The following is an 85759-nucleotide window of genomic DNA, read 5'->3' on the forward strand; positions in this document are numbered from 1 at the left end:
TATGCGCATGCGTAAACACTGGTTGTTAACCACGCCTAGCTCACCACATCGTCCGTCATTATGGCTATCTTACCGTCGTATTGCTTTGCCACTAACGATGAATGCCGTGTTATGGGCAATGGGTACTATGGCATACCAAATGATCTTCGGTCACATGGGCACAACGGAACTTGCTGTGTTCTCTATGCTCGCGCCTTTTGAGTCGCTGTGTTACTCGATATTCTTTGGTATTTCTGTAGCGTGTTCCGTGTTGGTTGGTCACTCACTCGGTCGTGATGAGTTTGATGACGCTATGAGTATGGGTCTGACGTTCATCAAAGCCGTGGTTGGTTTTGGTGCGGTTGTAGGCTTGCTATTGTTTATGGGTAAAGAGCACGTTCTGTCATGGCTAAACCTGACCAAAGACGCTTTATACCCGCTTGCTTCACCTGCGATGATGATCATGTGCTTTGCGGTCGTGATTCGCATGCTCAACATGGTGATCATTAACGGTATTATTCGTGCTGGTGGTGATAATGCGTTCTGCCTTCGCATGGATTTCATCGCGATGTGGATGGTGGGCATTCCTGTATGTGTTTACGGCGCGTTTGTCGCTGAATGGGACTTTAAATACATCTATGGTCTAATGTTGGTAGAAGAAGTCGTGAAATTGACCATCTGTTCACACCGTTACTTGAGCCGACGCTGGATCAACAACCTAACGGTGACCTACGAAGAGCCTCAAGCGGCGTAAGTTTCAGTTACCTGGCTATATTCAAACTTAGATAAAACGTATCTACATAAAAAAGGTCTGAGAAATCAGACCTTTTGCATTTCTTTAGAAATTACTTTAAAGCGCCACTTACTTCTTGTTCATTCGGATATGGCGGTTCGACACATTCGGCAACGGCTTTTCAGGCACTTTCCGTTTCTCATGAATCAGATGTCGAATCGCTAATATCGGATGCTTAAGTAGCATTCTTGGCCCGGCATAGCGCATCACCAATCGCATTTGCTCTTTCGGGTCTGGTTTATAGCAATGAATCGGACACTTATTACAGGTCGGTTTTGCTTCGCCATAAGGACATCTATCCAGTCGTGTTTCGGCGTAACGCAACAGTTGCTCACACTCCTCACATAACGCGTTATTCTGACGAACTTCACCGTGGTGATCTTTGCAATAGATGTGCACCATCGCAATAACGGTTTTGTACTCCGTTGCGAGCTCACCTTGTAGAATATTGTTATGTTGGAACATGTTTTAATTACCTAATGAGAAACCGTACAGGTTGAGATTAACGCTTTCGCTTATCACATCTTCAACTCGCTCGAACACAAAGCCTAACTTAGTCAGTAGTGTGATACTTCGAATGTTATCAGAGGTAGTGATGGCAACTAAATGATCGATATCAGCATTCTGCTTAGCTTGTTCAATTATCGCCTCCGCGGCTTCTTGGGCAAAGCCTTGACCATAAAACTCAGGAGCAAACCCGTAGCCAATATCATGCGACGCTAAGGTGTCTCTTTTTATTAATCCGCAGATACCAATTGGCGTTGAAGTTTCTTTGATTTCAACCATCAACAAACAGACACCCTTCTCTTCATGCATCTTAAGAATGTTGTTTTCAATGTACTCGACAGCCTTTTCAGTGTTGTTGATTTCCTTATCACCAATGTAACGCAGGAAATCTTCTGAGCTGTATAGTCGTTGAATAAACGCCGCATCTTGAGGTGTGATCATTCTTAATCTTAAACGTTCGGTCTCGACTGACTGCATAGTGATATTTTCCTTGCTGAATACCATGTAAATATTGAGTTCTAGAGCTAAAATGATTATCCTCCTCCGCCTAAACTAAATACAAGGCTATGCAGCAATGAACCGTAAGAAAAAAATCAATCAAATTCTAAAAAAGAAGCAGAAACAGGCGAATTCTAAACTGCATAGTAGCAACAAGCCTCGCTACATCTCTAAAGCTGACCGTGCAAAAATGGAAGCTGAAGAACAAGCGAAAGCAGCTCAAGAGCAAGCTGAAGGTTCAGTAGAAGCAACTGTTGAAGCTGAAGAGACAAAAGCTGCAGAGTAAGTTTATACTCGCAGTCCTCTTGTCTGACACTCTTTTCAGAGCCAACAGACAAGAACAAAAAAGCAGCCTCAAATTGGGCTGCTTTTTTGATCCTACCATTTTTAATCGCGCTGGTTAGCCTTTGAATGGCTGCACTTCCCAACGGGCAAACGGTGCTTTTGCGTTGATTCCCGCTCTGCCCCAACGATCAACAGAATCCACTACCAAGATACGCTCATTCGGTACCAATGATTTAATCAAGTTGCTTGGCTTTTTCGCTGTAACTAACCATAGAGCATCATCTTCCGAAAACATCTCTTTAAGCTTGGCTTTGTCCTGCTCTGTCCATTCCAGTTCAGCTTTGAACATGCGTTCTTCAACAAACAGTTGGCTGCCAGAGGCGAAATCTTCCAAGCTTTCTGAAAGCAACAATACTGAATCTACGTCATTGTCGAGCAATACTGCTTGCTGCTTGTTGATCAGTTCACGAACATCCAACATCACACGTTGTAAGTTGCTATCAATCGTTTCAGCTTGCGCAGGCCACAACAACTTAAAGTCGTCAGCCACAATCGCCGCCATACGTGTTAAGTTGGTCGGGTTTAACCATGCGTATTTAGACACATCACCATTCGACAATGTAAGCGCAGCAACGCCTTGTGCACGCGGTGTAATCGCTTGAGCGGCATCAACCTCAACTAAACGGATATTACTTTGTCTTGCGTATACAAACGTAGGGTCGGCTTGCCAGATCGATGACAACGTTACCGCAACGGTCGCCTTTTCACCCGATTGAAGCACTTTACTCGCACCCTTGGTACCAAACCAATTCGGCAGACGGTCAATACCGTAGCGCTTAGGTGGTAGATATTCGGTCGTAATGTCCGTGCCTTTGGTTAGCTCTGTCGCCAATGCATAAGTCACAGGTGTACTGGTTAGGATGTCTTCTGCATTCACGTTCAGTGACATCACAGAACCAGCCATTAATACACTACCAAGTACACTCACTTGAGCCGTTGCTTTTACTGAGCTAGCGATACGATTCATTAAACAAGTCATGATTACGCCTTTCTTACAATTCGGTATAGCGTTGCTGCTAGGAAAAACGTTGCAGAAACGATGATGATTGAAGCGCCCGAAGGTACTGGTAGTTTCAATTCCATAGGTAAGACGGTTCCAACTAAACACGCGACTGTTGCCAGTAATGCCGACAGCAATACAAAGCTGCCCATGCGTTTAGTTAGCAAGCGAGCTGTCGCACCTGGGATCAGCAATAATGCACCAACCAGAACAGCACCTACGATCTTCACCGCTGCAATCGTCACTAAGGTGATCATCATGACAAACAAGTAGTCGTAGAAACTGGTGTTATAACCACGAACCTTGGCAATATCAGGGCTGATACAGGTTAGAAGAATACGGTTGAACGTCGGTATCAAGAGCAAAATAATGATCGCGCAGCTGCCTGCGAGAATCGCTAAGTCTTGGTCTGTTACCGTCAAAATCGAACCAAATAGTACGTTCTCAAGCATGTGGATGTTGATCTTACGCGCCACGTACATCAGCAATGCCGCACCCACTGCCAGTGCTAAAGCAAGGAAAACGCCAACTAAAGTATCGTATGGCACATTGGTTCTGTTTCTTACAAAGTGAAGAAGCAGCGCGAAGATCATACAGAAGCTAAACAGACCAATAATTGGGTTTTCTGGTGGCTCGCCAAGCAACACACCTATAGCGATACCGGTTAATGCCGCGTGGCCTACCGCTTCAGAGAAGAAAGCCAAACGCTTAGCAATCACCAAAGTACCCAGGCCACCTAGTAACGGGCCCAGTAACAATGCAGCAACCAGTGCATTGACCATGAACGCATACATGAAGCTGTCAGATAACCAACCCGCTTCAACACCACTTACGGCAAGTTGTCGTAGCCAATCCATTACGCAACCTCCTTCGGTTTGTTCATCGCAGCACCACTGCTGTAATGCTGGAATAAGCTTTCAATCTTACTTGGATGTAGTACCTGTTCGTGTGGACCACTATCAACCAAGAATCGATTCACAACATGTACATTGGCTTCAAGGCGACGTACTGCAGTTACATCATGATGAACGGCAAGAATGGTGCGACCTTCATCAACGCATTCACGAATTAGAGATTCAAGATAACGAACGCCCTGCTCGTCCATACCTGTGGTCGGCTCGTCTAAAACCAATAAACTTGGGTTATCCAATAAGGCTTGAGCAAACAATACACGTTGTTGCTCACCACCCGACAACTGTCCCATACGGCGGTCGCTACGAGTCGCCATACCCACACGATCCAATTGCGCGAGTGCGAGATCCAATTGCTTAGACTTACGACGCCAAAATAGTGGAATTCGAGTTTGGTTAAGCAACACGAAATCCATGACCGTCAGAGGTAAGCTCGATTCGAAGGTCGCTTTTTGAGGAACATAACCAATACTTGGCTTTTCTGGCCAATGAATATTGATTTGCCCAGAGAAAGGCGTCAAACCAAGAACAGAGCGCAGCAAAGAGGTTTTACCTCCGCCGTTTGGCCCCATGATCACATGGCACTCACCTGCTTTAAGTTCTAATGAGATATCGTCAAGAATGACGTTATTGTCGTATTGCAAACCAAGTTGATTTATTGAAATTGAAGGACCTAGCATTATGCGTTCCCGCTTTTTGCTTGGTTCGCCGCCGCAAATTTCATTGCTTCGATTAACGTTTGTAGGTTCTTCTTCATTTCAACTGCGACTTTGTCGTCTTCATATTCGCCGTGCGTCATGTGAGAGAAACGGTAAAGCTGAACGCCCGTTTCCGCTTCAATGGTGTCAACAAAACGGTTTGGCATGTTGAGCTCATAGAACAGAACATCAATACCCGATGCGCGGATCTTTTCGATCGTTTCTTGCAGTTGGCTAGCACTTGGTTCAACACCGTGTGCTGGCTCAATCACCGCCGCCACATCTACACCAAACTCTTGCAGAATGTACCCATACGCATTGTGCGTGGTCGCCACCTTCATACCTGAAGTATCTAACTCACCTAATGACAACATCGCATCGCGCTTCATAAAGCGAAATTGCTTTGCGTATTTACGTGCATTCTTACGATAAAAAGCCGCGTTGTCAGGGTCGAGCTTAGAGACCTCACTCGCGATGGTGTAAACCTTTTGAATTGTTGTCGAAAGCCCAACAAAGGTATGTGGGTTAACGGCACCTTGACCAACAGACTGACCAAGAGCAGGAAGTAGAGGCACTTCTTTGTTCGCTTCGATCACCACTAAGTCATCACGTTGCGCAGCTGAGATTACTTTAAGTGCGAAGTCGTCATGGCCAATACCGTTTACCACGATAGCGTCCATCTGGCTCAATCGCTTCAAGTCGTTCGGTTGTGGCAAGTAGTTATGCGGATTAAAGCCAGCATCAACCAAAGGAAGGATGTTCACTTTGTCACCCACCACGGCTTTTACGTAGCTGTAGTAAGGCTGAAGGGTTATGCCAATCGTCAGCTTATCGCTGTCGATTTTGTATTCTTTTGCCAATGCATTGGGTGTCATTAACACCGCCAATAACGACATCAATAGAGTCATAATTCGCATAGTAATTCTCTTATTATTAGTGAGCATTTTTATAAGCCGGATTGTTTAATGAGAAGAAGCATCATGCAGCTCAACTTCTGATTCATTGACGACCATTTTCCAGCCAGCAGATTCAAGTGTGTTCTCATCAAAATTAGCCGGTTGACTTGCTACGCCACCCAGGTAAATCCAGATTTCAGGAGAAACGCTGTTCGCGTTTAAAATAAAGGAATCAGCAAAGCCATGATCGCTTTTTGCAGCATATTCACTTGATGTAGCTTGTTCACTTGGTGTAGAAAAGTAGTAGCCACGCTCGTCCAATAACCAAGTATGAGAACCTTTGCGCTTCCAACTCTGGTCTTCAACAAATGGCGCGACCCATTCATCTTGAAGTGACGCAACACTTGGCCATTCGCCGTCAGAGTCCATATGCAGGTCGCGAATCTCTTCATGAGCCAAGCGAAGCTCTGATAACATCGCCAAGTTTTCTTGCTCGACATCGGTCACTAAGATTTGATGATCAAGTACCGCTTTGATATGCGATTCTGCTTGACGAAATGGGATAGCAACCGTGGCAAAGCTCAGGATGAACACAATGATCAGCCCTACCCATTTGCCTTCTCTGCCGCCCGTGTCAGCACGTACACCTTGAATCATCATTTCTCGCTGATCTCAACAACGTCTACTTCAACAGGAAACTCGTGGCCAGAATCAAACACAAGGTAGAACTCAGTGTCAGGGTTTGGAAACTCAACGATCGAGCGTTTATCCGTCATCTCTTTTGCAATCAAGTTGTCTTCGTAGTCGTACATCTCAACCGCGTAATCAATCGCTTTACTACCGTCTGAATAGCCCGCTTCGCAAGCCACAGTTTTGCCTTCAAACCAGCAGCTCATCAATGGAAAGTGTGCTTGCGCAGGTAATGCAGCGAAACCAAGTCCCAGAGCCAAGCATGGAGTGATTATCGATTTTAGTTTTGTTTTTATTGTCATGGTTCGTACCCTAGCCACAGTGCAAATTCTCAGAAGTAAACTGAGCGTAAAGGGCTCAAATGAGCCCTTAAGTTTTTTTGATTCTTAATCAGGGATCTAGCCCCGATATCACAGACTATTGAAGCAGCGCTTCGAACGTTAGGTGAACGTTCGCGCTTGCTTTGTCTGCCAGTGGGTTGTCAATCAACTCACCTTTGTAGTTCGCTTTCATTACGTAACGACCTGCTACGTCTGGAGTAAACGTGATTTCACCGTTCTCATCACTCACCACATCAATCTGCTCTTGGTGGTTGCGGTAAAGCGTACCTTCACGAGTAATCTCCGCTTTCACGTCTTTCTGGATTTCACCGTTGTAGAAGAACTGGAATGTCACAGGTTCGCCTTCAACGATATCTGAAGGGTGTGTCACAGGCTTCATTTCTAGAAGCTTGCCTTCAATTTTGAACACTGAATCCGTTGGCTTACCTACCGTGATGTAGCTTTCTGCACGAGTGAAGCTGATCTGCGTTACCACGTCACGTGATTTTTCAGGTAGAACTGAGTCACGCTCAGCTTTGTTTGCTTTAATCCACTTCACCGTGTCACGGCGACCCGCTTTGTATTGCGTGTAGTAAGACGGCTGGTTGTTGATCGCCACTTTGTGTGTACCTTCTTCTTCAAAATAGAAGTCGAAGATTGAACGACGCTTGCCACGAATAACGAAGTTAGGACGCTCGCTGCGGCCATCTGGCATGATGACATGAGCATTTTCGCTGCCAGCAGGCTTATCAAAAACAAACGTACCGTGAGACGCAGTAACATCGAACGTTAGCCAATCACCACCTTCTTTAGATACAGTAAAGTGAGATGGCAAAATCCAACGTGGGTGAGCTTGTGCCGTTGTCGTTGCTGCTAGGCCGAATGCCATCACACCCGCTAGAGCAAGTGCTTTGATTTTTGTCTGTTTCATCATGTTCAATTCCATTATTCATAATTGTTAGCCGTGTCGCTCTATCTGAGCCTACGATGACCACTGTCTATTCTGTTCAGCTTGGTTTTAGTTCGTACTTACTAGTTACTGTTCGCACTTACTAGTTACTGTTCGCACTTACTATTTAGCGATGTAGTTCAGGGTGATTTCACCCGTCTCTTCCGTTGCTTTTAATTCGTAAGATATGTTTGAATCTGCGAGTGATACTTTTTGGCGAAGGTAATTACGGCCACCGTGTTCACGAACCACTTCGATATGAACCGTGTACTCGCCTTGTTCTAACGTTTCACCGCTGTCGCTCTTACCATCCCACACGAAACGGTACTGGCCAGCAGGACGTGTTGCAGACGTCACAGCATCAACCAGTTCACGATCGTAACGGCCAACCTTTCTCCACCAGCTGCGCAGATCCTTAAGCCATTCGTCTTTACCGACCCAAAGCTCGATGGTTTTCACTGACTTTCGTTCGCTATTCTCTACCCACACCGCCACATAAGGACGTGCATACATAGAGGTATCAATCTTTGGAAGCTCAAAGCTGACATCCAGTTTTGCCGTATCAGGAATCGCTTGTGCCATACCTAGGCTTGGCAAAAGAGATAAAGCAAGAAGCGCCTTGCTCCAGTTCATTTTTTTCATTTTTAACAACCTTTTAAATCCGTTTAACCTTAAGTTCGCTCTTCAATCCGATTCATCAATCGAATCAAGCGTTAAGGCACGGCGACAAAATAGATAACCAATGAGATTGCAGACCCAAACACCGTCCATTTGATGGAAGTATTAAGCGTCCTTTTCTTAGGTAACAGTAAGCACACGCCAGTAAGCACAAAGAAGATCATCAGTAGCGCAGTGATATCGATAAACCATTTCCATACTTCACCGCTGTTACGACCTTTATGTAGATCGTTCAACAATGCGATAACGCCGTAATTCGTGGTTTCGACTTCTACAAATTCAGACGTAACGTCAACAAACACGGAAGCGTTGTAGCCCGGTCCTTTGAAGTCCATAGACACTTCACCGATGAGCAACTCACCGTCTTCGATCTCTGCGTAGATGTCCAAACCTGAAGGAACGCCGGAGAGGTTAGCTTCTTCAAACAGAAATGTCTCAAAGGCCGTTTCGTCGGCTTTTAATCGCCCGTCTTGGATTGAAAATAAACTTGTAGGAAGCGTTAACGTAGACCGCTGGATATTGGGTTGGGTTGATTCAAATAACTCAGGTCGATTAAGGGTGATACCTGTCACTGAGAAGAAAAGAACAACGAACAGAAGCGCCATTGAAATATAAACATGAAGTCGACGAGCCCATGATTGAACCGCCCTACTTTTTAACGACATACAAACCAATACCTATAAATTTTATGGCGTCAATTTAGTTGATAATCATTCGTATTGGCATTCAATTTACATTGTTTACGTTTGCCGAGCGGCGTAAGGAAATTTACATAACATTACATGGGAAGTAATCGTACTGTATGCATATTCTTGCTAACTTGTACTAAAGGGAATGGATAGCTTGTATTTGAGGTCATCGATAGTAAGGTCAAACCTCAAAAAATCTCAATATCAACATGCTTGATTGAGGTTGGTTTAAGGTAGCAGTTGTGGCTTTAAGGATAGAAAGTTGGGACTATTTAAGCTTCGTGACTATTAATCTTCGGAGCTATTTGATCTTTGGAACATTTTGAAGATCTTACACAAACGGTGGACTCTTCGGTTGATGCGGTTTGTTAAATACAGACGAATAACCGATTTAACGATAGCTAATTAGGCTTAAAGGGATTTTGAAATGCGTATTATTGTTTTGGCTTTTACAGCGCTCGTAACAGCGTGCAGTAGCCAAATGAGCAACACAGAAGAGCACGTCCAAGAGTACATCGGTTCAGACATAACCGATGTACAAGAGCAGTATCTAACCGAACGCTCACGCCCTATTAGCTTTTGGGCATCTCGAAACTATGCTTGGGTTGAGACGAAGAAACCACTAGACAATGGTTACACTTTACATGCCTTTAAGAACCCTTATCGTGACTGCACCATTAACTGGGTCGCTAACACCAGTGGCGCAATTCAAAGTGCAACGCTTAGTGGGACGATGTGCGAGCCTTAATCAATCCAATCCAATCCAATCCAAGATAAGGCTAGATGAGCTTAAGTCGCTAGAATTAAAAAGGGTGTCATTTGAACGATCAAATGACACCCTTTTGCTTTTCTTGGTTCTTATGTGCTGTTCTTATCTTCTGTTTGCGATGAGCGGTTAGACGTTTCCGTTATCACTTACCGTTCTAAGCTGAGTCAGGTATTTAATCCAACCTTTGGCCTCAGAAGATGGCTCAATGTTGTTCGCACGCTTAGCTTGAGCAAGGGCGTTATCAAGATTCTTTAACTTGTACCATGAACGCACTTTCGCTAACGCAACATCGGCTTGTTTGTTTTTGTCTTTCACTTTATCTAAAACAACCAGAGCTCGGTCGTAGTAACCTTGCTGAACCAATAGCTGAGCCACATTCCAATGATACTGAGTGTCTTTTTTAGACGCTAACGTCCACACTTCAATCGCGTTGTCCCACTCTTTCGCTAGCTGCCAGTAGGTTGCTTGCTCTGCGAGAAGTTGAACGTCGCTGTTCGCATCATCTAGCTTACTAATTTCTTGTGCTGCGCGCTCTGGAATTCCACGTTTCGCGTAAAGCTGCGCTAACAAACGGCGATCTGAGTTCTTCAGCTCAACACCTTGTAGATCGGCCAGTGCTAACGTGTTCAATGCATCACGATTACGTTCTAATCTTAACTGAATACCCACAAGTTGACGCCACCAGTTGTCTTTTTCTGGTTGAAGTTCAATCAGGCTTTCCAGTGTCGGAATAGACTGTTTCCACTGCTTTAGCTGAAGCTGTGCGCCCAGTTTTAGCGATAGAGGTGATAACTCTGGTTTTGAATTGAACTTGTCGTGATTACCGATAGCCACTAGCACTTTCGACCAGTTTTCAATTTGGTATTCAGCTTGTGCAATTCGCATCCAAAGTGTGTCTTTCTTTTCCTTTTCAGGCGCTGTTTTCACTAACTCGTAGTAGTGCGGTAGCGCGTTTTTGAACTGCTGATCGTTCAACAATAAATCAGCCAGCATGCGCTTCGTTATCCAAGCTTGCTCATCGACTAGCAAATTCGTATCGACGGCATAAGTTAGCTGCTTAATCGCCGCGTCAGTTTTGCCATCTTGCCAGTAAAATACACCCAACATACGAGCTACGTATGCTTTGTCGTAACCTTTAGAAAGCTCCAAGCCTGCAAGTACATCAATAGCCTGTTTAACCTGTTCATCTTGAGCAAGCTTATGCGCCTTTTGAACACGAATGGCAGTATATTGAGATAGCTCTTGTGCTTGAGTTGTAAGGGGCATTAACAGCAAGCCCACTAATATCCATATCTGTTTCATCATTTTGCCAACTTAAACTCTAGTTTCACGGTTTGACCAACCTGAGCTATCGCTTTTCCATCGACGACTTTTGGTTGATATTTCCATTTTTTAAGTGCTCTCATCGCTTCACGTTCAAACATACGACGTGGGTTTGCGTCAGTGACTTGAATGTCAATTGGGCGTCCCGTTTCATCGATGGTAAAAGACATAATGACATGGCCTTCAGCGCCACGCTTTAGCGCTTTAGCTGGGTAACGAGGTTCTACTCGATACAGAGGCATTGCCTGTTGGTTTGACCCAAAATCAGAAAATGTCGGAGCGTTAATCGCTAGGCCGTCAATCGATGTATTCAAATCCAAAGAAGGCAGTGAAGACATCGAATTCAGAGGCGTAACTTCAGCTTGTGACTGAGACGTTTGCGCTTCCGGTGGCGGCTCTGGCATTTCTGGTTTTTCAGGGATTGCACGTTGTCTTCTTTGGACTTCTTGTTCTTGTTCCACCATGACCATGTTGAAACTTAACGTTTCACTGTTATCTGGTGAACGTTGGTGGCCATTATCGACCATCCAAGCCATAAAGGAAAACAGAGCTAAGCCCAATGCACCCGCTAGCGGTAAAGCAAGAAATAGGCGAATCATTTATGAAGATCCTCCAAGATCATCGCTTTTCAGCAGCAAGCGCGATGTTTTTAACACCCGCACCTTTAGCGGCGTCCATCACTTTAACAACCGTACCGTTGTAAGCGTGTTCATCCGCTTGAATAACCAAAGAAGCATCAGGTTGTTCTAGCAACAGGTGTTCTAACGTTGCTTGAACACGTTCAACATCAACAACACGTTTATCGATGAAGATGTCATTCGCAGATGTAATCGCAACAAAGATGCCCGCATCCTTTTGGCTTACCACGTTAGACGCTTGTGGGCGATTGACTTCAACCCCTGATTCACGAACAAATGAACTGGTCACAATAAAGAAAATAAGCATGATAAATACAATATCAAGCATCGAAGTAAGGTCTATTTGAGCCTCTTCGTTTTTTGAATGACGTCGACCGAGTCTCATCGTTGACTCCTTAAAGATTTTTCTAATTTCAATTCTAAGCGGTTACACACTTTCGCTAAACGAGCGTGAACAAACATGCCCGCTAATGCAGCAACCATACCGGCCATAGTTGGCAGCGTTGCCAACGAGATACCTGAAGCCATCAATTTAGGGTCACTGCTTCCTTGAGTCGCCATGACATCAAAAACAGAGATCATACCGGTAACGGTACCTAACAAACCCAACATCGGACAAATAGCGACTAACAGCTTAATAAAGTTCAAGTTTTGGTTAAGTAAGATACTCGCTTGCCCCAACCAACCTTCACGAATGGCTTTGGCATGCCAAGAAGAGTGATCTTCTCTTTCATGCCACTTAGTAATCCAAGCTTGGCGCTGCTTTGGAAAGTAGAACGCAAGATAAAGCACACGTTCGACTACAAGCACCCAATATACTAGGACGACAGCCGCTAGCCACCACAGGACGAAACCGCCCTGCTCCATAAAGCTTGATAAAGACAGCAGCCAGTCACTCGTTAACCAACTCGCTGGTAATAGAGAACCCGACAAAATATCCATTACGCAGCAGTCCCAACTGGTGAAACCACAGCTTTTGATTCAACCGTTTTTTCTGCCTGTTCAGCAACAAGGCCAATACCTTGTTTCTCAAGAATGTTGCGAATGTTTTCAGCCTGAGTGCTAAGAATGTTGTGTGCTAATAGCAGAGGCATTGCTGCAACAAGACCAAGTACGGTTGTTACTAGCGCCATAGAAATACCACCCGCCATCACTTTAGGGTCGCCATTACCAAACTGTGTGATCACTTGGAATGTTTCGATCATGCCAGTTACAGTACCTAGAAGACCTAACATTGGCGCAAGTGCCGCTAGAAGTTTTAGCATCGATAAACCTTTCTCTAGGTGAGTTTGTTCATCCACTACCGCTTCTAAAAGTCGTAGTTCTAGTGCTTCAACGGTTTGGTTTTGCTCTTTGTTGTAAACCGCAAGAACACGACCTAGAGGGTTATCACCCGCTTGCTCTGGGTTCTTAAGTTGAGCGCGAATTTTCTGGCGAGCGATAGCCAAAGAAATACCACGAACTAATGCGATGATTAAGCCAATTGCAAGCAAGCCAAGAATCACTTTACCAACTACACCACCCGCTTGAAGGCGATCAGTTAGGCTTGGTGTTAGCGCTAGTTGCTCTAGCATGAACCCACGAGAAGGATCGACAACCACGTTAGACACATCGCCATTCGCTAATGTAGATAGCGATGCTAAAGTTGGACCATTCGATGGCTGTTTCAGATACGCAATCGCATCTTCACGCTGTGTGTTCCAGCTAACATAGCCTTGGTCTGTTACTAGGCCGATTGAACCTAAACGATAAGCGTCGACAGTTTGTGTGTTGCCTTCACCATTGATGAATGCAATTTGAGATTTGCTCAGCTCAGAGCTCGCTTGGATCTGCTCTACCATACTCATCCACAAGCCAGAAAGCTGTGGCATTGATGGTAGTGATTTCGCATCGATAATTTGATCAACAGTTGCCGTGTGTTCAGCGCGATCAACACTGTTCACGGTTGAGCTAAGCTCTGCGCCGAGTTCTTTTGCGTTTTGACGAACGACACCGAACAGCTCACCTAAGCTACCGGTTTCTAAACGCAGCTTCTCTTCTAAGCGAGCAAGCTTGTTTTCGTTATCACTGAAGGTTTGAGTCAGAACATCTGTCGCACCTTGGATAGACGTACGTTTCGCTTCAAGCTGAGCTTTGATCGCTTTCAGTTCTTGTTCTGTCTTTTTGAAATCAGCTTCACGCACTACGTTGTGAGAAGCTTGAGTTCGACTCTCTGATTTTGCTTTATTAACTAGCTGAGCCGTCGTGTCTGATGCAGAGAAAGCAGAAAATGAAATAGACGTAATGCAAAGCAATGCTGCTAATGGCTTTAAGTTCATTACTTAACCTCCGCAACAGTTAAAGAAACAGGTAAAGTAATTAGGCTTGGCGCCGCTTGTTGGCTTGCAATGTCGTAAGCTTTATCTAGCTCAGATTTCATTGAAGAATCTAGCTCTTGCCACTGATTTTGTGTTTGATTCCAAGACCAGTATTGGCTGCCATTTAAGTTACGAGCCACCAAAGAGATACGACCTAAGTGCAACACGTCTGCTTCAATCGTTCTGTCGCTGCTCAATGCAACACGGCCTTGGTAAGCACCGAGCTTGATGCCGTAGTCCATCTCGATTTGGTAAGCTTCTAAGATACGACGATATTTCTCAGCATCACTCACATCAGCACGAGTCATCATTGCTTGCAGCTTTTCAACTCTTTCTAGACGTTGCTCTTTCCTGATTGGCACATCTTGTTCAACTAACTGCTGAAGGCCATCAATCATCTGGTACATCAAAGGCACAACACCTTGACGTGTGTATTTGATCTCGTCGATCTGCCCTTCAATGCTCTGAGCTTCTTGATTCTGGCTCTCAACCAATGCAGCAAGGTGATCGTGATAGATTTCTAGATTTTTCACTTCTTCTTGCAGACGCTCAATCTCAGCTTGCAGCATTAAAGTCGCTTGTGAGCTTTTATCAATAACCTTTTGGCTCGAAGCCGACGCGTTATTGGTCTTGTTTTGAATTGATTGAGCTTGATCCAAGCTGTTTGCCATAGAAGACGTTGCAACCAAACTGATGGCAAGCGCTAGGCTAGTTTTTAAAAGATTCATAATTGTAGTCATTTACTATAGAAGAAGGTCAAATACATTTTATTGATAAATACTATTATTGATAAGCACTCTCATTATCATTAAAAGTCACTCTCATTACTAGGGATATTTTTACTGAATAGCAGAATCACGAAAGGGGAAAGCCGAAACTTTCCCCTTAGTATTTAGGCTAACAATAGTACCCTACTAACAAATTAGTATTTTACCTGTAAAGTCGCCATGTAGTTACGGCCTTCGCCGATTACTACGTCTTCAGCAAATTGGTGGTTTGAAGATGTTGAACCGCCACCCGCTAGGTATTCTTTATCAAATACGTTCTCGACTGTTAGACGCGCTACGAAATCAAGAGAATCGTCGTACTTAAGCGTGTATGCAGCACCCATATCTACACGTGCGTAGCCGTCTTTCTTGAATGTGTTCGCGCTATCGCCGTAACGAGAACCTTCGTAGATAAGACCCAGGTTCACATCAACTTCGTTTGTTGCTGCATAGGTAGACCAAACGCTTGCTGCAAACTCAGGTACGTCTACTGGACGGTTACCTTCATATGTTTCATGGTTCGTGATTTCAGCATCTAAGTACATTGCAGAACCAGACATTGAGAAGCGCTCTGAAATAAAGCCTTGTGCGGCTAGCTCAGCACCACGGTGAACTTGTTCGCCACCTTGTGTCTTCGTCCAATCGCCTGATGAAGTGTCTTCTACATCCATTGAAATGTTTTCTTGGGTAATATCGAATACCGCACCAGAAACGAATAGACGTTCGTCCATCAGTTCCCACTTAGTACCGACTTCGTAAGACACGCCCGTTGCTGCGTCAAGAAGTTCGCCATCGTTGGTGTAGTTGCGGCTTCCGCTCGACACAACACCTTGTGGTTCGAAACTTTCAGAGTAAGAAGCGTAGATACTACCGTTTGATGCTGGGTGGTAAATCAGGCCAAGTTTAGGCGCTACATTTTCTTCTGCTACGCCATCACTTACTTTCCGGTCGAAACGAGCACCCGCAAGAACTTGCCATTCATCATTAATAGTAATCAAATCTTGGATGTAGAAGCCCCAAGTATCGTAAGTACTCATCTTACCTAGCGATGTTGGACCCACTGACGGCGCTGGTACTGTTGCATCTGGTACGTATTCAGCGCTGCTGAAGCGATCCATACCACGGTAATAGCTGTAGCCTAACCAGTTAGCACCGAATAATAGTTGGTGCTCTGTGCCCGCAAGATCAGCGGTTGTTGTTAGATCAACGTAAGCCGTTCTGAAACGCCATTTATCATGACGGTAGTTACCGCCTTGAGTCACGGTGCCCGTACCATCAGGATTCATATTTGAAAAGCTTGGGTAGCTTTCCATATCAATACGTTCGAAATCTTGGTAGTTGAAACCTGTTTTTAATGACCATGTATCAGTCAGGTTAGCAGCAATATCAAAACCAACGTTCTCAACATCATTCTCGATCTGTGACCACTGTGCATCCCAGATGTGCTTGTCGCTACCTACTCGGTTGCCGTCTAGCGTGTATAAAGCGCCAGAATCTACGCTACCTTCGTCGTTAGTTTTGTCGTAATGAACAGAAACTGTCACGTCTTCAGTTACATCGTAATCAACGAATACACCACCAACAAAACGTTCTGTTTGTGGTTCAGTTCCGTCACCATAAGTTCTCCAAGAGCCGTAGCTTTCTTTAGATAGAATCGCGCGACCACGTAGAGTTTCAGCGTCGTTCAAAGCGCCACTTACGTCTACCGTTGTACGAGAATGGTCATTAGAACCAATATCTTGGCTAACACTTACTTGCGTATCGTAAGTTGGCTTTTTGCTTACCATGTTGATCAAACCACCTGGTGCAGAAATACCGTAAAGAAGACCAGAAGGTCCTTTTAGTACTTCAACACGCTCTAGCAGTTCGATTGGTTGACGGTAGTGAGACCAATGTTGCTGGCCATTTTTAAGGAAGCCCGAAGAGCTTTCTACCGAGAAACCACGTAGAGAGAAACGTTCACGGTTACGGCTTGTACCGCCAGCACTTACACTCGCGTCATTCTTAAGCACGTCACCAAGCGTTGTTGCACGCTGTTCATCGATGATTTGCTCATCGATTACTAAAACTTGTCCCGGAGTCTCTAATTGAGTCGCCTCCATGCGCATTGCTGTTGTGTTCGTGTCGGCTTTATAACCGTAGTCACGACCTTCAACAACCATATGCTCGTCTGTTTTTACTGTTTCTGCCAATACTGCTGGTGAAGCTAATACTGCGCCGATCACTAAAGCCAATGGGCTCTTTGAAAACATGTCCTTTACTCCGCTTTTATTCTTTTAGACGAACACTTTGTTATTTATTCGATGTGTTCGCTGAACCGTTGCCGGTACCACTGAATTATTTCGGGAGTGAATATAAGTGATAACTATTACCATTTGCATTAAATTTACATTCTTTGCATTCGTAAAGTTTTGTAAAGGCCTGTCGGTGAGTCATATTTGAGGAGTTCAACAAAACCATTCAATACAAATAGTTAAGGCTCATGGACGTAAATCGACTGGTTATCTTCACCGAATTTTTTGAAACAACGGTATTTGTTCAGTCAATTGAAGACGTGAAGATTGATAAGAAAATCATCTCTTCTTATTTACTACCTTTGAAACGACAAATTTATGTATAAAACCCTCGATAGATGTAAATTAATAGTGAATTATTTTGTTTTTATTTGTTTAATTTACACAATTATCAGTGATTTTGATCACATCTATAATTCCAAACTCATTTTTTGTTTTTCGAATTGATTATCCGACTGCTAATCTCCTGCTCACTTTGAAAAGGTATCAAAGTTATAAATAATAAGGAGTGTTCTAAATGAATACCAAGAAACCTATGTCTCTGACTGGTCGAGTAATCCTCGGTATGGTCGTAGGTATATTAACGGGATTCGCCATTCAATCCCTTTTTGCAGACAACGGATTTGTTAACAACTACATCGTTAACGGACTCTTTGAAGTGGGCGGACAAATCTTTGTCGCCAGTTTAAAAATGCTTGTTGTGCCTCTAGTCTTCGTTTCACTAGTGTGCGGTACAAGTTCTCTTAAAGACTTATCAACTCTTGGCCGTATGGGTGGCAAAACGCTTGCACTTTATATCGGTACTACTGCCGTTGCCATCACTCTAGCATTAACTATCGGTAACCTGTTCCAACCTGGAGCTGGTGCGGATCTTACTGCTGCGAGCTCTTTCAAATCAGCGGATGCCCCTTCTCTGGGCCAAGTAATCATCGACATGTTCCCAACCAACCCTATTCAGGCGATGGCTGAGGGCAAAACGTTACAAGTTATCGTATTTGCAGTGTTGTTTGGTATCGCAATCAGTGCAGCGGGCAAACCCGGTGAACGTATCGCTGCAGTTTTCTCTGATCTAAACGAAGTGATCATGAAGCTAGTTGCGCTACTAATGAACCTTGCTCCTTACGGCGTATTCTTCTTGATGGCGAAACTGTTCTCTGGCCTTGGCTTAGGTGCAATTTGGAACCTAGCAGAATACTTCTTAGTGCTTGCTGGTACCCTGCTGTTGCATGGCTTGGTGACTTACAGTGCGATGCTTAAAGGATTCACAGGTCTTAGTCCGATTACGTTCCTACGTAAGATGGAAGATGCAATCATGTTTGCATTCTCAACAGCATCTTCGAACGCAACAATTCCAGTAACTATGGAAACGGCTAAGAACCGTATGGGCGTAGACAACAAAGTCGCTTCTTTCACAGTACCACTAGGTGCAACTGTGAACATGGACGGCACTGCAATCATGCAAGGTGTTGCGACGGCGTTTATCGCGCAAGCGTACAACATCGACCTTTCAATGGGTGATTACCTAATGGTTATCCTAACGGCGACACTGGCGTCTGTTGGTACTGCAGGTGTCCCTGGTGTTGGTCTTGTTATGCTAGCGATGGTATTGAACCAAGTTGGCCTGCCGCTTGAAGGTATTGCTCTAATCATGGGTGTTGACCGCCTTCTTGATATGATTCGTACCGCTGTAAACATCACAGGTGATAGTGCCGTATCTATCATCGTTGCTAAGTCTGAAGGCGCTCTAGACGAGTCTCGCTTCAACGACCCAGCAGCAGGTGAGAAAGAAGAAGAAGTTAAGCTAGCTCGCCAACAGGCATAGTCTCGCTTATCTTATGCTCTTGTCTTCAAGCTCAGGCGTAATTAATGGCTACGCCTAGCCCATACCAAAGCGCATAAAGAAAAACGCCACTGCAGATGCAGTGGCGTTTTTATTGGGTATCGCTTAAGTCAGTACTACTGAGTTGGGACAGTTATCAATTTAAGGTAATTATCAATAGGGAAAGCTAATCACCGATTGGGAACATCAAGTTCACTCTCAGCCCCCCACCTTCTCTATTCTCAGCAGTTACATGTCCATTCATCACACCCATCGCTTCTTTAACAATCGCAAGGCCCAGACCGTAGCCACCAGACCGTTTGTCTCTTGCTGATTCAATACGAGTAAACGGGTCGAATATACCTGCAATCTTGTTATCAGGAATACCGTCACCGTCATCTTCTACAGATATTACACTGTAACGTCTATCCATTACCTGTTCGTATGTCGTCACGACCACATGAGCGTTCTCACCCGCGTATTTAATGGCATTCCCGACCAAGTTACCAATGACTCGAAGCAGTAGCCTCTCATCAACGTTCACCATTGATATCGGCGTCTCTAGGGAACCAATCAAAGTTTGATTCGGTTTTAAATCGTTTTGCATCTGCGCGATCAACATTGAACAATAGTGCTCAAGGTGCATTAAACTTAACTTGGAGTCATAGCGAGAGGTTTCTAAGCGGCTAAATTCAAGTATCTCACCCACCAGCTTATTCATCTCTTCTGTTTCATTTTCCATTCGTTCTAGCAAACCAATGCTTTTATCATCAACCTTGCTGCGCAGCAGGTGTAGTGCGAGGTTTTGCCTTGCTAATGGTGTTCTTAACTCGTGTGAGACATCACGAATCAAACAACGTTGCTTTTCAGCCAGAGATTTAATCTCAAAGGTCATATAATCAAAATCGTGTGCAAGCTCGTTGAATTCACGCGTGGTGGAGTTCAACTCCGACACCACACTGACCGTGAAGTCACCTTGAGCCAGTCTGCGGCTCGCTTCTCTCAATCTATCCAACGGTTGCTGAAGGCTTTTGGCCATGATAATCGAGAACAGATACAATACGACCAATGCAATCAATGCTTTAAGCATATAGGAATATGGCGCAAAAGATTTTGCGGGATGAAACTGGTGCGGTAGTTGGATAACCAGTGTTTTACCGTTATCCAGTGGTAGGCCGAAGATCGGCTTACTCACTCGATCACTAAGTTGGTGATCTAACGTTCTTAAGTATTTGAGCTTAAATTCAAAATGTGGGTGCATGTGACGATGTGTGATCGGACGATTGTCTTTATCAATGACGAACAGATAATACTGCTGAGCATTACCCCAGTCCGCGAGTTCATCCATGTCCCCTTCTTCGATCAACACATTCGCTTGGTAAGCAAGGTCGAGCATTTCCGCTTTTACCGATTCTGGGACTTTAAGCAGCGCTTTCATCAAGGCTCTTTCAGCGACACCTTGCAGGATCAAAATACTCACCAAAATGACGGTCAGGTAACTGAACAGTTGGAAAGTGAGTCCGTCTTTACGCTTAGCAATAAAATCAGGGCAACGCAGCAGTTTTTTACTCATGCTCCGACCGACTCTAGGTAACTGTAACCTTTACCACGAACGGTTTTTATATGTTGTTTAGACAAACCTGCCTGAACGAGCTTTCTACGTATATTGCTGATATGCATATCTAAATTACGATCGAAGGGACACAATTCTTTCTTGAGTACATGGATTTGCAGATCAGACTTTGAGACGACAATACCGTCATTTTTGACCAAATAATCAAGCAAGTCTTTTTCAGTGCCAGTTAATGGCAAACGAGAGAGTTGTTCACACAAGCCGTGATTAGAGGAAGCTAAAGATTGTCTTTGGCGTTCAAAACCCACTCGGCGCAAGATCACCTTAATACGGGTTAAGAGTTCAGGAACATTGAAAGGTTTAGCGATGTACTGGTCGGCGCCTGCTTGGTAGCCATCGAGCATTGAGGCATCGTCGTTAAGCGCGGTTAGCATAAGAATGGGAGTAGCAAAACGCTGACAAATACGTCTTGCTACTTGAATGCCGCTTAGGTTCGGAAGCATTACATCGAGTAGAACCAAATCGACAGGGTGAGATTGAATAAACTCAAGCGCGGATTCACCGCAATGAACAGTATCAACGTGATACCCCTCATTTTCTAACACTTCACCCAGTAATTCACACAACTGAATATCATCATCAACAACTAAAACGCGAGACATTACACATACCGATAAATAAGAACTGTTTGCATTCTAATTATCGTTATTATTGATTTCAATTATAAAGTGCCCGATTTCCTCTATAGAAGAAAATCTTTTTCAATCGGTACAAATTTTGATGCAGAATCGATAAGATTTTGAGCAGTTAACCCGGGAACACCATACACTTCAACAGGCTTGCCAAAGCGCTCTTTGATTCGCTCTACAAGGATTTCGAAATCACCGTCTCCTGATACCAAAACAATCGTATCAACCGTCTCAGCAAGTTCTATCGCGTCTAACGCAATACCCACATCCCAATCGCCTTTTGCACTGCCATCTCGACGCTGAATAAACGGCTTTAACTTCACATTAAAGCCCACACCACGAAGGATATGATGAAATTGACGCTGCTTTGGATCTTGGCTTGAGATTGCGTAAGCATTAGCTGCAATAACGTTACGCCCTTCCGTGGCAACATACCAAAACTGGTTATAGTCGAAGTTAGAACGGTATTTGTCGCGCGTCGTGTAGTAAACGTTCTGAACGTCGACCAAAATTGCTATGTTTTCCATAAATTCATACCTTTAGATTTTCCGTATACCCTATTCTATTCAATTGTAAAATGCGAGTCGCTTTACTCAATAAAAATGAACCTGCCAGCTATCGTTAACGTAAATCTAATATCTTTAGCGTAAAGCTAAGTGTCTTTACGTAATCCTAACTATGCTTATTGTAAGTGGATTTGTTTTGAGCGTTTCTTAGGTGGTTCTGATCTTCACCTTCTTCTTTACGTAGCGTTCAAATCGTACTCAGGCTTAGAGTTTTTAAAGGGAGGTTGGCAATGCTGCACCGACAAACACACAATTCGATCGTAAGCATCGACACAACCAAAGCGATGCAAACTTTAAATCAACCATCAAACTCTGGTAGCTGGTTTAGTTTGCTTAAACTACTGACCATCAGCACGGTAATAATCATGAGCTTAACCATCAATTCAGTACTCGCCTACCCCGTTTATTCTCACTCAAAGCCTTTGCCACACCGCAGTGTGATTTATTTCGCTCCAAAGGAAGATTCAATCGTTAAAGAGTTTCTGAATGAAGTGTTGCTCAATAACTGTCAATTGGACGAACGAGATGTCGTCATTATGGTTATTGCTGAGAGTGGTTACACAGTCCCAACTTGGTTAGAAGAAGAGTTTAACTTAGAAGCAGTCACCAGTATTTACGAGATCCCGAAAGGATCACATACCGCTGTTTTGATTGGTAAAGACGGGAAAGAGAAGCACCGATGGAGTGGCAAAACAGATTGGAAACAGATCACCAATATCATTGACGAAATGCCGATGCGCCAACAAGAAATGCAGCGACAAGGCAGCCGCTGCAGTATTTGATTCTTGATGGACTCAGTAGTGGCTTAGAGATCCAATTAGAAGGTCAAACGATCAAGCTTGTTTGTTAAACCAAGCAAGTTTTTCATGGAGCTGAGCCACGCTGCCTACAACAATCAGCGCTGGGCTCTTTGCGACGCTCGCAAGGTCAGCTAAATCACGTAACCCACCTCTAAACACCTTTTGTTCTTGGCGTGTACCGTTTTCGATGATCGCAACTGGCATGTCAGCTCGCATACCATTATCGAGTAGATTCTTCTGAATGTTCGGACTCTCTTTCAAGCCCATGTAAAACACGATGGTATGGTTGTGCTGAGCAAGAGATTGCCAGTCAATATCTTCGCCATCTTTCTTCAAGTGACCTGTAATAAACTGCACGCTTTGTGCATGATCACGGTGCGTCAACGGAATGCCCGCATAAGCCGTTGCTCCGGCAGCAGCTGTGATGCCCGGAATCACTTCAAATCTCACGTCATTCTCAGCTAACGTTTCACACTCTTCACCACCACGACCAAAGATAAACGAGTCACCACCTTTTAGACGCACTACGTGTTTGTTCTCTTGAGCTTTGGTCACTAATAGTTGGTTGATCTGATCTTGCGGTACGCAGTGATGATCGAGCTTTTTACCCACATACAGCATTTCCGCTTCTGGGTTAGCCATCGCCAAGATATCCTTTGATACCAAGCGGTCATAAACCAAAACGTCTGCTTGTTGAATCACTCGTGCCGCTTTTAACGTAAGTAAGTCTGGGTCGCCCGGACCCGCGCCTACTAATGAAACCAATCCTTTGGTTACTTCTTTAACATTCGATGACGATACTTCTGACATGCTGTGCTCCGAAGGTTTGCTTGTTTTATCTCAAGCTTCAATCTATGTGATAAGTCACTGTATTCATGATGACTTATCCAAATCCTTAACCCTTAGACTATCAGGTGTTGAATTAAATATTCAGTCTAAATACTAACGAAGATAGAAGTAATTATAACAAAACAGTCTATTGCGAGTAATTTGCGCAATGATATAAGGGCTTTCGAACTAAAAAAGCCCCAAACATGTTGTTGGGGCTCTTAATCTCATACTAAATTACGTTTCACCCTACTGAGGATTACTTAGCACCTAGAGAAGGAGCTGTTTTAGCATGAGTTAAGTATAGAGGAACACACGTCATTAATAGACCACCAACGATGTTACCTAGGATTGTTGGGATAAGGTTGAAGTTCAACCATGTCGCGATACCAAAATCAGCGCCAAGAATCATACCTAGTGGGAATAGGAACATGTTTACCACTGTGTGCTCAAAGACTAGTGCGAAGAAGATGAAGATTGGGAACCACATCATTGCTACACGGCCAGATACTGTACGTGCAGTCATGTTGCCAATCACACCTAGACATACCATAAGGTTACAGAAGATACCGCGTACGAAACACGTGATCCATCCGTCCATACCCATGTTTTCAAAACCTAGGCTACGACCTGTAGAAACAGCAATGAACTTTTGAGCAACAGCGTTTGGTTCTAGAGAGAAGTTACCCGTTAGTGATACTGCAACAAGGAAAGCAACAATCAAAGAACCGATAAGGTTACCAAGACCAACAATACCCCAACAACGTAGGATACGACCCCAAGTAATACCTGGGCGGTTGTCGAATTTCGCTAAAGGTGCAAGGCCGAATACGCCAGTTACTAGGTCATAACCCATTACACTTAGAATGACGAAGCCAACTGGGAACACAAGTGCGCCAACAAGGCCAATACCGGTTTGAACCATTGCTGTAATAGCAACAACAACCGCTAGAGAAAGGATGATACCAGCCATAGTGCTTCGAATCAGAAGATCGCGAGTACTTGTTTTCGTTTTCGCTTCACCCACATCAATCATCGTTTGAACAAATTCAGCTGGTTTGTAATCAGGAGACATAAGGTTGTCCTTAAAAAGTTTAAATTAAAAGTTAAAATTGGATAGGAAAAGGCTCTAGTTGCCGAGTTAAGGCAATATCGAGAACTAGAACCCTTGAACTATCAAATCTTACTCATCCGAAGATTAAGCAGAGATTTCTACAGCGCCTTTGGCAACACGAGCTTTGTACGCTTTCACGTTGAAGTTCTCGTCTTCCATGCACACACCTGTTGCTAGGTTAAAGCGTTGCTTCTTAAGTGGGCTTGCTACCCAAAGCTCTTCTTTGTGCTCAACAATCAAGCCACGTGATAACACGTTTGACTGGAAGTAAGGGTCTGTGTTGCTAATCGCGAATACTTCTTCAGCTTTCGTTGGGCGGAATACAGCTACTTGCTCACCACCAACCAACGCACAAACACCTGTACCTGGGATAATGTCTTCGATCTTACAAACTTTGGTAAATGCCATGATGTCGTCTCCCAATTAAACAGATTCTACGTGAATGATGTCGCCCTGATGCTTTGAAGTAATGGCTTCAGGGTGTTTCTCAGTGAATGTCGCAGGACGGTGTTGTTCACGACCATCTTCAACAAACACAACGTTATCATCGCGGTCATCAGCATTGATGAAGTGTGCAAAGCGCTTAAGTTGAGCTTCGTCGTTGATTGTATCTGTCCATTCACAAGCGAAGTTATCAACTAGGCCAGCAATGTCAGTTTCAAGTTGGTCATTGATACCAAGCTTGTTGTCTACAATCACTTCACGTAGGTAATCAACACCACTTTCTAGGTTGTCCATCCATACCGAAGTACGTTGTAGTGGCGCAGCCGTGCGGATATAGAACATCATGAAACGGTCGATGTACTTGATTAGCGTTTCTTGGTCTAGGTCGCTTGCCAGTAAGTCTGCGTGACGAGGTTTCATACCACCGTTACCACATACATACATGTTCCAACCTGCGTCAGTCGCAATAATACCTAAATCTTTACCTTGAGCTTCAGCACACTCACGAGTACAGCCAGACACACCAAACTTCATCTTATGAGGAGTACGGATGCCTTTGTAACGGTTCTCGATCATCACGCCTAGGCCAACTGAATCTTGAACGCCGTAACGACACCAAGTAGAACCTACACATGTTTTCGCCATACGAAGTGCTTTTGCGTAAGCTTGACCCGTTTCGTAACCTGCAGCGATTAACTTCTTCCAGATTGCTGGTAAGTCATCTTTCTGAGCACCAAATAGGCCGATACGTTGTGCACCTGTGATCTTGGTGTACAAGTTGTATTCAGCAGCAACATCAGCAAGAACGCTTAGTGCTTGAGGTGTTACTTCACCACCCGCCATACGAGGGATTACAGAGTAAGTACCGTCTTTTTGCATGTTACCTAGGAAGTTGTCGTTGGTATCGTGCAGCTTCACTAATTCAGGCTTAAGGATGTGTTCACCCCAGCAAGAAGCAAGGATAGAACCTGCTAGAGGCTTACATACTTCACAGCCGTAGCCTTTACCGTATTTCTCTAATAGCTCATCGAACGTTTTGATTTCTTCGATGCGAATTAGGTGGAAAAGCTCTTGGCGAGAGTATGCAAAGTGCTCACACACGTCGTTCTTCACTTCAACACCAGCTTTAGCAAGTTCAGCGTTTAGTACTGAAGTCACTAGTGGAATACAACCACCACAACCAGTACCTGCGCCTGTTACTGCTTTGATATCACCGATTGTGTGGTGACCTTCAGCAACCGCTTGAGCGATCTTGCCTTTAGTCACATCGAAACAAGAACAGATAACAGCAGACTCAGGAAGAGAATCCGCGCCAAGTGTTGGCTTTTCAGCACCAGCATGAGCAGGAAGAATCAATGCATCTGGGTGTTCTGGTAGGTCGATTTCGTTCAGCATAAGCTGTAGAAGATCACCGTAGTCAGACGTGTCACCAACCATTACTGCACCAAGCAGCTTCTTGTTGTCTTCAGAAACGATTAGACGCTTGTAAACTTCTTGTTCTTCGTTTTGGTAAACGTAGCTCTTACAGCCAGGAGTACGACCGTTCGCATCGCCGATAGAGCCTACTTTCACGCCCAAAAGCTTAAGCTTCGCAGACATGTCAGCACCTTCAAATGTGCTTTCGTTACCAACAACGTGGTCAACCGCTACCGTTGCCATTTTGTAACCAGGAGCCACTAGGCCGTAGAACGTTTGGTTCCAAGACGCACACTCACCGATTGCGTAGATGTCTTTGTCTGTCGTTTGACAGTGATCATTAATCTCGATACCGCCACGTGGTGCAATACCCAGCCCCATTTGACGAGCAAGTTTGTCTTGTGGGCGAATACCAGCAGAGAATACGATGAAATCAGTTTCTAGCTCTGTACCGTCTGCAAAGCGCATTACGTTACGAGCTTCAGTGCCTTCAGGAGCAATCTCAAGCGTGTTCTTACTTGTATGTACGTTAACGCCCATACGTTCGATTTTTTGACGAAGTTGGTTACCACCCGCTTGGTCAAGCTGCTCAGCCATTAGCTTTGGAGCAAACTCAACAACGTGCGTGGTTACACCAAGAGCTTTTAGTGCGCCTGCAGCTTCAAGACCAAGCAAACCACCACCAACAACCACACCAGATTTAGAATTCTTAGCGGTTGCTTCGATAGCTTTCAAGTCTTCGATTGTGCGGTAAACGAAACAGTCTTTACCTTCGTTACCTTTGATTGGCGGAACGAATGGGTATGAACCTGTAGCAAGGATTAGCTTGTCGTATTGAATTTCACGACCAGTACTTGAGTAAACTGTTTTCTTTTCACGGTTAACGTTAATAGCACGCTCACCGATCAGCATGTTGATGCCGTGTTTCTCGTAGAAGCCTTCTTTAACTAAAGAAAGTTCGTCCGCAGTATGGTGTGAAAAGTAAGAAGAAAGGTGTACACGATCATAGGCTACGCGAGGCTCTTCACAGAAGACTGTGATGTCCATGTTAGCAACGTCTGTCTTCTCGACTAAATCTTCGATATAGCGATGGCCGACCATCCCGTTACCGATTACGACTAGCTTCATCTTGCTCATAAGAATTCCTGAAGGTTATATATTTCTTAACTGAGCGAATAATGAATTATGAAAGAAAATGAAAATATGATGTAAATCAATTACGAAATCGAACTACCCTAAAGGGGTAGGACAAAAGAGGTAGATCTGCTGATTTATCATACGAAGCAAACTAATAACCGTAGGTTTAATAAGGTTTAGCGGGGTTTTATATACACTTTCGTGCAGTAGATAAGATGTTGTAAAGTTTCACAATAGGTTAGCAGTAACACAAGTAAATGACAATCATTTTCATTTGTGGTCATAATAAGTGTAATAACTCATGAAAGCGTTACAGGATCATGAGCAACTATGTATAAATATGAAGAATTTAATGACGCAAAAGACAGTCGCCCTTTTCCATTCCCCACTCATTCCACTCACAAACGGCGCAATTGGTTAACAGATGCTGTTGGTTGTTTAGCAAATGATAGGTTTACATAAGGAAAAGACCGGCACAAAAGTGATCTGATATAGCTTGTTCCTAGTGGTGCTACTGATTAGAGAGCATACGTGGAAGTTTGAACATAGCATGAGGGTTTAGAATTTCAGATAGCAAAAAGGCCAGCATTTCTGCTGGCCTTTCAACTTTGAATAGTGGAGGCGCCTCCCGGAGTCGAACCGAGGTCCACGGATTTGCAATCCGCTGCATAGCCACTCTGCCAAGGCGCCTTCAATAGTGTTTTAAGAGAACAACTCTTTTGATTAATACCAAGCGAGGTAATAATCAAATAGATGGTGCCCCGGGCCGGACTTGAACCGGCACAACGCGAACGTCGAGGGATTTTAAATCCCTTGTGTCTACCAATTCCACCACCAGGGCACGCAATTCTTTATTGCGATGCCGATTACTGAAAAGTAAAACACCATCTTAATGTCGAAATGAATCAACACTACAAAATTTGGAGCGATACATCGGGTTCGAACCGATGACCTCAACCTTGGCAAGGTTGCGCTCTACCAACTGAGCTAGTATCGCATTTTCATTCTTATTATCTCTTAACTTATCAAACTAAGAGAAAGAATGGAGGCGCCTCCCGGAGTCGAACCGAGGTCCACGGATTTGCAATCCGCTGCATAGCCACTCTGCCAAGGCGCCTTTAATAGTGATTTAAGAGAACAACTCTTTGTTCATCACTCTACTCAAAATGTAGAAGCTAGATAGATGGTGCCCCGGGCCGGACTTGAACCGGCACAGCGCGAACGCCGAGGGATTTTAAATCCCTTGTGTCTACCAATTCCACCACCAGGGCAACGCAATCTTGCGATGCCGATTACTGAAAAGTAAAAACACCATCTCTCAGCGACCTAAGCCGTGAGAACGAGGTGTACTTTAACGGAAGGAAAAAATTCGTCAACAATAAATTTTATCTTTTAATTCAAGTGATTAATTATCGAACTCAAAAGAATAAATTTAGTGCAGCTTGTACGGTTCTTATACTTGGATTTCTAATTTAAACGGACAAATCACTGACAACCATTGATTCAAATACCAATTGAATGCGGTGATTTTATTGTTTTAAACCAAGCAAATGGCGTTTTCATGTGCTTTTCACATTCAACGATTAGAGTTTGAAGTAACTCTTATTAAGAAGTAAACATGTGAAACCACTAAAACGATATCAATATGAGCGCTATGCCGTTCTTTGTAACCTCGCCTACCCTAGAGTTTTTAAGCAGACTCGCTATGGTTTTGACCCTAATGGACAACGCATCATCAAGAACCAGTTTGGTAAAACCATGATTAGAGTGTTGTGGAGTAGCGACAAAGATGAAGTGGTTGTGGTAATCAAAGGATCGCACAGTATCTCAGATTGGCTACTAACCTTTGCTCTATGGACAAGAAGCTGTAAGAGAATTGGGCTCAATTATCGTGTGCATGCGGGTTTCTACCATCTAATGTTTCAAGAGAGCCAGCCAAGTCGTAATGAAGATAAGCTTGGCTTAACCGTTATTGAGCGCTTGGAAGCCACGCTCACACCTCTCATCGAACAAGGAAAAAGAGTGTCTATTACTGGCCACTCTTCCGGAGGCGCTATCGGTTGTGTCTTCGCTGATTACTTTGATCAAAAGTACCCAGGCTGTATTAAACGAATAGTGACTTTTGGCCAACCCGCCATTGGTGATTGGAGCTTTCGAAAGCACTATCGCATGAGTAAGAAGACCTACCGAATTTGCTGTGACATCGACATCGTGACCTTCATGCCACCGGTTCCTTTGCTCTATTGGCATGTAGGTAAAGTGCTTTGGCTTTATAACAGACGAATCTATGAGAACACTCCTACATTAATCCGCCTTGGTCGCTCTATCTTTAGTTGGCTGATAAGACCTTTCTCTTACCACTTGATGAGCAAGTATATCCGTAACAAAGATTTCTTTGATAAGCATTGAAATGGGTACGTAGGAAGCTTTTAGCGGGGCCAGAAACGAAAAAACCAGTCACTAGGACTGGTTTTTTCTGAATTATGGAGGCGCCTCCCGGAGTCGAACCGAGGTCCACGGATTTGCAATCCGCTGCATAGCCACTCTGCCAAGGCGCCTTCAATAGTGTTTTAAGAGAACAACTCTTTTGATCAATACCAAGCGAGGTAATAATCAAATAGATGGTGCCCCGGGCCGGACTTGAACCGGCACAACGCGAACGTCGAGGGATTTTAAATCCCTTGTGTCTACCAATTCCACCACCAGGGCACGCAATTTTTATTGCGATGCCGATTACTGAAAAGTAAAACACCATCTTAATGTCAAAATGAATCAACACTACAAAATTTGGAGCGATACATCGGGTTCGAACCGATGACCTCAACCTTGGCAAGGTTGCGCTCTACCAACTGAGCTAGTATCGCATTTTCATTCTTAATATCTCTTAACTTATCAAGCTAAGAAAAAGAATGGAGGCGCCTCCCGGAGTCGAACCGAGGTCCACGGATTTGCAATCCGCTGCATAGCCACTCTGCCAAGGCGCCTTTTTAATTCAACACTTTAGGGACTTAAGTAAGCCGCACCGCTGTGTTCGGGTGCCTACTTTACGGATTGAGGGGAGATAGTCAAACAAAAAAGTGAATTTAAATTCCGTTTGCTGACATTTAAATCAAATTGCTGCATGTTCGATCTCTTTAATCAAAAAACACACAGCAAAATCGAGTTAAACAAGATGTTCTAGCGCTACCACTTCTTCATAAAACGACCGACAAGACTCGGATGATACGCCCAGCAGTGGTCAAACATAGTCATAAGTTGAGGGTTGCCATACTTAGAAAGACTAACCGCATGGAAACGGTTTTTGTGTTCTTTCAACTTTTCAACCTGAGCAATCATTTCGTCTGATTGTTTCGGCGCAATAAAGTCAGAAAGTACGATTAAATCGGCATTCTTGTATTTATCACCAGTCATTAGGTCAATCGACTTCATGAGAACAGGTTCCAAATCCGTACCGCCGTGGAATGAGTAACTTAAGAAGTCGCTCGCTTCACGTAGGCCATCTTGCCTTGTTAACTCATAGGTAATCTGCTCAGAAGAAAAAAGAATCACATAACAGTCTCTCTCTTCTGCAAGAGCAATTTGCATTAAGGCATAAGCCATTGCTTTAGCAGACTGCTCAGGGAAACCACTCATAGAACCCGAAGCGTCCACACAGACGATAAACGGGCCCTTTTCAATATCGATGTTCTTGCTATCTGGTTTTTGCGCCTTCACTTTGCGTAACGTGCGTGATTTACCTTGCGAGCGATAGCTCAGTAAACGCTTGTCGGCCAAGTGCTTGTAAAAGATAACCTCAAGTTCAGGATAAGCTAAGAACATGGTTTCGTTTGGCAGCATCTTGTTAAGGTCATCACTTTCATGAATCCCGACAATATCATCGACCGCTTCATCGCTTTTCTCTTCAACCATCTGCAATTCTTCTACAGGGGCTTTGTGTAGCGAAGGATCATCTTCCTCACCAGCCATACGGCCTAGCTTTTCAGCGATCTCTTGCAAGCCCTTGTGCTTATTCAAGAACTCGGCATGACGTTTCATGATGGTAAGGTCTGTTTTGCTTAATTTGGCAGAAGCCATGTCCCACAAGCGCCCTACACTGCCTTCATCACCCGACTCAGTCACTTTATCCATGTTTTTCATGGTTTCCATGCGCTGATAAAGATCGGCTAAGACTTTTTCTTTGCTTGTTTCAAGTTCAGTTACTTGAGCTTGTTTAATCGCATCAGAAAGTGATTGGTACCATTGGTCGCAAAAGTAGTGTGGAAACATCGCGTTATAAACACCCTTGTTGTTCTCCATAAGGCGTCGAGCTTGTAGATAAAACGCTGAGTGCCACTCGAGCTTTTTGATAACACTGTCTATCTCATCAAAGAACTGAGGTTCATCCCAGTAAATCACTTCTTGATAAAGGGCGATTTCCTCTTGGAATCGATCAGTTTCACACACCTTGGTGACGCGTTTTTTAACTTTACCGCGCCATTTAACTAAGTGGTTTTTCACTGATGTTTTCACACCTTTGCTCTCTGCAGCCATCATGACTTGAGAACGAGCGATGAGATCATTCATCGCGGTATCAATGATTCCGGAATCAGCTACCATCAAAGCGAGGTTTAAGCCGTCTGCTCCTAACATATGCTCTCCTCTTACTCGAAGTACTGGCTCATAAACTTAATACGCTGAGCGATCTTGGCACTCTTCACTTTCGTGGTTTCAAGATCTTGCGTTACCGATTGCAAACTTGCTTCCATCGCTTTTGGTAAATCAGGGTCAATATAGTTATGAGGTAATGCATCATGGAATTCAGTACGAACGCGTTTTAACTTGAATTCAGCTTCAGTTAACTGTTCTAAGGCTTTCTCAGCGCCACTCAACCACTTGTTGTACAGTTCTTGGTCTAAACCGTCAGTAGTAACCACACTCACCAATACAGAGCGATTGGCGATGTCTTTAATCACTAATTGGTTTGATGCATCCAAGTCGAGTTTTAAACGGCATAGGTTTTTATTTTCGTTTACGTAACCGTAAATATCACCGTGACCTTCTTTAAGAACACGATCAAAATCGTCTTTGGCTACGTATACCCAACGGCTATCGCCTTTCTCAGATTCAGAAACCGACATGTTGCTTTGCAGCATAACCAGTTTCACTAGATTGTAAGCACTGCCCACGCTGTACATTTTCGCGTTCTTGATGTCATTCTGGTAAACATCTTTACGCAACAAGCCACTGGTTGACTCCATAGAAAGTGACACCGACAACGTTGATTCAACATCGTCTTGAATCTCTTCTAACTCTTCACGAGACATTTCAATTTGAGCTTTCGACTCTTGTTGATCAAACGCTCGGTTCAATGCAAAGTCTTTCACCACGCTACGAACCACATCACGTGATTCTGGGCTATGCCACAAACAATCTTGCAGAAGCATAATATCCAGCGGGTTCACGCTATCGCGACCACTGAAGAACGCACTCGCTTTCAATAGTTTAACGGCCTTCTTCCAGCGTCTGTCTGATACATACAATTCTGACTCTGAAGCAGAGCCTTGCTTCTTAACCGTCTCTTCAAGCATGGTTTTTAGTTCAAACAACTTATCAAACGAATTGTCTGTCAGTTCCAGCTTATCGAGCTCTTTCTGCCATTGATGGTATTCAATGTCCGTAATCGCCAAACCTTTTGGAATTACCGCTTCTTGAGAAGTACCCGTCGTCAGCATCGATTTGAAGTTTTGTTTGTTTTGAATACGGTTCACGAACACGCGTACCAACATACGGTCATAAAGTGCTTCCAAGCCGCTGTCTTCATCTGGAAGTTCGTTGGATGCCGATACTAGTAGACGCATCGGTACACGTTCAATATCACTGCCGTTTTTGAAAGTCTTTTCGTTAACGACAGTAAGTAGCGTGTTTAGGATTGCAGGGCCGGCTTTCCAGATCTCATCAAGGAATACAACTTGTGCTGTTGGTAGGTAGCCTTCGGTTAGTCTTACGTAACGACCGTTGTCTTTTAATTCTTGGATACTTAGTGGGCCGAACACTTCCTCGGGAGTAGAGAAACGAGTCATCAAATATTCGAAATAGCTGCTGTTATCAAAAGCCTGAATGAGACGTTTCGCGATAAGGCTTTTTGCGATGCCCGGAGGGCCTAATAGAAACACGCTTTCACCAGCCAAAGCAGCCAGTAAACAAAGCTTAATGGTGTCTTCTCTTTCGTAGACACCATCAGACAGAGCATGCGCTAATTTATTGATTCTTTCAGAGAGTAGCGCCTTGTCAGCATGTGAAGAAATAGAAGGGTTCATGCGTTACTCCGAAAATCTTTGAACAGTTGAGAGTGTAGAATTGTTTTTATACATTTGTTAGCGCTTTGTTACAAGTGCATTTTATTATTGAGTTGCATTTATATCAGATGGTTACGTCGGTAATTTTGGCGCAATCATAGATTCCAATTATGAGAGTAACATCACGAACGGCGTGAAACTAAATCTAATACGAAACCTAATTTTTCTTTTATTTTCGACACCATAGACGTTATGGTGGTGCACGTCTTCCGTTATACGAAAAATTGGCAAGGAATGTGGCCAGACTGCATGAGTAAAGTTATCCATAAATGGAAAAGTATTTCTCTCATAGAGGAGAACGTGACGCTCCCTACGAACGTCGTGGTAAAACATACAACAATCAATCACCCTGGCGCGGCAGTTATTCTTCCTATCACTTCGTCTGGAAAAATCATCCTCATTAACCAGTTCCGCCCTTCTCTAAAGAAATGGCTTTTGGAACTACCCGCAGGCACGATGGAAATAGATGAGACACCTCTTCAATGTGCCCAACGCGAACTGGAAGAAGAAACAGGTTACAGTGCAACTTCTTTTCAAAGCTTGGGGCAAGTCACCCCTTTGGCTGGCTTCTGTGATGAGATACAACATCTGTTTGTCGCAAAAGACTTAAGCCTCACTACCCGCTTTGAATGCGATGACGATGAAGTAATAGAAGTGATCGAACTGAGTTTAGAAGAACTGCACGATAAAATACGACACGATCAAATCACTGATACCAAAACTATCGCTTGTTTAAGTAAAGCCCAACTATGTGGCCATCTATAGCCAATTATATGGCTACCTAAAGTACTCTAGGAGAGAAACATGGACTTTCGTTCTGATACCGTAACTAAACCTTCGCAAGCTATGCGTGACGCAATGGCAAACGCAGAAGTGGGCGATGATGTTTATGGCGATGACCCAACCGTCAACGAACTAGAACAGTGGGCAGCAAATGAGACAGGCTTTGAAGCGGCAATGTTTACCTCTTCAGGTACACAAGCCAACCTACTCGGCCTAATGGCGCACTGTGAGCGTGGTGATGAATACCTATGTGGTCAACAGGCGCACAACTACAAATACGAAGCCGGTGGCGCGGCGGTATTGGGCTCGATTCAACCTCAGCCAATCGAGAACAACCCAGACGGCACGTTAGATTTTAAAAAGCTTGCTGCTGCGATTAAGCCAGACGACAGCCACTTTGCACGTACTAAGCTGCTTAGTTTAGAAAATACGATTAATGGCAAAGTACTTCCAATGTCTTACCTAGCGGAAGCTCGTGCGTTCGTAAACCAACACGGCCTGCAAATGCACCTCGACGGCGCGCGCGTATACAATGCGGCAGTAGCACTGGATGTTCACATTAAAGAGATTGCACAACACTTCGATTCAATGACGATCTGTTTATCAAAAGGCTTAGGCGCGCCGATTGGCTCTCTACTTCTTGGTAGTAAAGAGTACATCGCCAAAGCACGCCGCCTACGTAAAATGGTGGGTGGCGGTATGCGTCAGGCAGGTATTCTTGCCGCAGCAGGTAAAATGGCGCTCACGGAGAACGTGGCTCAACTTAAAGCTGACCACGACAATGCAAAAAATCTAGCGATTGGTTTAAACAAGCTAGAAGGCTTTTCTGTTAACCCTGATTTCATCCAAACTAACATTGTGTTTGCTAAATTAGATGAGTCAGTAGATATCAACCGCATCGCAAGCGAGTTAAGTGAGCAAGACATTACGATGTCTCCAGGTAACCCGGTTCGATTTGTTACTCATAGAGATATCAGCTCTGAAGACATCACTACTTTCCTAACAAAGCTAGAAAATGCACTTTAACTCTTGACGAGATTAGCCTCTATAGCAATTGAGATTTGAGCTTCCCCTATGGGAAGCTTTATAATCATGTTTTTACCGGAGTAAAAACGTGCATTACCCAACCTTCGCTCTAATATTGCTAGCTCTTTCCTCTAACCTTCATGCCTCTGATTTTGGCGACGCTGAACTAGGTAAAGTTAAATCACCAAGCTGCGTTTTTTGTCATAACCCTACCAGTCAATCGACTAATAACTCCTATCCTAAGCTTTCTGGCCAAGATCCAACCTATCTCTTTAATACAATGAAAGCGTATCAAACCGGAGATAGGCAGGGCGATTACGCGGATATGATGCGAGCGCAACTAAGTAAGCTTAACGATCAAGATTTGAAAGACATAGCGGCTTTTTACGCTTTACAAGATTAGCGGCTCCCACCTTCAATAGGTCAATCATCAGCTAAATAAACATCACCAAGTCGCCTATACTTCAAGCAAACTCACTGAGCTCATTGAAGGTCGGGATAGATATACCTTTACACGTATCATCCAACCCTTACAATGTGCAGCAAATATATTTATCAAGGTTTATCTCTATGTCTATTCAATGGTTTCCGGGTCACATGCATAAAGCCCGCAAAGAAATCGAAGAAGTTATCCCACAAGTTGATGTGATCATCGAAGTACTGGACGCTCGTATCCCGTTCAGTAGTGAAAACCCAATGATCTCTTCACTGCGCGGCGATAAGCCTTGTGTAAAAGTGCTGAACAAGCGTGACCTTGCAGATCCTGAACTGACTCAACGTTGGATTGAGCACTTCGAGAAGGAGCAAGGCGTTAAAGCGATTGCGATTACGACTAGCGTAAAAGAAGAAGTTAACCACGTTATGGAGCTGGTACGTAAACTGGCACCGCACCGTGAACAGATGGGCAAAAACATTCGTACAATGATCATGGGCATCCCGAACGTGGGTAAATCGACCATCATCAACTGCTTGGCTGGACGTACGATTGCGGTTACTGGTAACCAACCTGCGGTAACTCGTCGCCAACAACGTATCAATCTGCAAAATGGCGTGATCCTTTCAGATACTCCAGGAATCCTTTGGCCTAAAGTAGAAAACCCACACAGTGGCTTCCGCTTGGCTGCAACAGGTGCTGTAAAAGATACAGCAATGGAATACGATGAAGTGGCATTTTACACAGTAGAGTACCTAGCAAAACAGTACCCTAACCTTTTGCAAGAGCGCTACCAAATTGATGAGCTGCCTGAGTCTGACATCGAACTGATGGAAGCGATTGGCCGTAAGCGTGGTGCACTTCGTGCCGGTGGTCATATCGACATTCACAAATGTTCAGAAATCCTGCTTCACGAATTGCGTAATGGCACTTTAGGTAAGGTAACGCTTGAGTTGCCAGAAATGATCACACAAGAGCTGATCGAAGTTGAAGAAGCGGCTGCGCTGAAAGCGGAACAACAGATTAAGAAAAAAGAAGAGCGTCGTAAGCGTTACCTGAAGAACAAGCGTTAATCGCGATTAGTTTTTATAATCTGCTTTAATTTCTGTTTACCACTCTTACACCAGCCTCTAGATATTCACGCTCTATCGATAATAGAGCGTGAATATTGCCCGCTACCGTTTGTTGATCTAGCTAACATACTGACAAATCTATAGAAATGGTCGTTTACAATCCCAAAGACTGTGACATACTACGCAAATTATTGTGTATCAATCTCGGCTAATTTCTCAATGCGCTCTTATTCTGGGTTCAAGAATCAAAGATTTAAAACCTATTTCGATAATGAAATTTATTTGCCGTACATAAATTTCATCTACATCCCTATCTCAATATTCTGTGCTTTTATCGTCACCGACTACATCCACTTTGGTAGCGAGTGCATTACGCCTATCATTTTCCGAGTCATACTTTTTTTATTGATGATGGCCGCCGCCAGATACTGTATTACAAACAAACCCAACGTTTTGGAACTCGTAGAAAGTGCCTTCCTTGTAATTAGCTCACTTTTCTTGGTCTATGTCGGTCGACTAGCCATCGAGCTGAACAACTTCGATTACCAAGGTGGCATCATTTTAGTGATGATCTACATTGGTACGTTTTCAAGATTGTCAGCCAGATACAGTATATCTACGCTGTCGTTTATCTTTTTGGCTTATCTCATCGGCCTTGCGCCACTGCTTTATGAAGCGGAGCCAGAGCATGAAATAGAAACAATTTCCGTTTATATCTCGGCTTACATCCTAATCTCAGCGGCCTGTGTTAGACGTGACCTGGAAGTACACAAACGTTTCGCTCAATCCGAGCAACTCCGCAAACAAGCGATTCAGCTTCGCAAGCAATCTAATATGTTCGAGGCCCTTTCCTATCAAGACGCACTAACGGGCTGCTACAACCGCCTTTATCTTCATCAGGTGATAGAACCGAGCATAGACCGTCAGCGATCCATTACATCGCTCATGATAGATATTGATCATTTCAAATCGATTAACGACACCTACGGCCATCAAATGGGTGACATGGTGATTAAAGAACTGGCCGATGAGATTCAAAAACGACTACCGACTAGCAGTAACTGCTTTCGATACGGCGGTGAAGAGTTCTTGGTGCTGGTCCAAGGAGAAACCGAGGCTTCAATTGAATCGCTGGTTAATGCCCTTTTAGAATCCCCTACTCGCCTTAGATTAGAAGTAACAATTTCAATCGGTGTGAAACATGCCCCTCAAGCCCTTGGTTCTGTCGAGCAGCTTATCGACGACGCTGACCAAGCACTCTACATTTCGAAAAAAGGCGGTAGGAATAAGATCACATGGTGTGATTAATCGCCCAATATTTCACGCATCTTTGCGAATCATTAAAACGACCACTAATTCAATCAAAAAAGCCCCGAGCAACTTAATACTCGGGGCTTTTGTCTTTGTTCTTCTGCTTTAAAATAGCTTCGTTAAGAACCTGCTACTCAGCAAAAAAACAGTATTCAACAAGAATCGACTAAGAATACACAACGCTCGCTGTTTTCTGTTCAAGTTCAACGGGAGAGCTCCAAGAAATCACTTTTTCATTCACTTGGCTGCCACATGGTGCGTTCCAAACTTGCTCTAGTTCTTCTTTGCCACCAATCGCCTGATAAAAAGCAATCGCTTGGTGGTTCTCAGACATCACCTCTAGGTAAAGCCCTGAGTCCGAATAGTATTGCTGCAACCACTTCGACAATTCAGACAACAGACGCTTGCCTACACCTCGTCCACGATAATTATTATCTACATGTAACGCATCGATGAACGTACCACGCTCAAAGTTGTGATTACCGAACGCGCAGACAAAACCAACCAGTAAACCGCCTTCCTCAAGCAATAAAACATGTTGGTTGAAAGGAGGATTAATCAAACGAGTCTGCCAAATAACAGATCTGTCCTCCAAAACATCATGTTCTAGGTAATCATCAGCAAGAATGCCACGGTAATATAGCTTCCAGCTATCCGCGTGTAATTGGGCAATCCGCTCATAATCTTTATATTCAGCTACCTTAATTTCCATTTATTAGCCCTTAGTACTTCCATTTATGACTTGCTACTACATTTCACACTACCTTTATACAATATTTAAGCAAAACATACTAATACACGTTTACACTTTCAATATTGACTTACACGTGTACGCTGATATTCTAGCGCACAGATGTAAGCCCAATGGAAATTTGCTAATGAATAGTGCCGACAAACAATCTACAAAAAAGCCGCCATTAATCTGGCTCAATATTTTTGTGTTCTCTTTTAGTATGCTGCTTGCTGTTGTAGCGGCTCCCGTTTATGGCTACTTTTTTGGCTATGGCATGGAGCACTGGATATGGCTAGCAATCTGCTTTACGTTCTGTAACCTTTCAATCACGACAGGTTATCACCGCTTATGGTCACATAAAGCGTTTGAAGCGCATTCAAGCCTAAGATTCCTGTTTGCATTAGGTGGTGCATTTGCCCTGCAGAACAGCGCGCTACACTGGTCTTCTGATCACCGTGTTCACCACAAGCATGTCGATAACAACGACAAAGACCCATACTCTGCAAAACGTGGATTTTGGTACTCACACATTGGCTGGATGATTCGTAATTACAGCACCTCAATGTACGAAAACTACGAAAACTGCCGTGACCTTAAAAAAGATAAGATTGCTATGTGGCAGCACAAGCACTATGTTCTGTTAGCATTACTAATGAATTTCGGTGTTCCTATCGCTTTAGGTGTTATTTACGGTGACGTAATTGGCATGTTGTTAATCGTAGGTGCAGTTCGTTTGGTACTTAACCACCACACAACATTCTTTATTAACTCTCTTGCTCACATCTGGGGTAGCCAACCTTTTACTGACAAAAACACAGCGCGTGATAACGGTGTGTTAGCAGTACTCACTTTCGGCGAAGGCTACCACAACTTCCACCACATCTTTGAGAACGACTACCGTAACGGCATCTACTGGTGGCAATACGATCCAACAAAATGGTTGATTAAGAGTGCTTCGTTGATGGGACTGGCAAGTAAGCTTAAGAAAACCCCTCAAGCTCGTATTGAGAAAGCTGAAGCGTCAATGTTACTTAAACGCACCCAGCAAAAAATCATGCATCGTGCCGACAAGCAACAAATCGCAGAGAAGCTTCAACAAGAGTTTGATGCTCTAGTATCAAACATGAACGAATATTACGAAGTTAAAAAACAGCTACTTGAAAGCAAGCGCGAAGACGTTGTGAAGAAGTACGAACACTCTGTTCTTAAGGTTCGTTATCAGCAAATCAAAATGAATTTCGAACAACAGAAGAAAAATTGGGCAATGACGGTTGAGCAATACGCTTAAGGTAAGACAGTACGCTTAACACCCCAGTAACAACACAGTTTGATTCTTATTCAAAAGCCCTCATATTGCTATGAGGGCTTTTTTTTAATAAGCATAACCTACTCGGCTCTGGCCCTATGCTCTCGAGTTTGAATTGTGGATGGTAAGAACCATAGTTATTGGATTTCAGAACTCTTTCTTCATTCTGAATTTATACTTATATTACTTAAACTTACCGAGTTTAAAGCGAAGGAATTGAAAATGAGCAAACTGACTATTATTGCAACGATCGTCTCTAAAGAAGACAAAACTGAGCTTGTAAAAGCTGAGATGATTAAATTGATCGATAAAACCCGTGTTGAAGACGGCTGTATTAACTACGATCTGCACCAAGATAACAGTAACCCTGCTCACTTCGTTTTTCATGAGAACTGGGAGTCTGAAGTTCATCTAGAGAAACACTTAGCGAGCCAACACATCGCTGACTACATGGCTGCGACTGAAGGTTGTATTGAAACCTTTGTGCTTAATAAAATGACGCACATTGCCTAACCAGTCACTCAGTACTAATTCAATAAAAAGCCCTGCTCTGATCGCAGGGTTTGTCTTTTCTACAAGCTTATATCTGCTCATTCTAATAATGAAAAAACCCGCCAGAGTAGCGGGTATGGTCAATAATCATGACTGTCAAAGACAGATAGGTAACAACCATCAATCCAATATTGAGTACCACTTTACAGTGGCACTCTGACATTTCTTTTGCTGATCGCTAGCACGGGGGCACTAGTTAAAAGCACGAGCCAAAATGCCATTCCCTTGATATTGGTAAACACTTGAATTACTACTTACAAAGACCGATTCTCCGGGCTTAAGAGAAACTGACCGCCCTTCTGAAGTGACGGTCGCCTCTCCTTCCACACAGAACAAGATCTCCGCGCTACGTAGATACTGTGACTTGCTCTCATCAGTCGCAGACAAGATATCAAAGCCAAAGTCATCCACTGGAATCGGATAACTCATCTTGCCCTCTTTCAATACAGGCTTAAGGCGGATATCTTCTGGCTTAATCGGCTCAAAGATTGTGTTGTCGATAAGCTCAGGGACATCGATATATTTGGGAGTGAGACCGGCACGCAGCACATTGTCTGAGTTTGCCATAATCTCTAAACCCGTACCTTGAACATAAGCATGTGGGGTTTCTGCGAACAGGAACATCGCTTCACCGGGCGCCAGCTCAACCGTGTTAAGCATTAATGGCGCAAATAAGCCAATATCACCAGGATAATGCTGTTTGAATTCGATGCTGTATTGAAGAGCTTCACGCCCCATGACCGTTTTGGCTGGTCGCGCATGTGCAGCATAAAGCTCATTAAGCGCAGACGCTTTGCGGTCACCTTCAAGAGACATAATGGCGCTAAAGAACGACTTCAAAGAATCACTGTCGGCATTGGCTTTTAGTACATTAAGCTCAATCGCTAACGAAGGAATATCCGCTTCTTCGAACAAGGCAATAATGTCGTCGATTGGACGAAAGCCATTCATCGCTTTGTAGAAGGTCAACGCATAAACCAACTCAGGTTTATGGTTTGGATCTTTGTAGTTGCGATTAGACGCATTCAAAGGGATACCAAGTGCATTCTCACGCTCAAAACCTAATTCTGATTTTCGCTTGTTCGGGTGAACCTGAATCGATAACGGTGTTTCAGCGGCCAACACCTTAAACAAGAAAGGCAATTCACCGAAACGAGCCGCCGTGTATCCGCCTAAGACATCGATTTTGTTTTCATCAATCATGTGAGAAAGCGATTCACCGGTATCGCCTACCTTTGAACAACCATTTGGATGAGCACCCATCCAAATTTCTGCTTGAGGTTCCTGGTTTGGGTTCACAATACCAAACAATTGGTTAATGGAGTCTTTGCTTCCCCATGCGTAGTTTTGAATAACGTTGTCGAGTTTAAATAGAGACATAATTACTTCTCATTAAAAATCTGGCTACCAAGCTTGAGCGTGGCGGCGATATTACGGGCAGTGCGAGTCAGGTTTTGATTCGCTTCTGATAAAACTTGGTCTAAAGACTGAGGTGAACGTACGGTTCCAAATAAGCTAGACATTGAGCCGTAAAGTTTTTCAACGTCTTGCCCCAAAGAGCCCGCAATTCCAATGGTTGGAATACTCAACTTTTGAGCTCGCTGAGCGATGCCGAAAGGTGTTTTACCTTGCAGGGTTTGGTTGTCCATCTGCCCCTCTCCGGTCACGACCAGTGAAGCACCTTCAAGAACCTTATCTGCATCCAAGGCATCTAATACCATCTCAATACCCGCTTTAATTTGGATATTGAATGCAAGACTTAACCCCAGAGGTGTACCACCAGCAGCACCAAATCCAGCTGTGTCGCGATGATTAGTACCCGTATGTGCTTGAGCGATATCGGCAAAGTGCCCGATCGCAGTATCAAGTTGTTCAACTTGAGCTTTTGATGCGCCTTTTTGCGGACCAAACACAGTACTGGCTCCGCTTTCGCCACATAATGGATTATTCACATCACACGCGACCACGAACGTCACTTCTTTGCATCTAGGGTGCAGTCCTTCAAGATCGATGCTTGCTAACCGGCTTAATTCGGCGCCGCCACCAGATAGCTCGTTGCCTTGCTTGTCTAATAACTTGCCTCCCAACGCTTGTAAGATGCCAGCACCTGCATCATTGGTTGCGCTGCCGCCCAAACCAATAATGATTTGTTCAACACCTTGATCTAGTGCATCTTTGATCAATAGCCCAGTACCAAACGAAGATGCGGTTAACGGTGCTCTTTCTTCTACGGTTAATAGGTCTAAACCCGATGCTTGAGCAAATTCCACCAAGGCAGTTTTTACGTTGGCGCCATCAACAGTCTGTTCCAACGAAGCCCAATAAGCCGTACATTCACGCCCGATTGGATCCGTCGTGTGCAGCAGTTGCTTCTTACCATTGAGCGCCTCTAGCAACACGTCTACCGTGCCTTCTCCGCCATCGGCGAGTGGCATTTTCACAAACTCTGCGTAAGGGAAAACATCGGCAAATCCACGCTCAATGCAAGACGCAACTTGATGAGCGTCGAGTGATTCTTTAAATGAATCAGGGGCAATTACAATTTTCATTGTCGTTCACCATTCCCGCCCACCAAGGTGAGCGGGTTATCGAAATTAGAATTTGATTTGGAATGTTTTTGCTTGGCAAGGTGCTATCTGGCCGAACTCTTCAGATGCTACATCACCTTCGCGTACGCGCTCGTCCATGCTTGTCTCTTTCCAGCTCGAAACCGCTTGAGTAAAAGAGATTGAATCCGATACTGAACCCGATTCTGCCGGGTTGTAGACACGCATGATCAGTGCATCTTCGTCTTCCGCTTTCTTCAGCACACTCAACACCGCGCCTGATTGTTGCTTAGACAGAAGGCTAAAACTCATAGGTAGGTTCTGCTCACCCACGTTGAGCTTCATCGCGTTGTAAGGGATCTTGTTGTAGCATTCGATTAGAGTGACATTGTCACGTGCTTGCGCCATGATGTTCGCGTCAATATGGTTACCAGAGAAGCCACACAGTGTGAATTCACACACTAATTTGCCGCGCACTTGTGAATCTGGGGTCGGGATCTTGATACCAGAAGGACGCCCCGGACGAAGCAATAGCTCTTCTTTACCCAACACGCCAATACCACGGAATAGTGTCAGTGCGAAGGTATCTCTATTTTCGTCACCTTTAGATGCAATCACTTCAAATTCACGCAGACCATTCGACATAATAGCCATACCCGCTTTGCCGTTTTCTAGCGCAGCAAAGTTCATTAACTGATACACAGGAACCGGTGCTTCTTTCCACTTCTCTTCTTCCCAAACCGCCATTGCAGGGTCATTGGTTGGTCGAGTAATACAACCGAACTGGTTATCTGCTACCACAGTTTCAGAAATAAATGGCGTAGGTACTAATACACGTACACGGTGGTCGTCGGCTTGGTTGTCCAATTCCATACGGACTTCGATGCGGCGAGAACCTTGCTTCAATACCACTTGGCATTGCGCTTCAACGAATCCATTTTGACCCGTGCGTTCTTCACGCTCTGTAAGGTTTGCTGGCACGTTCATGCGGAAAGCGATGTTTGCTACCGATTGGAAACCTTGGTGGTCAATTGATGTTTCTACCGGGAATTCATCAGAGTACAACAGCCACTCTTGACGAGATGGAGAGTAATCGTACTCATCGCCGTCATCAGAACCATCTTCTAAACGAAGTGCTTGGTCGAATACTTGCTCTGTCTCTTTATCGAAAATAGTCAGAGTACCGTTGTCGTTTACATTAATTCGGTAGTATTCGTTCTCTAGCAAGTAGTCTTTCTGCTCTGCGACTTTAACTGCGCCCTTCTCATTACCTTGGATGTGTAACGTGGTGAAACCCATCGCTGGTACAGTGCGTTTGATTTGAATATCAAACTCCATGAAAGGGTCGTAGTTGCCGTAGTGAACGATTTGACGGTCTACTTTACCTGGGTCGATTTGGCGCTTGTCTTGGATGAAGTATTCAACTGGGTTTTCGTTTTCATCAAAGATAGAAAATTCTTGAGCACGGATAGTGATGGTTGTGTTCACCACTTCTTCACGCTCATACGGAGAAAGGTTAAACATCGCCAGTTTGTCGCAACCTTCGCGATCCGGCATATGGTCAACGATTTTACGTTTGTAGAAGTGGATTAGGTTTGTCGCCATGTCGTCCGCAAGGATGTAACGGTTTAGGATTTCAGCGTGTACCTTGTCTGAACAACAGCAACCAATAGAGTCATGAGCATGGTTCTTCATGCTCTCTTTCCACATTTTCTCAATCAAACCGTGGTGATATTCGAAACCTAATGTCCAAGCGATAGACGCTAGAGGTTCTAGGATGTTTACAATCTTGTTTTCGATTTCCGCATGGATCAGTTTGATGTCCATACGTGTAGAAGAGATCGTACGGTGAACACGCATGTATTTACCGTCGTTGAACTCGCCTTTGATTGTGTCGAGTTGGTCGCGCGCCGCTTCTACTTTCTCGAACACTTCTTCGTAACGGCTCATTGAGAATTCACGATCTGGGTAGATTTCGCGAAGCTTGTCCATTACTTCAAAGATGTCTTTTTGAATCGGCATTTGGTCGTGGCCGTTCGGTAGCAAGATATCTTTAGTCACCGATGGCTTTTCTAGCACTGGGAAGTACTTATCTAAACGAGCACGCAAGCCTTCTTCGTCTTGTGGAAGGTATTTACCAATCGCGTAACCCAGCGGAAGCACTTGTGCCGTTACTTCACTGCCGTCATTAGACTGCCATAAGAATTCTGTTTTGTTGGTGCCATGACGCTCTGAACAACCACGCCAGAACATTGCACGCGTGATGTCGAAGCCGTTGTAGATCATTGGCAGCTGTGAGCTCATGCTGAATGAATCTGGTAGGTAACCAATCTTCATTGCATCGCCAAACTTCATACAGTCACGAATACCATACATCATGTTGCGTACAATTGACTCACCAGAAACTTGCATTGTGTCGGTTTGAGAATACCAAGGGCCAATAATTAACTTGCCCGCTTCAACCAATACTTTTACGCGTTCTGTGTTCTCTGGTTTGATCGCAAAGTAGTCTTCTAGAACGGCGGTTTGACCATCTAGAACGTAGTATTTGTATTCTGGATCACTCTCCAGACGGTTCATGATTTCTTCCATGTTGTTCACTAGAAGAATACGAGACTCTTCTGTTGTGAAATACCATTCACGATCCCAGTGCATGTGTGGAGTAATATGTACGCGTGATGTAGTCATAATCATTTACCTAAATGTGTCGCTTCGAGTAAATCTAAAATTCGAACTCAAATACGACTAAATTAAAGTTTTTCAAGGGGTTAAAATTGGCTGCCACTAAATTTAGGGTGCAGAAAACCACGCCCAGAATCTGTGTGAATAAAACCGTTAGGAGCACAGGTATTTAGGACAGCCAAGTTGTTTATTATTTTTTATATATTGATTTCACAGTGAGTTAGGAGCTAACTCAAAATTCAGTTAGTTCTGTGTTGCAGTGCTTGCTTCAAACTTACCCTTTTTTACAGCGTGACCACGCCACATCAGAAGAGTAATGGTTGAAATTACTGTGCCGACAATCGCAGCACCGAACCAGATTGCCGCAGCAGAGAATGCGCCCAAACCAGAATCGTGTAACAAGAAGATAGAGAAGATACCTGCGCCCGGAGTCGATAGACCAATACCTGCCGCACCAACCATCGCGCCTGTAACCACAGAGCCTAGTAGGAATGAACCGATTACACGGATTGGATCTTCAATCGCCATTGGGATTGCACCTTCAGTAATACCCGCTAAGCCAAGTAGCCAAGTTGATTTACCGGTTTCAATCTCAAAGTCTTTGAATAGGCGTGGAGCAATCATGGTTGAAGCCGTTACGGTGAACGCCGATACCATTTTTACTGAACCAAAGATTGCGTATGGGCCATAAACACCGTTCGCCATTGCACCTAAACAGAATGCGTAAGCGGCTTTGTTTACCGGACCACCTAAGTCGAATGATACAAACAGACCAAGAATCGCACCCAATAACAGCGCATTGGTGCCTGACATACCGTTCAACCAGTCCGTTAGACCTTGGTTTAGGAACGCTACAGGTTTACCGATAACAAACAGCATCAAGCTACCTGCCACCAAAGTACCGATCACCGGATAAAGGTAGAAAGTAAGGAAGCCGTTAAATGCCGGGCCTAAGCGAACATGCTCTTTTACCCAACGCATCACGTAACCAGCAATCAAACCACCAACAACACCGCCTAGGAAACCAGAGCCAATGATGTTTGCTGCAATACCTGCGGCAAAACCAGGACCAAGTGCCGGTTTATCTGCTAATGAGTAAGCTGTGTAAGCCGCCAGTACTGGCACCATCAATGTACCCAGTAGGCCGCCACCTAGTTTGCGATACATCCATAGCCAAGAATCTTTTGTTGTGTAGAGCTCTTGCAGGTCAAAAATTTGCGCGATAAGAACAGCAACCGCAAGAACAGTACCACCAGCAACGATAAGAGGAACCGCGTAAGAAATACCAGAAAGCAGTGCTTGTTTAAGCTCAGTTTTCAACGGTAGTTTCTTCGGTTTGTCATCGGTAGCAACTTTACGTTCTGCACCGTTACCTTTTTTCGACTCTTCAATCGCTTCATTAAGAATGCGCTCACCGTGTTTAATCGGTTCTGCAACTGGTGTTTCAACACGAGGAATGCCGTTAAAGCGCTCAGATTCTTTAATCGAAACTTCAGCAGCAAAAACACACGCCACAGCATTGTTAAGTTGTTCCGCAGTTAAGCGATCTTCAATACCGTTTGCGCCCTGCTTTTCAACATGAACCTTGTAGCCAAGCTTTTTTCCCGCTTTTTCTAGGTACTCAGCCGCCATATAGGTGTGAGCAATGCCTGCTGGGCAAGCAGTAACACATACAATTGTCGGCGCATTTGTATCTAAGTTGTCTTGTTTTTCTTCTTGTTGATTGTCGCTATCAAGAAGCGCAAAGATTTCTTCAGCGGTTGTCGCTTTTAATACAGCTTCGCGAACATCGTCATCAACCAATGTAGTTGTCAATGCAGTAAGCAGATGCATGTGGGTAGAACCCGCTTCTGCATTTGGAATCGCAATTAGGAAGATAAGATTTACATCTTCGTCTTCATCCAAGCCTTTCCATTTCATGTCTTCTTTAAGCGTTGCTACAGCGAAGCCAGCTTCTTTAACCGCGTCAGTCTTGCCATGCGGTACTGCTAAGCCTTCGCCAAGCGCTGTCGGGCCTTGCTCTTCACGAGCAAATACTGCATCAAGGTACTCTTGCTTGTTATGCAGTTTGCCTTGCTGATCCAGTTGGTCAGCAAGTGCGTAAATCGCTTCTTCTCGACTGCTAAACGTAGTTTGCAGATTTACGAGCGACTTATTCGTTAGAGTAGTAAGTTTCATAACCTTTGTCCCATAGTCACGGATTAGTACGACAGTCGTCCCTGTCGACGAGAAGAATAATACAACTTCAAGACATTTAATCCGTGATCACGATCTCATCAATACATATTTGTATTTAATTTGTATTTAAATCGTATTGGTAAATCCTTTAAGAAAGCTTGTTATGTATCGTTTAATTTGTATTATATGTACTACAAAACGCCGATACGACGCTCACACTAACCTTTAAAGCAAGGCTTATATAGAGCAAATTTACGTATTTAAGGTACAGGTTGTTAATCAAAGTCTAGTTGTCCTAGCGCACAAATGAGGCAAAAATGGCAAGACTCCCTATGTATCGCCAAATCGCCGATGCAATAAGAGAAAAGATCAGTTCTGGAGAATACAAAGTTGGTGAAGCACTCCCAACAGAAGCGCAATTGCGTGAAGTATTCTCGGTAAGCCGTGTAACGGTTAGGCAAGCACTGAAACTACTGATCGAAAACGATGAGCTTGAAAGCGTTCAAGGCAGCGGTACTTACGTCAAAGAGAACAAGATCAATTACGACATCTACAAACAGTCGAGCTTTCAAGAAAAGTGGGCGCATTTGGATGTGGTTACACACAGTGATGTTCTAGCCTTTGAAATGAAGCCCTGTTCTTTGGCGATGTCTGAACATCTAGATATTAAAGAAGGCGAATTAGTTTTCTACGTAAAGCGTGTTCGCTTCATAGACAACAATCCAATCACGGTTGAAGAAACTTGGTTACCTGTTGCCCTATTCCCAGATCTCACCTATCAAGTGATGCAGACATCAAAGTACGACTTTATTGAGAACACCAAAGGCATGGTGATTGATAGAAGTGAGCAAGAACTGGTGCCGATTCTTCCGCCTGAAGACGTTGCTAAACAGTTAGGGATTGACCCAACTCAGCCTATCATTGAAAAACGTACTCGAGGTTACCTCGCCAATAACACAGTGTTCGAGTACAGCCGTAACTACTTCACATCTAACGATTACAGATTTACTTTGGTCGCAAGACGCCAGAGATAATACTCATCAGCAAGTTTCTATAACAGTAGATGACCAACACAGAGAGCGCCTTGTTCTCTGTGTTTCTGTGCTGTTAGTTCAATAGTAAACCCAACTTTCCCTCCCAAATATTCCTAAATCAATATCAAGCAACCTCACGAAAGATCATTCACATTCATTTAAATACTGTTCGCGCACTTTGAACATAAACTAAGCGCCAAATGACAAGAACAACAGTCGACAGGAATGTAAATGAATACCAAACAACTTGAGGACGCGGTAAGCGAAGTGAGCTTATTCAATCAGCACCTCCACTTAATCCAATCCGTGCATACCATTCCAACCCCAAAAATGAATTGGGAGTCGATTGCGATGGAACCTGCGCCAGCAATGCCAACGGTTCGATTCGATCACTGTCTACTCATCAGACTAACACTTAGTTCGTCGTGTTAAATCACTTTATATACAAAACTATTATGTCGAAACACACTATCTCACGAACATCGCACCCATTAGCAAATACAATTTCATACACACGATTCCTACCAAAGCTACCTTTAGTTCTAATCGCTTTCTCTATGCCCCTATTCGCAGAAGAAGTTGAAGAAGTGGTACTCGAGGACGAAGTCGTATTAAATGAAGGTTCTGAGTTAAACGAAGAAGCTGAAGAATCGCCTTATTATAACTTGTGTTTTAGCGCTTACTTATGGGAAGTAAGTAGGCGTTAAACATAAGTAATCTTTAAATGTAAGTAAGCTTAAAAGCTAAGATTCTCACCTCTTTACTCCGATAAATACCCACTTCGTTACACGTTTCCTTCCAAAGTACAAAAAATACTCGCGATTTATAAAATAACACCACCATATGCAAATAGAACAACCAAAGGTGATCCAAGTTATATTCTAACAAGCCACAAAATTTGTTTATTAACATCTAAACAACAGTAGTTATTCACGATTTACAACCACAATTAACATCAAAGAAAATGTTTGTCTTAGATCATATCAACCTCAACTATGCCTCGTGCCACAGTGCAGTTTTCTGTACATTCATTGTCATATTCTGAAACACTTTCTTATATTTTTTTAAACTTTGTGGAGATTTCTATGTTAGAGCTCTTGATCGGATTAGTGATTACTATCGCTGTTGGTTACTTTATTGTGAAAGGCTATAAAGCGGCAGGTGTACTACTGACAGCTGGCCTTGCCCTACTTCTTATTACTGGCCTTATAGGTCACACAGTCTTACCCGCTAAGGTCGCTTCAACAGGTAACATGGTTACCGACTCACTAGAATTCGTTAAGTACATGCTTCAGTACCGTGGAGGCGGCCTAGGCATGCAAATCATGCTTCTTTGTGGCTTTGCTTCTTACATGACGCATATCGGCGCAAACAATGTGGTAGTAAAACAATTCTCTAAACCGCTTGCTGCTATCAAATCTCCATACGTACTTCTTGTTGCGGCTTACATCGTAGCGTGTCTAATGTCTCTAGCAGTAAGTTCTGCAACAGGCCTTGGCGTGCTATTGATGGCGACCCTATTCCCAATGATGACGGCAATGGGTATTTCTCGCCCAGCGGCAGTTGCAGTTTGTGCGTCACCTGCAGCCATCATTCTTTCACCAACGTCTGGTGATGTGGTTATCGCGGCAGAAAAATCAGGCATGTCTCTTGATGTGTTTGCTGTTCAAACGGTACTGCCTGTTTCTATCTGTGCGATCATCGTGATGGCGGGTGCGGCTTTCTTCTGGAACAAATACCTAGATAAGAAAGAAAACACACCAATGGAAAAAGTAGACGTTTCTGAAATCGAAACAACGGCGCCGGCTTTCTACGCTGCACTTCCATTCCTACCTATCATCGGCGTTTTCCTATTCAACGGTCGTACGATTCCAGGGCTTTCACTTGATATCTACACTATTGTGGTAGGTTCTATCTTCGTAGGCGCAGTTATCGATTACGTTGTTAAGAAGTTTGACGGCGAGAAAACACTAGAAGATCTAGACTCTTGCTACCAAGGCATGGCTGACGCGTTCAAAGGCGTGGTAATGCTGTTGGTTGCGGCGGGCGTATTTGCTCAAGGTCTAATGTCTATCGGTGCAATTGATAACCTAATCGGTCTTGCCGAATCTGCAGGCGCAGGCGGTATCGCATTGATGCTTATCCTCACAGGTCTAACGGTTGCTGCGGCAATTGCGACAGGTTCAGGTAATGCACCTTTCTATGCATTCGTAGAACTGGCTCCATCATTAGCGGCGAAAATGGGCTTGAACCCAGCGTTCCTAATCATCCCAATGCTTCAAGCATCGAACCTAGGTCGTACAATTTCACCAGTATCTGGCGTAATCGTAGCGACTTCTGGTATGGGTAAAATCAGCCCATTTGAAGTCGTAAAACGTACGTCTGTACCCGTAATCTGTGGTCTTATTACGGTTATCTTCGGTACGCTTGTATTGGTTCCAATGTCGGCGTAAGCCTTAAGTTTCTAATCTCAAAGAACGAAGAACAAACGAACACCAATACTGAATATAAAATGCGTAAACAAAAAGGCGCTGAACTTAATAAGTTCAGCGCCTTTTTTAATGTCACTTTCTCAACATCGTTAAAACTATCGAGACATGTACAAAATGTATAAACAGTCAGGCTTGAAATAGTGTTATCTCAAAGGAACACGCCCTACTTCATTTCACCATAGCGTTCTAGATACAGAACCGTGGCAGCGGTACGGGAAGGCACTTGCAGCTTTTTCAGTAGACTCTTCATATGTACCTTAACTGTCGATTCAGAAATAAACAGGTGATCGGCGATCTGCTTATTACGGTAACCTTTCGCGACTTCTTGAAGGATCTGCATTTCACGTTCAGTCAGTTGTTCGAAGATATCATTGCGGCTTCCAGCATCATTTAGGTAACGAGCAACCACACTGCTGTAAGCCTTGTCACCGCTGTGTGCTTGCTTAAGCAGTTCAATTAACTCATCGGGTTCAGTGTCTTTCAACAAGTAGCCATCAGCGCCTGCTTTTACAATCGCTTCAATGTCTGCAGGGCTATCAGAAACCGTTAGAATAACAATGTTTGCGCTAGAACCGTCAGTGCGAAGTGCTTTCAAGGTATCTAAACCAGACATGCCCTTCATATTGAGATCCAAAAGGATCAAATCAGGTTCTTCTTCATGAGCAAGAGCAACCGCTTCAGTGCCGTTACTTGCTTCTGCAATCACTTCGAATTCGTCTTCAAAGCTCAGTAATTGGCTTATACCTCTGCGCATCAATGGATGATCATCAACCAGCATTACTTTACAAATCGTCAACTTTAACTTCCTTCAAACTTTTATATTTCAATATGACTGTACAGCCTTCACCTTGCGCCGCTTCAATCGTCAAGTCGCCATTCAGTCTTGCCGCACGCTCCTGCATAATGCTCATCCCGTAGTGGTTCACCTTGGAACTACTTGAGTCAAAGCCATCTCCATTATCTTTTATCACGACTAATACTTCACCGTCCTCATCGATACAGCATACATCTATCAAGTCGGCATTGGCGTGTTTTATTGCATTTATTGTTGCTTCACGAATCAATTGAAGCAAGTGAACCTGACTATGCGCATCAAGCTCGATCGATGAGAGATTATTAGTGAGGTTAATCTTCGCATCGGTTCTCTCGCTGAGCGCCTCAAGCATGGTACTTAAGGCGTCTCCAAAGTTGCCCTCTTTAATGGTCAACCTAAATGTGGTGAGTAGCTCTCTTAACTGGGTATAAGCGTCGGCTAAGCCGTTTCCGATCTCAGACGCGATTTGTTCAGATTGCTCTCGGTGCTGTTGCTCTGGCAGTTTGCCAATCACACGCTTTAATAGTGTAACTTGAATTTTCAAGTACGACAGTGATTGAGCCAATGAATCGTGGAGTTCACGTGCAATCGTGGCACGCTCTTCCATGATAATAAGCTGTTCAGCTTTCTTTTGAGCACGATTGTAGTAGATCGCTCTCGATAGCAGTTGAATGAAGCTTTCGATCAGAGCTTTAGTTGAGTGCCCGTGGTGATATGAACAGTATAAATAGCCGAGAATAAGTTCGTTATCGTCGAGTTTCATCTCAAACTTTTCGTAGTCTAAATTCGAATCGTAACCTTCATCCATAATCAATGAACGGCCTGAGTTATCGACAATCTCGAGCCTCAGTGATCCAATCCCTTCCAAGCTCACGAGATGCTGCAAGATAGCTCGGAAGTTTTCAGGAGCAATACGCGTCACCGTGAGCTCTTGTGACGAGTTATAAAGTGCCTGCAGCGACTGGTTCGCATTTTGCAGCTCAATCGTCTTTGCATCCACCACATCTTCAAGGTTTCGATAAAGCACGCCTAAATCTTTGGCCATCGAGTTGAAGGTTTTGGTCAAAATGCCCATTTCGTTGTTACTGGTCACCTTGAGTTCTACCTCGAAGTCGCTGTTTTTGATTCTTTGGCTCGCACCGACAAGAGCATGTAGCGGTTTAACAACCTGTTTACGTACAAAGTGAACAACAAAAAGAGATATGACCAGAATCCCACCAAGGCCGATACCACCAGCCCACGCTAACTTTATTAACTTGTCTTCAGAGAACTCTTGCAGCTTATAAACGAAGCCATCGATTTCAGCCACGAAGTTTTCAACCAACACGAGATAGTGATCGCGCTCTTCGCTATTCAAGACCTGTTTTAGCTCATGCCAACGGCCGATAATTAAATAGTAATCTTCTGTGATGTCTGTCGGAACATTCCAACTGACCAAATTAGTCATGGATGGCGAGTAAAGAGAACTTTCGAATTCACGAATATGAGATTCATAATCGACAGATTCTATTTGAATATCATGGGCTAAACGGTAGCTTTGCATTCGCATTGAACCGGCCACGTTAACCGCTTCCGCATCATTCAAACTTGAAGCCAAAGTAAAGATGGCAAAGCCAGTCGTAGCAACCGACAACAGCAGTATAGAGAGCAAAGATTTTGCTATCGTACTTGTTACAGATGAAACCGGTTTTATAAGCAAAAGTGCCTTCCTATTGATAAATGACTTGCCAGCGATATCGTATTGTCACACATCAAAAATCATAGCTCCATTCAATATGTGATCACTCGCTCCGTAATTTATTGATCTAAGACAATATATGCCCCCAATTAGCCCTTAGGGGGTATTTATACAATTGTTTCTAAAACTACACTACTTGTGAGGACTCATTACAAGATATTAATAGAATAATGACCTACAATTACAACATCTTAGTAACATCTATAGGTATCTAGTGGTAGATCTATCAAAACGCCGTCTTTTTTCAAGACGAAAAGTTGACTCAAGCCAGATTCGTTTGCCTTGGATTGACAGCCTAGAAAGCTTTACAGATGACTGTACTCGCTGCGGTAAATGCATCGAGAGTTGTGAGACTAAGATAATCATTATAGGCGATGGTGGTTTTCCCACTGTAGATTTCTCTATTGATGAGTGTACGTTCTGCTATCAATGTGCAGATGTTTGTCCCGAACCCATTTTTAAGCCAAAGCAAGGAGAGCCTTGGCAAGCAAAAGCACAAATCTCTGATAAGTGTTTAGCGCAACAAAATGTTGAATGCCGAAGCTGTGGTGACATGTGTGAACCTATGGCCATTCAATTTGAACTTAGAGCAGGCAGTGTTGCTCTACCAAAAATCGAGTTAGATGAGTGTAGCGGTTGTGGGGCCTGCGTAGCAATTTGCCCTACTTCGGCTATTCTTGTGAGTAATGCATAAAACAAAAATAACGAGAGCAATTTATGGCACTAAATGAAGTGCATATATCAAGTTTAGTCGTGCATGTGAGCCCTGAGCATCTAAATGAGATCAAAGCGGAGATCGATCAATTCGATAACGCTGAAATCTACGGAGATAGCCCTGAAGGCAAAATCATCGTGGTCCTAGAAACTGAAAACCAAGGTTTTGTAACGGACACCATCGAAGCAATAAACAACATTAAGAACGTTTTGGGGACAGCTTTGGTTTATCACCAAATCGAAACTGGACTCGACGAAACGGATTTAGAAACTGGAAGCAACAATTCTCAACTTGAGGGTGAAGTATGAAAATGACAAGACGTGCGTTTGTGAAAGCAAACGCAGCTGCATCAGCGGCAGCCGTTGCAGGTGTAACACTACCGGCAACAGCAACCAACCTGATCGCTAGCTCTGATCAAACAAAAATCACGTGGGATAAAGCGCCTTGTCGTTTTTGTGGTACGGGCTGTTCGGTACTAGTAGGTACTCAAAACGGCAAAGTGGTTGCGACTCAAGGCGACCCAGAAGCACCAGTAAACAAAGGCCTTAACTGTATCAAAGGCTACTTCCTTTCAAAAATCATGTACGGCAAAGACCGTCTAGAACAGCCTCTTCTTCGTATGAAAGATGGCGAGTTCCATAAAGATGGTGATTTCGCACCAGTATCTTGGGACAAAGCGTTCGACGTGATGGCTGAGAAATGGAAAGCATCTCTTAAGAAGAACGGTCCAACAGGTGTTGGTATGTTCGGTTCAGGCCAATGGACAGTAATGGAAGGCTACGCAGCCGTTAAGATGATGAAAGCGGGTTTCCGTTCAAACAACATAGATCCAAACGCTCGTCACTGTATGGCTTCTGCTGTAGTAGGCTTCATGCGCACTTTCGGTATTGATGAGCCAATGGGTTGTTACGATGACTTTGAACACGCAGACGCATTCGTACTGTGGGGTTCAAACATGGCAGAAATGCACCCAGTACTATGGACTCGTATTACAGACCGTCGTCTAAGCCACCCACACGTTAAAGTAAACGTACTGTCTACTTACTACCACCGTTCTTTCGAGCTTGCAGACACGGGTTACATCTTCAACCCTCAGTCTGACCTTGCGATCGCAAACTTCATCGCAAACTACATCATCCAAAACGATGCGGTTAACTGGGACTTCGTGAACAAGCACACGAACTTCAAGCAAGCAACGACAGACATCGGTTACGGTCTGCGTGACGATGATCCACTACAGAAAGCAGCCGCAAACCCTAACTCAGGCGAAATGACTGCTATCTCTTTCGAAGACTACAAAGCGTCTGTTGCTGAATACACAGTTGAGAAAGCGTCTGAAATGTCAGGTGTACCTCAAGAAGACCTTATCAAGCTGGCTAAGCAATATGCCGATCCAAACATCAAAGTAATGTCACTTTGGACTATGGGTATGAACCAACATACTCGTGGCGTATGGATGAACAGCCTTGTGTACAACATCCACCTTCTTACAGGTAAGATTTCTACTCCAGGTAACAGCCCATTCTCACTAACTGGCCAACCGTCAGCGTGTGGTACAGCGCGTGAAGTTGGTACATTCGCTCACCGTTTACCTGCCGATATGGTGGTTGCTAACCCTAAACACCGTAAAATTGCAGAAGATATCTGGAAACTTCCAGAAGGCACCATTCCACCGGTACCCGGCGCTCACGCTGTTCTTCAAGACCGTATGTTGAAAGACGGTAAAATCAACGCTTACTGGGTAATGTGTAACAACAACATGCAAGCGGGTCCAAACATCAACACTGAACGTCTGCCAGGTTACCGTAACCCAGATAACTTCATTGTATGTTCTGACCCGTACCCAACGGCAACAGCTCAAGCGGCTGACCTCATCCTTCCAACAGCAATGTGGATTGAGAAAGAAGGCGCTTACGGTAACGCAGAGCGTCGTACACAAGCATGGTACCAACAAGTGAAAACTGTAGGTGAAGCTAAGTCTGACCTATGGCAAATCATGGAATTCTCTAAGCGCTTCACTATTGAAGAAGTTTGGGGGGAAGAACTGGTTGCGAAAATGCCTGAGTACCGTGGCAAAACCATGTACGACGTGCTTTACAAAAACGGCAACGTTGATGCATTCCCACTGTCTGAAGCTCAAGAGCTTAACGACGATGCACAAGCTCAAGGTTTCTACGTTCAAAAAGGTCTATTCGAAGAATACGCAGCCTTTGGTCGCGGCCACGGTCACGATTTAGCACCATACGATCGCTACCACCAAGTTCGTGGTCTACGTTGGCCTGTTGTTGACGGTAAAGAGACACTATGGCGCTTTAAAGAAGGTTCAGATCCATATGCTAAGAAAGGTTCTGATTGGGACTTCTACGGCAAACCAGATGGTAAAGCACTGATCATCAATGCACCATACGAAGCGCCACCTGAAGTACCAAACGATGAATACGATATGTGGCTATGTACAGGTCGTGTTCTTGAGCACTGGCACACAGGTACTATGACTCGTCGTGTACCAGAACTTTACAAAGCAGTACCGGATGCACTTTGTTACATCCACCCTGCTGATGCTAAAGCTCGTGGTCTTCGCCGTGGTGATGAAGTTCTTATCGAAAACAAACGTGGTGAAGTACGCGTTCGTGTTGAAACTCGTGGTCGTAACCGTCCACCACAAGGCTTGGTATTCGTACCATTCTTTGATGCAAGAATTCTGATCAACAAGTTGATCTTGGATGCAACGGATCCTCTGTCTAAACAGACGGATTACAAGAAGTGTCCAGTTAAGATCACTAAGGTCGCTTAAGGACAATATGTTCTTACCACTTAGCTCGTAGATCTGACGTTTTTAATATTGCGACTGCTTTTTTCGTTACTTTTTGAAAGAAGTAGTCCACTCAAAGAATTAGCCTTTAGGCGGAGAAATTAACCATGAAAAAACTGATTACTGCCCTACTATCAGCTGGTCTTTTGCTAGCTGGTGCAGTTCAAGCTGAAGCTGAACTGGATAACCCAGGCGGCATTGGTGGCGTAGAATCTCTACGTGGTGCAAGTGAACTTGAAGCAACTCGCGCAGCAGATGACTTCAAAAAGTTCCCTCGTGACCAAGTACTTGAGAGTGACTACGTATACCAACCACCTCTAGTGCCTCATACTATTCGTAGCTATGAAGTTTCTCTTAACGCTAACAAGTGTCTTTCTTGCCACAGCTGGAAAAACGCAAAAGAAATGGGTGCTACTAAAGTGAGTGTAACTCACTACATGAACCGTGAAGATGCGGTACTTGCAGACGTATCACCTCGTCGTTACTTCTGTCTACAGTGTCACGTACCTCAAGCTAATGCTAAGCCACTAGTTGAGAACGAGTTCAAACCTGTAGATTCACTGCGTTAATCGTAGCCGGACTGTAAGAGAGGCTATATATGATAAAATTACTTAAAGCGTTTTGGAAAAGACTTGCGACACCAAGCAAAGCAGCCGTAGGCGTTGTTTTGTTCTTGGGTTTCTCGGGTGGTCTTTTGTTCTGGGGTGCATTCAACACGGGTATGGAGGCAACCAACACGGAAGAATTCTGTTCTGGCTGTCACGCACCTATCGTTGCTGAAATCCAAGAGACAATTCACTACTCTAACCGTTCTGGTGTTCGTGCTATCTGTTCAGACTGTCACGTTCCTCATGAATGGACAGATAAAATTGTTCGTAAGGTTCAAGCATCTAAAGAGCTATACGCACACTTTATTGCGAAAACCATCAATACTGAAGAAAAGTTCAAAGCACGTCGTGCTCACCTAGCGGAACGCGAATGGGCTCGATTGAAGAAGAACGATTCACTTGAGTGTCGTAACTGTCACCAGTTCGATTACATGGACTTCTCAGAGCAGAGCCCCCGTAGTGCGAAACAACACTCGACTGCGCTAGCTTCTGGTGAAAAAACGTGTGTAGACTGTCACAAAGGTATTGCACACAAACTACCAGACATGCACGGCGTTGAAGGCTGGCAATAAGGAGCGATTGAATGAGTACTTTAGAAAGCGTAATTTGGCACATCCTAGGTTACAGCGCTATGCCAGTTATCATTCTTGGTGGCTTTGCAGGTGTTGCAGCCGTATCTCTTTGGATTTTATCTATGGGTAAAGACAAAGAAATCGATTAACAATCGAGATTCCATCAACTTCTACCAGATAATTCTGATATGAGTTGATACGAAAAAGCCACTGATTTCAGTGGCTTTTTTATTATCTGACGTTGTGTATCTTTATAATTGAATGTGACTTAACGCCCTAAGCTTCGTTTTCTGGTGCTTCTTTCTCTGCGGTCTCTTTATCAACCTGCTCTTGATCGACAATCGGCAGCACCTGTTTTACATAGTTGCCTGGCGCTTTGCCAATCACAGGATTAAGCTCTGAGCCTTGATTGAAAGGTTCGATTTTTTCGTCAGTTTCAAAACCTTGTAGCCACTGATTCCAGTGTGTCCACCAAGACCCCTCATTATGAGTCGCATTAGTTAGCCACTCATCCGCCGAGTCGTCTAGGTTGTCATTCAGCCAGAACCCGTACTTCTTCTTATCTGGATGGTTAACAATACCCGCGATATGACCAGATTCACCAAGCACGAACGTCTTGTTGCCACCGGTATTCAAGGCACCACGGTAAGTCCCCTGCCAAAGCGCGATATGATCTTCTTTCGCTGAAATGAAGTAGCTTGGTATTTTTATCTTATTGAGATCAATCCAGACACCGCCTACTTTCACGCCTTTGTCTTGAACAAGTTTATTCTCAAGGTAAAGCTCACGCAGCAAGAAATTATGGCATTTAGCTGCAACGTTAGTGCTGTCACTGTTCCAGTACAACAGATCAAACTCCATTGGGCTGCTGCCTTTTAGGTAGTTATCAATGTAGTAGTTCCAGTACAGGCTGTTTTCACGAAGCAAACTGAATGTCACGCTTAATGAACGACCATCCATGAATCCTTTAGCATCGTTCTGTTTCTCAATGGCGTTAATGATCGTTTCATTGATATATGCGCCAACCTCTCCCGGCTGAGAGAAGTCTAATAGAGTCGTAAAAAAGGTCGCAGTTTTAATGCGTTTCTTCATTCTTTTAGCAGCATAGTAAGCGACCGTTGAAGCGAGAACAGTACCACCAATGCAGTAACCTGCAGCATTGATTTGCTCTTTACCCGTGATATCTTCAATTGCCGTCACGGCTTTCGCTACGCCTTCCGTGACATAGTCACCGAACTCTAAGTCTTTTTGCGCTTCACCTGGGTTGCGCCAAGACATCATGAAGACGCTGTGCCCTTGCTCAAGCAACCAACGAACCATTGAGTTCTTTTCACGAAGGTCGAGAATGTAGTACTTATTGATGAATGGAGGAACGATCAACAAAGGCGTGGCGTTCACCTGAGGTGTTTTTGGGTAGTATTGAATAAGCTCGAACAGATCATTTTGAAAAACGACATCACCTTCCGTGTTCGCAACATCAACACCTAATCGGAAGGCATTATTGTTGGTCATACGGATCTTGAGGATATCCGCGCTCGCTTCAACGTCAGCTTGTAGCTGCTCTAGCCCATCTAGCAAGTTCTCACCATTGCGCTCAAGCGTTAGCTTCATCAACTCTGGGTTAGTCGCAATGAAGTTACTAGGAGAAAGAGCATTGATAGCCTGACGTGAAAAGAACGCCACACGTTCCTTGGTTTTCTCGTCTATGCCTTCGATTGAATTAATGGTGTCTATATAGCTTTTGCTGAATAACAAATAAGACTGCTTGATAAAGCTGTAAAACGGGTCATTTTTCCACGCTTCATCAATAAAGCGTTTATCACTGCGCTCTTCAGTAATGACGCTTTCGGTATTACCCATCAGTGCGGCATTTTGCCAAATCTTAAGTTGCTGTTCCCACCACTGGGATTGTAACTGAAGGAGAACGGCGGGTTGGTTAGCGGCTTGCTCGAAGATTTTTGACGCATCATCAAAATTCAACTCTTGCATCGCTTGATTTAGGGGAGATTGCGCGGCTTCCTTGTTTTGTTCAAAGTTTTCCCACCATTGCTGGTTTGTTTGTTGAAGTTTAACAAGGTAGTCCGAAAAGAAGTGTTGAAACATAACATGACTCCAATAATCGGAAAATCGCCACCGAGCCTCACAGTAAACACTGTGCTGACTCGATGGCGATTTTATTTATGCAGGTGTAACTGTTTTCAAGTTTTCAGTTGTTAGTGTTTCAACATCTTCTTTGAACTCTTTTGCAGCAGCTTGCATTTTTGAGCTATCACTCATCATCTGTTGAGACAATTGAGTTAGCGCTGCTAGTTGCTGGCTGTTGAACGCCGTTAGGCTAGTCACGTCTTTGATTTCAATCACTGCTTTCATTTGCGCAAGACCCATGTTCGTGTAAGTCTGCATTGCATTCATTTGCAGTTCTGTCATCGTTTGGACGTTCTTTGCAACCAACTTGTTGAACTTTAAGTACGGTTCAAATTGCTTTTCAGTTTGGTCAGTAATTGTTTTGAAAATATCCGTGTACATAAGTAACTCCTGATGAATACATAGTTTAATAAATTTGTGTCACTATCGTTTCAGCCAACGCTCATCGATTAACTCGCGATGCTTTGAAAAGCTGATCCGATATTTAAGCTTGCTACCGATATATCAGGCTCTAACCTTCAATACCTTTTAGCAAAACAGCGGTTCCCATTCCCCCACCCACACAGAGTGAAGCAACGCCATAAGTCGTTTTCTGTTCAAGCATTTCATGGATGAGTGAAACAATAATTCGATTGCCTGAAGCACCTAAAGGATGGCCAAGCGCGATTGCACCACCATTCACATTGACCTTTGGCTTGAACTCATCAAGCGGTAAGTCATGCTGCTCTGACAATTGGTACATTACGCCAAGAGCTTGTGCTGCAAACGCTTCATTCAATTCAAACAAATCTACTTCTTCTAGAGTGAGATTCGCCTTATCAAGCGTTTTAGAAACGGCTTCTACTGGGCCTAAACCCATAATCTTTGGATCTAATCCAGACTGTGCGTAGCTCGTTAGCTCTACCAGTGGTGTCAGTCCGTATTTCGCTACTGCACTCTCTGAGGCTAAGATGATTGCACTCGCGCCATCATTGATGCCCGAAGCGTTACCTGCCGTAACAGACCCTTCACGGTCAAAAGCTGGACGAAGCTTTTGCAGACCTTCGAATGTCGCGTCTGACTTCGGATACTCATCGGTATCAAAAGTGACGGTTTGTCTGCGCTGCTTAACTTCTACAGGCACGATTTGCTCGTTAAACTTACCCGCCTCAATCGCAGCAACGGCTTTTTGTTGGCTTTCTAAGGCATAGTTATCTTGAGCTAGGCGCGAAATATTCAACGTGTTCGCGATATTTTCAGCGGTCATGCCCATGTGGTAGTGATTAAACGCATCGGTTAAGCCATCACCAACCAGTAAGTCTTTCATTGAGATGTCACCCATTTTGTGACCATTACGAACGCTCGCTGGTACCACAAAAGGAATTTGTGACATCACTTCAACGCCAGCAGCAATAACCACTTCAGCATCTTGTGCTTTGATGTGCGCCGCTGCGTCCATCACTGATTTCATTCCGCTGCCGCAAATCATGTTCACGCCGTATGCTGGTGTTTCCTCAGGAAGCCCTGCATAGATGGAAGCCTGACGAGCAACCCCCATGCCTTGACCTGCCGAAATCACGTTGCCGACGATTACTTCATCAATCGCATCTAACGAAAGATCGACAGACTCAAGTGCACCTTTGATCGCAACGCCAGCCAGTTCACCCGCAGATACGTTTTTTAGCGACCCGGTAAATGCACCAATAGGAGTGCGCTTAGCCGCAACAATAAATACTTTTTCCATCATTCCAACCCCTTCAGTTTCGCCAATTACTGCATGTACAAGCCGCCATTCACAGACAATGTTTCGCCTGTAATGTACGCGCCAGATTCACTTGCTAAAAAGCCCACTGCGTCTGCAATTTCAACAGGTGTTGCTAAGCGTTTCATCGGAATTTGGTTCTTGATTGAATCCAGTACTTCAGGCTTCATTTGCTCAACCATAGGAGTTGCTGTGTAGCCAGGGGCAATCACGTTCACGGTTACGCCGCTACGAGCGCCTTCTGCAGCCAAAGCTTTAGAAAAACCAATCATTCCAGCTTTCGCTGCTGAGTAGTTAGTCTGTCCAAATTGACCTTTAAGACCATTGACGGAAGAGATGTTGATGACACGGCAGTTACCTTTCTCACACATAGGAGCGAACAAAGGTTGAGTCACGTTGAACAGACTGTTTAGGTTTGTTTCAATCACGTCTTTCCACGCTTCGGCATCCATCTTTTTAAAGACGCTATCACGTGTAATACCTGCGTTATTGACTAGTACATCCACCGTGCCTTCTTCTTCTAACAACTTGCTTAAGCTCAGCGCACATTCCGCAGTATTGGTAACATCTAATTCAAACAATCTCACTTGATCTTCGGTGAATTGTTTTTCGTTAAACCAATCCAAGGCACATTGGTAATTTCCAGTAAAATAAGTCGCGATAACACGATAGCCGTCTGCAACTAATTTAGAGGAAATTGCTGAGCCGATACCGCCTTTTGACCCTGTAATTAAAGCAAGCTTTTTCATTAATGGTTCCATCCCTTACAAGCAATTAAATAACAATGATGTTAATAAGATAATGTCTTAGTTGATAATTAAACTTTACGTTTTGCTTTAATTAAACCCTACAACTCAAAATCAAAAATTATTATTACAAATATAAAATATTTTCGTATTATGATTAAAAACTAGACTTGCATCCCAAAACCAATGAAATGTTACGAATATGTAAACCAACGCAAGGCTCTGATATTAATAAGGTTTATTTAATTTTACTTTTATCACCAAGCAGGTAAGCCTTTGTAAATACGAGATAAATCTATATCTCTCAGCTTGTTTCAAGAATAATGCAATGTGGGAATTTGAAATGATTGATCACGAGAATAATAGCAAAATTCTTATTAGCTATTATTAAATGGTTCCTAATAATTCTATATAAGCTTCAATATAATTAACGTTCTAAATGGGGAAGATGAGCATTATGAATAGACAAAAAAAGCCCACTCAATCTATGAGTGGGCTTAAGTAAATAACATTAATAAATAGAGCGTGGGATCTTACTTCGTAAATATTTCATTTGTATTTACATCAAGATAAATTTTGTTTTCAAGGGACAACCCACCACAATAAATAAAATAGACATCTCTGTGACTGTACTTAACAGATTTCACCCATCCGCCTAATTCTTCAAAATCACTTGGGGCACACTCCCCCTCAGAGATCAGTTTAGCCACCGAATTACGGAATTTTTCTTGATGGATCTTGAGGTCATCAGACTTAACCAAATAGGAATCCAATATCTCTTTGCTTTCTTTTTCCGAAATAATGACTTCATCATTCGATAAGCCTGACATAGAGACCCATTCCGCCGTCTGTGGGCCGCCTTCTTTAAGGACTATATAGTCTGAGATACGTGCCCATTCGCCTTGTTTCTCGAGTACCACCACCTTTTCCCCTTTATAGAGGTAATCTGTTATCAAGCCATCAATTTCAGGTTGCTCGACCACTTCAAGCTTTCTCTCCAAAACGTAAAATTCCGTCTGCTCGGGTTCAGGCTGAAGATCCATGATGGGTACAAGCTCAGATTCAGATTGCTCGGTAGCTTCTAACGCCGGCTCTTCCGTTTTCCCTTGTGGGATTGGGTCTTTATTCATGACCAAGAAGTAGTATGCCGCTCCTCCCCCTCCGCCCAATATCAACAACACAAGTAAAGCGATCAGCGCTTTTTTCATCAAATCCACCAGCTCTTCCGTTATAGGTATGTCTCAAGTGTACATCAACTCATGCTGCTGCTCATCTATACTCTCAATAGAGCGCACGGTAAGTAGAGGAAAGTCATGAGTTTTTGGGGGAAGATTATCATTGTAAGCGTAACTTTGAGTGCCAAGGTCGCTCTAGCGAATCATTGTGACCGTGAAAACTGGCAAACACTGTTGGATCGTCAGCTCTCTTTTGAAGGTCGCTATAATCAGTACACCAAAGAGTTCAACCAAGTTCTTTCAACCTATGAGTCACAGACATTGTTATCTAAACACTTTAATGAAAAGCAGATCATTGAGCTTTGGGCAAAGTACGAAGAAAGGTTTAATGTGCAGCTCAATAGTCATATGAATACCGCGTATGACGTCTCCGAGGTTTTGCTACAACAGGCGTATTTTGTGTCTAGTGAACTTGAAGGCGCTGACTCTCTAGCGTATTCATGGCAAGCCGTCGCCAAACACTGCACCAAAGCAAAACTCCCGCGCCAGGCAGAAAGCGCACAGGTGCACGTCCAAAGCTCACAATCACTCTCCCGAGATCTCCATACACTCAGTGAAAAATTCCGTCAGCTGTCTTCAAAATACCGCAGAGAAGCGACGATGATTGATGAAGCGCGCCACATAAACCAACCAGCAAACGATGCATCAAACTGAAATCACCATTAGATTCTCTCACTCGTTCGACTGGACTTTTCCGATAAATATGCTCAATCCCATTCATAATATTCTAAGAACTCGTTAATCAAAGCTTTATCAATAGGTTGTAAAAGTAATGTGCTATCTATCAACAATGAAGTTCAATTTCCGACCAATGCAAGCGAGTATGTGAGATATTCATCACAAAATAGATTTACAAACGCCAGAAAATTGTTATCATGAATCTTCATATAACTTAATAACAAGAAACATTTTGGCTAGGTAATATGCAAAAGACTATGGCTTTCAACTGCTTGAGTAACACGGAATGGACTGCAGAGATAAGAGGTAAACTTTTATCTGTAGCTAAACACATGGAAGAGTTCGGTTCAGTAAGTGAGCTAGAGCTATGTAAGATATTTGGAGAGACAATTTGGAATGACGGCGTGGATTATCATTCACATGCTTTTTCATTCAGAATTAATGCACAAACTGGGGATTGTTCAATCTCTAACTTTAAGTATCACTAAGTTTTGCACCTATCATATACGGAGTACCTTTCACGAGGTGCTCCGTTTTTTATTGCCTGAAGCCTGACACTTAATGGATGATTTTTGATATTGACCGCTCTTCTACTTCAGGAGTAAACCATTTCGTTTTCAGCTCATTCTGCCTTCGTGTTACTGCTCAGAGTTTGGCTTAATCGGTATAAATTGGCAGTGGTGCATTGCCTTTTACTTGTCTTATCGCAAGGTGGGTATGAATATCTTTGACGTTAGAGAGCCTTTGAAGTTTTCTTGTAAATGCCTCGTAGGCCATCAAGTTCGGGCTAACCACTTCTAGCAAATAGTCATAAGCCCCAGATACAACGTGGCAACTGATCACCTCTTCCATCTCTACAACAGCCGCCTCAAACTTATCTATCGACACTTCTTGGTGGTTGTTTAGGCTCACCTCAACAAACACACTCATTGCGATGCCGACTTGTTCTCGTGACAAGCTCACACGATAACCGTCAATAATGCCCTTTTCTTCTAGCCTTTTGACTCGTCTTGCACAAGGCGAAGGTGATAAACCCACTTCATCAGCAAGTTCAGCCGTGGTTAACCTGCCATCTTTTTGTAGCAGTTCGAGAAGATGCCTATCAATTCTATCCATAGTAAATGCCAAACATTAGTTAAATCCGTTAATTATTTGGTGAATATTAGCAGAAATCATCAACGATAGTTCAAGTTTAGCCAAAACTTGCCAACCTGTGGCACACCAACTGTTCCATAATGAGTCATCACCCACTCTCCTTCTATATTATGAATCTTGGCTACTTATCTATTACTGTCACCCTACTCATTTGGGCGAGCTTTTTTCTTTCTCTTAAAGGCGGCGCAAATTCAGATTTAACACCTGCAGATATCGCCCTCACAAGATTTCTCATACCGGCTTTGGTGTTATTGCCTTTGATGTGGAAAGCACGCAGCGCGATTGCCGTCGTCCCTAAACGGTATCTAACGGGTATGTTCGTAGGTAGCGGATTACCTTATCTGCTTGTTGCCGGAACGGCCATGCAGTTTGTTCCGGTATCTCATGGCAGTGCTCTTGTTCCGGGCACGCTTCCTCTGTTCGTTACAGGAATTGCGGTACTCTTTTTTAAGCAGCCACTCAGCCGACATCGTGTTGTTGGTTTAGGTTTGGTTTTGCTCGGCATACTGTTGTTTTTAGGGAGTAGCTTAAGCAGCTTCAACTTCGAATACACCAAAGGTCATTTGTTGTTTTTATGCGGAAGCTTAATGTGGGCGATGTTCACCATCTCAGCCCGTGTCGCTAATCTTAATGCGTTAGTCAGTGCCGGTTTTATTTCTCTCTGTTCTACTTTGCTTTTACTCGTCCTAATCCTGACTGGAACCCTCCCAAGCCACCTAATGGACACACCAATCGCTAATTGGCCCTTCACGGAGCTTGCCGTTCATTCAACAGTGCAAGGCGTTGGGGCGGGTTTAATCGCTGCGTTCACTTACCTTTATGCGGTTAATACCTTAGGGGCTGAACGCTCTGCCGCTTTTGGCAGTGCAACACCCGCAGTGGCGACCTTGTTGGCGATCCCACTATTCAACGAGATTCCTGATGCGATGACTTGGCTCGCCCTTGGTTCTATTTGCATCGGCAGTTTGGTCGCGAGCAACATATTCATGAGAAACGACCAGTCGATGCAGTACCAACCGCCAAGCCATAGCAAAGCCTGATACTGCGTTCAAACCTAAATACAGTTTCCCTAAGCATCGATTTTAGGGCTTGTAGTACACAGATAAGCCTGCCAACGCAGGCTTATCTAAAATCTGCTTTTTCTAAACTCGCTTCTCCATTAAACTGTCCGACCTTTTTGCAGATCCAAGAGAACACCATGCAACGCGACTACACCTTAAATTGCTTAATCACCATGCCTCGCCATGAACTAGAAGAATTTAGTTTAAGAATGATTCATCGCCTTGTACCTGAAGATGCAATGACGGAATTGTTTACGTTCGAGCAAGAAGAAGTCACCAGCGAAGAACGCATGCAATCAGCGAAATTTGACGCAATGCTTCGAATGACAGCTATCGCGCTTGGTGAAGTAAACCTAGCCTTCTCAGAGTCGGATAACTCGCAACAGAACATCGAGCGAATGACTCGCCTACTGCTTTGGCACTTCTACTCAATTTCTTTCAACCTTGAAGAAGCAATCGCAATCGAAGTGCACTGTGAGAAAGTAGAAAAGATCTTAAAGAACGCACCTAAAGATGCGTTTGGCTGGGTTAAAGAATTAACTGAGCTACTTCACTTCTACGCGAAAGTGAACGAAGGCAACGAAGACAGTAAAGACGCTTAACGTTAGTTCTACGTAAGTATACATCGAGCTAAACGAAGGCAGACAGAGCTATACCGAAGGCAAATAAAAGCTTTGCTGAAAGGAGTTCTCTGCCTTTGTTGTTTCTAGCACGCTGTGATGTAACATCAGTATCGACTGCGCGATCTTGGTTCCTATTCCCAAAGAACCATTCGGCGCTTCCAGTTCAACCTCATTATGAATCACCACCTTCACCCGTTTGGAATCCGCTTCAAAACCAACATCTAACGACACCACAGTGCCACTTGGGCTATGCCTCAATGCATTATCTAACAGATTCAAAATCAACCTCTCAAGCAGATCACTGTCACCCACAGCCTTGATTCCAATAGGCATATTAATGTTCAACTCAACATTTTTATGGCGATATTTGCTTTGTATCGTTTCTAAGCATTCGCTCATCAGCCCATTGAAATCGATTGAAGCGTATTGATGTGTGGGTACCGGGTTATCTTTCTTGGCGCTATCTAACAGCGAATGGAGCTGTTCAGATAACTTGTTGCCATTGCGATATGCCACATCTATGAGTGGATCCGAATGTGGGTTTTGAATCCTCCACGTTTCTAGATACCCCAATACACTCGACAATGGCGTTTTCAAATCATGACTGAGCTGTAATAAGCTTTGTCTTCGATGTGACGACTGATATTCAAGTTGCAAAAATTGCTGTTGAATGTGCTTCGCCATCAACTGATACGAGCGTGCAATCGGCACCAATTCTGGTACTTGATGAATGAAGTTCGGGTCCAATCGAAAATCTTGCTCTGCTTGTTGTTGCAGCTTGTTTGTAACTTCTTCGATAGGGTTTAAGAGGCTGCGCTTCACGAGCAGGTAAGCCCCAATCGCAAAACCTAAGATAGAGATCAGCATAAGTCCTGCTAGCGCCATATAAGGTGTGTCGACTTGCGAATTAGCAATCACGGTATGGCGATTACTGCCAATCAACACATACAGATACCCAACTGTTGAACCCAACTCTTCAATCGCAGCAACGGAAAACACCTTACGAGAATCAGGATTGATAGGGTCTTCGCCAAGAATCGGATAAGGCTCGTCATTTAAAAATTGTCTAATGGGTGCTAAGTCTATCTGGCTTGCCAACACAGTGCCTTCTGGCGCAGCGTGCGTCGTGATATTTCCTTGGCTGTCGAGAAAATAAATGTCGAAATCGGGACCAATCAACATCAAGGTATGAAATATGGATTTAAGGGCTTTGGGGTTGTAGTCAGTCCCTATCATCAGAGGGTTATCATCGCGCATATGAACCGCGAGCTCTTTGTGTAAGCTCTGCTTAGTTCTTTGTTCTATGGTCTCTTTTTGCCAATTATAGGTATAAGCAATCACCACACTCACGAGCAGAAACCACAAACTGGTGAACAACACTAAACGCGATTTGAAACTCATGTTCTCTCCTCGATGGCTCTTAGGTCTTACTGGCCTTTTAGTAAACTTCGGACGCGACACATAGGCCTAAGCTTTCGACTCAAACTTATAACCAACACCCCAAACGGTTTTAATGAAATCATCATCACTATTCGGCATCGCAAGCTTGGTTCTTAGACGGTTGACTGTGCTACACACGGTATGGTGATAGCCAGAGTGATGAGTATTCCAAACATGATCGAGCAGCTCGTCTTTGCTATACACACGCCCCGGGCGGGTTGCTAAGAAATGAAGTAAGGTAAACTCGGTAGCTGTCAGCGGTACGTCTTGGTTATTGAGTGACACCTGATGGCGTTCAGGTTGAATAGTGAGCACACCAAAATTCATAATCGATTCTGCTGTCACAACCTCTTGAGTCGCTGATTCGACATGGCTTAAACGGCGAAGCACGTTCCTCACTCTTGCTTGAAACTCGAGAACGCTGAAAGGTTTCGTTATGTAGTCATCAACACCGGCTTCTAAGCCTGACACCTTATCTAACTCAGCGTCTCTTGCGGTTAGCATGAGTACTGGCGTCCAATCCTCTTGCTGACGCAACATTCGACAGAAATCGAGTCCGTCACCGTCTGGTAAGCCACGATCCAGTACGATCAAATCGAAATGACCCTCTTTATAGAGCGCCTGAGCCTTTTCAATCACATTAGTTCTTATTACGTCATGGCCTTGGAACTTAAGATGCATCTGCACCAGTTCAGCTAGGTCATCATCATCTTCAACCAACAATATGTTTGCCATCAAATTTACCGCAGCACTATTCATGATCCCTGCTCTATTCGGAGTCTGCCTACCTTTCAATTGACCGGAACAGAGCAGGAATTCTTTCATCGTGCTTTCAGCCCTATTATTCAGTTCGAGTAATGGTGATTCTTGCTCCTGGGTTGAGAAAACGATGATTAGCACTTAAAGCAGACGTCGTAAGGCCGTCATCTTGGCTGATTACACCAGAGTGGAAACTCACTACATCGGTGTCGTCTCGTGTGGTATTAAAACCCTCACCACCGCCCGCAGGTCCCGGAATCGTTGCAGCAAGCTCGTCGTTCAATTCCGTTCCTGAATCCCAAACATTCATGTTCATCACAAAGGTATCACCCACCGCTAATGACTTGAGTGACAAACCGGATTCACCAACAAACGCATCATTGGTGTTCACCAACATGGAAGCAACTGAGATATACCCTTCTTGATTTGGGTCAACACGAATAGACACCGTGTCTTGCTCACCTGAAAGAATCAGCCCATTGCCTGAGATGCCTTGATAAACATTGACGTCACTGTCACTGAGCGCAAGCAATTGTGCATTACTGCCTCCTTCCGCCAAGTATTCCAGATCGACAGAGGCACTTTGCCCGACTTCAAACAGGTCAAAATTCGTATTGTGAGTCAATACCGCGAGGGGCGACATAGGTTGATTGGGGGTGAGGTTAGTCACACTCACATCATAGCGATAGTAATCGTCGTCATCGTCCGGACAACCTGCTAACACAGCTACTGATGCAGCGATAAATAGAATTCTAGCTTTCATACATCCCCCTTACTTCACAACAATGGTGATAGTTGCAACAGGGTTTAACCATCGATGGCTACTGCTATCGAGGTCACTGATGCCGCCCGCCGCATCACCATCACCAATGTTACCTGGATGAATATGAACCTTAGCGTTTGATACTGCCGTTTCTACACCTGTGCCACCAGCGCCAAAGGTAATGAATGGAGGGTTCGGCATACTGCCCGCCAGCTCATCATTGGCTTCTGTGCCTGCGTCATAACCATTTAGAGTCGCTTTGTAGGTGCCCGCTTGAGTTGGGATCTTCCAGCTATCTAGACCAACAAAGCCGTCGTTTGTCGGCAGCAACATTGCACCCAATGATAGGTACTCTAAATCACCAGTACTGATATCAAACGTAGTTGCGACGCCTGGATTGAGGATGCCGGCCGCTGGGTTCTCAACCACCACGCCTCCCGCGTTGGCAATGACACCAGATAAACCTGAAATATCGCCACCTTCGGCCATGGACTCTAGTTCCGAAGAAGCCGTTTCACCCGTTCTAAACATGAACAAGCTTGAGTCATGAGCCGCCGCTAAGATAGGCGTAAAGTAGATCCCTTTCGTTGCATGACAGTGACTTCAAGCTCAGAAGCCTGAACTTGAGCCGCTCCGAAGGCCAACATAGCCGAGCTGATCACTAAGCTGATTTGAGTACGTTTATTCATTTTGATTCCATCCTTTATCGAGTCCTATCGTTGCCAACAAAACGAATAACAGCGATATACCGTTACCTTTGCCAGAACGAACTGTGGTGTTGTTGACTCTAAGAATGACGATCAAATCTATCAGCAACTTCATTGAATTCTCATAAAACTCTCACAAGTTTATCCAAACTTATTACTGCAAATAAAAATAGCGATAAAGTACTAATATTTAATCGAAAGATATCAATTTATCATTTACGTCAGAAGGGATAGAAAAGAAGATAAAGAATAGAAATGGAACGAATAAAACGCAAAAAGGCCGAATCGATTTAACGATTCGGCCTTTATTCTAGCGTACTGTTGTTACTCTTTCCTAAGCCGTATTTGGCCTTTCAATCGAGCTAACAACACAACATCAAATTAGAACGCGTAGTTTGCGTCAATCAGTTCGCTAACTTCCACTTTGCTTACTTCAGCACGAGCTTCAAGCCATTGAGCAACTTGCAGTTGTTCTGCTTCTGTTACTGAACGGTAGCGCTCAATTGAGCATAAGAAACCTTCAAACAGCTCAAGGCCGCCGCCACCAAAGCACAGACCGATGCTGTCGATGAAATCAATGAACTCATCAATGAACACATCGTATTGATCAAAATCAGTAATCGATGTCTTGCAGCTTACTTCAAAACCCAGAATCGCGAATTCACCTAGGTATAGCTTTTTGCGTAGGCGACGATTTTTGTTTTCGATTTTATCTAATTTCATAACTGCCTCTCTTTTCGTTTGATAAAGCATTTATACACAGTTCCACATCAATCCCCAAGAGTTTTGTATTACACAAGGGTGTTAATGGCAAAAATCGTGCTACAGAAACAAAACCTTAATCAAATCTATAAAAATCTGTCACTTAACTGCTTCACGATTAGTCACACATTGACCCAACTTATTAACCAATTAGTTAGTAGGTGGGTAAGTCATGAATAACGAATAATAAAATCAGCCAATAGGAAGCAGTAAAGATGAGCAAGGAAACATTTGATAGCACTCGTTTTAATAAGAGCAAAAACAAACCCTTCGAAGAAGTTTTAGATGCGAACCTTTCAAGAAGAAATGTTCTCAAAGGCGGTTTAGGCATCAGTGCAATGACGGCGTTTGGTGCTTTTGGTTTAGCAGGCCACAGCACAGCGCACGCGGCGACAGCATCATCTAGCGCACCGCAAAAAAGCACTGCTACACTTGCATTCGAATCGGTTAAAGGCTCACTGACAGACAGTGTCGTTGTGCCAAAAGGCTATACAGCACAAGTATTGGTTCCTTGGGGTACTCCACTTAACAAGCAAGGCAATGCTTGGTTAAAAGATGGAACCAACAACGCACAAGATCAAGCAAACTCACTGGGCATGCACCACGACGGCATGCACTTCTTCCCGCTTAATGGCAACAGCAACGACGGTTTGTTGGTGATTAATCACGAATACATCGACCAAAAAGCACTGCACGCTAATGGTCCTACATACGATGAAGGCAACCGCCCTAGCCTTGATGAAGTACGTAAAGAGATCAACGCACACGGCGTGAGTGTGGTTCGTGTAAAACTTGAAGGCAACCAATGGGTGATGGTCGATAACGATCCTCTGAACCGCCGCTACACAGGCGCGACCGTAATGGATCTGTCTGGTCCTGTTGCACACAGTGAATTTACCAAAACCAAGTTCTCACAAGACGGCAGCCAAGCTCGTGGCACGTTGAACAACTGTGGTAATGGCTACACACCATGGGGCACTTACCTAACGTGTGAAGAAAACTGGCCGGGTTATTTCGTTAACAAAGGCGAGACAACACCAGCGCAAGAACGTATTGGTATCGCTACCGACAAAACACGTTACGGTTGGGACACGCTTTCTGGTGACAAACAAGAACGCCTAGACGAATTTGCTCGCTTTGACGTAACACCAACAGGTGAGTCAGCAATGGACGATTACCGTAACGAAGCACACGGTCACGGCTACATTGTTGAAATCGACCCATACACAGCAAACTCTCGCGCTAAGAAACGTTCTGCACTGGGTTGTTTCCGTCACGAAGGCTGTACGTTTGGTAAGTTGACCGAAGACGAGCCGATCGTATTCTACTCTGGTCACGATTCTCGTTTTGAATACCTATACAAATTCGTTTCTGAAGAGAAATGGGACCCGCGTGACGCAGAGCCTAGCAATCGCCTAAGTGCAGGTGATAAGTACATGGATAAAGGCACACTGTATGTGGCTAAGTTCAACGATGATGGTTCAGGTACTTGGCTACCACTAACGTTGGGCAGCAAGACTACAAACGGCGGTAAGCTAGGTGATTCATTTGACTCTCAAGCAGCGCTTATCATCAATACAGCAGGCGCTGCCGACCTTGTTGGTGCAACGCCAATGGATCGCCCTGAATGGTGCTCTGTTGACCCAATGACGGGTACGGCTTACCTAACGCTGACTAATAACAACAAGCGTAAAGAAGCGAACTCTGCAAACCCTCGCGTAGACAACAAGTTCGGTCATGTTATCCGTTGGGATGAAGGCAAAACGGCAGGCGAGTTCGATTGGGATATCTTCGTATTTGGTTCACCAGCAGTGGAAGACAAGTCTATTAACCGCTCTGGTCTAACAGACATGAACCAGTTCGCGAGTCCTGACGGCTTAGCGTTTGATGCTCGTGGTATTTTATGGATTCAGACAGATAATGGCGCAGACGAAGTCACTGGCTACACCAATGACCAAATGCTGGCAGTGGTTCCATCTCAATTAACGGATGACCAAGGCAACAGCGCGGTAATTGATGCAAACAATCAAGCGCAGCTAAAGCGTTTCTTTGTGGGACCAAACGGATGTGAAGTAACAGGCTTTACCATCAGCCCAGATTTCAAGTCACTGTTTGTGAACATTCAACACCCGGCAAACTGGCCATCGTCTGAAGATGCAACCGCACAAACTCAAGGCAAAGTCCGCCCAAGAGCATCTACGGTTGTGATTCGTCGAGAAGACGGCGGTGAAATCGCGGTTTAAATATACAACGCAGGCTAAGATCAGAAACATTTCTGTTATCTAGTCTCTGTTCGCTAGCTAAGTAAAATCAAAAAGAGCGATAAGGCCAAATGCCCTATCGCTCTTTTTATATTCTATGCATTCTTCGGTTTAAGTAAGAATCCGAATTTTCAAAACTCACCGTAATCCTAAGTCGTCATCATCCCACGTACGCGTCACCCTCGAGAAGGAGGAACGACTGAGTCGGGGATCTCTGCTCGTTGTAGGCTAACCAGAATTAGCTCACGAACAACCAAACACCAACGCCCATCATCAACGTACCTGCAATGCGGTTCATCAACTTAACATTGTCGGCTTTGCCCAGCATATGCTTTAAGCTCTTTCCGCCTGTCGCGTATAAGGTCATGCAAACAAACTCAGAAACCAGAATGATTGACACGAGAATGAACAACTGCGGTGCTAAGTCTTTATTGCTGTTAATAAAAGGAGGCAGCAAAGAAATCATAAACGCCCAGCCTTTTGGGTTCGCAATTGCAGTGACAAAACCTTGAACCACCAAGTCCCAATCATTGCTGACTTTTGTTGTTTGGTTGTCAGTACTGATCGCCAGTTTGCCTCTCGAACGCCACATCTGAACGCCTAAATAAAACAGGTAACCCGCACCAACAAATTTAAAGCCCGTAAATAGCCATGGGTAATTCAACATGATCGAAGCGATACCCAATACCGCGGCAATAGAAACCACAGCGACACCAGCCAGTTCACCGATCATCATCCATAATGTACGCTTGTATCCAACACTCATTCCAAGTGTCAACGCCAAAGTCATACACATACCGGGCGTGATTGACACGAAGAAAAACGTGGGAATAAAAGCCCAAAGTAGTGCGCTATCCATATTATTACCTTATCGACTTGTTTTTATTTATTAGTTCTTGTCTCTTGATCGGGCTTGAAATGAAGCGAGGTTGAAACGAAGCAGTAATGACAATAAACAATATTGCGATCAATACAAACAAAAAGAGCCACATAACAGTGGCTCTTTTCAATCACCAACCGTAATTACTTACGACGGTTTTTAATTCGCTTCATCATAGTCAAACGACGTTCAGCGCTTGCTTGATCTTGTGGCTCTTCGTTCGCGTTGTTCTTACGACCCTGACGGTTTTTGTAAGCCGATTTAGTGTTCAGCTTCTCGATGTAAGCATCACGTTTCTTCGGTTCATAACCCGGTTGTTCAACACGACGAATGCGCTGTTGAATCAGTTTTTCAACTTGAACGACAGTCAGCTCTTCTTCGCGGTTAACGAAAGAGACAGCGTGACCTTGCTTACCTGCACGACCTGTACGGCCAATACGGTGAACATAGTCTTCCGCTAGGAAAGGCATGTCGTAGTTAATTACGTGTGGTAAGTCTTCGATATCAAGACCACGAGCCGCAACGTCGGTTGCTACCATTACACGCGCTTTACCTTCTTTAAAATCGTCTAGAGCACGACGACGAGCACTTTGCGCTTTATCACCGTGACACAATACTGCTTTAATGCCGTCTAGCTTGAGCTCTTTAACTACATCGTTCGCTGTTTCTTTGTAGTTAACAAAAACAAGCACTTGGCGCCAGTTTTTACGACCAATCAGCTCAGAAAGCAGTTCTGTTTTACGCTCTTGATCCACTGGGTAAACCACGTGGCCGACAGTAGCAGCCGTTGAGTTTTCGCGCTCAACACTAATACGTTTTGGTTTACGCAGAATATCAACAGACAGTTGGTTTAACTGAGTAGAAGTCGTTGCAGAGAACATCATGATTTGCGGTGATGTTTCTACATCCAACATGATCTTACGAACGGCATTGATAAAGCCCATATCAAGGATACGGTCAGCTTCATCAAATACTAGAAATTCTAGGTTAGCAATAGACACGTTACCCGCTTCTAAGTGCTCTTCTAAACGGCCAGGTGTTGCAACCAAAATATCCACACCCAGTTCTAGTTGACGAACTTGTGAAGACATCTTGTTACCACCGTAAACCGCAGAAACACTTAGATCCGTGTATTTAACGTAGTCTTTAATGTTTTGAGCGATCTGCGCAGCAAGCTCTCGAGTTGGAGCAAGAATAAGGCCGCGAGCCGTTCCTCTAGACGCCTTTTTACCGCTGTTCAAAAGGTGTTGGATAACAGGCAATGAAAATGCCGCTGTTTTACCCGTACCGGTTTGAGCAGTAGCAAAAATATCATGGCCTTTACGAGCCATTGGAATCGCTTTTTGTTGAATTGGAGTGAGTTTTTCATAACCACACTCAGTCAACGCTTTGACTAATTCAGGAGCAAAACCTTGAGAGGAAAATGACATTGTTACGGGTTCCTTAAGCAGACAGCCTACATTCTTATTTCAGCCGAGCACTATAAAGTAATTAGAGTGATTTATCTCACATTTATCGTGATATAACGCAAACTTTCTCATTTAATCTGGTGTTTACCCCGCCTTCAACGAGGTAAACACCAAGATCCTTGGTTCAAACAGCAAAAACAGGGCTATTTGATGCCACACAGCTTGAGTAGAATCTGCTCGAGATCGCCCCATGGCATGAGCTGCGAGTCGATCACTTCCAGTCGAGATTCAAAGCCATCAAGCGTAATTTCGTTCACAGACACGACTTGATTCGCCACATTGAATGCGTAGCAACCTTGGTCGGTGTTCACGACAGCTTTTACACGCTCGGCCGTTAGATCTGACAACATAGAGAATAGCGCATCGAAGTCGAACTTATGCTCTGCGCCAAACAACCAACCACAACTGAAATAGCCCTGTCCTTTATTCTCTTTACGGATGAAAGCTTCACCAGGAGGAAGTTGGAATTGAGGCTCTTGTTCAGCGTGATCGTGATGATGCGCTTCAATATGAGATGAAGCACTGCCGTATACTCTTTCAATGTCTAACACTTCCAATGGCACTTCACCATCGTGAATTAGCTTATGGAAGACTTTTGCTGGCGTTTGATCCGTCACCCAATCATTGAACACATCGATGTCTTCAGAATGAACAAGGTCAACCTTAGTACCAAGAATCACATCTGCACTATTTAGTTGATCATTAAAATTCTGATTCGAGGTGTACTTTTCATTAGACAGATTTCGTGGGTCAACCAAACCAAGCGTCGCTTTTAAATCGACATATGGTGTGTACTGATCGGAAGTCAGTGTCGCTATAACCTGTTTAGGGTGACCAAGCCCTGTCGGCTCAATCAATAAACGGTCTGGCTTTTGGCGAAGTAAGGCATTAATACCCACTGACATAGGCACGCCCGCAGTACAGCACATGCATCCACCCGGCACTTCTTTAATCAAAGCGCCTTGATCTGTCATCAATGCACCGTCAATGCCGATTTCCCCGAATTCATTAACCAGAACAGCCCAGTTTTCATTCTCAGGTTTATTTTTTAGCAGGTTCAAGATGGCTGTCGTTTTACCAACACCCAAGAAACCCGTAATGATGTTTGTAGGAACTTTTTTAGTCATATCAGTTCTCCTTTTTAAGGGAGTATATACTCAATCACCAAAAAGTTGACCCCAATCGATTGTTTACACTGAGATTCGTTAATAGAGGTTGGCGCGAAAATAATCAGAAGAGATAAAGCAGTAGAAGCGGAATGAGGAAATGGGATGCTCCAGACGAACTAAAGGCGTACTTACTCAGTACGCCTCACCCTCGTTACTCAATCGTGAGTTCGCGAATCAGGAAGCCTTAAATATCGACCTGAACATTTAACGAGGAACTAAAACTTTGTTTCTGAATCCATCCAAATTGTGTGTAAAACCTCACTTCTCCTTGCGGTTCGTTATGTTGCTTTACGATTTAACTATGGTTCATTTTTGGGGATATTCAAGCCGCCGCCAGAGAATCGATCAAAATTGTGACGGTGATTCCACTATTGACCATAGATTCCATTTATGTAACACGTACATTCCATAAATGAAATTCAACTTTTCATCTTTGTTGCTATAGGATATGCGGAGGAAGCGTATAATTTAATGCAACCCCGCCTTAACTCATTCAGGAAACTTATTTCTATGACCACAAGAGAGAAAATTAAGCAGTCCTTATTAGCAAAAATGCCAAGGGATGCTATTAATCAATTTCTCTCAAGAGATAAGACCCCAGCTTCAGTTCTCTTCCTTTCTTGTATTGTGGGTGTACTTGCAGGTGTAGTGGGTACCTATTTCGAAGTTGCGGTTCATTTCATCACAGAAACCCGTACCGATTGGCTAAAAGATGAAATCGGTAGCCATCTACCACTGTGGCTTGCCGCTTTCCTTATTAGTGCTGCATTCGCCTTTATTGGCTATTTTCTCGTTCACCGTTTTGCTCCAGAAGCTGCCGGTTCAGGTATCCCTGAAATCGAAGGGGCAATGGACGGCATGCGCCCTGTTCGATGGTGGAGAGTATTACCCGTAAAATTCTTTGGCGGCATGGGCGCGTTAGGCTCTGGTATGGTTTTAGGCCGCGAAGGGCCAACCGTTCAAATGGGCGGCAGTATCGGTCGTATGGTCACAGATATCTTTCGAGTCAAAGATGATGACACTCGCCATTCACTGTTGGCTTCAGGTGCCGCTGGTGGCTTAGCCGCCGCATTCAATGCACCGCTAGCTGGCATCATGTTTGTGGTTGAGGAGATGAGACCACAGTTTCGCTACTCACTCATATCAATCAAAGCCGTCATCATCTCAGCAGTTTCGGCCAACATTGTATTTCGCTATATCAATGGTCAATCAGCCGTTATTACAATACCTCAGTACCAGCCACCTGAACTCGACGCACTTTGGTTGTTCTTGCTGTTAGGTGTGTTGTTCGGTCTGTTCGGTGTAATTTTCAATAAGCTGATCACGCTTTCCCAAGACCTGTTTGTGGCGATACACAAGAATGACCGTAAACGCTACTTGATGACAGGTACCCTACTTGGTGGTTGCTTTGGCTTGTTGCTGCTCTATATACCTGAATTAACTGGTGGTGGTATTGGTATCATCCCGAACATCACGAATGGCAGCTACAGCGCCAATGTGTTGTTGCTGATTTTCTTAGGCCGAGTCCTCACAACCCTGCTTTGTTTCGGCTCTGGTGCGCCAGGCGGTATCTTTGCACCAATGCTTGCGCTAGGAACACTCTTTGGTTATGCGTTCGGGCTTATCGCAGCGGCATTCTTCCCTGAACTGAATATTGAACCGGGTATGTTTGCCATTGCTGGCATGGGAGCCTTATTTGCTGCCACTGTTCGAGCGCCTATCACTGGCATACTGTTGGTTATTGAAATGACCAATAACTACTACCTGATCCTGCCGTTGATCATCACCTGCTTAGGTGCGGTAATCATTGCTCAAATGTTGGGTGGGCAGCCAATTTACAGTCAACTGCTTAATCGTACGCTGAAAAACGAAAAACTAAGACAACAAGATCTCCCTCAACAAGAGAAAGTATGTTAATTACAAATGACTCATGAAACAAAAGCACACATTCAACGTGCTTAATCTCCCGATTCCGTATCAAAATCAAAAAAGCAAACGTTAAACTTGGTATCATCCACTCAAAATTAGTTGAGTGCCCTCAAAATCTATTGATGAAAGGCCTACACACTCTAACTAAAGCAAATATTCTAAAAGTCTTTAATTAACTAAGTCGGAGTAAGTCGTTGAACTGGAGAAGATTAACCCAAGTAAAAAATGTGCCGCCATCTCAGGCGTCTTTAGCACTTGGCGTTATTGGGTTAGGACAAGCTTGGGCGTTATATATCCCGGGCATTGGTGAGATAATTCGTCCCTACCTCGCTGCATTCGGCGCGCTATTATTGCTGCCTGTTTTACTGCGCTATTTAACGAGCTTTAATACCTTCCTTAATGACATTCGCCACCCGTTAAGTGGAAGCTTGATGGCACCAATGAGCATGGCTTTACTGATTCTGTGCGACTATTTAGCCGAGATATCGCCAGCTATCGCCTACCCAGTTTGGTTCTGCGCGCTATTGCTGCACTTTACCATGATGGTGTTGTTCTTTAGTTTTCAGATCATCAACTTCAAAATGTCGAACATTGTACCGAGTTGGTTTCTGTATCCGGTCGGTTTGATCAGCAGTTCCTTAGCTGGCACACAGTTCGGGCACACCGTATTTTCAGAAACACTTGCGGTCACTTGTATTGGTATCTATTTCCTTATGTTGCCAGTGGTGTTATACCGCTTGGTGTTCGAAGGCAATCTTCCTCGCCGAGCAAGACCAACACTCGCTATCATGGCAGCTCCGGTTAACTTGTCTTTAGCCGCTTACTTGGTTAACTTCGACAACCCAGACCCGATTCTAACAGGTGCATTGGCGGGCATTGCCATCACCATGACTTTGTTGATTTACTTGTGTTACATCCGCCTAATGCGTTTGAAGTTCCAACCTTCGATTGCTGCCGTCACCTTCCCATCTGTGATCAGCGCTATTGCCATGCATCGTCTAACCACATTTTTCGGCGCGGAATACCCACAATGGTATTGGCTACACAAGTTTGGTTTCTTTGAGCTAACCATCGCCACCATTCTAGTGATTTGGGTTGCCGGTGGTTACGTAAAAATGTACTGGCCTGAGTTTTTCGATTCCGACTACATGTCCAAGAAGATGAAACGTTCTTAGATAGAAGCGAAAAGATCTTAGCTGAACCATCGTGTTCTGCAGTAGTCGATGATGTCAGACAAAACCAACCAAACCCAATAAGGCCTCACACTGTGAGGCCTTTGAATAGGCAAGGTATTAATAGTTCAGGCGAGTGTTACTAGAAATGCCGAGACCTATTAGAAGTTAGCGTGAGGGCCGAATACTTCGTAGTGAACGCGTGAACGGTCAACTTTCATTGCATCTAGCTGCTCTACGATGTTCTTCATGAAACCAACAGGACCACAGATGTAGAAATCGCTCTCTTCAAAGCCTTTAGTATCAGAGATAGACGCTAGATCCATTTGACCTTGATGCGTGTTTTCACATGCAGATTCATCTTTGTTCATGTACCACGTTTTCGCTTCCCAACCTTTGTCGGCAACAATGTCTTTAACACGAGTCGTGAAAGAGTGTTGGCCTACGTTCTCACAAGCGTGAAGGTAAAGTACTGGCTCGTTTTTATCTTCCGTGTTTAGGAACTCAAGCATAGACTGCATTGGCGTTACACCAACACCTGCAGAGATAAGTGTTACTGGCTTGCTGCGCTCTTGATACATGAAGTCACCCGCTGGTGCGTATAGGCTAACCTCATCACCAACAGCAACCGTATCGTGTAGGTGGTTAGATACAACGCCTTGTGTCTCTTGGCCTTGTCCTTCACGTTTAACAGAAATACGGTATTGCTTGCCGTTTGGCTTATCAGACAGTGAGTATTGACGAATCTCGCTGTATTGAGAGCCTTCTGGTTTCACTTCGATACCGATGTATTGACCTGGTGTGTAATCCAGAACTTCACCGCCGTCTTTTGGCTGAAGGATAAAGCTTGTTACTAGCGCTGACTCTTCGATTTTGTCTGCAATCACAAACGCACGCGCTGCTTCCCAACCACCAACAGCTTGCTTACGCTGTAGGTAAAGTTCAGCTTCACGATCGATGAATACTTGCGCCAAGAATAGGTAAGCGGCTGTCCATGCTTCTTCCACTTCTGGAGTAAAGGCGTCAGCAGCTAGTTCACGTAATGTCTCAATCAGGTGCAAACCAACAATTTGGTAGTGCTCTGGTTGAATGTTAAAGCTTGTGTGTTTCTGAGCAATACGTTCAACGGCAGTTGTTAACGCTGCTAGATTTTCAATGTTCTTTGCATATGCCGCGATAGCTTCAAACAGTGCTACGCCTTGGCGACCTGTTCTTTGGTGAGTCATATTGAAGATATCTTTCAACTCAGGGTTATGCGTGAACATACGTTGATAAAAATGCTGAGTTAAAGCTGGGCCTGCGCTCTCAAGTAGAGGAATAGTAGATTTGATGATTTCGATATGTGCATTGTTAAGCATGAATTTACTCCGAACACTGAGCCTTATGACCTATATGTCATTTTGACTACTAAAAATTAAGAATGACTTATCGATTTTCTGAAACCTTAGTTATTTTTAGAAACTGAGTTATTTTGACTCGTTTTCATTTCAAAAAATCGCGAAACCTGATTAATGCAACCTGATTGATTGAGATCAAGAATAGTCTGTTTAATCAGCGCTATAATTGGGCTTCTCTGTATCTTCTGCACAATCAGTGCCAACTTTATCAATCCCCGTCATTACTGGTTTTCTTCTCAAAACTCATCTTATAAAAATGTCAAAAAGACCTTTTTTTTAAGTCAATAAGACTCTATTATGTAGATAAACACACACAGTTAGAGTTTTTTATGCAAGATATCTCCGCATCTACCCTCATGGAAATGACCATTGGCCTCGCAAGTGGTGTCAACGATCAAGATCGTTTCAATCGCCTGATCGATGCCATTCGCAAAACCATAACGTGTGATTGTGTCGCGCTTTTAAGCCTTCAAGGCGACACGCTAGTACCTATCGCAATGCAAGGGCTCAGCCGAGATACGTTCGGTCGTCGCTTTATCATTTCAGAACACCCACGGTTTGAAGAGATCTGCGCGTCTCGCTCTCCTGTTCGTTTCGATGCTGACAGCTCCTTACCCGATCCTTTCGATGGTTTGCTTATTGACCATGATGGCGATTTACCAATGCATGCTTGTATGGGCTTGCCTTTGCTATTTGGCGATAAGCTCTTAGGTATTCTGACTCTAGACAGCTTGAAACCTGATGTCTTCGCGAATATTCCGGCGCGTAACCTTGAAGTACTGGCAGCTATTGCAGCCTCAACCATGCAGATGGCACTGACCTTCTCGCAACTTGAGCATCAAGCAAAACAGTCAAAGCAATTACTCGAAGAATTGAACGTAGAAGCGTGGGAACGTGACGGCGGTGAGTTGATTGGTAACAGTGACACCATGGTCGCGCTTAAGAACGACATCGCTGTTGTAGCTCCATCTGAGTTTAATATCTTGATTCATGGTGACACCGGGGTTGGTAAAGAGCTTGTGGCTCGCACCCTGCACCACCAATCTCAACGTAAACGTAACCCACTCGTCTACGTAAACTGTGCTGCAATTTCTGAAAACTTAGTAGAGAGTGAACTGTTTGGTCACGTTCGTGGCGCGTTCACTGGCGCAGACAAAAACCGCTTAGGTAAATTTGCTTTAGCCGATGGTGGCACACTGTTCCTTGATGAGATTGGTGAATTGCCTTTGGCCGCTCAAAGTAAGCTCCTACGTGCGCTGCAAAACAACGAAATCCAACCGGTTGGCCAAGACAACATTCAAACCATTGATGTGCGAGTATTGGCAGCGACAAACCGAGATCTAAAACAAGAAGTTGAAGACGGACGATTCAGAGCCGACTTGTATCACCGACTTAGTGTGTACCCTATCGCGGTACCTGCATTGAAAGAGCGTGGTGACGACATCAGCCTATTAGCGGGTTTCTTCCTAGAACAAGCGCGCCGTAAGCTTGGTATCAACCAAGTTAAGTTCCGCTCCGACGTTCTTTCTTTCCTAAACCGTTATGGTTGGCCGGGTAACGTGCGTGAACTTGAGCATGTGATCAGTCGTTCCGCATTGAAAGCGTTAGCGCGCAGCACCAATAAAAACCTGGTGACAATCACCAAGGAAGATTGTGGTCCTCTAGACCAAGATCAGCCAATTGCGACGACTCAGGTGAAAAACACACCATTATCGACACCAACGATCGACCTTTCTGCAGGGCTACGTGGTGCAACGGACGATTTTCAACGCAGTATCATTACTGAGGTGTTGGAAGATGCCAACTTTAACTGGGCACAAGCAGGGCGAGTTCTGAAAACAGACCGAGCAAATCTGACTCGACTGTCTAAGCGTTTAGGGCTAAATGTGGCTAAGTCTCATACGATCGAACGGACAAAATAGATATTTGCGGTTTGTTGCGAGCATCTGACAAAACTTGTGTATATAATGCTGCAAATTGTAACGCTAATTTTAAATATGTAGAGAGAGTTATGAAGTTTATCCGTTGGTTCTTAGGTCGTGTCATCTTGTTATTGAATTTTGTTTTCAGCCCACGTGGTGTGAAGCGTTCTCAAGAAGAACAAAGCAAAGTAAATGAGCAAGCAAAAACGCACACGTTATACCAATTCGAAGCGTGCCCATTTTGTGTGAAGGTGCGCCGCGCGATGAAACGTCAGTCGGTTCAATTTGAACTTCGTGATGCAAAAAACAACGAGCAACACCGTGCTGAGCTTGAAGCTGGCGGCGGTCGTGTGAAAGTGCCTTGTCTACGTATCGAAAAAGACGGTAAAACTGAGTGGATGTACGAATCTTCAGATATCGTGACTTACTTAGAAAAGCAGTTTGCATAAGCAATAAAGCAACAAAAGTCAGATACAAAAAATCCCTCGAATGTGAGTAATGCCGTTCACTTAAGA

At 44.1% G+C, this 85759-nt stretch carries 80 protein-coding genes, 9 tRNA genes and 1 pseudogene (1 of these 90 running past the window's edge); 31 read left to right on the top strand and 59 right to left on the bottom strand.

Annotation, left to right across the window (positions count from 1 at the left end):
* Positions 1 to 733: the 3' portion of an MATE family efflux transporter gene (locus tag AB4307_RS08095; RefSeq protein ID WP_372131578.1), read on the top strand. 665 nt of this gene lie to the left of the window's left edge; the window shows 733 of its 1398 coding nt (coding positions 666–1398); the start codon falls outside the window, past its left edge; it ends in the stop codon at positions 731 to 733.
* Between the two features lie 108 nt (positions 734 to 841).
* Here the strand turns inward: AB4307_RS08095 and AB4307_RS08100 are convergent, their stop codons facing one another.
* Positions 842 to 1237, bottom strand: a complete 396-nt coding sequence (locus tag AB4307_RS08100) for a nitrous oxide-stimulated promoter family protein (RefSeq protein WP_017060975.1) — start codon at positions 1235 to 1237, stop codon at positions 842 to 844.
* Between the two features lie 3 nt (positions 1238 to 1240).
* Positions 1241 to 1756 carry a GNAT family N-acetyltransferase gene (locus AB4307_RS08105; RefSeq protein ID WP_136978234.1) on the bottom strand — a complete coding sequence of 172 codons (516 nt, stop codon included), beginning with the start codon at positions 1754 to 1756 and terminating at the stop codon, positions 1241 to 1243.
* 97 nt (positions 1757 to 1853) lie between these two features.
* Between AB4307_RS08105 and AB4307_RS08110 the strand changes: the two genes are divergently transcribed.
* The gene (locus AB4307_RS08110) at positions 1854 to 2063 is read left to right on the top strand and encodes a DUF2986 domain-containing protein (protein WP_017060973.1); all 210 of its coding nucleotides are present in this window, start codon (positions 1854 to 1856) and stop codon (positions 2061 to 2063) included.
* Positions 2064 to 2177: 114 nt separating this feature from the next.
* On the opposite strand, the gene AB4307_RS08115 is transcribed toward AB4307_RS08110, so the two are convergent.
* The 9 genes from AB4307_RS08115 to AB4307_RS08155 form a co-directional block, all read right to left on the bottom strand.
* Positions 2178 to 3101 (bottom strand): metal ABC transporter substrate-binding protein, encoded by a 924-nt coding sequence (locus AB4307_RS08115; protein WP_017062538.1) that lies wholly within the window; start codon positions 3099 to 3101, stop codon positions 2178 to 2180.
* Between the two features lie 2 nt (positions 3102 to 3103).
* Entirely contained in the window at positions 3104 to 3979 is an 876-nt protein-coding gene (locus AB4307_RS08120; protein ID WP_017067856.1) for a metal ABC transporter permease, read from the bottom strand.
* Positions 3979 to 4713 (bottom strand): metal ABC transporter ATP-binding protein, encoded by a 735-nt coding sequence (locus tag AB4307_RS08125; protein ID WP_017067855.1) that lies wholly within the window; start codon positions 4711 to 4713, stop codon positions 3979 to 3981. Before AB4307_RS08125 ends, AB4307_RS08120 begins: the two co-directional genes overlap by 1 nt.
* Positions 4713 to 5648 (bottom strand): metal ABC transporter solute-binding protein, Zn/Mn family, encoded by a 936-nt coding sequence (locus AB4307_RS08130; protein WP_099165166.1) that lies wholly within the window; start codon positions 5646 to 5648, stop codon positions 4713 to 4715. The genes AB4307_RS08125 and AB4307_RS08130 overlap by 1 nt, the downstream gene beginning before the upstream one ends.
* Before the next feature lie 45 nt (positions 5649 to 5693).
* Positions 5694 to 6287 (bottom strand): DUF6162 family protein, encoded by a 594-nt coding sequence (locus AB4307_RS08135; RefSeq protein WP_372131581.1) that lies wholly within the window; start codon positions 6285 to 6287, stop codon positions 5694 to 5696.
* On the bottom strand, positions 6284 to 6619 hold the full coding sequence (locus AB4307_RS08140) for a hypothetical protein (RefSeq protein ID WP_017079279.1): 336 nt from the start codon (positions 6617 to 6619) through the stop codon (positions 6284 to 6286). Before AB4307_RS08140 ends, AB4307_RS08135 begins: the two co-directional genes overlap by 4 nt.
* Before the next feature lie 115 nt (positions 6620 to 6734).
* The gene (locus tag AB4307_RS08145) at positions 6735 to 7571 is read right to left on the bottom strand and encodes a DUF4198 domain-containing protein (RefSeq protein ID WP_017062544.1); all 837 of its coding nucleotides are present in this window, start codon (positions 7569 to 7571) and stop codon (positions 6735 to 6737) included.
* A 138-nt stretch (positions 7572 to 7709) separates the two neighbouring features.
* The gene (locus AB4307_RS08150; RefSeq protein ID WP_017062545.1) at positions 7710 to 8228 is read right to left on the bottom strand and encodes a DUF2271 domain-containing protein; all 519 of its coding nucleotides are present in this window, start codon (positions 8226 to 8228) and stop codon (positions 7710 to 7712) included.
* A 71-nt stretch (positions 8229 to 8299) separates the two neighbouring features.
* A complete protein-coding gene (locus tag AB4307_RS08155; RefSeq protein ID WP_102394362.1) occupies positions 8300 to 8929 on the bottom strand; it encodes a PepSY-associated TM helix domain-containing protein in 630 nt (209 codons plus the stop codon).
* Positions 8930 to 9380: 451 nt separating this feature from the next.
* Here AB4307_RS08155 and AB4307_RS08160 point away from each other — a divergent pair, with 451 nt between their 5' ends.
* Positions 9381 to 9701: a hypothetical protein gene (locus tag AB4307_RS08160; protein ID WP_050646236.1), complete on the top strand. Its 321-nt coding sequence runs from the start codon at positions 9381 to 9383 to the stop codon at positions 9699 to 9701.
* Between the two features lie 147 nt (positions 9702 to 9848).
* On the opposite strand, the gene AB4307_RS08165 is transcribed toward AB4307_RS08160, so the two are convergent.
* The 7 genes from AB4307_RS08165 to AB4307_RS08195 all read right to left on the bottom strand — a co-directional run bounded on the left by AB4307_RS08165 (position 9849) and on the right by AB4307_RS08195 (position 17059).
* Entirely contained in the window at positions 9849 to 11027 is a 1179-nt protein-coding gene (locus tag AB4307_RS08165) for a tetratricopeptide repeat protein (RefSeq protein ID WP_268671898.1), read from the bottom strand.
* Positions 11024 to 11644 (bottom strand): energy transducer TonB, encoded by a 621-nt coding sequence (locus AB4307_RS08170; RefSeq protein WP_372131584.1) that lies wholly within the window; start codon positions 11642 to 11644, stop codon positions 11024 to 11026. Before AB4307_RS08170 ends, AB4307_RS08165 begins: the two co-directional genes overlap by 4 nt.
* Before the next feature lie 19 nt (positions 11645 to 11663).
* Positions 11664 to 12068, bottom strand: coding sequence for an ExbD/TolR family protein (locus AB4307_RS08175; protein WP_004731145.1), 405 nt, complete (start codon positions 12066 to 12068; stop codon positions 11664 to 11666).
* Positions 12065 to 12625 (bottom strand): MotA/TolQ/ExbB proton channel family protein, encoded by a 561-nt coding sequence (locus tag AB4307_RS08180; protein ID WP_004731144.1) that lies wholly within the window; start codon positions 12623 to 12625, stop codon positions 12065 to 12067. The genes AB4307_RS08175 and AB4307_RS08180 overlap by 4 nt, the downstream gene beginning before the upstream one ends.
* Positions 12625 to 14001 (bottom strand): MotA/TolQ/ExbB proton channel family protein, encoded by a 1377-nt coding sequence (locus tag AB4307_RS08185; protein WP_050646234.1) that lies wholly within the window; start codon positions 13999 to 14001, stop codon positions 12625 to 12627. The genes AB4307_RS08180 and AB4307_RS08185 overlap by 1 nt, the downstream gene beginning before the upstream one ends.
* Positions 14001 to 14768 (bottom strand): DUF3450 domain-containing protein, encoded by a 768-nt coding sequence (locus tag AB4307_RS08190; protein ID WP_050622345.1) that lies wholly within the window; start codon positions 14766 to 14768, stop codon positions 14001 to 14003. The genes AB4307_RS08185 and AB4307_RS08190 overlap by 1 nt, the downstream gene beginning before the upstream one ends.
* Positions 14769 to 14962: 194 nt before the next feature.
* Positions 14963 to 17059 carry a TonB-dependent siderophore receptor gene (locus AB4307_RS08195; RefSeq protein WP_372072934.1) on the bottom strand — a complete coding sequence of 699 codons (2097 nt, stop codon included), beginning with the start codon at positions 17057 to 17059 and terminating at the stop codon, positions 14963 to 14965.
* A 559-nt stretch (positions 17060 to 17618) separates the two neighbouring features.
* Here AB4307_RS08195 and AB4307_RS08200 point away from each other — a divergent pair.
* Positions 17619 to 18923, top strand: a complete 1305-nt coding sequence (locus tag AB4307_RS08200; RefSeq protein WP_017062553.1) for a dicarboxylate/amino acid:cation symporter — start codon at positions 17619 to 17621, stop codon at positions 18921 to 18923.
* Positions 18924 to 19107: 184 nt separating this feature from the next.
* On the opposite strand, the gene AB4307_RS08205 is transcribed toward AB4307_RS08200, so the two are convergent.
* The 3 genes from AB4307_RS08205 to AB4307_RS08215 form a co-directional block, all read right to left on the bottom strand.
* On the bottom strand, positions 19108 to 20493 hold the full coding sequence (locus AB4307_RS08205; protein WP_372131586.1) for a sensor histidine kinase: 1386 nt from the start codon (positions 20491 to 20493) through the stop codon (positions 19108 to 19110).
* Positions 20490 to 21155, bottom strand: a complete 666-nt coding sequence (locus tag AB4307_RS08210; RefSeq protein WP_017062555.1) for a response regulator transcription factor — start codon at positions 21153 to 21155, stop codon at positions 20490 to 20492. Before AB4307_RS08210 ends, AB4307_RS08205 begins: the two co-directional genes overlap by 4 nt.
* Positions 21156 to 21235: 80 nt before the next feature.
* A complete protein-coding gene (locus tag AB4307_RS08215) occupies positions 21236 to 21709 on the bottom strand; it encodes a LabA-like NYN domain-containing protein (RefSeq protein WP_010429860.1) in 474 nt (157 codons plus the stop codon).
* A gap of 323 nt (positions 21710 to 22032) precedes the next feature.
* Here AB4307_RS08215 and AB4307_RS08220 point away from each other — a divergent pair, with 323 nt between their 5' ends.
* The gene (locus AB4307_RS08220; RefSeq protein ID WP_372104675.1) at positions 22033 to 22530 is read left to right on the top strand and encodes a DUF4174 domain-containing protein; all 498 of its coding nucleotides are present in this window, start codon (positions 22033 to 22035) and stop codon (positions 22528 to 22530) included.
* Between the two features lie 51 nt (positions 22531 to 22581).
* On the opposite strand, the gene cobA is transcribed toward AB4307_RS08220, so the two are convergent.
* From cobA to AB4307_RS08265, 9 genes are all read right to left on the bottom strand, one after another.
* The gene (gene cobA, locus AB4307_RS08225; RefSeq protein WP_372114559.1) at positions 22582 to 23358 is read right to left on the bottom strand and encodes a uroporphyrinogen-III C-methyltransferase; all 777 of its coding nucleotides are present in this window, start codon (positions 23356 to 23358) and stop codon (positions 22582 to 22584) included.
* A 277-nt stretch (positions 23359 to 23635) separates the two neighbouring features.
* Complete coding sequence (locus tag AB4307_RS08230) at positions 23636 to 24451, bottom strand: formate/nitrite transporter family protein (protein ID WP_017062558.1); 816 nt, start codon at positions 24449 to 24451, stop codon at positions 23636 to 23638.
* Positions 24452 to 24574: 123 nt separating this feature from the next.
* Positions 24575 to 24898 (bottom strand): nitrite reductase small subunit NirD, encoded by a 324-nt coding sequence (gene nirD / locus AB4307_RS08235; protein ID WP_017069123.1) that lies wholly within the window; start codon positions 24896 to 24898, stop codon positions 24575 to 24577.
* Positions 24899 to 24913: 15 nt separating this feature from the next.
* The gene (gene nirB, locus AB4307_RS08240) at positions 24914 to 27487 is read right to left on the bottom strand and encodes a nitrite reductase large subunit NirB (protein WP_372131588.1); all 2574 of its coding nucleotides are present in this window, start codon (positions 27485 to 27487) and stop codon (positions 24914 to 24916) included.
* Positions 27488 to 28103: 616 nt separating this feature from the next.
* Positions 28104 to 28177, bottom strand: a tRNA-Cys gene (locus AB4307_RS08245).
* Between the two features lie 64 nt (positions 28178 to 28241).
* A tRNA-Leu gene (locus tag AB4307_RS08250) sits at positions 28242 to 28328 on the bottom strand.
* 80 nt (positions 28329 to 28408) lie between these two features.
* Positions 28409 to 28484: transfer RNA gene (locus AB4307_RS08255), tRNA-Gly, on the bottom strand.
* Between the two features lie 46 nt (positions 28485 to 28530).
* Positions 28531 to 28604: transfer RNA gene (locus tag AB4307_RS08260), tRNA-Cys, on the bottom strand.
* A 67-nt stretch (positions 28605 to 28671) separates the two neighbouring features.
* Positions 28672 to 28758 (bottom strand) — tRNA-Leu (locus AB4307_RS08265).
* A 349-nt stretch (positions 28759 to 29107) separates the two neighbouring features.
* On the opposite strand from AB4307_RS08265, the gene AB4307_RS08270 reads away from it, so the two are divergent.
* A complete protein-coding gene (locus AB4307_RS08270) occupies positions 29108 to 29896 on the top strand; it encodes a lipase family protein (RefSeq protein WP_372131590.1) in 789 nt (262 codons plus the stop codon).
* A gap of 75 nt (positions 29897 to 29971) precedes the next feature.
* Here the strand turns inward: AB4307_RS08270 and AB4307_RS08275 are convergent.
* The 6 genes from AB4307_RS08275 to AB4307_RS08300 all read right to left on the bottom strand — a co-directional run bounded on the left by AB4307_RS08275 (position 29972) and on the right by AB4307_RS08300 (position 33783).
* Positions 29972 to 30045 (bottom strand) — tRNA-Cys (locus tag AB4307_RS08275).
* A gap of 64 nt (positions 30046 to 30109) precedes the next feature.
* Positions 30110 to 30196 (bottom strand) — tRNA-Leu (locus AB4307_RS08280).
* Positions 30197 to 30275: 79 nt separating this feature from the next.
* Positions 30276 to 30351: transfer RNA gene (locus tag AB4307_RS08285), tRNA-Gly, on the bottom strand.
* A 46-nt stretch (positions 30352 to 30397) separates the two neighbouring features.
* Positions 30398 to 30471: transfer RNA gene (locus AB4307_RS08290), tRNA-Cys, on the bottom strand.
* A gap of 199 nt (positions 30472 to 30670) precedes the next feature.
* Complete coding sequence (gene viaA / locus AB4307_RS08295; protein ID WP_372131592.1) at positions 30671 to 32116, bottom strand: ATPase RavA stimulator ViaA; 1446 nt, start codon at positions 32114 to 32116, stop codon at positions 30671 to 30673.
* 11 nt (positions 32117 to 32127) lie between these two features.
* On the bottom strand, positions 32128 to 33783 hold the full coding sequence (locus tag AB4307_RS08300) for an ATPase RavA domain-containing protein (protein ID WP_017067123.1): 1656 nt from the start codon (positions 33781 to 33783) through the stop codon (positions 32128 to 32130).
* Between the two features lie 288 nt (positions 33784 to 34071).
* Between AB4307_RS08300 and AB4307_RS08305 the strand changes: the two genes are divergently transcribed.
* The 5 genes from AB4307_RS08305 (at position 34072) to AB4307_RS08325 (ending at position 38445) form a co-directional block, all read left to right on the top strand.
* The gene (locus AB4307_RS08305) at positions 34072 to 34587 is read left to right on the top strand and encodes an NUDIX hydrolase (RefSeq protein ID WP_017062564.1); all 516 of its coding nucleotides are present in this window, start codon (positions 34072 to 34074) and stop codon (positions 34585 to 34587) included.
* A gap of 39 nt (positions 34588 to 34626) precedes the next feature.
* Positions 34627 to 35631 carry a low-specificity L-threonine aldolase gene (gene ltaE / locus AB4307_RS08310; RefSeq protein WP_372131594.1) on the top strand — a complete coding sequence of 335 codons (1005 nt, stop codon included), beginning with the start codon at positions 34627 to 34629 and terminating at the stop codon, positions 35629 to 35631.
* 88 nt (positions 35632 to 35719) lie between these two features.
* Positions 35720 to 36034: a c-type cytochrome gene (locus AB4307_RS08315; RefSeq protein ID WP_017069125.1), complete on the top strand. Its 315-nt coding sequence runs from the start codon at positions 35720 to 35722 to the stop codon at positions 36032 to 36034.
* 167 nt (positions 36035 to 36201) lie between these two features.
* Positions 36202 to 37137 carry a ribosome biogenesis GTPase YlqF gene (gene ylqF / locus AB4307_RS08320; RefSeq protein ID WP_017070586.1) on the top strand — a complete coding sequence of 312 codons (936 nt, stop codon included), beginning with the start codon at positions 36202 to 36204 and terminating at the stop codon, positions 37135 to 37137.
* Between the two features lie 282 nt (positions 37138 to 37419).
* On the top strand, positions 37420 to 38445 hold the full coding sequence (locus AB4307_RS08325; RefSeq protein WP_017070587.1) for a GGDEF domain-containing protein: 1026 nt from the start codon (positions 37420 to 37422) through the stop codon (positions 38443 to 38445).
* A 169-nt stretch (positions 38446 to 38614) separates the two neighbouring features.
* On the opposite strand, the gene AB4307_RS08330 is transcribed toward AB4307_RS08325, so the two are convergent.
* Positions 38615 to 39160, bottom strand: coding sequence for a GNAT family N-acetyltransferase (locus AB4307_RS08330; RefSeq protein ID WP_017062600.1), 546 nt, complete (start codon positions 39158 to 39160; stop codon positions 38615 to 38617).
* Between the two features lie 166 nt (positions 39161 to 39326).
* Between AB4307_RS08330 and AB4307_RS08335 the strand changes: the two genes are divergently transcribed.
* Together AB4307_RS08335 and AB4307_RS08340 are read left to right on the top strand one after the other, a co-directional pair.
* Positions 39327 to 40469, top strand: coding sequence for an acyl-CoA desaturase (locus AB4307_RS08335; RefSeq protein ID WP_372131596.1), 1143 nt, complete (start codon positions 39327 to 39329; stop codon positions 40467 to 40469).
* A 240-nt stretch (positions 40470 to 40709) separates the two neighbouring features.
* A complete protein-coding gene (locus AB4307_RS08340; protein ID WP_017062602.1) occupies positions 40710 to 41000 on the top strand; it encodes a putative quinol monooxygenase in 291 nt (96 codons plus the stop codon).
* Positions 41001 to 41231: 231 nt separating this feature from the next.
* On the opposite strand, the gene manA is transcribed toward AB4307_RS08340, so the two are convergent.
* From manA to mngA, 4 genes are all read right to left on the bottom strand, one after another.
* Positions 41232 to 42419 carry a mannose-6-phosphate isomerase, class I gene (gene manA, locus AB4307_RS08345; RefSeq protein WP_017070588.1) on the bottom strand — a complete coding sequence of 396 codons (1188 nt, stop codon included), beginning with the start codon at positions 42417 to 42419 and terminating at the stop codon, positions 41232 to 41234.
* A gap of 2 nt (positions 42420 to 42421) precedes the next feature.
* Positions 42422 to 43588, bottom strand: a complete 1167-nt coding sequence (locus AB4307_RS08350; protein WP_372131598.1) for a glycerate kinase — start codon at positions 43586 to 43588, stop codon at positions 42422 to 42424.
* 45 nt (positions 43589 to 43633) lie between these two features.
* On the bottom strand, positions 43634 to 46273 hold the full coding sequence (mngB, locus tag AB4307_RS08355) for a mannosylglycerate hydrolase (protein WP_372131600.1): 2640 nt from the start codon (positions 46271 to 46273) through the stop codon (positions 43634 to 43636).
* A 237-nt stretch (positions 46274 to 46510) separates the two neighbouring features.
* Positions 46511 to 48445, bottom strand: a complete 1935-nt coding sequence (gene mngA / locus AB4307_RS08360) for a PTS 2-O-a-mannosyl-D-glycerate transporter subunit IIABC (protein WP_372131602.1) — start codon at positions 48443 to 48445, stop codon at positions 46511 to 46513.
* A 317-nt stretch (positions 48446 to 48762) separates the two neighbouring features.
* On the opposite strand from mngA, the gene AB4307_RS08365 reads away from it, so the two are divergent.
* The 3 genes from AB4307_RS08365 (at position 48763) to dcuC (ending at position 51932) form a co-directional block, all read left to right on the top strand.
* Positions 48763 to 49479, top strand: coding sequence for a GntR family transcriptional regulator (locus tag AB4307_RS08365; RefSeq protein WP_010430026.1), 717 nt, complete (start codon positions 48763 to 48765; stop codon positions 49477 to 49479).
* Positions 49480 to 49710: 231 nt separating this feature from the next.
* Complete coding sequence (locus AB4307_RS08370) at positions 49711 to 49911, top strand: hypothetical protein (protein WP_136978665.1); 201 nt, start codon at positions 49711 to 49713, stop codon at positions 49909 to 49911.
* A gap of 653 nt (positions 49912 to 50564) precedes the next feature.
* Complete coding sequence (dcuC, locus tag AB4307_RS08375) at positions 50565 to 51932, top strand: anaerobic C4-dicarboxylate transporter DcuC (RefSeq protein ID WP_017062608.1); 1368 nt, start codon at positions 50565 to 50567, stop codon at positions 51930 to 51932.
* Positions 51933 to 52134: 202 nt separating this feature from the next.
* Here the strand turns inward: dcuC and AB4307_RS08380 are convergent, their stop codons facing one another.
* Both AB4307_RS08380 and narQ read right to left on the bottom strand, forming a co-directional pair.
* Positions 52135 to 52767 (bottom strand): response regulator, encoded by a 633-nt coding sequence (locus tag AB4307_RS08380; protein ID WP_017062609.1) that lies wholly within the window; start codon positions 52765 to 52767, stop codon positions 52135 to 52137.
* Entirely contained in the window at positions 52754 to 54484 is a 1731-nt protein-coding gene (gene narQ, locus AB4307_RS08385) for a nitrate/nitrite two-component system sensor histidine kinase NarQ (protein ID WP_017062610.1), read from the bottom strand. The genes AB4307_RS08380 and narQ overlap by 14 nt, the downstream gene beginning before the upstream one ends.
* 253 nt (positions 54485 to 54737) lie before the next feature.
* Here narQ and napF point away from each other — a divergent pair, with 253 nt between their 5' ends.
* The 6 genes from napF to AB4307_RS08415 all read left to right on the top strand — a co-directional run bounded on the left by napF (position 54738) and on the right by AB4307_RS08415 (position 59379).
* Entirely contained in the window at positions 54738 to 55217 is a 480-nt protein-coding gene (gene napF, locus AB4307_RS08390; protein ID WP_102428553.1) for a ferredoxin-type protein NapF, read from the top strand.
* Between the two features lie 23 nt (positions 55218 to 55240).
* Complete coding sequence (locus AB4307_RS08395) at positions 55241 to 55546, top strand: chaperone NapD (RefSeq protein WP_017062612.1); 306 nt, start codon at positions 55241 to 55243, stop codon at positions 55544 to 55546.
* Positions 55543 to 58032 carry a periplasmic nitrate reductase subunit alpha gene (napA, locus tag AB4307_RS08400; protein ID WP_372102959.1) on the top strand — a complete coding sequence of 830 codons (2490 nt, stop codon included), beginning with the start codon at positions 55543 to 55545 and terminating at the stop codon, positions 58030 to 58032. The genes AB4307_RS08395 and napA overlap by 4 nt, the downstream gene beginning before the upstream one ends.
* Positions 58033 to 58157: 125 nt before the next feature.
* Complete coding sequence (locus AB4307_RS08405; protein WP_017062614.1) at positions 58158 to 58619, top strand: nitrate reductase cytochrome c-type subunit; 462 nt, start codon at positions 58158 to 58160, stop codon at positions 58617 to 58619.
* 29 nt (positions 58620 to 58648) lie between these two features.
* On the top strand, positions 58649 to 59230 hold the full coding sequence (locus tag AB4307_RS08410; RefSeq protein WP_009845456.1) for a NapC/NirT family cytochrome c: 582 nt from the start codon (positions 58649 to 58651) through the stop codon (positions 59228 to 59230).
* Positions 59231 to 59241: 11 nt separating this feature from the next.
* Positions 59242 to 59379 carry a TIGR02808 family protein gene (locus AB4307_RS08415; protein ID WP_010430103.1) on the top strand — a complete coding sequence of 46 codons (138 nt, stop codon included), beginning with the start codon at positions 59242 to 59244 and terminating at the stop codon, positions 59377 to 59379.
* Between the two features lie 127 nt (positions 59380 to 59506).
* Here AB4307_RS08415 and phaC read toward each other — a convergent pair whose 3' ends face one another.
* From phaC to AB4307_RS08440, 5 genes are all read right to left on the bottom strand, one after another.
* Positions 59507 to 61333: a class I poly(R)-hydroxyalkanoic acid synthase gene (gene phaC, locus AB4307_RS08420; RefSeq protein ID WP_017072236.1), complete on the bottom strand. Its 1827-nt coding sequence runs from the start codon at positions 61331 to 61333 to the stop codon at positions 59507 to 59509.
* 75 nt (positions 61334 to 61408) lie between these two features.
* A complete protein-coding gene (locus AB4307_RS08425) occupies positions 61409 to 61756 on the bottom strand; it encodes a phasin family protein (RefSeq protein ID WP_372131604.1) in 348 nt (115 codons plus the stop codon).
* Positions 61757 to 61886: 130 nt separating this feature from the next.
* Positions 61887 to 63098 (bottom strand): acetyl-CoA C-acetyltransferase, encoded by a 1212-nt coding sequence (locus tag AB4307_RS08430; RefSeq protein WP_029236542.1) that lies wholly within the window; start codon positions 63096 to 63098, stop codon positions 61887 to 61889.
* A gap of 26 nt (positions 63099 to 63124) precedes the next feature.
* Positions 63125 to 63865 carry an SDR family oxidoreductase gene (locus tag AB4307_RS08435; protein WP_017062618.1) on the bottom strand — a complete coding sequence of 247 codons (741 nt, stop codon included), beginning with the start codon at positions 63863 to 63865 and terminating at the stop codon, positions 63125 to 63127.
* A 530-nt stretch (positions 63866 to 64395) separates the two neighbouring features.
* On the bottom strand, positions 64396 to 65079 hold the full coding sequence (locus AB4307_RS08440; protein ID WP_372131606.1) for an SH3 domain-containing protein: 684 nt from the start codon (positions 65077 to 65079) through the stop codon (positions 64396 to 64398).
* 96 nt (positions 65080 to 65175) lie between these two features.
* On the opposite strand from AB4307_RS08440, the gene AB4307_RS08445 reads away from it, so the two are divergent.
* Positions 65176 to 65751, top strand: coding sequence for a hypothetical protein (locus AB4307_RS08445; RefSeq protein ID WP_372082866.1), 576 nt, complete (start codon positions 65176 to 65178; stop codon positions 65749 to 65751).
* A gap of 269 nt (positions 65752 to 66020) precedes the next feature.
* Positions 66021 to 66263, top strand: coding sequence for a hypothetical protein (locus tag AB4307_RS08450; RefSeq protein WP_017062621.1), 243 nt, complete (start codon positions 66021 to 66023; stop codon positions 66261 to 66263).
* Positions 66264 to 66432: 169 nt separating this feature from the next.
* Here AB4307_RS08450 and AB4307_RS08455 read toward each other — a convergent pair whose 3' ends face one another.
* On the bottom strand, positions 66433 to 66891 hold the full coding sequence (locus AB4307_RS08455) for an Lrp/AsnC family transcriptional regulator (RefSeq protein WP_017062622.1): 459 nt from the start codon (positions 66889 to 66891) through the stop codon (positions 66433 to 66435).
* Positions 66892 to 67040: 149 nt separating this feature from the next.
* Here AB4307_RS08455 and AB4307_RS08460 point away from each other — a divergent pair, with 149 nt between their 5' ends.
* Both AB4307_RS08460 and AB4307_RS08465 read left to right on the top strand, forming a co-directional pair.
* A complete protein-coding gene (locus tag AB4307_RS08460) occupies positions 67041 to 67970 on the top strand; it encodes a DMT family transporter (protein WP_017064490.1) in 930 nt (309 codons plus the stop codon).
* Between the two features lie 158 nt (positions 67971 to 68128).
* Positions 68129 to 68593 carry a hypothetical protein gene (locus tag AB4307_RS08465; RefSeq protein WP_017062624.1) on the top strand — a complete coding sequence of 155 codons (465 nt, stop codon included), beginning with the start codon at positions 68129 to 68131 and terminating at the stop codon, positions 68591 to 68593.
* 48 nt (positions 68594 to 68641) lie between these two features.
* On the opposite strand, the gene AB4307_RS08470 is transcribed toward AB4307_RS08465, so the two are convergent.
* The 6 genes and pseudogenes from AB4307_RS08470 to AB4307_RS08495 all read right to left on the bottom strand — a co-directional run bounded on the left by AB4307_RS08470 (position 68642) and on the right by AB4307_RS08495 (position 73006).
* Positions 68642 to 70015 carry a sensor histidine kinase gene (locus tag AB4307_RS08470; protein ID WP_372113628.1) on the bottom strand — a complete coding sequence of 458 codons (1374 nt, stop codon included), beginning with the start codon at positions 70013 to 70015 and terminating at the stop codon, positions 68642 to 68644.
* Between the two features lie 66 nt (positions 70016 to 70081).
* Positions 70082 to 70813, bottom strand: coding sequence for a response regulator transcription factor (locus AB4307_RS08475; protein WP_372131608.1), 732 nt, complete (start codon positions 70811 to 70813; stop codon positions 70082 to 70084).
* An 82-nt stretch (positions 70814 to 70895) separates the two neighbouring features.
* On the bottom strand, positions 70896 to 71576 hold the full coding sequence (locus tag AB4307_RS08480) for a spondin domain-containing protein (RefSeq protein ID WP_017078308.1): 681 nt from the start codon (positions 71574 to 71576) through the stop codon (positions 70896 to 70898).
* 9 nt (positions 71577 to 71585) lie between these two features.
* Positions 71586 to 72265: pseudogene (locus tag AB4307_RS08485) on the bottom strand (spondin domain-containing protein).
* The gene (locus AB4307_RS08490; protein WP_017067451.1) at positions 72258 to 72398 is read right to left on the bottom strand and encodes a hypothetical protein; all 141 of its coding nucleotides are present in this window, start codon (positions 72396 to 72398) and stop codon (positions 72258 to 72260) included. The pseudogene AB4307_RS08485 and the gene AB4307_RS08490 overlap by 8 nt, the downstream one beginning before the upstream one ends.
* A 266-nt stretch (positions 72399 to 72664) precedes the next feature.
* Positions 72665 to 73006: a YggL 50S ribosome-binding family protein gene (locus AB4307_RS08495; protein ID WP_017062629.1), complete on the bottom strand. Its 342-nt coding sequence runs from the start codon at positions 73004 to 73006 to the stop codon at positions 72665 to 72667.
* Between the two features lie 254 nt (positions 73007 to 73260).
* On the opposite strand from AB4307_RS08495, the gene AB4307_RS08500 reads away from it, so the two are divergent.
* Positions 73261 to 75288, top strand: a complete 2028-nt coding sequence (locus AB4307_RS08500) for a PhoX family protein (protein WP_372131610.1) — start codon at positions 73261 to 73263, stop codon at positions 75286 to 75288.
* 256 nt (positions 75289 to 75544) lie between these two features.
* Here AB4307_RS08500 and AB4307_RS08505 read toward each other — a convergent pair whose 3' ends face one another.
* From AB4307_RS08505 to AB4307_RS08515, 3 genes are all read right to left on the bottom strand, one after another.
* Complete coding sequence (locus AB4307_RS08505) at positions 75545 to 76165, bottom strand: LysE family translocator (protein ID WP_017064486.1); 621 nt, start codon at positions 76163 to 76165, stop codon at positions 75545 to 75547.
* 164 nt (positions 76166 to 76329) lie between these two features.
* Positions 76330 to 77616, bottom strand: a complete 1287-nt coding sequence (locus AB4307_RS08510; protein WP_017062632.1) for a DEAD/DEAH box helicase — start codon at positions 77614 to 77616, stop codon at positions 76330 to 76332.
* A gap of 182 nt (positions 77617 to 77798) precedes the next feature.
* A complete protein-coding gene (locus AB4307_RS08515; protein WP_017069160.1) occupies positions 77799 to 78782 on the bottom strand; it encodes a CobW family GTP-binding protein in 984 nt (327 codons plus the stop codon).
* 552 nt (positions 78783 to 79334) lie between these two features.
* Between AB4307_RS08515 and clcA the strand changes: the two genes are divergently transcribed.
* Positions 79335 to 80741 (top strand): H(+)/Cl(-) exchange transporter ClcA, encoded by a 1407-nt coding sequence (gene clcA / locus AB4307_RS08520; RefSeq protein ID WP_372131612.1) that lies wholly within the window; start codon positions 79335 to 79337, stop codon positions 80739 to 80741.
* A gap of 206 nt (positions 80742 to 80947) precedes the next feature.
* Complete coding sequence (locus AB4307_RS08525) at positions 80948 to 81928, top strand: TDT family transporter (protein WP_104216296.1); 981 nt, start codon at positions 80948 to 80950, stop codon at positions 81926 to 81928.
* Positions 81929 to 82086: 158 nt separating this feature from the next.
* Here the strand turns inward: AB4307_RS08525 and hmpA are convergent, their stop codons facing one another.
* Positions 82087 to 83283, bottom strand: a complete 1197-nt coding sequence (gene hmpA / locus AB4307_RS08530) for an NO-inducible flavohemoprotein (RefSeq protein WP_017062636.1) — start codon at positions 83281 to 83283, stop codon at positions 82087 to 82089.
* Positions 83284 to 83651: 368 nt separating this feature from the next.
* On the opposite strand from hmpA, the gene norR reads away from it, so the two are divergent.
* Both norR and AB4307_RS08540 read left to right on the top strand, forming a co-directional pair.
* Positions 83652 to 85244 (top strand): nitric oxide reductase transcriptional regulator NorR, encoded by a 1593-nt coding sequence (gene norR, locus AB4307_RS08535; protein ID WP_372131614.1) that lies wholly within the window; start codon positions 83652 to 83654, stop codon positions 85242 to 85244.
* Positions 85245 to 85333: 89 nt separating this feature from the next.
* Entirely contained in the window at positions 85334 to 85693 is a 360-nt protein-coding gene (locus tag AB4307_RS08540; protein ID WP_017062638.1) for a glutaredoxin family protein, read from the top strand.
* Positions 85694 to 85759 lie beyond the last annotated feature (66 nt).

Origin of the sequence: Vibrio sp. 10N.261.52.C2, assembly GCF_041471425.1 — a bacterium.
GTDB classification, from domain to species: domain Bacteria; phylum Pseudomonadota; class Gammaproteobacteria; order Enterobacterales; family Vibrionaceae; genus Vibrio; species Vibrio crassostreae_C.

Excerpts from the sequence above, each read along its gene's own strand:
- AB4307_RS08100 (WP_017060975.1), bottom strand. The coding sequence starts at position 1,237 with ATGTTCCAACATAACAATATTCTACAAGGTGAGCTCGCAACGGAGTAC.
- dcuC (WP_017062608.1), top strand. The coding sequence starts at position 50,565 with ATGTTAGAGCTCTTGATCGGATTAGTGATTACTATCGCTGTTGGTTAC.
- AB4307_RS08455 (WP_017062622.1), bottom strand. The coding sequence starts at position 66,891 with ATGGATAGAATTGATAGGCATCTTCTCGAACTGCTACAAAAAGATGGC.
- manA (WP_017070588.1), bottom strand. The coding sequence starts at position 42,419 with ATGTCTCTATTTAAACTCGACAACGTTATTCAAAACTACGCATGGGGA.
- AB4307_RS08340 (WP_017062602.1), top strand. The coding sequence starts at position 40,710 with ATGAGCAAACTGACTATTATTGCAACGATCGTCTCTAAAGAAGACAAA.
- norR (WP_372131614.1), top strand. The coding sequence starts at position 83,652 with ATGCAAGATATCTCCGCATCTACCCTCATGGAAATGACCATTGGCCTC.
- nirB (WP_372131588.1), bottom strand. The coding sequence starts at position 27,487 with ATGAGCAAGATGAAGCTAGTCGTAATCGGTAACGGGATGGTCGGCCAT.
- napA (WP_372102959.1), top strand. The coding sequence starts at position 55,543 with ATGAAAATGACAAGACGTGCGTTTGTGAAAGCAAACGCAGCTGCATCA.
- AB4307_RS08115 (WP_017062538.1), bottom strand. The coding sequence starts at position 3,101 with ATGACTTGTTTAATGAATCGTATCGCTAGCTCAGTAAAAGCAACGGCT.
- AB4307_RS08510 (WP_017062632.1), bottom strand. The coding sequence starts at position 77,616 with ATGTCATTTTCCTCTCAAGGTTTTGCTCCTGAATTAGTCAAAGCGTTG.
- AB4307_RS08200 (WP_017062553.1), top strand. The coding sequence starts at position 17,619 with ATGAATACCAAGAAACCTATGTCTCTGACTGGTCGAGTAATCCTCGGT.
- AB4307_RS08330 (WP_017062600.1), bottom strand. The coding sequence starts at position 39,160 with ATGGAAATTAAGGTAGCTGAATATAAAGATTATGAGCGGATTGCCCAA.
- AB4307_RS08140 (WP_017079279.1), bottom strand. The coding sequence starts at position 6,619 with ATGACAATAAAAACAAAACTAAAATCGATAATCACTCCATGCTTGGCT.
- mngA (WP_372131602.1), bottom strand. The coding sequence starts at position 48,445 with ATGAAACTTACTACTCTAACGAATAAGTCGCTCGTAAATCTGCAAACT.
- AB4307_RS08410 (WP_009845456.1), top strand. The coding sequence starts at position 58,649 with ATGATAAAATTACTTAAAGCGTTTTGGAAAAGACTTGCGACACCAAGC.
- mngB (WP_372131600.1), bottom strand. The coding sequence starts at position 46,273 with ATGACTACATCACGCGTACATATTACTCCACACATGCACTGGGATCGT.
- AB4307_RS08430 (WP_029236542.1), bottom strand. The coding sequence starts at position 63,098 with ATGGAAAAAGTATTTATTGTTGCGGCTAAGCGCACTCCTATTGGTGCA.
- AB4307_RS08150 (WP_017062545.1), bottom strand. The coding sequence starts at position 8,228 with ATGAAAAAAATGAACTGGAGCAAGGCGCTTCTTGCTTTATCTCTTTTG.
- AB4307_RS08205 (WP_372131586.1), bottom strand. The coding sequence starts at position 20,493 with ATGAGTAAAAAACTGCTGCGTTGCCCTGATTTTATTGCTAAGCGTAAA.
- AB4307_RS08190 (WP_050622345.1), bottom strand. The coding sequence starts at position 14,768 with ATGAATCTTTTAAAAACTAGCCTAGCGCTTGCCATCAGTTTGGTTGCA.
- AB4307_RS08425 (WP_372131604.1), bottom strand. The coding sequence starts at position 61,756 with ATGTACACGGATATTTTCAAAACAATTACTGACCAAACTGAAAAGCAA.
- AB4307_RS08145 (WP_017062544.1), bottom strand. The coding sequence starts at position 7,571 with ATGATGAAACAGACAAAAATCAAAGCACTTGCTCTAGCGGGTGTGATG.
- viaA (WP_372131592.1), bottom strand. The coding sequence starts at position 32,116 with ATGTTAGGAGCAGACGGCTTAAACCTCGCTTTGATGGTAGCTGATTCC.
- AB4307_RS08165 (WP_268671898.1), bottom strand. The coding sequence starts at position 11,027 with ATGATGAAACAGATATGGATATTAGTGGGCTTGCTGTTAATGCCCCTT.
- AB4307_RS08505 (WP_017064486.1), bottom strand. The coding sequence starts at position 76,165 with ATGGATAGCGCACTACTTTGGGCTTTTATTCCCACGTTTTTCTTCGTG.
- AB4307_RS08465 (WP_017062624.1), top strand. The coding sequence starts at position 68,129 with ATGCAACGCGACTACACCTTAAATTGCTTAATCACCATGCCTCGCCAT.
- AB4307_RS08395 (WP_017062612.1), top strand. The coding sequence starts at position 55,241 with ATGGCACTAAATGAAGTGCATATATCAAGTTTAGTCGTGCATGTGAGC.
- AB4307_RS08415 (WP_010430103.1), top strand. The coding sequence starts at position 59,242 with ATGAGTACTTTAGAAAGCGTAATTTGGCACATCCTAGGTTACAGCGCT.
- AB4307_RS08335 (WP_372131596.1), top strand. The coding sequence starts at position 39,327 with ATGAATAGTGCCGACAAACAATCTACAAAAAAGCCGCCATTAATCTGG.
- AB4307_RS08500 (WP_372131610.1), top strand. The coding sequence starts at position 73,261 with ATGAGCAAGGAAACATTTGATAGCACTCGTTTTAATAAGAGCAAAAAC.
- AB4307_RS08155 (WP_102394362.1), bottom strand. The coding sequence starts at position 8,929 with ATGTCGTTAAAAAGTAGGGCGGTTCAATCATGGGCTCGTCGACTTCAT.
- AB4307_RS08160 (WP_050646236.1), top strand. The coding sequence starts at position 9,381 with ATGCGTATTATTGTTTTGGCTTTTACAGCGCTCGTAACAGCGTGCAGT.
- clcA (WP_372131612.1), top strand. The coding sequence starts at position 79,335 with ATGACCACAAGAGAGAAAATTAAGCAGTCCTTATTAGCAAAAATGCCA.
- AB4307_RS08365 (WP_010430026.1), top strand. The coding sequence starts at position 48,763 with ATGGCAAGACTCCCTATGTATCGCCAAATCGCCGATGCAATAAGAGAA.
- AB4307_RS08210 (WP_017062555.1), bottom strand. The coding sequence starts at position 21,155 with ATGTCTCGCGTTTTAGTTGTTGATGATGATATTCAGTTGTGTGAATTA.
- AB4307_RS08445 (WP_372082866.1), top strand. The coding sequence starts at position 65,176 with ATGAGTTTTTGGGGGAAGATTATCATTGTAAGCGTAACTTTGAGTGCC.
- AB4307_RS08305 (WP_017062564.1), top strand. The coding sequence starts at position 34,072 with ATGAGTAAAGTTATCCATAAATGGAAAAGTATTTCTCTCATAGAGGAG.
- AB4307_RS08490 (WP_017067451.1), bottom strand. The coding sequence starts at position 72,398 with ATGAAGTTGCTGATAGATTTGATCGTCATTCTTAGAGTCAACAACACC.
- AB4307_RS08185 (WP_050646234.1), bottom strand. The coding sequence starts at position 14,001 with ATGAACTTAAAGCCATTAGCAGCATTGCTTTGCATTACGTCTATTTCA.
- AB4307_RS08110 (WP_017060973.1), top strand. The coding sequence starts at position 1,854 with ATGAACCGTAAGAAAAAAATCAATCAAATTCTAAAAAAGAAGCAGAAA.
- hmpA (WP_017062636.1), bottom strand. The coding sequence starts at position 83,283 with ATGCTTAACAATGCACATATCGAAATCATCAAATCTACTATTCCTCTA.
- AB4307_RS08220 (WP_372104675.1), top strand. The coding sequence starts at position 22,033 with ATGCAAACTTTAAATCAACCATCAAACTCTGGTAGCTGGTTTAGTTTG.
- AB4307_RS08405 (WP_017062614.1), top strand. The coding sequence starts at position 58,158 with ATGAAAAAACTGATTACTGCCCTACTATCAGCTGGTCTTTTGCTAGCT.
- AB4307_RS08495 (WP_017062629.1), bottom strand. The coding sequence starts at position 73,006 with ATGAAATTAGATAAAATCGAAAACAAAAATCGTCGCCTACGCAAAAAG.
- phaC (WP_017072236.1), bottom strand. The coding sequence starts at position 61,333 with ATGTTTCAACACTTCTTTTCGGACTACCTTGTTAAACTTCAACAAACA.
- AB4307_RS08470 (WP_372113628.1), bottom strand. The coding sequence starts at position 70,015 with ATGAGTTTCAAATCGCGTTTAGTGTTGTTCACCAGTTTGTGGTTTCTG.
- AB4307_RS08350 (WP_372131598.1), bottom strand. The coding sequence starts at position 43,588 with ATGAAAATTGTAATTGCCCCTGATTCATTTAAAGAATCACTCGACGCT.
- AB4307_RS08370 (WP_136978665.1), top strand. The coding sequence starts at position 49,711 with ATGAATACCAAACAACTTGAGGACGCGGTAAGCGAAGTGAGCTTATTC.
- AB4307_RS08230 (WP_017062558.1), bottom strand. The coding sequence starts at position 24,451 with ATGTCTCCTGATTACAAACCAGCTGAATTTGTTCAAACGATGATTGAT.
- AB4307_RS08460 (WP_017064490.1), top strand. The coding sequence starts at position 67,041 with ATGAATCTTGGCTACTTATCTATTACTGTCACCCTACTCATTTGGGCG.
- AB4307_RS08135 (WP_372131581.1), bottom strand. The coding sequence starts at position 6,287 with ATGATGATTCAAGGTGTACGTGCTGACACGGGCGGCAGAGAAGGCAAA.
- AB4307_RS08540 (WP_017062638.1), top strand. The coding sequence starts at position 85,334 with ATGAAGTTTATCCGTTGGTTCTTAGGTCGTGTCATCTTGTTATTGAAT.
- AB4307_RS08125 (WP_017067855.1), bottom strand. The coding sequence starts at position 4,713 with ATGCTAGGTCCTTCAATTTCAATAAATCAACTTGGTTTGCAATACGAC.
- AB4307_RS08130 (WP_099165166.1), bottom strand. The coding sequence starts at position 5,648 with ATGCGAATTATGACTCTATTGATGTCGTTATTGGCGGTGTTAATGACA.
- AB4307_RS08480 (WP_017078308.1), bottom strand. The coding sequence starts at position 71,576 with ATGAAAGCTAGAATTCTATTTATCGCTGCATCAGTAGCTGTGTTAGCA.
- ltaE (WP_372131594.1), top strand. The coding sequence starts at position 34,627 with ATGGACTTTCGTTCTGATACCGTAACTAAACCTTCGCAAGCTATGCGT.
- AB4307_RS08195 (WP_372072934.1), bottom strand. The coding sequence starts at position 17,059 with ATGTTTTCAAAGAGCCCATTGGCTTTAGTGATCGGCGCAGTATTAGCT.
- AB4307_RS08215 (WP_010429860.1), bottom strand. The coding sequence starts at position 21,709 with ATGGAAAACATAGCAATTTTGGTCGACGTTCAGAACGTTTACTACACG.
- AB4307_RS08120 (WP_017067856.1), bottom strand. The coding sequence starts at position 3,979 with ATGGATTGGCTACGACAACTTGCCGTAAGTGGTGTTGAAGCGGGTTGG.
- AB4307_RS08475 (WP_372131608.1), bottom strand. The coding sequence starts at position 70,813 with ATGAATAGTGCTGCGGTAAATTTGATGGCAAACATATTGTTGGTTGAA.
- AB4307_RS08435 (WP_017062618.1), bottom strand. The coding sequence starts at position 63,865 with ATGAAAAAGCTTGCTTTAATTACAGGGTCAAAAGGCGGTATCGGCTCA.
- AB4307_RS08175 (WP_004731145.1), bottom strand. The coding sequence starts at position 12,068 with ATGAGACTCGGTCGACGTCATTCAAAAAACGAAGAGGCTCAAATAGAC.
- AB4307_RS08180 (WP_004731144.1), bottom strand. The coding sequence starts at position 12,625 with ATGGATATTTTGTCGGGTTCTCTATTACCAGCGAGTTGGTTAACGAGT.
- AB4307_RS08105 (WP_136978234.1), bottom strand. The coding sequence starts at position 1,756 with ATGCAGTCAGTCGAGACCGAACGTTTAAGATTAAGAATGATCACACCT.
- nirD (WP_017069123.1), bottom strand. The coding sequence starts at position 24,898 with ATGGCATTTACCAAAGTTTGTAAGATCGAAGACATTATCCCAGGTACA.
- AB4307_RS08515 (WP_017069160.1), bottom strand. The coding sequence starts at position 78,782 with ATGACTAAAAAAGTTCCTACAAACATCATTACGGGTTTCTTGGGTGTT.
- ylqF (WP_017070586.1), top strand. The coding sequence starts at position 36,202 with ATGTCTATTCAATGGTTTCCGGGTCACATGCATAAAGCCCGCAAAGAA.
- AB4307_RS08450 (WP_017062621.1), top strand. The coding sequence starts at position 66,021 with ATGCAAAAGACTATGGCTTTCAACTGCTTGAGTAACACGGAATGGACT.
- AB4307_RS08300 (WP_017067123.1), bottom strand. The coding sequence starts at position 33,783 with ATGAACCCTTCTATTTCTTCACATGCTGACAAGGCGCTACTCTCTGAA.
- cobA (WP_372114559.1), bottom strand. The coding sequence starts at position 23,358 with ATGTCAGAAGTATCGTCATCGAATGTTAAAGAAGTAACCAAAGGATTG.
- AB4307_RS08170 (WP_372131584.1), bottom strand. The coding sequence starts at position 11,644 with ATGATTCGCCTATTTCTTGCTTTACCGCTAGCGGGTGCATTGGGCTTA.